At 63.1% G+C, this 113,682-nt stretch carries 107 protein-coding genes, 5 tRNA genes and 1 pseudogene (1 of these 113 only partly in view); 71 read left to right on the top strand and 42 right to left on the bottom strand.

What is annotated here, in order from left to right:
* The 5 genes and pseudogenes from C404_RS43405 to pcp form a co-directional block, all read left to right on the top strand.
* On the top strand, positions 1-470 hold the end of the coding sequence (locus C404_RS43405) for a DUF979 domain-containing protein (RefSeq protein WP_021195067.1). The gene continues 517 nt to the left of window position 1, outside the view; 470 of the gene's 987 nt are visible here — the last part of the coding sequence; the start codon falls outside the window, past its left edge; the stop codon is at positions 468-470.
* Between the two features lie 9 nt (positions 471-479).
* Complete coding sequence (locus C404_RS43400) at positions 480-1,502, top strand: DUF2891 domain-containing protein (protein WP_021195066.1); 1,023 nt, start codon at positions 480-482, stop codon at positions 1,500-1,502.
* Positions 1,503-1,525: 23 nt separating this feature from the next.
* A pseudogene (locus C404_RS59980) lies at positions 1,526-1,651 on the top strand (5-oxoproline transporter, DUF979 family subunit); the annotation flags it as partial.
* Positions 1,652-1,794: 143 nt separating this feature from the next.
* Positions 1,795-2,820 (top strand): TRAP transporter substrate-binding protein, encoded by a 1,026-nt coding sequence (locus C404_RS43395; protein ID WP_031329410.1) that lies wholly within the window; start codon positions 1,795-1,797, stop codon positions 2,818-2,820.
* A 78-nt stretch (positions 2,821-2,898) separates the two neighbouring features.
* Complete coding sequence (pcp, locus tag C404_RS43390; protein WP_021195063.1) at positions 2,899-3,546, top strand: pyroglutamyl-peptidase I; 648 nt, start codon at positions 2,899-2,901, stop codon at positions 3,544-3,546.
* A 40-nt stretch (positions 3,547-3,586) separates the two neighbouring features.
* Here the strand turns inward: pcp and C404_RS43385 are convergent, their stop codons facing one another.
* The 3 genes from C404_RS43385 to C404_RS43375 all read right to left on the bottom strand — a co-directional run bounded on the left by C404_RS43385 (position 3,587) and on the right by C404_RS43375 (position 6,047).
* Positions 3,587-4,312, bottom strand: coding sequence for a hypothetical protein (locus C404_RS43385; protein WP_021195062.1), 726 nt, complete (start codon positions 4,310-4,312; stop codon positions 3,587-3,589).
* A gap of 186 nt (positions 4,313-4,498) precedes the next feature.
* Positions 4,499-5,131, bottom strand: a complete 633-nt coding sequence (locus C404_RS43380) for a DUF2968 domain-containing protein (protein ID WP_031329408.1) — start codon at positions 5,129-5,131, stop codon at positions 4,499-4,501.
* Between the two features lie 67 nt (positions 5,132-5,198).
* Positions 5,199-6,047 (bottom strand): AraC family transcriptional regulator, encoded by an 849-nt coding sequence (locus C404_RS43375; RefSeq protein ID WP_049286093.1) that lies wholly within the window; start codon positions 6,045-6,047, stop codon positions 5,199-5,201.
* A 156-nt stretch (positions 6,048-6,203) separates the two neighbouring features.
* Between C404_RS43375 and C404_RS43370 the strand changes: the two genes are divergently transcribed.
* Both C404_RS43370 and C404_RS43365 read left to right on the top strand, forming a co-directional pair.
* Positions 6,204-6,644 (top strand): hypothetical protein, encoded by a 441-nt coding sequence (locus C404_RS43370; protein ID WP_021195059.1) that lies wholly within the window; start codon positions 6,204-6,206, stop codon positions 6,642-6,644.
* Positions 6,637-7,794 carry an FAD-dependent oxidoreductase gene (locus tag C404_RS43365; RefSeq protein WP_021195058.1) on the top strand — a complete coding sequence of 386 codons (1,158 nt, stop codon included), beginning with the start codon at positions 6,637-6,639 and terminating at the stop codon, positions 7,792-7,794. The genes C404_RS43370 and C404_RS43365 overlap by 8 nt, the downstream gene beginning before the upstream one ends.
* A gap of 18 nt (positions 7,795-7,812) precedes the next feature.
* Here C404_RS43365 and C404_RS43360 read toward each other — a convergent pair.
* The 6 genes from C404_RS43360 to C404_RS43335 form a co-directional block, all read right to left on the bottom strand.
* A tRNA-Ser gene (locus tag C404_RS43360) sits at positions 7,813-7,902 on the bottom strand.
* Positions 7,903-7,976: 74 nt separating this feature from the next.
* Positions 7,977-9,245: a radical SAM family heme chaperone HemW gene (gene hemW / locus C404_RS43355; protein WP_021195057.1), complete on the bottom strand. Its 1,269-nt coding sequence runs from the start codon at positions 9,243-9,245 to the stop codon at positions 7,977-7,979.
* A 7-nt stretch (positions 9,246-9,252) separates the two neighbouring features.
* Positions 9,253-9,858 (bottom strand): RdgB/HAM1 family non-canonical purine NTP pyrophosphatase, encoded by a 606-nt coding sequence (gene rdgB, locus C404_RS43350; protein ID WP_031329405.1) that lies wholly within the window; start codon positions 9,856-9,858, stop codon positions 9,253-9,255.
* Positions 9,859-9,869: 11 nt separating this feature from the next.
* Positions 9,870-10,592: a ribonuclease PH gene (gene rph, locus C404_RS43345; protein WP_021195055.1), complete on the bottom strand. Its 723-nt coding sequence runs from the start codon at positions 10,590-10,592 to the stop codon at positions 9,870-9,872.
* A gap of 101 nt (positions 10,593-10,693) precedes the next feature.
* Positions 10,694-11,608, bottom strand: coding sequence for a PP2C family protein-serine/threonine phosphatase (locus C404_RS43340; RefSeq protein ID WP_021195054.1), 915 nt, complete (start codon positions 11,606-11,608; stop codon positions 10,694-10,696).
* 105 nt (positions 11,609-11,713) lie between these two features.
* Positions 11,714-12,739, bottom strand: a complete 1,026-nt coding sequence (locus C404_RS43335) for a serine/threonine protein kinase (RefSeq protein ID WP_031329404.1) — start codon at positions 12,737-12,739, stop codon at positions 11,714-11,716.
* Between the two features lie 157 nt (positions 12,740-12,896).
* Between C404_RS43335 and C404_RS43330 the strand changes: the two genes are divergently transcribed.
* The 4 genes from C404_RS43330 to C404_RS43310 all read left to right on the top strand — a co-directional run bounded on the left by C404_RS43330 (position 12,897) and on the right by C404_RS43310 (position 17,540).
* Positions 12,897-13,832 carry a YicC/YloC family endoribonuclease gene (locus tag C404_RS43330; RefSeq protein WP_031329403.1) on the top strand — a complete coding sequence of 312 codons (936 nt, stop codon included), beginning with the start codon at positions 12,897-12,899 and terminating at the stop codon, positions 13,830-13,832.
* Between the two features lie 25 nt (positions 13,833-13,857).
* Positions 13,858-14,523 (top strand): guanylate kinase, encoded by a 666-nt coding sequence (gene gmk, locus C404_RS43325; protein ID WP_031329402.1) that lies wholly within the window; start codon positions 13,858-13,860, stop codon positions 14,521-14,523.
* 137 nt (positions 14,524-14,660) lie between these two features.
* Positions 14,661-14,864: a DNA-directed RNA polymerase subunit omega gene (gene rpoZ / locus C404_RS43320; RefSeq protein ID WP_004630929.1), complete on the top strand. Its 204-nt coding sequence runs from the start codon at positions 14,661-14,663 to the stop codon at positions 14,862-14,864.
* 96 nt (positions 14,865-14,960) lie between these two features.
* Positions 14,961-17,540 carry a RelA/SpoT family protein gene (locus tag C404_RS43310; protein ID WP_374754745.1) on the top strand — a complete coding sequence of 860 codons (2,580 nt, stop codon included), beginning with the start codon at positions 14,961-14,963 and terminating at the stop codon, positions 17,538-17,540.
* Between the two features lie 147 nt (positions 17,541-17,687).
* On the opposite strand, the gene C404_RS43305 is transcribed toward C404_RS43310, so the two are convergent.
* A tRNA-Arg gene (locus C404_RS43305) sits at positions 17,688-17,764 on the bottom strand.
* Positions 17,765-17,990: 226 nt separating this feature from the next.
* Positions 17,991-18,067, bottom strand: a tRNA-Arg gene (locus C404_RS43300).
* Between the two features lie 114 nt (positions 18,068-18,181).
* Between C404_RS43300 and greB the strand changes: the two genes are divergently transcribed.
* Complete coding sequence (gene greB, locus C404_RS43295; protein WP_021195048.1) at positions 18,182-18,745, top strand: transcription elongation factor GreB; 564 nt, start codon at positions 18,182-18,184, stop codon at positions 18,743-18,745.
* Positions 18,746-18,767: 22 nt separating this feature from the next.
* On the opposite strand, the gene C404_RS43290 is transcribed toward greB, so the two are convergent.
* Positions 18,768-19,601, bottom strand: a complete 834-nt coding sequence (locus C404_RS43290; protein ID WP_021195047.1) for a DMT family transporter — start codon at positions 19,599-19,601, stop codon at positions 18,768-18,770.
* Between the two features lie 142 nt (positions 19,602-19,743).
* Here C404_RS43290 and gcvA point away from each other — a divergent pair, with 142 nt between their 5' ends.
* The 3 genes from gcvA to C404_RS43275 all read left to right on the top strand — a co-directional run bounded on the left by gcvA (position 19,744) and on the right by C404_RS43275 (position 21,611).
* On the top strand, positions 19,744-20,679 hold the full coding sequence (gene gcvA, locus C404_RS43285) for a transcriptional regulator GcvA (protein WP_021195046.1): 936 nt from the start codon (positions 19,744-19,746) through the stop codon (positions 20,677-20,679).
* A gap of 73 nt (positions 20,680-20,752) precedes the next feature.
* Entirely contained in the window at positions 20,753-21,196 is a 444-nt protein-coding gene (locus C404_RS43280; protein ID WP_021195045.1) for a YXWGXW repeat-containing protein, read from the top strand.
* A 106-nt stretch (positions 21,197-21,302) separates the two neighbouring features.
* A complete protein-coding gene (locus tag C404_RS43275; RefSeq protein ID WP_021195044.1) occupies positions 21,303-21,611 on the top strand; it encodes a hypothetical protein in 309 nt (102 codons plus the stop codon).
* A 14-nt stretch (positions 21,612-21,625) separates the two neighbouring features.
* Here C404_RS43275 and C404_RS43270 read toward each other — a convergent pair whose 3' ends face one another.
* Entirely contained in the window at positions 21,626-22,660 is a 1,035-nt protein-coding gene (locus C404_RS43270) for an extracellular catalytic domain type 1 short-chain-length polyhydroxyalkanoate depolymerase (protein WP_031329400.1), read from the bottom strand.
* A 266-nt stretch (positions 22,661-22,926) separates the two neighbouring features.
* Between C404_RS43270 and lysM the strand changes: the two genes are divergently transcribed.
* Together lysM and C404_RS43260 are read left to right on the top strand one after the other, a co-directional pair.
* Complete coding sequence (lysM, locus tag C404_RS43265) at positions 22,927-23,412, top strand: peptidoglycan-binding protein LysM (protein ID WP_021195042.1); 486 nt, start codon at positions 22,927-22,929, stop codon at positions 23,410-23,412.
* Between the two features lie 316 nt (positions 23,413-23,728).
* Positions 23,729-25,828 carry a hypothetical protein gene (locus C404_RS43260; protein WP_235180654.1) on the top strand — a complete coding sequence of 700 codons (2,100 nt, stop codon included), beginning with the start codon at positions 23,729-23,731 and terminating at the stop codon, positions 25,826-25,828.
* A 306-nt stretch (positions 25,829-26,134) separates the two neighbouring features.
* Here C404_RS43260 and C404_RS43255 read toward each other — a convergent pair.
* The 3 genes from C404_RS43255 to pepN form a co-directional block, all read right to left on the bottom strand.
* Positions 26,135-26,210: transfer RNA gene (locus tag C404_RS43255), tRNA-Thr, on the bottom strand.
* Between the two features lie 76 nt (positions 26,211-26,286).
* The gene (locus tag C404_RS43250; RefSeq protein WP_021195040.1) at positions 26,287-27,303 is read right to left on the bottom strand and encodes a class 1 fructose-bisphosphatase; all 1,017 of its coding nucleotides are present in this window, start codon (positions 27,301-27,303) and stop codon (positions 26,287-26,289) included.
* A 41-nt stretch (positions 27,304-27,344) separates the two neighbouring features.
* Positions 27,345-30,047 carry an aminopeptidase N gene (gene pepN / locus C404_RS43245; RefSeq protein ID WP_021195039.1) on the bottom strand — a complete coding sequence of 901 codons (2,703 nt, stop codon included), beginning with the start codon at positions 30,045-30,047 and terminating at the stop codon, positions 27,345-27,347.
* A gap of 166 nt (positions 30,048-30,213) precedes the next feature.
* On the opposite strand from pepN, the gene C404_RS43240 reads away from it, so the two are divergent.
* Together C404_RS43240 and C404_RS43235 are read left to right on the top strand one after the other, a co-directional pair.
* Positions 30,214-30,867, top strand: coding sequence for a DUF4136 domain-containing protein (locus C404_RS43240; protein ID WP_031329397.1), 654 nt, complete (start codon positions 30,214-30,216; stop codon positions 30,865-30,867).
* Between the two features lie 306 nt (positions 30,868-31,173).
* Positions 31,174-33,495, top strand: a complete 2,322-nt coding sequence (locus tag C404_RS43235; RefSeq protein WP_021195037.1) for an NADP-dependent malic enzyme — start codon at positions 31,174-31,176, stop codon at positions 33,493-33,495.
* A 212-nt stretch (positions 33,496-33,707) separates the two neighbouring features.
* Here the strand turns inward: C404_RS43235 and C404_RS43230 are convergent, their stop codons facing one another.
* The 7 genes from C404_RS43230 to C404_RS43205 all read right to left on the bottom strand — a co-directional run bounded on the left by C404_RS43230 (position 33,708) and on the right by C404_RS43205 (position 41,070).
* The gene (locus C404_RS43230) at positions 33,708-34,778 is read right to left on the bottom strand and encodes a porin (protein WP_021195036.1); all 1,071 of its coding nucleotides are present in this window, start codon (positions 34,776-34,778) and stop codon (positions 33,708-33,710) included.
* Between the two features lie 136 nt (positions 34,779-34,914).
* A complete protein-coding gene (gene uraD / locus C404_RS0129975) occupies positions 34,915-35,397 on the bottom strand; it encodes a 2-oxo-4-hydroxy-4-carboxy-5-ureidoimidazoline decarboxylase (protein WP_049286102.1) in 483 nt (160 codons plus the stop codon).
* A 291-nt stretch (positions 35,398-35,688) separates the two neighbouring features.
* Entirely contained in the window at positions 35,689-36,210 is a 522-nt protein-coding gene (gene uraD, locus C404_RS43225) for a 2-oxo-4-hydroxy-4-carboxy-5-ureidoimidazoline decarboxylase (RefSeq protein WP_031329395.1), read from the bottom strand.
* Positions 36,207-37,169 (bottom strand): allantoinase PuuE, encoded by a 963-nt coding sequence (gene puuE / locus C404_RS43220; protein ID WP_031329394.1) that lies wholly within the window; start codon positions 37,167-37,169, stop codon positions 36,207-36,209. The genes uraD (C404_RS43225) and puuE overlap by 4 nt, the downstream gene beginning before the upstream one ends.
* Positions 37,170-37,364: 195 nt before the next feature.
* A complete protein-coding gene (locus C404_RS43215) occupies positions 37,365-38,795 on the bottom strand; it encodes an 8-oxoguanine deaminase (protein ID WP_021195032.1) in 1,431 nt (476 codons plus the stop codon).
* Between the two features lie 4 nt (positions 38,796-38,799).
* Positions 38,800-40,209 (bottom strand): nucleobase:cation symporter-2 family protein, encoded by a 1,410-nt coding sequence (locus C404_RS43210; RefSeq protein WP_021195031.1) that lies wholly within the window; start codon positions 40,207-40,209, stop codon positions 38,800-38,802.
* A 99-nt stretch (positions 40,210-40,308) separates the two neighbouring features.
* Entirely contained in the window at positions 40,309-41,070 is a 762-nt protein-coding gene (locus C404_RS43205) for a GntR family transcriptional regulator (RefSeq protein WP_021195030.1), read from the bottom strand.
* Between the two features lie 375 nt (positions 41,071-41,445).
* Between C404_RS43205 and uraH the strand changes: the two genes are divergently transcribed.
* Both uraH and C404_RS43195 read left to right on the top strand, forming a co-directional pair.
* Entirely contained in the window at positions 41,446-41,799 is a 354-nt protein-coding gene (uraH, locus tag C404_RS43200; protein ID WP_021195029.1) for a hydroxyisourate hydrolase, read from the top strand.
* Between the two features lie 17 nt (positions 41,800-41,816).
* A complete protein-coding gene (locus C404_RS43195) occupies positions 41,817-43,085 on the top strand; it encodes a urate hydroxylase PuuD (RefSeq protein ID WP_021195028.1) in 1,269 nt (422 codons plus the stop codon).
* Positions 43,086-43,363: 278 nt separating this feature from the next.
* Here C404_RS43195 and C404_RS43190 read toward each other — a convergent pair whose 3' ends face one another.
* The 6 genes from C404_RS43190 to xdhA all read right to left on the bottom strand — a co-directional run bounded on the left by C404_RS43190 (position 43,364) and on the right by xdhA (position 51,643).
* Positions 43,364-43,933 carry a TMEM165/GDT1 family protein gene (locus C404_RS43190; RefSeq protein WP_021195027.1) on the bottom strand — a complete coding sequence of 190 codons (570 nt, stop codon included), beginning with the start codon at positions 43,931-43,933 and terminating at the stop codon, positions 43,364-43,366.
* Between the two features lie 341 nt (positions 43,934-44,274).
* On the bottom strand, positions 44,275-45,609 hold the full coding sequence (guaD, locus tag C404_RS43185) for a guanine deaminase (protein ID WP_021195026.1): 1,335 nt from the start codon (positions 45,607-45,609) through the stop codon (positions 44,275-44,277).
* Between the two features lie 16 nt (positions 45,610-45,625).
* Positions 45,626-46,663: an adenosine deaminase gene (locus C404_RS43180; RefSeq protein ID WP_021195025.1), complete on the bottom strand. Its 1,038-nt coding sequence runs from the start codon at positions 46,661-46,663 to the stop codon at positions 45,626-45,628.
* Between the two features lie 2 nt (positions 46,664-46,665).
* Positions 46,666-47,700 carry a xanthine dehydrogenase accessory protein XdhC gene (gene xdhC, locus C404_RS43175; protein WP_031329391.1) on the bottom strand — a complete coding sequence of 345 codons (1,035 nt, stop codon included), beginning with the start codon at positions 47,698-47,700 and terminating at the stop codon, positions 46,666-46,668.
* A gap of 26 nt (positions 47,701-47,726) precedes the next feature.
* Complete coding sequence (xdhB, locus tag C404_RS43170) at positions 47,727-50,093, bottom strand: xanthine dehydrogenase molybdopterin binding subunit (protein ID WP_021195023.1); 2,367 nt, start codon at positions 50,091-50,093, stop codon at positions 47,727-47,729.
* A 23-nt stretch (positions 50,094-50,116) separates the two neighbouring features.
* On the bottom strand, positions 50,117-51,643 hold the full coding sequence (gene xdhA, locus C404_RS43165) for a xanthine dehydrogenase small subunit (protein ID WP_021195022.1): 1,527 nt from the start codon (positions 51,641-51,643) through the stop codon (positions 50,117-50,119).
* A gap of 225 nt (positions 51,644-51,868) precedes the next feature.
* Here xdhA and C404_RS43160 point away from each other — a divergent pair, with 225 nt between their 5' ends.
* A complete protein-coding gene (locus tag C404_RS43160; RefSeq protein WP_021195021.1) occupies positions 51,869-52,813 on the top strand; it encodes a LysR substrate-binding domain-containing protein in 945 nt (314 codons plus the stop codon).
* A 42-nt stretch (positions 52,814-52,855) separates the two neighbouring features.
* On the opposite strand, the gene C404_RS43155 is transcribed toward C404_RS43160, so the two are convergent.
* The gene (locus C404_RS43155) at positions 52,856-53,704 is read right to left on the bottom strand and encodes a substrate-binding domain-containing protein (RefSeq protein WP_031329390.1); all 849 of its coding nucleotides are present in this window, start codon (positions 53,702-53,704) and stop codon (positions 52,856-52,858) included.
* A 160-nt stretch (positions 53,705-53,864) separates the two neighbouring features.
* On the opposite strand from C404_RS43155, the gene C404_RS43150 reads away from it, so the two are divergent.
* The 4 genes from C404_RS43150 (at position 53,865) to C404_RS43135 (ending at position 58,621) form a co-directional block, all read left to right on the top strand.
* Positions 53,865-54,965 (top strand): substrate-binding domain-containing protein, encoded by a 1,101-nt coding sequence (locus C404_RS43150; RefSeq protein ID WP_021195019.1) that lies wholly within the window; start codon positions 53,865-53,867, stop codon positions 54,963-54,965.
* A 65-nt stretch (positions 54,966-55,030) separates the two neighbouring features.
* Positions 55,031-57,565 carry an ABC transporter permease gene (locus tag C404_RS43145; RefSeq protein WP_021195018.1) on the top strand — a complete coding sequence of 845 codons (2,535 nt, stop codon included), beginning with the start codon at positions 55,031-55,033 and terminating at the stop codon, positions 57,563-57,565.
* Positions 57,566-57,592: 27 nt separating this feature from the next.
* Positions 57,593-57,997, top strand: a complete 405-nt coding sequence (locus tag C404_RS43140) for a group II truncated hemoglobin (protein ID WP_021195017.1) — start codon at positions 57,593-57,595, stop codon at positions 57,995-57,997.
* Positions 57,998-58,042: 45 nt separating this feature from the next.
* A complete protein-coding gene (locus C404_RS43135; protein WP_021195016.1) occupies positions 58,043-58,621 on the top strand; it encodes a DUF924 family protein in 579 nt (192 codons plus the stop codon).
* Between the two features lie 8 nt (positions 58,622-58,629).
* Here the strand turns inward: C404_RS43135 and C404_RS43130 are convergent, their stop codons facing one another.
* The 11 genes from C404_RS43130 to C404_RS43080 form a co-directional block, all read right to left on the bottom strand.
* Positions 58,630-59,226 carry a LysE family translocator gene (locus C404_RS43130; protein ID WP_021195015.1) on the bottom strand — a complete coding sequence of 199 codons (597 nt, stop codon included), beginning with the start codon at positions 59,224-59,226 and terminating at the stop codon, positions 58,630-58,632.
* A 14-nt stretch (positions 59,227-59,240) separates the two neighbouring features.
* The gene (locus C404_RS43125; RefSeq protein WP_021195014.1) at positions 59,241-59,825 is read right to left on the bottom strand and encodes a TIGR00730 family Rossman fold protein; all 585 of its coding nucleotides are present in this window, start codon (positions 59,823-59,825) and stop codon (positions 59,241-59,243) included.
* Positions 59,822-60,541: a TetR/AcrR family transcriptional regulator gene (locus C404_RS43120; RefSeq protein ID WP_021195013.1), complete on the bottom strand. Its 720-nt coding sequence runs from the start codon at positions 60,539-60,541 to the stop codon at positions 59,822-59,824. Before C404_RS43120 ends, C404_RS43125 begins: the two co-directional genes overlap by 4 nt.
* A gap of 140 nt (positions 60,542-60,681) precedes the next feature.
* Positions 60,682-61,146, bottom strand: a complete 465-nt coding sequence (locus C404_RS43115; protein WP_021195012.1) for a diacylglycerol kinase — start codon at positions 61,144-61,146, stop codon at positions 60,682-60,684.
* A 12-nt stretch (positions 61,147-61,158) separates the two neighbouring features.
* The gene (locus C404_RS43110; protein ID WP_031329387.1) at positions 61,159-62,202 is read right to left on the bottom strand and encodes a glycosyltransferase family 4 protein; all 1,044 of its coding nucleotides are present in this window, start codon (positions 62,200-62,202) and stop codon (positions 61,159-61,161) included.
* Between the two features lie 101 nt (positions 62,203-62,303).
* The gene (locus tag C404_RS43105) at positions 62,304-63,254 is read right to left on the bottom strand and encodes a UDP-2,3-diacylglucosamine diphosphatase (RefSeq protein ID WP_031329386.1); all 951 of its coding nucleotides are present in this window, start codon (positions 63,252-63,254) and stop codon (positions 62,304-62,306) included.
* Positions 63,255-63,498: 244 nt separating this feature from the next.
* A complete protein-coding gene (locus C404_RS43100) occupies positions 63,499-64,518 on the bottom strand; it encodes an esterase/lipase family protein (protein WP_021195009.1) in 1,020 nt (339 codons plus the stop codon).
* Positions 64,519-64,542: 24 nt separating this feature from the next.
* Positions 64,543-65,067, bottom strand: a complete 525-nt coding sequence (locus C404_RS43095; RefSeq protein ID WP_021195008.1) for an RDD family protein — start codon at positions 65,065-65,067, stop codon at positions 64,543-64,545.
* Positions 65,068-65,162: 95 nt separating this feature from the next.
* A complete protein-coding gene (locus tag C404_RS43090) occupies positions 65,163-66,020 on the bottom strand; it encodes a DUF3106 domain-containing protein (RefSeq protein WP_031329385.1) in 858 nt (285 codons plus the stop codon).
* An 11-nt stretch (positions 66,021-66,031) separates the two neighbouring features.
* Positions 66,032-66,478 (bottom strand): DUF3619 family protein, encoded by a 447-nt coding sequence (locus tag C404_RS43085; protein ID WP_021195006.1) that lies wholly within the window; start codon positions 66,476-66,478, stop codon positions 66,032-66,034.
* Positions 66,475-67,041, bottom strand: a complete 567-nt coding sequence (locus C404_RS43080; RefSeq protein WP_021195005.1) for an RNA polymerase sigma factor — start codon at positions 67,039-67,041, stop codon at positions 66,475-66,477. The genes C404_RS43085 and C404_RS43080 overlap by 4 nt, the downstream gene beginning before the upstream one ends.
* A 369-nt stretch (positions 67,042-67,410) precedes the next feature.
* Between C404_RS43080 and C404_RS43075 the strand changes: the two genes are divergently transcribed.
* The 6 genes from C404_RS43075 to C404_RS43050 all read left to right on the top strand — a co-directional run bounded on the left by C404_RS43075 (position 67,411) and on the right by C404_RS43050 (position 74,293).
* Positions 67,411-69,168: an acetolactate synthase 3 catalytic subunit gene (locus C404_RS43075; protein ID WP_031329384.1), complete on the top strand. Its 1,758-nt coding sequence runs from the start codon at positions 67,411-67,413 to the stop codon at positions 69,166-69,168.
* On the top strand, positions 69,168-69,659 hold the full coding sequence (gene ilvN / locus C404_RS43070) for an acetolactate synthase small subunit (protein ID WP_021195003.1): 492 nt from the start codon (positions 69,168-69,170) through the stop codon (positions 69,657-69,659). Before C404_RS43075 ends, ilvN begins: the two co-directional genes overlap by 1 nt.
* 75 nt (positions 69,660-69,734) lie before the next feature.
* Positions 69,735-70,751, top strand: a complete 1,017-nt coding sequence (gene ilvC, locus C404_RS43065) for a ketol-acid reductoisomerase (RefSeq protein WP_021195002.1) — start codon at positions 69,735-69,737, stop codon at positions 70,749-70,751.
* Positions 70,752-70,901: 150 nt separating this feature from the next.
* Complete coding sequence (locus tag C404_RS43060; RefSeq protein ID WP_021195001.1) at positions 70,902-71,549, top strand: phosphatidylserine decarboxylase; 648 nt, start codon at positions 70,902-70,904, stop codon at positions 71,547-71,549.
* A gap of 14 nt (positions 71,550-71,563) precedes the next feature.
* Positions 71,564-72,436: a CDP-diacylglycerol--serine O-phosphatidyltransferase gene (gene pssA / locus C404_RS43055; RefSeq protein WP_021195000.1), complete on the top strand. Its 873-nt coding sequence runs from the start codon at positions 71,564-71,566 to the stop codon at positions 72,434-72,436.
* A gap of 315 nt (positions 72,437-72,751) precedes the next feature.
* A complete protein-coding gene (locus tag C404_RS43050; protein WP_021194999.1) occupies positions 72,752-74,293 on the top strand; it encodes a 2-isopropylmalate synthase in 1,542 nt (513 codons plus the stop codon).
* Between the two features lie 245 nt (positions 74,294-74,538).
* Here C404_RS43050 and C404_RS43045 read toward each other — a convergent pair whose 3' ends face one another.
* Entirely contained in the window at positions 74,539-75,021 is a 483-nt protein-coding gene (locus tag C404_RS43045) for a hypothetical protein (RefSeq protein WP_080981246.1), read from the bottom strand.
* A gap of 147 nt (positions 75,022-75,168) precedes the next feature.
* On the opposite strand from C404_RS43045, the gene C404_RS43040 reads away from it, so the two are divergent.
* From C404_RS43040 to ureC, 39 genes are all read left to right on the top strand, one after another.
* Positions 75,169-76,425, top strand: a complete 1,257-nt coding sequence (locus tag C404_RS43040) for a branched-chain amino acid ABC transporter substrate-binding protein (RefSeq protein ID WP_031329382.1) — start codon at positions 75,169-75,171, stop codon at positions 76,423-76,425.
* Between the two features lie 174 nt (positions 76,426-76,599).
* Entirely contained in the window at positions 76,600-76,869 is a 270-nt protein-coding gene (gene rpsO / locus C404_RS43035; RefSeq protein ID WP_021194996.1) for a 30S ribosomal protein S15, read from the top strand.
* A gap of 323 nt (positions 76,870-77,192) precedes the next feature.
* Complete coding sequence (gene pnp, locus C404_RS43030) at positions 77,193-79,367, top strand: polyribonucleotide nucleotidyltransferase (RefSeq protein ID WP_021194995.1); 2,175 nt, start codon at positions 77,193-77,195, stop codon at positions 79,365-79,367.
* A gap of 105 nt (positions 79,368-79,472) precedes the next feature.
* The gene (locus C404_RS43025; protein WP_021194994.1) at positions 79,473-80,420 is read left to right on the top strand and encodes an HAD family hydrolase; all 948 of its coding nucleotides are present in this window, start codon (positions 79,473-79,475) and stop codon (positions 80,418-80,420) included.
* Positions 80,421-80,440: 20 nt separating this feature from the next.
* Entirely contained in the window at positions 80,441-81,445 is a 1,005-nt protein-coding gene (locus C404_RS43020; RefSeq protein WP_021194993.1) for an NAD(P)H-quinone oxidoreductase, read from the top strand.
* Between the two features lie 85 nt (positions 81,446-81,530).
* A complete protein-coding gene (gene tpiA, locus C404_RS43015; protein WP_021194992.1) occupies positions 81,531-82,277 on the top strand; it encodes a triose-phosphate isomerase in 747 nt (248 codons plus the stop codon).
* Between the two features lie 65 nt (positions 82,278-82,342).
* On the top strand, positions 82,343-82,702 hold the full coding sequence (secG, locus tag C404_RS43010; protein ID WP_021194991.1) for a preprotein translocase subunit SecG: 360 nt from the start codon (positions 82,343-82,345) through the stop codon (positions 82,700-82,702).
* A 180-nt stretch (positions 82,703-82,882) separates the two neighbouring features.
* Positions 82,883-82,967 (top strand) — tRNA-Leu (locus tag C404_RS43005).
* A 179-nt stretch (positions 82,968-83,146) separates the two neighbouring features.
* Complete coding sequence (locus C404_RS43000) at positions 83,147-83,506, top strand: NADH-quinone oxidoreductase subunit A (protein ID WP_021194990.1); 360 nt, start codon at positions 83,147-83,149, stop codon at positions 83,504-83,506.
* A 6-nt stretch (positions 83,507-83,512) separates the two neighbouring features.
* Positions 83,513-83,995: a NuoB/complex I 20 kDa subunit family protein gene (locus tag C404_RS42995; RefSeq protein WP_003261929.1), complete on the top strand. Its 483-nt coding sequence runs from the start codon at positions 83,513-83,515 to the stop codon at positions 83,993-83,995.
* A 1-nt stretch (position 83,996) separates the two neighbouring features.
* On the top strand, positions 83,997-84,599 hold the full coding sequence (locus tag C404_RS42990) for an NADH-quinone oxidoreductase subunit C (RefSeq protein ID WP_021194989.1): 603 nt from the start codon (positions 83,997-83,999) through the stop codon (positions 84,597-84,599).
* 13 nt (positions 84,600-84,612) lie between these two features.
* Entirely contained in the window at positions 84,613-85,866 is a 1,254-nt protein-coding gene (locus C404_RS42985; protein WP_021194988.1) for an NADH-quinone oxidoreductase subunit D, read from the top strand.
* 108 nt (positions 85,867-85,974) lie between these two features.
* Positions 85,975-86,475, top strand: coding sequence for an NADH-quinone oxidoreductase subunit NuoE (nuoE, locus tag C404_RS42980; protein WP_021194987.1), 501 nt, complete (start codon positions 85,975-85,977; stop codon positions 86,473-86,475).
* Positions 86,476-87,771 carry an NADH-quinone oxidoreductase subunit NuoF gene (gene nuoF, locus C404_RS42975; protein WP_021194986.1) on the top strand — a complete coding sequence of 432 codons (1,296 nt, stop codon included), beginning with the start codon at positions 86,476-86,478 and terminating at the stop codon, positions 87,769-87,771. It begins immediately after the preceding gene.
* A 12-nt stretch (positions 87,772-87,783) separates the two neighbouring features.
* Entirely contained in the window at positions 87,784-90,135 is a 2,352-nt protein-coding gene (nuoG, locus tag C404_RS42970) for an NADH-quinone oxidoreductase subunit NuoG (protein ID WP_021194985.1), read from the top strand.
* 8 nt (positions 90,136-90,143) lie between these two features.
* On the top strand, positions 90,144-91,208 hold the full coding sequence (gene nuoH / locus C404_RS42965) for an NADH-quinone oxidoreductase subunit NuoH (RefSeq protein WP_021194984.1): 1,065 nt from the start codon (positions 90,144-90,146) through the stop codon (positions 91,206-91,208).
* Positions 91,209-91,228: 20 nt separating this feature from the next.
* Entirely contained in the window at positions 91,229-91,720 is a 492-nt protein-coding gene (gene nuoI / locus C404_RS42960) for an NADH-quinone oxidoreductase subunit NuoI (protein ID WP_003261939.1), read from the top strand.
* A 146-nt stretch (positions 91,721-91,866) separates the two neighbouring features.
* On the top strand, positions 91,867-92,511 hold the full coding sequence (locus C404_RS42955) for an NADH-quinone oxidoreductase subunit J (RefSeq protein ID WP_021194983.1): 645 nt from the start codon (positions 91,867-91,869) through the stop codon (positions 92,509-92,511).
* Between the two features lie 17 nt (positions 92,512-92,528).
* On the top strand, positions 92,529-92,840 hold the full coding sequence (nuoK, locus tag C404_RS42950) for an NADH-quinone oxidoreductase subunit NuoK (RefSeq protein WP_021194982.1): 312 nt from the start codon (positions 92,529-92,531) through the stop codon (positions 92,838-92,840).
* A 42-nt stretch (positions 92,841-92,882) separates the two neighbouring features.
* A complete protein-coding gene (nuoL, locus tag C404_RS42945) occupies positions 92,883-94,940 on the top strand; it encodes an NADH-quinone oxidoreductase subunit L (RefSeq protein ID WP_021194981.1) in 2,058 nt (685 codons plus the stop codon).
* 12 nt (positions 94,941-94,952) lie between these two features.
* Positions 94,953-96,419, top strand: coding sequence for an NADH-quinone oxidoreductase subunit M (locus C404_RS42940; RefSeq protein WP_021194980.1), 1,467 nt, complete (start codon positions 94,953-94,955; stop codon positions 96,417-96,419).
* 16 nt (positions 96,420-96,435) lie between these two features.
* Positions 96,436-97,911 (top strand): NADH-quinone oxidoreductase subunit NuoN, encoded by a 1,476-nt coding sequence (nuoN, locus tag C404_RS42935; protein ID WP_031329377.1) that lies wholly within the window; start codon positions 96,436-96,438, stop codon positions 97,909-97,911.
* A 13-nt stretch (positions 97,912-97,924) separates the two neighbouring features.
* Positions 97,925-98,239, top strand: coding sequence for a DUF2818 family protein (locus C404_RS42930; protein WP_021194978.1), 315 nt, complete (start codon positions 97,925-97,927; stop codon positions 98,237-98,239).
* 45 nt (positions 98,240-98,284) lie between these two features.
* Entirely contained in the window at positions 98,285-98,905 is a 621-nt protein-coding gene (locus C404_RS42925; RefSeq protein ID WP_021194977.1) for an NUDIX domain-containing protein, read from the top strand.
* Between the two features lie 136 nt (positions 98,906-99,041).
* Positions 99,042-99,503: a DUF1178 family protein gene (locus C404_RS42920; protein WP_021194976.1), complete on the top strand. Its 462-nt coding sequence runs from the start codon at positions 99,042-99,044 to the stop codon at positions 99,501-99,503.
* Positions 99,504-99,653: 150 nt separating this feature from the next.
* Complete coding sequence (locus tag C404_RS42915) at positions 99,654-100,850, top strand: acyl-CoA dehydrogenase family protein (RefSeq protein ID WP_021194975.1); 1,197 nt, start codon at positions 99,654-99,656, stop codon at positions 100,848-100,850.
* Positions 100,851-100,874: 24 nt separating this feature from the next.
* Positions 100,875-102,005 carry an acyl-CoA dehydrogenase family protein gene (locus C404_RS42910; RefSeq protein WP_021194974.1) on the top strand — a complete coding sequence of 377 codons (1,131 nt, stop codon included), beginning with the start codon at positions 100,875-100,877 and terminating at the stop codon, positions 102,003-102,005.
* 57 nt (positions 102,006-102,062) lie between these two features.
* A complete protein-coding gene (locus C404_RS42905) occupies positions 102,063-102,533 on the top strand; it encodes a MaoC family dehydratase (protein ID WP_021194973.1) in 471 nt (156 codons plus the stop codon).
* Positions 102,534-102,572: 39 nt separating this feature from the next.
* Positions 102,573-103,052, top strand: a complete 480-nt coding sequence (locus C404_RS42900; RefSeq protein ID WP_021194972.1) for a MaoC family dehydratase — start codon at positions 102,573-102,575, stop codon at positions 103,050-103,052.
* Between the two features lie 266 nt (positions 103,053-103,318).
* Positions 103,319-104,581 carry an urea ABC transporter substrate-binding protein gene (gene urtA / locus C404_RS42895; protein WP_021194971.1) on the top strand — a complete coding sequence of 421 codons (1,263 nt, stop codon included), beginning with the start codon at positions 103,319-103,321 and terminating at the stop codon, positions 104,579-104,581.
* 108 nt (positions 104,582-104,689) lie between these two features.
* Positions 104,690-106,321 carry an urea ABC transporter permease subunit UrtB gene (gene urtB, locus C404_RS42890; RefSeq protein WP_081659358.1) on the top strand — a complete coding sequence of 544 codons (1,632 nt, stop codon included), beginning with the start codon at positions 104,690-104,692 and terminating at the stop codon, positions 106,319-106,321.
* A 1-nt stretch (position 106,322) separates the two neighbouring features.
* Complete coding sequence (urtC, locus tag C404_RS42885) at positions 106,323-107,507, top strand: urea ABC transporter permease subunit UrtC (protein ID WP_021194969.1); 1,185 nt, start codon at positions 106,323-106,325, stop codon at positions 107,505-107,507.
* Entirely contained in the window at positions 107,504-108,355 is an 852-nt protein-coding gene (gene urtD, locus C404_RS42880) for an urea ABC transporter ATP-binding protein UrtD (protein ID WP_021194968.1), read from the top strand. Before urtC ends, urtD begins: the two co-directional genes overlap by 4 nt.
* A gap of 11 nt (positions 108,356-108,366) precedes the next feature.
* Positions 108,367-109,059, top strand: a complete 693-nt coding sequence (gene urtE / locus C404_RS42875) for an urea ABC transporter ATP-binding subunit UrtE (RefSeq protein ID WP_021194967.1) — start codon at positions 108,367-108,369, stop codon at positions 109,057-109,059.
* Positions 109,060-109,149: 90 nt separating this feature from the next.
* Positions 109,150-110,037 (top strand): urease accessory protein UreD, encoded by an 888-nt coding sequence (locus tag C404_RS42870; protein WP_021194966.1) that lies wholly within the window; start codon positions 109,150-109,152, stop codon positions 110,035-110,037.
* A gap of 63 nt (positions 110,038-110,100) precedes the next feature.
* Entirely contained in the window at positions 110,101-110,403 is a 303-nt protein-coding gene (gene ureA / locus C404_RS42865; protein ID WP_021194965.1) for an urease subunit gamma, read from the top strand.
* A gap of 26 nt (positions 110,404-110,429) precedes the next feature.
* The gene (locus C404_RS42860) at positions 110,430-111,047 is read left to right on the top strand and encodes a HupE/UreJ family protein (protein WP_021194964.1); all 618 of its coding nucleotides are present in this window, start codon (positions 110,430-110,432) and stop codon (positions 111,045-111,047) included.
* 12 nt (positions 111,048-111,059) lie between these two features.
* Positions 111,060-111,365, top strand: a complete 306-nt coding sequence (locus C404_RS42855) for an urease subunit beta (RefSeq protein WP_021194963.1) — start codon at positions 111,060-111,062, stop codon at positions 111,363-111,365.
* Positions 111,366-111,387: 22 nt separating this feature from the next.
* Complete coding sequence (gene ureC / locus C404_RS42850) at positions 111,388-113,106, top strand: urease subunit alpha (protein WP_021194962.1); 1,719 nt, start codon at positions 111,388-111,390, stop codon at positions 113,104-113,106.
* Positions 113,107-113,682 lie beyond the last annotated feature (576 nt).

Below are 113,682 nucleotides of genomic sequence, written 5' to 3'. Positions count from 1 at the left end.
GGCGTCTGCTGGACTCGATCGGTTGGGCTGCGGTGTTGCCGCAGATGCTGGCGATGCTGGGTGGCGTGTTTGTGGCGGCCCAGACGGGCAAATCGGTGCAGGACATCGTGAGCCTGTTTGCCGATCCGAATAACCGCTTCCTGCTGGTGGTGATCTATTGCGTTGGCATGGCGCTGTTCACCATGATCATGGGCAATGCGTTTGCGGCATTCCCGGTGCTGACGGCGGGTATTGCACTGCCGCTGCTGGTGGTTGGCCAGCACGCCGATCCCGCGCCGCTGGTGACCATCGGCATGTTGGCCGGCTACTGCGGGACATTGATGACCCCCATGGGCGCCAACTACAACATCGTGCCGGCCGCGCTGTTGGAGTTGAAGGACAAGTATCTCGTCATCAAGACGCAGATCCCGACCGCGCTGGTGCTGCTGTGCGCCAACATTCTGCTCATGTATTTCCTGGCTTTCCGCTAGAGAGACGCCATGCCATTCTCCGTCGAACTCACCGTCAAGCAGGCTTCGGATCTGGCAGCGCTGCCGCTGCGCTCGCTATATCACGAGTATCCGAACCACATCATGCATCTGCTGAACGGGGCGGAGGATGTGCGCTCGCCGCGCGACATGCATCCGGTGTTCTACGGCTGCTACGACTGGCATTCGGCGGTGCATGGCTATTGGCTGCTGGCGCGCTGTGCGCGGCTGTATCCGTCTCTGCCACAGCAGGATGCCATTACGAAGCTGTTTGACGAGCACTTCACTGTCGAGAACATGCAGAAGGAGTGCACGTATTTCCAGGCGCCGGGGCGCACATCGTTTGAGCGCCCCTATGGCTTCGCCTGGGTTATGGCGTTGGCGCAAGAGTTGGACGTCTGGCAGCATCCCAGGGCTAAAGATTGGCAGAAAGCCATGGAGCCGCTAACGGCAGAAATCCGCAGCCGCATCCTCAGCTACTTCACCAAGCTGAGCTATCCGATCCGGGTCGGCACGCATTACAACAGCGCCTTCGCGTTGAAGCTGATCCTGGATTTCGCGCGGCATCGCCGCGATGCGGAGTTGGAGGAACTGGTGGTGTCCGCCTCGCGCCGCTATTACGGGGAAGACACCAACTATCCGGCGCACTACGAGCCGGGCGGCGACGAGTTCTTGTCAGCCGCGTTGACCGAAGCCTTGTTGATGTCGGACGTGCTTCCGGCGGCCGCGTTTGCTGGCTGGTTTGCCGAGTATCTGCCAGTGCCGGGCCATATCGACCGCCTCCTGGCACCTGCGCATGTCAGCGACCATAGCGACCCCAAGATCGCCCACCTGAACGGTTTGAACCTGAGCCGAGCCTGGTGCATGAAGCGGATTGCTGCGCGCCTTCCGGAAAGCGCGCCAGCCAAGGCCGTGCTGGATACAGCTGCGACGCTCCATATCGAGGCGGGGCTGCCGCATGTAATCAGCGGGGAATATGCTGGTGAGCACTGGCTGGCAACCTTCGCCATGCTGGCATTGGAGCCTGTTCATTGACATAGCGAGCCCCGTTGACCGTCTCCATCGTGCCGGCCGCGCTGCTGGAACTGTCCGATAAGAACGCTGTGATCAAAGCGCAAGTCCCCACGGCACTACTGTTGCTTGCAGCCAATATCACGCTCCTGTACTTCCTGATGCTGCACTAATCGTGTTTAATGCATCGCGTGCGGTGCGCGTCACGTCGGCGAGTCGATTGCCGGCGTGCGCCACCAATCGTGATCGCCGCCCAAAGGGGGTACCGGGGTGTGCGGTCGTCGACCTCGCATCGCGCTCTTCTCCGGGGGGATTCATGAGCAGCCAGATGACGAGCGGCCGTTCCGTGTCGGGACGCCGCTTTTTTTGTGTTCTTGCAACCAGCGCCCTGTCGCTGATTTCGGCCGCACAAGCGCATGCCGAAACGTTCCGCGTGGCCACGCCGTACCCGGCCGTCAATTTTCATACGCAAAACCTGCAGGCTTTCGCCAGCGCCGTGAGTACGGCCACCAATGGTGACCTCAAGTTCGAGGTGTCGCCGAACGGCACGCTGCTCAAGGCCGCCGCGATTTTTGACGGCGTCAAAGACGGCAAGGCCGAGGCGGGCGAAGTGATGCTCTCGACGCTGGCCCAGCGCGATCCGCTGTTCGGTGTGGATTCGATTCCCTTTGTGGTTTCGGGCTACAACGACGCACGCCTGCTGTGGGACGCTTCACGCAGCCGCATTGAAGCGCTGATGAAAGCCAATGGGCTGCGCCTGCTGTATGCCGTGCCCTGGCCGCCGCAGAACCTGTACTCCGAAACACCGATCGCCCGTTTGTCCGACCTGAAGGGACATCGTTTGCGCACGTACAACGCCGCGCAAAAGCGCATTGCCGAGCTGTACGGCGCGCAGGCGGTGCAGGTGGAGGCGGCTGACCTGAGCGCAGCCATCGCCGCCGGGCGTATCGACACGATGATCACTTCGCCGTCGACCGGCCTCGAAACCAAGGCTGGACAGCGCCTGACCTACTACTACAAGGTCAACGCCTGGATCCCGAAGAACGCCGTGTTCGTCAACGAAGCACGTTTTGCCAAGCTGCCGCCCGCCACCCAGCAGACCGTGCTGAAACTGGCCAAGGACTACGAGGCGCGTGGTTGGGATTCGAGCCGCCTGACCTACGAGCACGATGAAGCCGAGCTCGCCAAAAGCGGCGTGCGCGTGCTCAACCCCGACGTGAACCTGCAGGGTGACATGCGTCGCCTGGGCGAGCGCCTGACGCGCGAATGGCTGCACACGGCGGGCACGGAAGAAGTCGACATCCTGTTGAACTTCGAGAACAAGCGCAGCAAGGCCAAGTAAGGCCAACGCGCACTTGGGCATGATGTTCGACGGACGTTTATCATCGTTTTTGTCTTACGTTGCAAGCAGGAGAACGTCATGCCTACCGTCCTCGTCACCGGTTTTGACCCGTTCGAGAACGAACCCATTAACCCGTCGTGGGAAGCCGTGCGCACGCTCGACGGCCAGGGGATCGCCGGCGCCGAGATCATCGCGCGCCAGTTGCCGACCATCTTCGGTGAATCCAATAAGTTGCTCGGCAAGCTGCTGCAGACACTGCGCCCGGATGTGGTGATCGCCGTGGGGCAAGCTGGCGGTCGCGCCGAGATGGCGATCGAGCGCATCGCCATCAATGTGGACGATGCGCGCATTGCCGACAACGCGGGCAAGCAGCCCATCGACATCGCCATCGCAAGTGATGGACCTGCAGCGTATTTTTCGACCCTGCCGATCAAGACGATCGTGCGCGAATTGCGTGCGGGCGGGGTTCCCGCGGCGGTCTCGCAGACGGCGGGGACGTTTGTCTGCAACCACGTCTTCTATGGGCTGATGCACGCCATCGCCCGTCACAAGCTGCCCACGCGTGGTGGCTTCATCCACATCCCGTATCTGCCGTCGCAGTCTGCCAAGCATCCGGGGCAGCCGAGCATGGCGCACGACACCATCGTCGCCGGTTTGCGCATTGCCATCGAGACGACGCTGCGCACGCTGCACGACGTACGCGAAACGGGCGGCCAACTGCACTAGGCAGCCGCCGCCCGTTTGGGGTGGTGGAGCGCGTGCCGGATCAGTCGGTCAGGCGCGTGTGGCGCTGCAGCTCGATGCGTACTGAAGTTCCTGGCGCAACATAGCCCGAGGTGACAGGCGCTGTGTCATCCAATGCGTGGTAGCGCTCGATTACCTCCGGCGCATCGTCGGTTTTGGCCACCGATCGAGCGGGAGCAGCAGGCGCTGCTGCGCGTCCGGTCGCGCGCGCAAGCGTGCGTGGCTTGGTGGCCGGGTCTGCCAACTTCGAGAGCACGGGCGCCGCTTCCGCCTTCGGCTTGGCTGCGATATTGATATCGGGTGGCGCTTCGGCGCTCGGTACGGCCTCGGTCTTGACCGGCGCGACTTCAACGCTGTCAGTGGCCGCATTGGCGGCGATGTCTGGTGCGGTATCTGCGACAAGTGCGTTTTGCGGCGCACTCGGCACGGGGGCTTGTGCGATTGCCGCATACTGCGTCGGGTCAATGTGGGGAATAGGTTGCTGGCGCTTGCCGGTGTGCGAGCCGATCAACGCTGCAGCCACCGTGCATGCCACCCCGATAGCCAAGACAGTCAAACGCCGGTGCCGTCGCGCACGCGACACCTGATGTGCGGTTGCGGCCGCAGCCTGGCGCGCGTCGCTTTCTACGCGCGCCAGGGTGGCGTGGATTGCGCGCACCGCGTCACGCCGCGTGCCAAACGGCGGCGGCACGCGCACGAAGCCCGGTAGGCCCAGGTCGCCGTCAATGGTGAAGTTGAGAGAGTCCACGTCCGTCTCCGCTGATGGCCGCAGAGGGCGCATTGGCCGTGTGCGGTAACAGTCGACATGCTATGAGCCCGTCAGGAGGTGGTCGATCAGACTTCTCCTAAAACTGTTGAGGGATGTGTCGGAGACGGGGCGGCCGCCGGCCTGCGGTGCATACCGCAAGCCAGGAGACAAATAGCGTGGAGTGTCTTACGGAGCGGGCGCCCAGTTCGGGTCGTTGAGCTGCTTTTCCAGCAGGCGGATCTGCTGTTGCAGCGAATCAACCTGTGCCTTGTAGGCGCGGCGCTCGACGTCCAGGGCCTGGGTTTGTTGGCGCACGGTCTGTTGTTCTTCCAGCATCTTCTGGCGTTGCGCCTGCATGATGCGGACTTCCTGACCCAGCGAGGCAGCGCGCTGCTCAGCGGCCTGAGCCTCACGCTCAAGTTGGGCTTTCTGGCCGGCGGTCACGGCGCGGCGCAGGTCATCTTCAGCCCAGACGCGGGTCTGGCGGGCGAGCGTGTCGTACGCGCCTTCAGCCGGCGCGACCGACGCGAACTTGTACACGCGCCACAGTTCTTTGCGATACGACAGTGCGACGTAAGCGGTGGTGTCTTCGTTCACGAGCAGCAGGCTCGTGCCGTAGTCGCCGTTGTAGGTGGTGCGCAGTTCCGTCAGGCGCTTTTGTGACAGCAACTGCTGCAGTTCGGCCACGGTGCCGGCAGAGGCGGCCGTGGCTGCAGCCGGTGCTTGCGGCGTCGCAGCTTGGGCATGCGCCAATCCGGTACCCGCAACGGAAGCTGCGGCAGCAAACGTGAGAACGGTTCGGCGGAAGACGAGAGACATCGCAAGAATCAGAAATCAGAGCCGACGCGACTATATCAGCTTTGCCTGCGGATTCAGGCGGGATCGGTCACGCATCGTCAGCGGATGCGGCCGCAGACGAATCGCGTCGTCCAAAGTAGCGCGCGGGGGATTGCCCAAAGTACTGACGGAACATGGCGATGAAGTTGCTGGGCGAGGCGTAGCCCAGTGCGTCGGCCACGTTGGCTACCGGCTCACCGGCGGCCAGGCGTTCGAGCGCGTGGACCAGCCGGGCCTGGCGGCGCCATTGCGCGAAGCCGATGCCGGTTTCCGCCAGAAACAGCCGGTTGACCGTGCGCGGCGACACGCCGGCCCATTCGGCCCAGGCTTCCAGCGTGCGTGTATCACCCGGCGCATCGACCAGACTTTGCGCGATGCGCGCCAGGCGCCGATCCGTGGGCAGCGGCAGGTGCAGCGGCTCGCGCGGTGCGTGGCGCAGCTCGTCGAGCAGCACCGCGGCAATACGCCGGCTTTCCGGCGAGAGGAATTCGTCGACAGGCCAGGTGACGGCACGGCGCACGAGCGCACGCATGACGTCGCTGATGCCAACCACGCATGGCCGGTCAGGCAGATCGGCGCAGCACGCGGGCGCAACCAGCACGAACCAGCCACTCATCACGCCGCTGATGGTGGCGCTGTGCATCTCGCCGGGGGGAATCCAGCCGGCGCGATGTGGCGGCAGGATCCACGAGCCATGCCGTGTGCGCACGTGCATCAGGCCGCTGTCCACGCAGAAGATCTGGCCGCGCAGATGGCTGTGCCAGTCAACTTCACGCGTGCCGAACTGGAGCCGGTCGTTGCTCTCGGCAGTGCCTACCACGGCGACGATCTCGGGGCCGTCTGTGCGTTCGCTGTACGCCTTGAGGGTGACCAGCTCGGCCGTGGGGCGGGCTGGCATGGCATCGCAGGTGCGAGGTTGCGCGCGCATGTGCGGTTGGCGGGTTTCCAATAGTTTCTGTCCAAACCACGTTATCACGTCTTTGCTGCGGTGCGCGATAGTGACCCCACGGCCCACAGGGGCCGCTCATGGTCCGCAATCCGAGCAGGGGGAAACATGGCAGAAGCATTGGACAGATTCCGCATCTACGACATTTCGGCCTGGCCGATTGTGATGTTGCGCAGTGGCGCCCAGGCGCCGGGGTATGCGCCGCAGTGGGCGCGCGAGATGGCGGCGCTGTTGGCGCGCAACCAGCCGTTTGTGGTCATCCACGGCGTTCAGCAGGTGGACGAGGCGCATGAAGATCGCCGGCTGCGCGCGGTCTGGTTGAAGGAGAACAAGGCGGCGTTGGCCGCGCAGTGCCGGGCGCTGGTGCATGTCGAGCCTGATCCTGTGCAGCGGCTGGCAGTGCGTGCGCAGGCAGCGATTGCCGTGCAGGCGTTCAAGGTGCCGATGGTGGTTGTCGCCAGTTTTGATGTGGCACTGGACGCCGCCCGGCGTGCGCTGGGCAATGAGTCCGATCAATCGACGCCATTTACGGAGTGGGCCGATGTCTGAACCATTGCATGTGACCATCATCGGCGCGGGACTGGGGGGATTGTGTCTCGCGCAAGGGCTGCGCCGTCGCGGTATCGCCTTCGATGTATTCGAGCGCGATGCCGCCATGGGTAGCCGTCCGCAGGGCTATCGCATCCGTATCGATGCTGCCGGGCAACGGGCGCTGCAGGACTGTCTGCCACCGTCGCGCTACACGCTGTTCCGCAAGACCTGCGCGGTGCCGGCGCGCCGCGTGAACCTGTTCGACCCGCATCTGCGTCCGGTGGATGGCCGTTGGGTCGATTCGTGGCGCGACGACGATGCCGATGAGCCCGCAGACCTGAACGCCCACCGCCAGACGCTGCGCGAGGTGTTGTTCGACGGCATCGGCAAGTGGGTGCACTTTGGGCGCGGGCACGTCCGTCACCGGTCGTGCGAAGACGGGCGCATCGAAGTGACATTCGACGACGGCTCCACGCTTGTGACTGACGTGCTGGTCGGCGCCGATGGCGTGCACTCCGGCGTGCGAGCGCAGCGGCTGCCGGGGGCCGAACCCGCATTGACGGGTGCCTCCGTCATCTACGGCAAGACGTATCTGACGCCTGCCGCGCTAGCGCGTATCGACGATCAGCTGCCGGGAAATACGACGATCGTCTTTGGCGATGGGCTGGCCGTCATCATCGATGCGATGCGTTTTGCAATGTCGCCCGCGCAACTCCAGTCTGGGCTGAGCGAGGTGGAGCCGTATCTGTACTGGGCCGTGATCGCACAGAATCACCGGCTGGGTGCGAGTGGCAACGCCGATGCGAGCGTCGCAGGGCTCTCCCTCGGCTGGGCGCGCGGACTGCGTGCGCTGTTTGCCTATGGGGACGCGGCCTCGACCGTCACGCTGCCGGTGCGTGCCACGCAATCATTAGTGCCTTGGGCAAGCAGCCGCGTGACCCTGCTCGGCGATGCGATCCACGCGATGAGCCCCGCGGGTGGCCTGGGCGCCAACACGGCGCTGACAGACGCGGCCAATCTGGTGGCATGGCTGGGCGAGGTACGGCAGGGGCGTGTGGGACTCGATGCGGCGATTGCCGGCTACGAGGCGGTGCTGCGGGAGACGACTGCCCGTGCGATCGACGCGTCGCGAAAAGGCACGGATGTGCTGCTCGGGGCGTTGGCTTAACGGGGAGGAGAAAGGGACTGGCGGAAGCGGTGAGATTCGAACTCACGGATGGGTCACCCCATCGGCAGTTTTCAAGACTGCTGCCTTAAACCACTCGGCCACGCTTCCTTGTACTTCGCTGCGCATTGCACGCAAGGCCGCCATTGTAGCGGCACATCGCGCAATGCGACAGCCGGCAACCGTCAGTTTTCGTCGTCGGCCAAGAACAATTCCTGCAGATCGTTCAGGAATCGCTGTCCCAGCTCGGTTGGGCGGATCGCCACGTGGTCGCGCGAGAGCAGGCCGCGTTGTTCGGCGGCATCGAGTTCGCGCTCGATCGTACGAAGCGGCAGGCCAGTGCGCTCCTGGAACAGCGTGACCGGGAAACCGTCCGTCAGGCGCAGCGCGTTGAGCATGAACTCGAATGGCAGATCCGCCGCATCGACTTCGCGCTGCTCCTGCACGACGGCCGCGCCGGCTGCTGTTTCGGCCTGACGCAGATACGTGTCCGGATGCTTGTGCCGCATCTCGCGGATGACCCGGTGCGGAAAGCTCAGCTTGCCATGCGCGCCCGGCCCGATGCCAAGGTAATCGCCGAACTGCCAGTAGTTCAGGTTGTGCTTGCAGCGTTTGCCTGCCTTCGCATACGCCGAGACCTCGTAATGCTCGTAGCCAGCCGCAGCCAGCCGCGCATGAATCCAGTCCTGCATTGCAAACGCTGAGTCGTCATCCGGCAACGCGGGCGGGTACTTGGCGAAGTAGGTGTTCGGCTCCAGCGTCAGGTGGTACAGCGACACGTGGTTGGTATCGAACGACAGCGCGGCTTCCACATCGGCCTCGCACTCGGCGAGCGTCTGGCCGGGCAGGGCGAACATCAGGTCGAGGTTGATGTTGTCGAAGTGCGTGCGGGCGATGTCGATGGCCGCACGCGCTTCGGCGGCGCTGTGAATGCGACCGAGCGCCTGCAAGTGCGCGTCGTTGAAGCTCTGGATGCCGATCGACAGGCGGTTCACCCCGCTGGCGCGATAGCTGCGGAAGCGCTCGGCTTCAAACGTGCCGGGGTTCGCTTCCATCGTGATCTCGGCATCGGCATCGACGGGCAGCAGCATGCGGATGTCCGACAGCAGCCGGTCCAGCCCCTGCGCAGACAGCAGGCTGGGCGTGCCGCCACCGATGAAAATGGTGTGCACATGCCGGCCCCACACCATTGGCAGCGCAGCTTCCAGATCCTGCCGCACGGCCGCGAGAAAACGTTCTTCCGGAATGCCCTGGTCGGGTTCCGCATGCGAGTTGAAATCGCAGTACGGGCACTTGCGCACGCACCACGGCACGTGCACATACAAAGACAGCGGCGGTGAAGCGGGCAGGCGGATTTTGCCCGGCTGCAGGAAGACGGAGGTGACTTTATCGCCGGTTTCAGCGGCGGTCGCGGAGGGCGTCTTGGCTGCGCCGGCGGGGTGAATCGGAATCATCGAAACTTCAGGCGTTTTCAAACAGGCGCAGGTGCTCGACCAGTTGTGCGAGAGCCTGTGCGCGATGGCTCACGTTGTTCTTCTCGGCCTTCGTCAATTCAGCGGCGGTCTTGCCGAGATCGGGCAGCAGGAAGTAGGGGTCGTAGCCGAAGCCGCCATCGCCGCGCGGCGCGTCGATCACCTCGCCGAACCAATTGCCTTCAGCGATGATGGGTTGCGGGTCATCAGCATGGCGGACGTAGACCAGTACGCAAACATAGTGTGCGCCGCGGTCGGCCTTGCCGGCCAGTTCTCGCACGAGGCGGGCGTTGTTGGCGGCGTCCGATTTCTCTTCGCCGGCCAGTTGCGCATAGCGCGCGGAGTACACGCCCGGCGCGCCGTCCAGCGCGTGCACGCAGATGCCGGAATCGTCCGCCAGTGCGGGCAGGCCCGAAGCACGGCTCGCGTGGCGCGCCTTGGTGAGCGCGTTTTCGACAAAGGTCGCGTAGGGCTCTTCCGCCTCGGGAATGCCGAGCGCGCCCTGCGGCGTCACGTCGAAGCCGAGCGGGGCGAGCAGCGCGTTGAACTCCGTCAGCTTGCCGGCGTTATTGGAGGCGAGAACGATCTTGCGCATGGCGACCTTGCTCACAGGCCCAGCGCCTGCTTCTGCAGGCCGATCAGCGTGCGGATGCCCTGGTCGGCCAGGCCCAGCAGCGCGTCCATCTCGGCGCGCGTGAAGGGCGTGCCTTCAGCCGTGCCTTGCACTTCCACAAAGCCGCCGCTGCCCGTCATGACGACGTTCATGTCGGTGTCGCAGGCGGAGTCTTCCGGATAGTCCAGATCGAGCACCGGCACGCCATCGACCACACCCACCGACACCGCAGCGACAAAGTCGCGGATCGGCTGTGCGCTCTCGGGCAACTGACCCTTCGCGCGCATGGCGGAGATCGCGTCATGCGCTGCCACAAACGCGCCGGTAATGCTGGCGGTGCGCGTGCCGCCGTCGGCCTGGAGCACGTCGCAGTCGAGGTGGATGGTGTATTCGCCCAGCGCAGCCAGATCGAACACCGAACGCATTGCCCGGCCGATCAGGCGTTGGATTTCCTGCGTGCGGCCGGTTTGCTTGCCGCGCGCGGCTTCGCGGTCGGAGCGCGTGTGCGTCGAGCGCGGCAGCATGCCGTATTCGGCCGTCACCCAGCCTTCGCCGCTGCCTTTCTTGTGCGGCGGCACCTTGGGCAGCACGCTGGCCGTGCAGAGCACTTGGGTATCGCCAAAGCACACCAGCACCGAGCCTTCAGCATGGCGCGTGAAGTGGCGGGTGAGGGTGACGGGGCGGAGTTGATCGGACTGACGGCCGCTGGGACGCATGTGGGGTCTCGCTTGAGAAAACGGATAGCCCGACATGATACCGGCCCGCGCTGCCGGTGTAATGCGGGCAGGGCGGGCCGGTGTGGACAGCGAGGAGACGCTCAGCGCGTCAGATTGCTGGTCTTGTCGATCGCGGCGCGGATCTCGGCGATGGAGCGCTCGATTTCCTCTTCCGACATCAGCCCCGACTCACCGCCCGGCGCGTCGAGGATGGAGGTGGTGAAGGCGTTCAGCGGCAGGGTGTCGGTCTGCACCGAGTCCTGCGTGGTGGTCACCGCGTCCAGCTCCCACATCATGGCGATGGCGGTGGTGTTGTCGGCGGTGTCGCCGGCATTGCGCAATGCGCGGGCAATCAGTTCCGGAATCGCCTGTGTCACCGAGAAGCTCGTGCAGGTGTCGACCAGTTCGTCTTCCTGCACGCTGCCCCACAGGCCGTCGGAGCACAGCATGGCGACGTCGCCCGGCTCCAGGTTGGCCGGGCCGCCGATGTCGATCAGCGGCAGGTTGGGCGAGCCCAGGCAGTTGTAGATCTTGTTGCGCTCGGGGTGGTGCGCGACCTGCATTGGCAGCACGCGGTCCTGCTGCAGGAGGTTCTCGATCTTGGAGTGATCGCGTGTGCGCGTCACCAGCTCGCCCTTGCGCATCAGGTACATGCGCGAATCGCCCGCATGCGCCCAATGCAGCGAGCCGCGCTGCGCCAGCGCGCAGACGATGGTGGTGCGTGGCGCATCCGGCAGACCATTCGTCTCCGCATAGCGGTGGATGTCGCGGTGCGCGAGCATGATGCTCTCGTGCAGGAAGTCGTGCGGATTGCGGATCGACGGGCGGGCGTGGCGCTGGAATTGGCGCGCCATGGTTTGCAGTGCCTGCTGGGCCGCGACCTCGCCCAGCGAGTGTCCGCCCAGACCATCGCACAGCACCATCAGCATGGCATCGCGCGTGAAGCAGTACCCCATGCGGTCCTGGTTGACGCGTCGCGCGCCTTTTTTGCTTTCTTGATAGACCGAGAATCGCATTGCGGCTATTGAGGTTTCGGTGAAGGGAGGCGGTACGGCGGCTGGTCCCGTCCAGCGCTGCACCGTGTTGGAATCATACTCCGCCAACAGAAGACAACTCGGCGGTCAATTGTCCCGACGGCGCAACAGGCGGCTCATGAAACGTGTGGTCAGCGCCTCTTTCTCTTCCGGCATCGGGCCGCCCCGTGTGATGGCGGTCAGGGCCTGCAGTTCGGTCAATGCGTTGCTTTCTTCGCGCAGCACCTTCTGCAGGCGGAACACGCTCTGCGGGCGCTCTTCCGGCTTCATCTTCAGGCACCAGCCGACCAGGTCGATCAGGCTGGTCGTGTAGACCTTGCGCAAGCGCTCCAGGCCTTCTTCCAGCTTGTCGTCCTTCTCACGCTGCGTGGCTTCCTGCGGCGGCGTGCCGGCCATGCAGGCGTAGATGGTCGCGCCGATGCTGTAGATGTCTGTCCACGGGCCCAGCTCGTTGTGCTTGCGGTACAGCTCCGGTGCGGCAAAACCCGGCGTGTACATCGGCTGGAAGCGTGAGGCCTCGGCGGTGAGCGTCTGCCGTGCGGCACCAAAGTCGAGCAGGATCGGCGAATGGTCTTCGCGCAGGTAGATGTTGCCCGGCTTGATGTCGAGGTGCAGCAGCTTGTGGATATGGACTTCGCGCAGGCCGCTCATCAGGTCATGGAAGACCTGGCGGATGAAGCGCTCGCGCAGCATCTTGAGCTTGCCCTGCTGGCGCGCGTTGAGGATGTGCTCCTGCAGCGTTTTGCCCTGCTCATACGTCATCACCATGTAGACGGTGCCGTTTTCCCGGAAGAAATTGAGCACGCGCACGATGGCGGGGTGAGAAATGCGGGCGAGCGAGCGGCCTTCTTCAAAGAAGTACTTGAGCCCGAGGCGGAATGCGCTCGCGCTTTCTTCCGGCACGACAGGAATCAATTCGCCGGGCGCGCGACGGGCCAGCGAAGACGGCAGATATTCCTTCACGGCCACCGGCGTCCCATGCTCATCGGTGGCGAGATAGACGAAGCTGAACCCCCCGCTGGCCAACTTCTTTACAATACGATAATTGGACAGCAGGGTGCCGACCGGCAACGGTGCACTGCGTGGCTGTCCTGAGCCTTTTGACTCTGTCATGGGTTTGTGTGGCGAAATGGCTGTCGGATTCTCTCTGACCCGTCCACACGTTGTAAAGCGACAAAAGGTGGGGGATTCCCCGCCAATTCTCAGCGTGCCAAGGTCTGCATTGCGGCACGCCGGGCATCCAGCACCTCTAAGAAGACACCTCGATTTCATGATCCACAGCATGACCGGCTACGGCGTAGCTACACGCCAGGCAGCCTTTACCGACGCCCATGGCGCACCGAGCGGCAACGTCGCCACGGTGTCGGTCGAGTTCCGCACCGTCAACTCGCGCTTTCTCGATTTGTTCTTCCGCGCGCCGGAAGAGTGCCGCGCTTTCGAGCCGGCGCTGCGCGAGATGCTCATGAGCGCACTGTCGCGCGGCAAGCTCGAATGCCGGATCAACCTGCAACGCCAGGAAGCCGCCAGCGATGTGGCGGCGCTCAATGTCGGCGTGCTGCAACAGTTGGCCAAGCTTGAGCAGGCAGTAACGCGCTATCTGCCCGCGTCGGGTTCGCTGCGCATGGGCGAGATTCTGCGCTGGCCCGGCGTGCTGGCCGAGCCTGAACTGACCCAGGATGCGCTGCGCGATGCCGTGGTCGACGCCGCCAAAGAGGCGCTCAAGCAACTTCTGGAATCCCGCCGCCGTGAGGGCGATGCACTCAAGGCGATGCTGCTGGACCGCGTTGACGCCATGCTCAAGATTGTTGAAGAGCTGTCGCCGATGGTGCCGAACCTGATCCAGCAACACCAGGACAAGCTGACCGAGCGCCTGCGCGAGGCTTTTGGCCTGGCTGCGCCGGAAGGCACGCCGGCGCTCACGCGCGATGAACTGTCCGAACGCATCCGCCAGGAAGCCACCGTCTACGGCATCCGCATCGACATTGCGGAAGAGCTTTCGCGCTTGCAGGCGCACCTGCGCGAAACGCGCCATCTTCTGGAGAAGGGCGGCCAACTCGGCAAGCGCCTGGATTTCATGATGCAGGAGCTCAACCGCGAGGCGAACACGCTGGGCTCCAAGGCTGCTGCCAAGGAACTGGCCGATGCATCGATGGAGCTCAAGCTGCTGATCGAGCAGATGCGCGAGCAAGTCCAGAATCTCGAATAACACCCCAGAACAACAGAACTAGAACATGCCATCCTCTCAAGCGCACTCTGCCGTCGATACGCCCATTGAGAACCATTTCCCGGGCAGCCTGTTCATGGTCGTGGCACCCTCCGGCGCCGGCAAATCGACGCTGGTGAATGCGCTGCTGGCGCAGGACCCGTCGATCCGCCTGTCGGTCTCGGCCACCACGCGCCAGCCGCGTCCCGGCGAGCAGCACGGCCGTGAGTACAACTTCATGACCGTCGAGGAGTTCAAGGCCTGCCGTGATCGCGGCGAGTTTCTCGAATGGGCCGAGGTGCATGGCAACTACTACGCGACCTCGCGCGTGTGGATTGAAGAGCAGATGCGCGCCGGTACCGATGTGCTGCTCGAGATTGACTGGCAGGGCGCGCAACAGGTGCATAAGCGCTTTGCCAATGCAGTCGAGATCTTCATCCTGCCGCCGTCGCTCACGGCACTGGAAGATCGCCTGAAGAAGCGCGGTCAGGACGAGCCGAACGTGATCGTGCGCCGCCTGCTGGCTGCGGGTTCCGAGATGGCACATGCGCCCGAGGCCGACTTCATCATCATCAACGAAGTGTTCGAAGCCGCGCTCACTGAATTGCGCACAGTGGTGCAGGCCACGCGCCTGCGCTTTGGTGCGCAGAAGGCGCGCCACGGCGAGCTTTTCGTCGAGTTGGGCATTCACTGAACGACATGAAGCGCCGGCATTTTCCGGCGCTTTTGTAAAAGTGTGGTAGAGCCTGCGCCGAGGTGCAATCCGGGCCGAGTGCCGCGCTGCTGCTAAAATACCGAGATCAACAAGATTTGCCACCAGGTGGAGTTTTCATGGCGCGTATTACCGTCGAAGATTGCTTGAAACAGATTCCGAATCGCTTCGAACTGGCGCTGGCCGCAACATACCGCGCCCGTCAGTTGGTACAGGGCCACACGCCCAAGGTCGATGCCAAGGACAAACCGACCGTGACCGCGCTGCGCGAGATCGCATCCGGCCAAGTCGGTATCGAGATGCTCAAGAAGGTTCCGTCCTGAGCTGACGCATTACCCGGCGTGGTTCGCTGCCTTGGTCACTGATCGTTCTTGCGATCTTTCGTGGATGTGAAAGCCGCGAACGCACAAGACCCCGGCATGCCTACCTCGCCCGCTTCTTCTTCGCCCAGGAACCAACGCTCCGCCACGCACGAGCACAACGTGTCGCCGGCGGAGTCGTCCGGCAACACGTCGGACGCGGCGAGTGGTTCTACACCGCAGCCTGGGTCTTCCACTGCTTCCTTCGTTTCCATGCCGACTTCCGCTTCCGGCCCCGCGTCACCTCGCACGGGGGCGCCGAACCTGCCTGACCCGCGTGGTGCGGACCTGGTAGGCGAGCGGTCTGCGCTATTGCCGAAAGCGCCAAAATCGACCAAGGCGCAAGCTGCGGAAGGTGCCGAGCAAGAGGCCAGGTCTGATGCGACAGGCGACAAGCTCTTCATCGATGCGGTGCTGGAGCAGACCTATCGGCATCTGTTCGGCCCGACCTCGCAGCCGGCCACGCCTCCGCGTCAGCAGGTGGTCTCCATCTCGGGGCTGACCGAGAAGCTGTCGTCGTACCTGAAGCCGGCCGATATCAAGCTGGTGAAGGAGGCGTTTCACTTCTCCGACGAAGCGCACCTCGGCCAGTATCGTCAGAGCGGTGAGCCGTACATCACGCACCCGGTGGCCGTGGCAGAGATCTGCGCGGGCTGGAAGCTGGACGTGCAATCGATCATGGCGGCGCTGCTGCACGACGTGATCGAAGATCAGGGTGTCACCAAGAGCGAGCTGGCCGAGAAATTCGGCCCCAAGGTCGCGGAGCTGGTCGACGGCCTGACCAAGCTGGACAAGCTGGAATTCCAAAGCCGCGAGCAGGCGCAGGCGGAGAGCTTCCGCAAGATGCTGCTCGCGATGGCGCGCGATGTGCGCGTGATTCTCGTCAAGCTGGCCGACCGCACGCACAACATGCGTACGCTCGACCATGTGCCGCCCGAAAAGCGTCGCCGCATCGCGGGCGAGACGATGGAGATTTACGCGCCGATCGCGCACCGACTCGGTCTGAATACGACGTATCGCGAACTGCAGGAACTGAGCTTCCGCATCGGTTCGCCATTCCGTTATGCGACGCTCGAGAAGGCCGTGAAGGCGGCCCGCGGCAACCGTCGCGAGGTGGTGACGCGCATTCTTGAGACAGCGCAGCGCGCGCTGGCCGATGCGGGTATCCAGGCAGAACTCACAGGGCGCGAGAAGACGCTCTACAGCATCTACCGCAAGATGCACGACAAGCAGTTGTCGTTCTCGCAGGTGCTGGATGTGTATGGCTTCCGCGTGGTGGTCGACACGCAGATGCAGTGCTACATGACCGTGGGTGCGCTGCACAGCCTGTACAAGCCGATGCCCGGCAAGTTCAAGGACTACATCGCGATCCCGAAGATCAACGGTTATCAGTCGCTGCACACGACACTGGTGGGGCCGTTCGGCACGCCGGTGGAGTTCCAGATCCGCACGCGCGAGATGAACCAGATTGCAGAAGCCGGCGTGGCTGCGCACTGGATGTACAAGCAGCATCACGACGAGCCCGATCGCGCGCAGCAGCAAGCGCACCAATGGTTGCAGTCGCTGCTCGACATCCAGAGCCAGACGGGCGATTCGCAGGAGTTCCTGGAGCACGTCAAGATCGACCTGTTCCCGGACGCTGTCTACGTGTTCACACCCAAGGGCGAGATCCGCGCGCTGCCACGCGGTGCCACGGCGCTGGACTTCGCCTACGCGGTGCACAGTGACCTGGGTAACCAGTGCGTGGCGGTCAAGATCAACAACGCGCTGTTGCCGCTGCGCACGGAGCTCAAGAACGGCGACATCGTTGAGGTCGTGACGGCGCCGTACTCGAAGCCGAATCCGGCGTGGCTCACGTTCGTGCGTACCGGCAAGGCGCGCGCGGCGATCCGCCATTTCCTCAAGACGGCCAAGCTCGATGAGGCCATTCAGCTTGGCGAGCGGTTGCTGGACCAGGCACTGCGCCAGATCGGCATCGACATGAAGGCGGTGCCTGCTCCAGTGTGGGAGCGCATCGTGCAGTGGACTGGCAACAAGGCCCGTGAAGATATCTTTGCCGATCTCGCGCTTGGCCGCCGTGTACCGGCCGTGATCGCGCGTCGCATCGAGATCGTGCTGCAAGAAGGCGGGCACGAGGGTGACGAAGCCCTGATGGCCGCGGTACACACGTTCGCCAACGAAGAAGCGCCTGCCGTTACCGTCAGCGGTGATGAGGGCATGGCGATGGCGTTTTCGTCGTGTTGCCGGCCGATCCCGGGTGACTCCATCGTGGGCTATATCGGCAAGGGTGAAGGGCTGCAGATTCACGCGCAGGAATGTCGCGTGGCCAAGCGCCTGCACAGCAAGGATCCGGAACACTGGATCGATGTCATGTGGGCTGAGCACACCACGCGCGCGTTCGACGTGTCGATCAAGGTGCTCGTGCGCAATACAAAGGGCATCCTTGCGCGTGTGGCGGCGGACCTAACCTCGGCCGATGCCAACGTGGCGCACGTGTCGATGGAGCAAGAGGGCGATCAGGAGGCGACGTATATGACGTTCCTGATCCAGGTGCACGACCGTGTGCATCTGGCCGACGTGATGCGGGCGTTGCGGCGCAACCCCGATGTGATCCGCATTGCGCGGGATCGCGGTGATTAGCCAGGGCGAGGCGCAGATGCAAAAGAAAGGCGAGGCCGATTGGCTTCGCCTTTTTGTTTGTGGTCTGCGCGCGTGTCACCCTGATGGCGGGCGCGAGCAAAAGAAAAGGGCTTCCATTTCTGGAAGCCCTTCTCGTCTTTATCAGGTTGGTGCGGCTGGCAGGATTCGAACCCACGACCCCTTGGTTCGTAGCCAAGTACTCTATCCAACTGAGCTACAGCCGCAACCGAAGGGCGCGATTATACATGTGATCTGCGGAGTGTCTAGTGGCGAATCACGCGTTGCGACGCGCGCGATGCCCGAAAGAAGGTGAGGTCTGTCGATTCCGCTTCTTGATCCTCGGTTTTCTTGTCGACGCCTTGCGCTTGTGGCGCGTGCGCAGCTTACCGGTGAGCGCTGACAAGCAAAAAGGGCTTCCACTTTTGGAAGCCCTTTTTGTCTTTATTAGGTTGGTGCGGCTGGCAGGATTCGAACCCACGACCCCTTGGTTCGTAGCCAAGTACTCTATCCAACTGAGCTACAGCCGCAACCGAGAAATGAGATTATACAGAGTTTTTCGACCTTGTGAACCCCCTTCTTCACTTTTTCTTCTGGAGGGCCGACTTTCTATAATAGGGTTCTGAACCCACGTTGCTTCTATCATGAACAAGGCTTTCGTCCGGGAAGACGCCGGCGATGACGAAGACGATCTGCCCGAGGGCGCCGCACCGCTGCCACCGGGCTCGAAGAACTACATCACGCCCGCTGGCTATGAGCGCCTGTGCTCGGAGTTGATGCACCTCATCGACACGGAGCGACCCGAAGTGGTCGGCATCGTGTCGTGGGCGGCATCGAATGGTGATCGCTCCGAGAACGGCGATTACCTCTATGGCAAGAAGCGCCTGCGCGAAATCGATCGTCGCATCCGTTTCCTCACGCGCCGCATCGAGAAAGCGGAAGTGGTCGACGCCAGTCTGCAGGGCGACAACGACCAGATTTTCTTTGGCGCGACGGTCACCTATGCCAACCAAGCAGGCAATGAGACCACCATCACCATCGTCGGCATGGACGAGGTCGATCTCGATAAGGGCTACGTGAGTTGGATTTCGCCGATTGCGCGTGCGCTCATCAAGGCGCGCGAGGGCGACACGGTGCCGCTGCGCACGCCCGCGGGCGTCGAACAGATCGACATCTTGGAGGTCAAGTACCCGCCGCGCGCTGCTTGAATAAGCCGCATGAGCGCCGTGCTCACGCCGGGTGTCCGAGGCAGTAGGCGCCGAAGGCAATGACCGAGCAGGCCGACAGGCGCCGCGCCGTGAGCGATTCCTTCAGGAAGACGCGGCCAAGCAGTGCGGCAAACACCACCGACGTTTCCCGCAGGGCCGATACCGGCCCCATTGGCGCGAGCGTCACGGCCCAGATGACGATGCCATACGCGACGAGTGAGACTACGCCGCCACCGAACGTCTTGAGCGTGTCGGTGTCGCGCAGATCGATGTTCAGTGGGCCTTTCCATACGCGATAGAGCAGCACCATCGGCAGGCCATCGAGCATGAACAGCCATGCGGAGTACGCATTCGCGTTGCCGGCCACGCGGGCGCCAATGCCATCGCACACCGTGTAGCACGCGATGAACACGCCAGTGATGAGTGCGGCGAGCGTGGAGCCGAGGTCCGCCTTGCGACCGCGCGCCAGGCTCAGGATGCCGGCGCTGACCAGCACCACGCCCGCAAGCGCAATCGCGCCGGGCATCTCACCTGCAAACAGTGCGGCGCCTATCGTCACCAGCAGCGGTGACGAGCCGCGCGCGATCGGGTACACCTGCCCGAATTCTCCAAACCGGTAGGCCCGCGCGAGAAACACGTTGTAGCCGACGTGCAGCACGGCGGACAGCGCCACGTATGGCCACGCAGCCAGGGCCGGCAACGGAAGCGCGATTGCCATCGGCACCGCGGCCAAGCCGGAAGCCAGCGTCATCAGCGTGATTGCACGCAGGCGGTCGGAGCCGCTTTTCAGCAGCGCATTCCACGAGGCGTGGAGCAGGGCGGCGCACAGAACCAGGGCGATGACGGCGGGAGTCACGATGAGCGGGGATTGGAGGTCGAGTCGATTTTTCTCACTCGACGGCGCATCGGCTTGAGTGGGAAAGCGACAGCGTATCGCCGCAGATTGTGATCAACAATCGATATATACTGACTCAATCTGTGCAAAAAACTCACGCGACATGCGCAAACTGCCTCCGTTGAATGCTGTGCGTGCTTTTGAGTCGGCGGCGCGCCACCTGAGCTTCACGCGTGCAGGCGAGGAATTGAACGTCACCCATGGCGCCATCAGTCGGCAGATTCAGGTGCTGGAAGCGTGGCTGGGCGTGCCGCTGTTTCGACGCTTGAACCGGCGTGTGGAGCTGACCGATGCGGGGCAGCGCTATCTTTCGGAGATTGGTGTGGCGCTTGATCGCATCAGCGTGGCCAGCCAGTCGGTGCGCGATCGCGATGCGGCGCGCATCCTGCGTGTGAACAGCATCCCGACGTTCACGATGCGCTGGCTGATTCCGCGTCTGTCGACTTTTCAGATGCGGTTTCCGCGCGTGGAGGTGCGGCTCACCACGTCCATCGAAGAGATCGAAGACCTGCCGGACAACTATGACGTGATCATTCGCGGCGGGCCGGAGATCCACGCGGGGTTTCGGTCGGGGCGCTTCCTGGATGAGAGCCGCTTTCCCGTATGCAGCCCGGCACTGCTCAAGCGCGCGCCGCTGGATGCGCCGTCGGATTTGCGGCGACACACGCTGCTGCATTCAGACACACTGCCCTCGATCTGGCCGAGCTGGCTCGTACTGGCGGGCGTGCCCAATCTGCGGCCTGCACACGCGCTCACGTTCGAGCATTTCTACTTGTCGATCCAGGCGGCTATCGATGGGCTTGGGGTGGCGATGGGGCCGTCGGCGCTCATCACTGAAGACCTGGAGGAGGGGCGGTTGGTCGCGCCATTTCCGGCGTTGGCGCTTGCCGCACGCAGTTACTACTGGTATTGCCCGGCACGCAACCTCGGTGACGAGGTAGTGCAGGCATTCTGCGCATGGCTTGAAGAAGCGCGAGGGCCGCGTCACGCAAACGTGAACACGGTTTCCGCATCCGGTAACGAAGGTAACGCCGCGTAACACCCTAGGGATGGTGACGTTGGCCGATGCTAGGATCGATTCAAGCTTGATTGCAGAAGAAGGAGATCCCCCGATGGAAAAGAACGCATGGATTCTCGCCACGTGCCTGGCTGCGGCTGGTGTGGCGGCGTCGATTGCCGTGCCTGCGCAGGCGCAGGTGTCCATTGGTGTGAAGATTGGCCCGACGTATGCACCGCCGCCGCCGCGTTATGAAGCGGTTCCCGTGATGCCGCCGGGTTACGTATGGACGCCGGGCTACTGGCAATGGCGTGATGGCCGCTATATGTGGCGGCCGGGCTATCGCGTGCATGGGCGTGAGGGCTACCACTGGCGTGAGCCGCGTTGGGAGCAAGGCCCGCGTGGCTGGCAAATGCACGAGGGTGGCTGGGATCGCGGTGGTGATGGCCGTTGGCGTGATCGCGACCGCGACCGAGGCCGCGACTGGGGCCACGACCGCCGCGATCGTGATGATCGCTATCACTGCCCTCCAGGTCACGCCAAGAGGGGCGAATGCTGATGCAATGAAGACAGGCCGGTCATGTACCGGCTTGTGCTTTTTCGGGGCGCGTTTGCAATGTCGACACGATGTGTCTGTCATGCCGGCGTACTCGAGGGGAGGCAACATGACCGTGGAATCGAACTGGCGCACCGAGGTGTACAAGGATTTCGACGTCTACGTGCTGGCCATTCCGCGCGCCGCACGCAAGTCGGTCAAGGGCGGGGCGGCAACGCCAAGGCTGTGGGATTTCGTTGTGCGCATCTGCGAGTCGGGTGCAGACCCGACAGCCATCGAAACGCTGGTTGCGCATTCGCATGACGAGCGTCCGTTGCCGACGCGTGAATCGGCAGAGGATGCTGGCCTCGCGCGCGGTTATGGCCTGATCGACGCGTTGTTGGGGCACGGCAGCGTTCAGCAGTCGATCGACCTCTGACGCTGGCGCATTTCCTAGGCTGCCAGCGCGGCCTCGCGCACGTGGCGTCGCGCGAATTGCCACCACAGCCAGGTCGCATCCGGACCGGGTGCGTGGAAGGCATAACGGGGGTCGCCACCGCTCCAGGCGTGACCGGTTGCCGTGAGCTGGCATAGGCTGACGACGCATTCACCGTCACGCATGTCGTTACGCAGGACGAACCCGTCTCCGCGTGAGGTTTCGCGGGACACGCCGGTGGCATCGGTCAGGTGATTCAGTGCGCGAAACTGCGATGCCAGTTGCGCCTGGTTGGCCGGGTTGACGGCGTCGTCGCGCAAGCCGTGTAGAAGCATCGTCGGCATGCCGGGGTAGGCTGCTACATCCACCATGGTCGATAGCGCTTCGAGTGGATCCACGCGAGCGCCGCGCCGCATCAGGTTTAACGCCGAGGCAGGCGTACGTGCGATGCCCAGCGCCGGGCCGGAGTGCAGCGCCAGTGCGGCAAACAAACTCGGGTGACGCAGTGCCATCAGGCCAGCCAATCCCGCGCCCGCCGACAACCCCGCCAGATACACCCGTGAAGGATCGGCGCCGGTCTGCTCCAGCGTTTGTTCGACCAGCCGGCAGATGCCATCGGCCTCGAGCGCACCGACGTGCTCGGGGTCGTACCAGTGCCAGCAGCATTGCGGATGCGCGCGCCGCGGTTGCTCCGGATACAGCACGATGAAGCCTTCACGATCCGCCAGCGCATTCATGCGCGTGCCGTGCGCCAGCACCTCGGCCGATTGCTTGCAGCCGTGCAGCATCACCATCAGCGCGGGTGGCTTGCTGCCACGTAGTGGTGGCGTGTAAAGCCAATACTCGGGCCGGCGTGCCACGACGGCCGGCGACTCCGGTTCGTAGATGAATTGCTCCCGCGCGAAAGTGCCCTGGGTGGGCGTAGGGTGGATGTGGCGCCCGGTTTCTCGGCGTGTGCCGGGTTTGGCGGGGCGGACCGGCTTGGGCGGCCACGTCTGGCGGCCAAAGCCTGGCGTGGTGAGCGCGTCGACCACCCGGGAAATGGATTTCATCCAGATGCGGTTCATTGGCGGCAGCAAATAGCCCGGATGAGGACGATGGTGCTTGCCCCACCGGCGTATCGCAAGTGTTTCAGCATGAGACCATTGTGCCAGTGATCTTGTTGCGCTGCAGCATGCCGGCAATCGCAAAGTTTGCATTTGCCGGCGCATGTCATGGAGACACCGCACGTGAGCGGCTACACTGCGGCGAAGGGCGCACCCCGGCTGTCTGCGCCTGCTGATTTCCCGTTCCCCGTTGTGTACTTATGGAGGTCGTTATGGGTTTTTTTGACTTTATCAAAGAGGCTGGCGAGAAGCTGTTCCACGGCAGCGCCGCAGCCGCGCCGGCTGACGCATCTGCCGATGCCGACGCCGCCAAGGCCGCTGACGATGCCAAGGGTCAGGCGATTCAGGACTACATCGCCCAGCAAGGCCTGAGCGCCACGGCGTTGTCCGTGCAGGTGGAGGGCGATGCCGCCAAGGTGTTCGGCGTGGCGGCGGATCAGGCCACGCGCGAGAAGATCATCCTGTGCTGTGGCAATGTCGAAGGGATCAAATCGGTGGATGACCAGATGTCGGTGAATACCGAGTCGGAAGAATCGGATTGGCACACCGTGGAGCGTGGCGACACGTTGTCGGCCATCGCCAAGGAGGCCTACGGGGATGCCAACAAGTACCCGGTGATTTTTGAGGCCAACAAGCCGATGCTCTCGGACCCGAACAAGATCTACCCGGGGCAGAAGCTGCGGATCCCCAAGATCTGAACGCTTGTAAAAAGCCCAAAACACGAAACCCAGTCGATGAAGACTGGGTTTTTTCATCCCTAGGCCAGCTTCCCCGCCCGGGAGGAAGGTTGTTTCTGGAGAACCATCCTCCGAAGTGGGGATGTGCCTCTCGGGATGCTTTTCTTACTATCCCCGAGCGTCTTCACACTGTGAGCAAATCTGGTGGGGTGCGCGGCTGGCGCAGACCCAGGGAGGGCCGTGCCCGGCGTTTCCAATATCGACGAAACACAACAAGCCTCGTCGAACGAGAACAGGGGGATTTATGGAAGCAGGGCACGTTAGCCACACTTGGCGCGTGGGTTTGGCCGCTACGGCCATCGCATTGGCAACCGCAACGTTGGTTGCCGGTTGTGGTGGTGGGTCGGACAGCGGTAGCAGTAGCAGCACCGGCGGCATCGCGACGCCGGCGTCGGCCAGCCTGACCGGCACGGCTGCAACCGGTAGTGCGCTTGCAAACGCCAACGTTGTCGTGACTGACAGCACGGGCAACTCGCCGTGCGTGGAAACCGGTATCACGACCACTGCCTTGGGCACCTATACGTGCACGCTGAAATCTGGCGAGACGGCGCCGTTCTTTGTGGTCGTGACCGATCCGACCGGCAATACCGCGCCGCTGGCCAGCGTGACCACAACCACGCCGCCGGCCGGCACGCCGCTCACGCTCAACGCTACCCCGCTGACCACCGCCATCCTGGCGCAGCTGGCGCCGGATGGGAACCCGCTGACGCTGGTCAACGCAAAGACGGTGGATGCAGCCGCGCTCAAGGCAGTCACCGCCAATGTGGTGGCGCAATTGGCGTCGGTGCTGAGTGCCATCGGTGCGCCAGCCAACTATGACCCGTTTGCCACCAGCATTACTGCAGCGACGTCATCCGGCGTTGGCAACACGGCTGACCAGATTCTGGACGTGGTGACGGTATCGAAAAACCCTGCCACAGGCCAACTGCAACTGGCGACGGTGGACGGCACGCCCGTACCGCTGGCCACTGCCACCGGTGGCGGGTCAGCGCTGCCCGCGCCGGCGTTGAACGTTTCCAGCCTGCCGCAGGGCGCGCAGGCACTGGCGAACGCGCTGACCGCTTGCTTCGCGTTGCCGACCTCGAAGCGTGTGCTGGGTACGGATTTCACGTTGCCCGCTACGCAAGGCGGCCCCAAGGTGACGTCGCTGGCGCCTGCCTGCCAGAACATTGCATCGGACCCGAGCAATGCCGGCGGCATCGCCTTCCTGCATAACGGCTACGCTTTTGGGCAATGGCTCTTCGGCCTGCTGAACAGCGATACCATGACCGGCGCCAAGTTCAACGTGCCGGAAGTCATGGCGTTCTATCCTGCAGGCTCGCCGTCGTCCCCCACGTACGACCAAGCCGTGCTGAACGTCAAGTACGTCGACATCAATGGCAATCCGGGCAACGTCATTGTGCTGGCGCGCTATATCGCCTCCGGCACGTCGAGCGCCCACCCGTCCAACTGGTGGGTCGTCGGCAACCAACAGCCGGTGGAGGTGATCGACCGACTGCAGGTTCGCCGGGTCGAACAGGTCAATCCGAGCTTTGCCGGCACCAGCGCCAACAGCAATAGCTACAGCCACTTCCAGACGGGCATTCAGTTCTGGATCAACGCTATGGGTCCGGGCAGCGTCAACAGCAACGGCAACCTGAACTTTGCGCGCGTGACTGGGCCGGGTTTGCCTACCAGTGGCTTGGTCTATATCGCGCCCACTGGCGACAGCAACGAGCCGACTCAGCAGTACATGGATGTGAGCAACAAGTTTGGTACGGTCCCGGCTACCACCCGTTGCAGCAACGGCGGCACGGCCACGTACAACTGTCCCAACTTCTGGTTCGCCCGCACGGTCGGCCTGACGGGCTCTGCGGCGACCACGTTGGCAGCGCCGCGGAGCGATTTCAGTAACCCGGTCTGGGCGCAGGCGTCGGATACCCTGGATTCGACACCCGTCAGTAAGGGCGCGCGGTACAAGGTTGAGTTGTTCTATGGCTCACAGACCACGCCGGACCGCATCTATTACAAGACGCTGCTAACCGATTTGGTGCAGGCAACGCAGGCGGTGAACCTCCCGTGGAATACGCCAGGCAGCCAGACGCTGGCGGGTCTGAACCCGTCCAACAGCGGCACCAACGGCGTGCTGTCTTCGCTGGCGGTGGATTGGGCGCAGAACCCGTCGGCCCAGCAGATCAGCAGCGCCGCTGTCACGGTGGACTTGAAAGGCACCTATAGCGCGTCAACCAACGTGGCCAGGGGTGCGACCTCGGTGGTGATCGGCTTGCCGAACTCGCAGCAAGTGCCGGCCCTGACCAGCTCTGGCACGCGTTCGGTGCTGTTCAACTATCGCATGCTGGACAACAGCCTCAAGAGCGCGGTGTACACGTACAACTGAGCGAAAGGGCGAAGTACGATCCGACTCAGGTTCCAGCACGCCAGCGACAGCGGGTGCTGGAACCTAGACGGAGTCGCGTATGGGGGCGCGTCACAAGGCGCGCTCATTTCTACAGGTTGGTGTCGGCATGCAATGCCTCACCGAGGGTGTTGCTGCGCTCATGGCGCGGCTTAACCTGCGGTAAGCAGGGCGAGCGTGACAGCCGTGGCAGATGGGGTCAGGAGCTGCGCATTCCGGCGGCCTGATCGGCTTCAGAAAGCCAAAAAGCAAAAAGCCCAGTCGATGAAGACTGGGCTTTTTGAATTCTGGTGCCGCTGACCGGAATCGAACTGGTGACCTTCGCATTACGAATGCGCTGCTCTACCGACTGAGCTACAGCGGCGTCGGAAACAGCGATTCTAACAGAACTTTTTGTCGCTCTGCAAGAGCCGCTGAAACACTGCCCTTACACGGCGTGGTTACGCCGTTTTTTCGGCTTCCAGGTGGTACTGCGTGACGCGATCCACCTCGTTCTTCGAACCCAGGACCACGGCCACACGCTGGTGCAGCTTTTCCGGCTGGATGTCCAGGATGCGCTGCTGGCCGTTGGTGGCCGCGCCGCCGGCCTGTTCCACCAGGAAGGCCATCGGGTTGGCTTCGTACATCAGGCGCAGCTTGCCGGCCTTGCCTGGCTCGCGCTTGTCCCACGGGTACATGAAGATGCCGCCGCGCGTGAGGATGCGATGCACGTCGGCCACCATCGAGGCGATCCAGCGCATGTTGAAATCCTTGCCGCGCGGGCCTTCGGTACCGGCCAGGCATTCGTCGATGTAGCGGCGCACGGGCGGGGCCCAGTGGCGCATGTTCGACATGTTGATGGCGAATTCCTTGGTGTCGGCGGGGATCTTCACGTCGCGGCTGGTCAGGATGAAGCTGCCGACTTCGCGGTCCAACGTGAACATGTGCACGCCGTTGCCGACGGTCAGCACCAGCGTAGTCTGCGGGCCGTACACGGCGTAGCCGGCGGCGACCTGCTTGGCGCCCGGCTGCATGAAGTCGGCTTCGGTCACGGTTTCGCCCGGCTTGGGCATGTGCAGCACCGAGAAGATCGTGCCGATCGACACGTTCACGTCAATGTTGGACGAGCCGTCGAGCGGATCGAACAGCAGCAGGTATTCGCCCTTCGGATAGCGGTGCGGAATCTCGTAGAACGATTCCATTTCTTCCGAGGCCATGGCGGCCAGGTTGCCGCCGTATTCGTTGGCTTCGAGCAGCACTTCGTTGGCGATCACGTCCAGCTTTTGCTGGGTTTCGCCTTGCACGTTGCCGGTGCCGGCCGAGCCGAGCACGCCGGCCAAGGCGCCCTTGTTGACGCTGTGCGAGATCGCCTTGCAGGCACGCGCCACGACTTCGAGCAGCAGGCGCAGCTCGGCCGGGATGGTGTTGTGCTCGCGCTGCTCTTCGATCAGGTAGCGGGTGAGGTTGATGCGCTTCATGGGTTCTCCTGAGACGGGCGCGATTTTACCTGACGCAATGTTCACGCCAGCGCCTTGCTGACGATCTCGCGCACGTCACGCGACAAGCTCGGGTGCGCCGCTACGCGCTTGAGCGCGTCCTGCATCGCGTCGCGCAGCGTGGGCACGTACTTGCGCCAGCGGTCCATTACACGCGCCAGCCGGGCGGACACCTGCGGGTTGATGGCGTCGAGCGCCAGCACCTGCTCGGCCCAATACGCATAGCCGGAGCCATCAGCAGCGTGGAACTGCGCAGGGTTGCCCGAGCAGAAGCTGAAGATGAGCGAGCGGGCGCGGTTCGGGTTGCGCAGCGTGAAGGCCGGATGTGTCATCAGCGCGCGCACGGTTTCCAACGTTGGCTTGCCCGTGGCGCCCCGCTGCATGGCCTGCAATGAGAACCACTTGTCGATGACGAGCGCGTCGTCGGCAAAGCGCGTGTAGAAGTCGGTCAATGCAGCTTCGCGGCCGGGGGCGTAGCTATTGACCAGGGCGGTGAGCGCACCCATGCGGTCGGTCATGTTGGTGGCGTGGGCGTACTGTTGTTCTGCCAGCGCCAGTGCCTCGGGCGTTTCGGTATTCGCCAGATAGCCCAATGCGATGTTCTTGAGCGCACGCTTGCCGGCCGATACGGCATCGGGCGAGTAGGGGCCGTCGGTTTCGTTGTCTTGGTAGGCGCGCAGTAGTTCGGCATAGAGCTTTTCAGCCAGCGTACAGAGCAGCGTGCGGCGCGCGGTGTGAATGGCAGCCGGGTCGGCCACATCCATGCGCTCCGCCAAGTAGCTCTCGGCGGGCAGAATCAGCATCTGCTCGCGGAAGGCGGGGTCGAGCGAGGCGTCGGCCACCACGGCGCGCAGTGCTTCGACAAGCGCCGGGTCGACTGCAGGCGCGCGGCCGTGCTGGATGTCCGCCACCATGCGTAGCAGCGTGTCGGTCGCCAGACGTTGGCCGGCTTCCCAGCGATTGAACGGGTCGGAATCGTGCGCGAGCTGGAAGGTGAGCTGCTCAGTCGTATAACCGTATTCGACGACGACTGGCGCAGAGAAATTGCGCAGCAGCGAGGGCAGAGGCGCTTCGGCCACGTCTTCGAAGACGAAGGTCTGCTTGGCCTCGGTGAAATCGAGCACGCGCGTGGTGACGGGCGAGAGCGATGCAGCTTCGCCGCGCAAGCGTAGCGGCAAGTCACGGCCCTGGCTGTCGATCAGGCCCACGGCAAACGGAATGTGGAACGGCTGCTTCTGGATGCCGCTGTTCACTTCGATACCGACCGGCTCGCAGCGCTGGCGCAGCGTGAGCGTGTAGGTGCGCGTGGCCGCGTCGTGATGGCCTTCGACTGCCACGATTGGTGTACCGGCCTGGCTGTACCAGCGGCCGAATTGCGTGAGATCGCGGCCGTTGGCGTCGGCCATGGCGGCGCGGAAGTCATCGCACGTGACAGCCTGGCCGTCGTGGCGCTGGAAGTACAGATCCATGCCCTTGCGGAAGCCATCGCGGCCCAGCAAGGTCTGGTACATGCGCACGACTTCTGCGCCTTTCTCGTACACCGTGACGGTGTAGAAGTTGTTGATCTCTTCGTAGCTGTCAGGGCGCACCGGGTGGGCCATCGGGCCCGCATCCTCGGGGAACTGCGCTTGGCGCAGCAGGCGCACGTCTTCAATACGCTTGACGGCGCGGGCGCTTGCGGCAGCGGCCTCATCGCCTGCTTGCGCGGCCATGTCTGCGGAGAACTCCTGATCGCGGAATACCGTCAGGCCTTCCTTCAGGCTCAACTGGAACCAGTCGCGGCAGGTGACGCGGTTACCTGTCCAGTTGTGGAAGTACTCGTGGCCGACCACCGATTCGATGTTGGCGAAATCCACATCGGTGGCGGTCTCGGCATTGGCTAGCACGTACTTCGTGTTGAAGATGTTCAGGCCCTTGTTCTCCATCGCGCCCATGTTGAAGTCGCCCACGGCAACGATCATGAAGCGGTCCAGATCGAGCTCCAGCCCGAAGCGGCGTTCGTCCCAGTGGATCGAGTCGATGAGCGAATCCATCGCATGGCGCGTCTTGCCCAGGTCTTGCGCCTCAACCCACACCTGCAGCAGCTTCTCCTTGCCCGAGGCGGACTGGATGCGCTCTTCAATGCATTCGAGCTTGCCTGCCACCAGCGCGAACAGGTACGACGGCTTCTTGAACGGGTCGTGCCACACGGCTTCGTGGCGGCCGTCCGGCAGGTCGCGCTCAGAGACCAGGTTGCCGTTGGACAGCAGCACGGGGTAGTCCGCCTTCGAGGCGCGCAGCGTGACGGTGTAGACCGTCATCACGTCGGGCCGGTCGAGGAAGTAGGTGATCTTGCGGAAGCCCTCGGCCTCGCACTGCGTGAAGAAGTTGCCGTTGGAAACGTACAGCCCCATCAGCGACGAGTTGGCTGCCGGGTTGCAGTAGGTCGTCAGTTCCAGCGTGAAGCTGGTGCCGACATCGGCCGGCACGGCGTCGATGGTCAGTGTGTCGCCGTTGGCCTGCAGGCCGGAGAGGGCCTGGCCATCAATGGTTGCGCCCGCCAGCTCCAGCCCTTCGCCCACCAGCACGAGCGGCTTGGCTGCTGCCGTGCGCGTCATGCGCATGCGGTTGACGACGCGGGTGTGCTCGGGCACGAGGTCGATCTCCAGCGCCACCTCATCAATGCGGAACGCGGGGGCAGCGTAATCCTTGCGGTAAATCGTCACGGCGGTATCGGTGCGCAACATCGGTAACATCCTCGTAGCGGAACGCAAAAGACCATTGTACTCAGGCCCATCTGGGGAGGTCCCTGGGGGAATCTTCGGCGTGCAGGGTGACTCTGAGTAAAAGGCCCGGCGCAACGCCTTGCGGGCGCAGCGGAACCTGTCTGATTGAAGAGTAGGGGGATTTTCTATGTGGAATTGGATCAAGAGGATCAAACCATCCGGTATCTGGCCGATGGCCGGGGCGCTGATGGCGGCCAGCCTGCTGGCGGGTTGTGCCAGCACCGTCACCAGCCAGGTCACGGCATTCAAGCAACCCGGCTGGGAAGACGCGCCGCCGCGCACCTATGCGTTTGAGCATACTGCAGCGCAGCAAAATGACCTGGAGCGCCAGACCTACGAGGCCTGGACGTCCGACCAACTTGCCGCTCGCGGTTTTACCAGCGCGCCGCGTGCCAGCGCACGCTATCTCGTCCGCCTGAACTATTCGACCGCCACACGCCTTGTGCAGGTGCGCCAGCCGGTCTACCCCGATCCGTACTGGGGCCCTGGCCCATGGGGTCCGTGGCGTGGTCCGTGGGGGCCCTGGGGCCCGTGGGGTCCGCAATATGTCGACACCAACGTGCAGGTGCCGTTCTATGCCTATCACGTTGACATTGAAGAAGCGGCATCGGGCAAGCGGGTCTATCAAGTGACCGCGCAGACTCAGGGGGGTGACGGTTCGTTGACTGCGGTGATGCCGTATCTGATTCGCAGCGCCTTCGCCAATTTCCCGGCGCCGAATGCGCAGCCCATCCTAGTGGAACTGCCCGTTGATCCATCGGTGAAACCAGCGGCTAAGTAGTGTGCCTGAGTGGGTTTTGGCAGGCGGTCTACGTTAGAATGCATGACCTAATTTGCGGGCCGCCAGCCGTACCCTCGCTTGAGCGTTGTCACTCCATCCCATCTCGCGCCGACCGCCACCCCTGGCCGGCGCAGCCTGCGCGCCGTCGCTACCCTCCTGACGGTGCACCGCAGCGCCTGCGGCCTTGCTCCCGGTTTCTCTCTGTTCTCACTGTTTTTTGCCACTTCGTCTCAGGGAGTTTCTGCCTGAGCGCACGTGCGTCTCATCTGCGGAACTCCTCATCAGGCTCCATCAGGATTCATCGACATGAACGACAAGCTTCACGACGCCTCGCCCGATTCCCAAGACCAGGGCGCCGAGGCCGAACTGCGCCGCGCCGCGTTTGAATACCACCGCGCCCCGACGCGCGGCAAGATCGAGGTGCGCCCGACCAAGGCGCTGATCAACCAGCGGGATCTGTCGCTGGCGTACTCGCCGGGCGTGGCGTATCCGTGTCTGGCGATCGAGCAGGATCCGGCGCTGGCGGCTGAGTACACCTCGCGTGGCAACCTCGTCGGCGTGATCACCAACGGCACCGCCGTGCTGGGCCTAGGCGACATCGGCCCGCTGGCCAGTAAGCCGGTGATGGAAGGCAAGGGCTGCCTGTTCAAGAAGTTTGCCGGTATCGACGTGTTCGACATCGAACTGGCCGAGCGCGATCCGGACAAGCTGGTTGACATCATCGCGGCGCTGGAGCCGACGCTGGGCGGTATCAACCTGGAAGACATCAAGGCGCCGGAGTGCTTCTACATCGAGCAGAAGCTGCGTGACCGGCTGAACATCCCCGTCTTCCACGACGATCAGCATGGCACGGCAATCATCTCGTCTGCGGCGCTGCTCAATGGCCTGAAGGTCGTTGGCAAGGAGATCGGCAGCGTGAAGGTGGCCGTGTCGGGCGCAGGTGCTGCAGCCATTGCCTGCCTGGACGTGATGGTGGGCCTGGGCGTCAAGCGCGAGAACATCTACGTGGTCGACTCGAAGGGCGTGATCTACGCTGGCCGCGACGCCAAGATGGAGGCGAACAAGGCGCGTTACGCGCAGGACACGTCGGCCCGTACGCTGGCTGACATCATGCGCGATGCTGATGTCTTCCTCGGCTGCTCGGCTGCCGGCGTGGTGACGGCCGACATGGTCAAGACCATGGCACCGAAGCCGATTATCCTGGCGCTGGCCAACCCCGAGCCGGAAATCCGCCCGGAAGTGGCCAAGGCCGCCCGCCCGGACTGCATCGTCGCCACGGGCCGTTCGGATTACCCGAACCAGGTCAACAACGTGCTGTGCTTCCCGTACATCTTCCGTGGCGCGCTCGATTGCGGCGCCACCAAGATCACGGAAGCGATGAAGCTTGCGTGCGTGAAGGCCATCGCTGAGCTGGCCGAAGCCGAAACCAACGACGCCGTGGCGCAGGCCTACGCTGGCCAGGACCTGACTTTCGGCCCGGACTACATCATCCCGAAGCCGTTCGACTCGCGCCTGATCGAGAAGATCGCCCCGGCGGTTGCCAAGGCTGCGGAAGAGTCCGGCGTGGCCACGCGCCCGATCAAGGATCTGGATGCCTATCGCGCCCAGTTGAGCGACTACGTCTACCACACCGGCCTGACCATGCGCCCGGTGTTCTCGGCCGCCAAGGCCAACCCGAAGCGCGTTGTCTACACCGAAGGTGAAGAAGAGCGCGTGCTGCGCGCCGTGCAGACGGTGGTGGACGAAGGCCTGGCCAAGCCGATCCTGATCGGCCGCCCGCACGTGATCGAAATGCGCATCCAGAAGGCTGGCCTGCGCCTGAAGGCGGGCGTGCACTTCGAACTGGTGAACCCGGAAGATGATGCGCGTTACCACCAGTACCACACGACGTATCACGAGCTGATGGGTCGCAATGGCGTGACGCCGGATATGGCCAAGTCGGCGCTGCGCCGCTCGAACACGCTGATCGGCGCGCTGCTGGTGCGCCTGGGCGATGCTGACGCGATGCTGTGCGGCACCGTCGGCCGCTTCGATGCACACCTGGAACATGTGCGCGACGTGATCGGCCTGGCCCCGAACGCCAAGGTGTTCGCCGCCATGAACGGCCTGATGCTGGAGAAGCACACGCTGTTCATCACGGACACCTTCGTCAACGAGAACCCGAGCGCCGAAGAGCTGGCCGACATCACCAAGCTGGCGGCAGAAGAAGTGCGCCGCTTTGGCCAGGAGCCGAAGGTGGCGATGCTGTCGCACTCGATGTTCGGCTCGTCGAAGAGTGCGTCGGCGCGCAAGGTGCGTGCGGCGTATGACCTGCTGAAGGCCGAGGTGCCCGAGCTGCAGGTGGAGGGCGAGATCCAGGGTGATGCGGCGCTGTCGGAAGACATCCGCCACCACTTCCTGCCGAAGAGCGCGTTTGCAGGCAGTGCCAACCTGCTGGTGATGCCGACGCTGGACGCGGCCAACATCACGTTCAACGTGCTCAAGATGACGGGCGGGCAGGGCGTGACGGTGGGCCCGATTTTGCTGGGCGCAGCCAAGCCGGTGCACATCCTGAACCCGTCGGCTACGTCGCGCCGTATCGTCAACATGACGGCGCTGGCGGTGGCAGACGTGTCGGCGGCACGTTGATCGGCTGACTTGCCAAACCAGGGCCGCGCTGCGTGCGACGGCCTCGAATGAGAAGCGGCGCCTGAAGCAATTCAGGCGCCGTTTTTCATGGCGGGCTCGAGATCGGGAGATTGACAGGCGGGCAGAAAAAAACGGCGCCCGAGCCCCGGAACGCCGTTTGAAGGATCCGCCCGCGCTGTCGACACGCGGGCGGTGACAAGGAAAGCAACCGCTTAGAACTTCGCGCGGATGCCCACGCCGAAGGTGTCGGCGGACGACAGGGTCGAGACCTTGTCGCGGAAGTACGCGGCGTACACGTCGGTACGCTTGGACAGCGAGTAGTCGTAGCCGATGGCCCAGGTGTTGCGCTTCACGTCTGCGGCACCCGAGGTCTTCGTGTATGCGTACGATGCCAGGATGCTGCCCGCGCCCAGCGGAATCGATGCACCCAGTTGGCCGCCGTTGCTCTTGGCGTCACCCGTGGCGATCGTGTTCTTGATGTACTGGTACTGACCGTACAGTTTGACCACGCCGAAGTCGTATGTGGCGCCCAGTTGTGCTGCCGACTGACGCTGGAAGCCTGCCACCAGGCTGTTCAGGTCGCCCGGTTTCGAATCGAAGCGCACTTGCTGGAAGGCTGCCGTGGCTGCGAAGTTGCCGTGGAAGTAGAGGAAGTTGCCGCCCCACTTGTTCTGGCCATTGTGGCCGGCTTGCTCGCCCGCACCGTAGATGAAGTTGCCGGTCAGGCCATTGAAGTCCGGCGTGCTGTACAGGATCGAGTTGTTCCAACCCGAATCGCCCACCAGACCCGAGATGCCGCCGGGGCCGGTGAGGCCGTTGCCCAGGTAGGTGTGGAACACCATCGGCGAGAAAGTGTACGAATCGCCGTACGGGTTGAACAGGATTGTCGAAACGAAGTACGGCGGCGTAATGCGGCCGAGCTTGATCGTGCCCCAGGTGTTGGACGACAGCCCCACGTTGGCGTTACGCGCGAAGAACGTGTCGCCATCAAAGCGGCCGGCCTTGCCGGTGTCGGGGCGGAAGAAGGCTTCCAACGCGAAGATCGCCTTCAGGCCGTTGCCCAGATCTTCGTTGCCCTTCATGCCCCAGTACGACGTGGACATGCCGCCCGAGTTGACAACCGCCGCGCGGTCAGACGCGCCCAGGTTCTTGGTCATGCCGGCCCAGGCATCCACCAGGCCGTACAGCGTGACGGACGATTGCGCTTGCGCACCGGCACTCATTGCCCCCAGTGCCGATGCCACTGCCAGCGCAGCAGCGCCACGCTTGAATTTGGACTGCATTTGCTACCTCCTTTGTTGTTGAAGATCACTGTGGGTTGCGCCGCATTCTTTGATGCAGTCGCAGGCCGGCCGGTCAGGTTCCATGCCGTGCGGTGTCCTATGCCCCATGACACCGCGCCCACAGCGTTTTTGCTGATTAACCTGAAATCAAATCATTCAAGCGGAAGCTCACGACGCGATTGATCTGCTCTAACGCATTGCGCAGTTCGGTGTCGTGGTCGTTATTCAGCCGCTTGGTCATGGCATCGAAGATGGCCTGCCGGTCATAGCCGCGCACGGCCATGACGAACGGGAAGCCGAACTTCTCGCTGTAACGTGCGTTGAGGCTTTGCAGGCGTACCAACTCTTCGGGTGTCAACTGGTTCAGGCCCGCACCACCTTGCTCGCTGGTGGAGGCGGCGGTCATCTCGCCGCGCTCGGCGGCCTTGCCAGCCAGTTCCGGGTGAGCGCGCACCAGCGTGATCTGCTGCGCTTCACCTGCGCGCTCCACTACATGGCGCATGGCGGCGCGCAGTGCGTCGGCTGAGGCAAACGGACGCTGCGATGCCACGCGTTCGGCTACCCAAGGCGAGTGCTCATAGACGCCGCCGAGCGCTTGCACAAACTGCGCATCACTCATGGCATTGAGCTGTGCGATGGAGTAGGTGGTGCGCGCAGCGTTGGCGCTGGCCTTTTGAGCGGGCTGCGGCGCGGGCGACTGGCCAATGGCGTTTGCGTTCACAACCGTGAACACGGACAACACCGCAAGCGTCGTGATGCTGCGCTTGATGGTCCATTGCATGTTGCTGTCTCCTGTGTGAGGTCTTGTGCCGCACACCACGCTGCACTCTCTGGTGCAATCGCGGACCGGCCGGTCAGGCAATCCGGCCGGGCAGCGCCCCGTGCTCGCTACGTTTGCAGCGTCGTGCTGTCAGCCTGAAATCAAATCGTTCAGACGGAAACCGGCGATGCGATGAATCTGTTCCAGAGATGTACGCAGTTCAGTGTCGCGGTCGTTCTCAACACGCTTGCTGAAGTTGTCGATGATGCCGTGGCGGTCATAGCCACGCACCGCCAGGATGAACGGGAAGCCGAACTTCTCGTTGTACTGGGCGTTGAGCGCCTGCAGGCGTGTGAACTCTTCGGGCGTGCACTGGTTCAGGCCGGCACCGCTTTGCTCACGTGTCGACTCGGCGGTCAGCTCACCGCGCACAGCGGCCTTGCCGGCCAGCTCCGGGTGAGCACGCACAAGCTTGAGTTGCGCGTCTTCACCCGCAGTGTCGACGGCCTTACGCATGGCGGCGGTCAACGCATCGATCGATGCAAACGGGCGCTGCATGGCAGCTTGCTCGGCTACCCACGGCGAATGTTCGTAGATACCGCCGAGGGTTTGCACGAACTGCGCTGCGTCCATGCCGTTAAGTTGTGAGAGGGTGTAAGTGATCTGGCTCATGCAGCGGTGCTCAAAACGGGTTGCTTTGCATACGGGTGGTTCTGCATCCAGTGCTGCGCAATGTCGATGCGCCGGCAGATCCACACCTTGTCGTGCGATTGCACGTAATCCAGGAAGCGCTGCAGTGCGCGGAAGCGCCCGGGTCGACCCAGCAGGCGGCAGTGCATGCCGATCGACAGCATCTTCGGCTGTGCCAGCCCGTTGGGGTCGCCTTCCTCGTACAGCACGTCGAAGGCGTCCTTCAGGTACTGGTAAAAGTGGTCGGCCGTGTTGAAGCCTTGCGGGCTGGCGAAGCGCATGTCGTTGGTGTCGAGCGTGTACGGCACCACCAGGTGCGGCTTCTTTTCACCGCCCGAGACTTCGACTTCAGTCCAGAAGGGCAGGTCGTCGCCGTAGTAGTCGGCGTCATAGGCGAAGCCGCCGTGCTCGACCACCAGGCGGCGCGTGTTGGGGCTGTCGCGGCCGGTGTACCAGCCCAGCGGGGCGTTGCCGGTCAACTGGCGGATGATCTCGACGCCAATGCGCATGTGCTCGCGCTCGGTGGCCTCATCGATGTTCTGGTAGTGGATCCAGCGCCAACCGTGGCAGGCAATCTCATGGCCGAGATCGACGAAGGCTTGCGTCACGTCCGGATGGCGCTGCAGGGCCATCGACACGCCGAAGATCGTCATCGGCAGGCCGCGTTTCTCAAACTCGCGCAGGATGCGCCAGACGCCCGCGCGCGAGCCGTATTCGTAGATGCCTTCCATGCTCATGTGGCGAGCTGGGTAGGCCGCCGCGCCGATGATCTCGGAGAGAAATTGCTCCGAGCCGGCATCGCCGTGCAGCACGCAGTTTTCACCGCCTTCTTCGTAGTTGAGGACGAACTGCAGTGCTACGCGCGCGCCGCCCGGCCAGTTGGCGTTGGGCGGGTTTTTGCCGTAACCGATGAGATCGCGCGGATAGCTATTGTTGGTCATGATTTCTTGGGTCGAGGAGACTTCATACAACACCGGTCAGACGGTGAAATGGCGCTTTCCAAATTCACGACATCACGGTTGGATGTTGTTCCTGCCAGCGGGCGGGGGCGGCAGCTTGATGGCGCCGGGTTGCCGCTGTTGCAGGAACGCCGCAGTAGTACGGTCTTGTCATGAAATTGGCGAGCCTCCATCACGTCAGGCCGAGACTGCCCGGGCAGCTTGCGCCAGTTCCAGCGCGAGCTTCCGGTGAACCGTGAGATGGGCATCGAGTTCCAGCGTGGTCAGGCGGCCGTCTTCAACGACCACGCGCCCGTTGATCACGCTGTGCGCCACGTTGGACGGGGCGCAGAAGACCAGCGCAGCGACCGGGTCGTGGTCGGCGCCGGCAAAGCTGACTTGATGGCGGTCGAAGCTGACAAAGTCAGCCGACATGCCGGGGGCGAGCGCGCCGATGTCGTCGCGGTTGAGCACACGGGCACCGCCGAGCGTAGCGATTTCCAGCGCCTCACGCGCGCTCATCGCCGCAGGGCCGAAGCCGACGCGCGCGAGCAGCATCGCCTGGCGCGTTTCACCGAGCATGTGGGCGCCATCGTTCGAGGCGCTGCCGTCTACGCCCAGGCCGACGGGCACGCCGGCATCGCGCATGGTGCGGATGGGCGCAATGCCCGAGGCGAGACGCATGTTCGAGCAGGGGCAATGTGCGACGCCAGTGCCGGTACGCGCAAATACGTCGATGCCGTGCGCATCGAGCTTCACGCAGTGCGCATGCCAGACGTCGCGGCCGACCCAGCCGAGGTCTTCCGCATACTCAGCCGGCGTCATGCCGAACTTCTCGCGCGAGTAGGCGATGTCGTTGTCGTTCTCGGCCAGGTGGGTGTGCATCGACACGCCGTAGCTGCGCGCGAGCTTGGCCGATTCACGCATCAGATCGCGCGAGACGGAGAAGGGGGAGCATGGCGCCACCACCAGGCGCAGCATGGAATGGCGATCGGCGTCGTGCCAGGTTTCGATCAGGCGCTGCGTTTCCTTGAGGATGGCTTCTTCGCCCTCGACCACGCGGTCCGGTGGCAGGCCCCCCTGACTGCGACCGACGCTCATGCTGCCGCGCGCGGCGTGAAAGCGCATGCCGATCTGCTGCGCAGCTTCGATCGAATCATCGAGCCGGCTGCCGTTGGGATACAAATACAGGTGGTCGCTGGAGGTTGTGCAGCCCGAGAGCAGCAGTTCCGCCATCGCTGTGAGTGTCGACACACGCACCATCTCAGGTGTGAGACCCGCCCACACCGGATACAGGTTCGTGAGCCAGCCGAACAGTTCGGCATCCTGCGCAGCGGGCAGGGCGCGCGTCAGGCTTTGATACATGTGGTGGTGCGTGTTGACGAAGCCGGGCGTGACCACGTGGTCGCGCAGCTCCATCACACGCACGTTGGGCTGGCGGGTTGTGTCACGAGCGGCATCGCGATACTGCGTCGGCAGATCGGCCGTGGCACCCACCCATTCGATCACGCCACCGCGCGCCACCAGGGCGCCGTCGGGGATCTCGCGGCGTTGCGCATCCATCGTGACCAGCACATCAGCGTGCCGAGCGATCAGAAGCGGGTCGTTGTGCGCGACAGTGGCGTTCATGCAATTACTCCGTGCCGTGGGTGTTGGCAGCAGCGTCGCGCATGGCGTGCTCGGCGGACTGCATGCCGTTGTAGTAGAGGTTCAGCGTGACGGCGACCAGCGTGCCCAGCACGATGCCGCTGTGCGTGACCGGTTCCAGCCAATGCGGCAGGTACTGGAAGAACGTCGGCGCCAGCGTCGGGATCATGCCGAAGCCGATCGAGATGGCCACGATGAACAGGTTGTGGCGGTACTTGTTGAAATCGATCGAGCCCAGGATGCGCACGCCCGTGGCGGCCACCATGCCAAACATCACGATGCCGGCGCCGCCCAGCACGAAGGAGGGCACCGAAGCCACGATATGCGCCATCTTCGGGAACAGCCCCAGCACGATCAGGATGATGCCGCCCATGGCTGCCACGAAACGCGAGCGCACGCCGGTGACGGTCACCAAGCCCACGTTCTGCGAGAACGAGGTGTACGGGAAGGTGTTGAACACACCGCCGATCACGGTGCCCAGACCGTCCGCGCGCAGGCCGCGGGTCAGGTCATCGGTGGAAAGCTTCTTGCCGGTGATCTCGGCCAGGGCCAGGAACATGCCGGTCGATTCCACCAGCGTGATCATCATCACGATGCACATCGAGGCGATGGCGCCGAAGTGGAAGGTCGGCATGCCGAAGTGCAGTGGCGTGATGACGGCCATCCAGTCGGCGTCGGCAATGCCGGCAAAGCTGACCTTGCCGAATGCCATGGCGATGAACGTGCCGATCACGATACCCAGCAGCACGGCGATGTTGCCGATCAGGCCTTTGCCGTACTTGGTCAGCAACAGGATGATGACCAACACCGCCGCTGCGATGGCCAGGTTGCCGAGATTGCCGTATTCCAGGTTCGGTACGGTTTGCAGCACGCCGTCGACCACCGCTTTCTTGGTCGGCTGACCGCCTGCGGCCCAGTTGATGCCCACGCCCATCAGCGACATGCCGATCAGCGTAATGACGGTGCCCGTCACAACCGGTGGGAAGAGGCCAAGCACGCGCCCCATGAGCGGCGCAACGATGATCCCGAATATCCCCGCCGCGATGACCGCGCCATAAATGCCCAGCAGGCCGATGGTGGGGTCGGTGCCGATGGCGATCATCGGGCCGACGGAGGCGAAGGTCACACCCATCATGACCGGCATGCGAATACCAAACTTCCAGATGCCGAATGCCTGGATGAGCGTGGCAAGACCAGCCGCAAACAAATCGGCATTGATCAGGAAAGCCATCTGCTCCTTGGGCAGATGTAGTGCGCCGCCCACGATGAGCGGCACCGCCACGGTGCCTGCATACATTACCAATACATGTTGCAACCCCAATGCGAGCAGGCGTCCGTACGCCACGCGCTCATTGGTCAAATCCGCCGTGGGGGCGGCGATGGTGCTGCTTGTCATGAAGGTCTCCTTCGGGTGGTCAGCCGGACGGGCGTCCGGCTTGCGGCGGCCGGCCTCTGTCGTGCCAGCTCGCCCAATACAGCAAAACTGGTCCTTGACTTAGCCTTTCTCCGTGCCGCGCGGGCCCAATACCGAGCGCAGATCGAAATCAGCGGGCGCCTCGGGGCGCACGCGGTCTGCGCAGCATTGCAAGTGCTGGGCCATGTGGGCCTGGGCAGCGCTGGCGTCGCCGCGCTCCAGTGCGTTGAGGATGTCGAGGTGTTCGTCGAACGAGCAGGCGTTGTTGCCCGGGGCTTCGACGCTGGCAATCATCAGCGTGGTGCGCGACACCAGTCGGCGCATCATTTCGACCACCAGCGGGTTACCGGACTGTTCGGCCAGCGCAACGTGGAACTCTGCCGACAGGCGGATCCAGCGCGGGCGGTCCTGCGTGACGAACGCCTGGCGCTCCTGCTTGACGAGTTCCATCAGGGGCGCGATGGCCGCCTTGGGGTCGCTGCTAGCGCCGACCTTGTCGAGCACGGCGCGCTCCAGGATCTGGCGCAGCTCAAACATGGCGTGCGCTTCGTCAATGGAGGGCGCGGCAATGAAGGCGCCGCGATTTGGCTCCAGATCAACCAGCCCGTCAGCAGCCAGTTGGGAGAAGACCTTGCGCACCGTATGGCGTGCGGTGGCATAGATTTCGCAAAGCGCATGCTCCGTCAGCTTCGTGCGCGGAGGCAGGCGGTGTTCCATGATCGCGTCGTAGATCTCGTGGTACATCCGTTCTTCAACCGACATACGTGCCCCCGATGCCTTGGTGCCCGACGTACCGGGCTTTAGCGTCGTTTCCGTGGAGACCAGCTTGAGATTCTTGGACATGGCAGACCCGCCTTTGAGTAACGCATCGCAGCATAAGCAACTGCGAAAATCTGTTGACAATTATTCGTGGGCGCCTTCAATATTGTCAACAAAATGCGTTCGGGAATTCGACAAACTAGGGAAATCCCTGTTTCAAGTCCCCACGAGGACAGGGAGTCGAGCCCAGAACGAGCGACGGCTTTGCCGGTTTGGCATGTCTCTTCCATATGAAGGCGGCAAGCGTAAACCGGCTGGACGCGCGCCGGGATGCGTGCACAGCACGTACCGAGCGGGCCCCGACGCCAGCCCTTGTCCAGCCTTGGACACAAGGGATTGGCGCGAGGTGCAAGTGGAGGCAGCGGCGCTTCTGAAAATTCGAACTACAGAGGAAGACAAATGGGACGCTTGACTACCCATGTGCTCGACACCGCTGCAGGCACGCCGGGTCAAAACCTGGCGATCGCTCTGTTTAAGATTGTCGACAATCAGCGCCAACCGGTGAAATCGGTTCGCACCAATCACGATGGCCGTTGCGATGCGCCGCTGCTGGAAGGCGACGCGCTGCAGACCGGCGTCTATGAGCTGGACTTCGCGGTGGGCGAGTACTACCGCGCAGCCGGCGTCAAACTCCCCGAGCCCGCGTTCCTGGACGTGGTGACGCTGCGCTTTGGCGTGGCCGATACCAGCGCGCACTACCACGTGCCGCTGCTGGTGTCGCCGTGGTCGTATTCGACCTATCGCGGTAGCTAACAGGGCAGGGAGTCATCATGGAAGGCTATATCCTCGACTGGGCCAACTTGCTCTTGCGTTGGCTGCACGTGATCGTCGCGATCGCGTGGATCGGTTCGTCGTTCTACTTCGTCTGGTTGGATAACAGCCTGACCAAGCCGACCGCACCGGACCTGAAGGACAAGGGCGTCGACGGCGAACTGTGGGCCGTGCACGGCGGCGGGTTCTACAACCCGCAGAAGTACCTGCTGGCGCCAAAGCAACTGCCGGATCATCTGCACTGGTTCTACTGGGAGTCGTATTCCACCTGGATGTCGGGCTTTGCCCTGCTGACGGTGGTGTACCTGTTCAACGCCAACGTCTACATGATCGACCGCAACGTGTTCGACATGACGGCGACGACGGCGGTGCTCCTGGCGCTGGCGTTCCTGGTGGTCGGCTGGCTGGTGTACGACACCATCTGCCGCGTGTTCGGCAAGAACGACCGTGTGGTCGGCATTCTGGTGGCGGTCTATGTGGCGCTGGCTGCGTTTGCGGCGTGCCACCTGTTCTCGGGCCGCGCAGCGTTTCTGCTGATCGGCGCGATGATCGCGACCATCATGAGTGCCAACGTGTTCTTCTGGATCATCCCGGGGCAACGCAAGGTGGTGGCCTCGCTCAAGGCTGGCGAGAAGCCGGACCCGATCCACGGCAAGCGCGGCAAGCAGCGCAGCGTGCACAACACGTACTTCACGCTGCCGGTGCTCTTCGCGATGCTGTCGAACCACTACAGCATGACGTACGCGTTCAAGTACAACTGGGCTGTGCTGATCCTGATCATGGTGGCTGGCGTGTTCATCCGTCAGTTCTTCATCCTGAAGCACAAGGGCGTGGTGAACTGGGGTTATCCGGCAGCTGGCGTTGCTGTGCTGCTGGGCGTGGCGGTGTGGCTGGCGCCGGTGCAACAACCGGCAGCGCCTGCTGTGGCGGAAAGCGCAGCAGCAGCTCCGGTTGCAGCAGCAGAAGGTGGCGCTTCGGCACCTGCCGTAGCCGCTCCGTCAGCCGCTGGCGGTTCGGAGTTCGCCAAAGTACAGGCAGTCGTTACCGCGCGGTGCTACCAATGTCACTCGGCTCATCCTACTCTGATGCCTTCGTCGGCTAAGGGCGTATTGCTCGATACGCCGGACCAGTTGTCCGCGCATGCACAGCTCGTCTATCAGCAAGTGGTGCAACAGAAGCTGATGCCGCTGGGCAACGTTACGAACATCACCGATGACGAGCGCACGATCATCGCCAAGTGGTTTGAAGGCGGCGCAAAGACCAACTAAGGCGCACGCCAGAGCAAGAGCAACAACAGAAACGGTTTATCGGAGCATGTCATTCGTTCCCTAGCGGGTGACATGACCGGTGAGGGTTGAACGGGGCTACGGCCCCGTTTTTTTTGTCCCGGGAATCTGTCTACGGTGCGTCTTGTGGGGGCTGATCTGGATACCGCTATACGCGTTGTAGGTGCGACTTGAGGTGGGGTCTTGCCCCACCTCTCGAAGTGGTTGCTGCGAAGCTGTTAGCAGGCGCTGAGCGGGCGCCCGGAGCCTTTGATCTGCACTTACTTGCCGACACCCAGCAGCGCCAGGACACCCAGCACCAGGAAGATGAGCGCGGCGATCCGGTGCACCAGCTTGATCGGCATACGCGACGCGAACTTGTTGCCCATCAGCACCGCAGGCACGTTGGCCAGCAGCATGCCGATGGTCGTACCAGCCACCACCGACACCACATCATTGAAGCGTGCTGCCAGCGCCACCGTGGCGATCTGCGTCTTGTCGCCCATCTCGGCAAAGAAGAACGCAACGATGGTGGTGCCGAGAATGCCCAGGCCGCGCGTGTCTTTCGGCGCCTCTTCATCATCGAGCTTGTCGGGAATCAGCATCCAGCCAGCCATGGCGATGAACGCGATACCGAGAATCCAGCGCAGCGCGTTTTCGCCGAGCACATGCGTGATCCAGCCGCCGACGGCGCCGGCTAGCGCGTGATTGACGAGGGTGGAGATGAAGATGCCGAGGATGATCGGCACTGGCTTGCGAAAACGCGCGGCCAGCAGAATCGACAGCAGCTGCGTTTTATCGCCGATTTCCGCGAGGGCGACGATGCCGGTGGAGACGAGGAAGGCTTCCATGTTGTTGTGGTGTCCGGGCCGTGTGCGAACCAATGACGCACCGCTGCCGGCCCTATCCGCAGAGGTGTGTCATCGGTCTCGCCAGGCGCGTCACCGGCGAATCTCCTCTCGATCCTACTGCGCAACCCGATCTTGAACCTGCGATGCTCACCGTACCCATGTACGGTTGCGCTTCTCGGTCCAACCTCGGGCTGCTCGCTACGGATCGTGAGCAGATTCGGGTGCGGGTGACCACGCCATAACCGTCTGCCATTGCAGCGACGGTCAAGTCTGTTGACGTGGCCCTCGAAGTCTCAACTTCGAGCGGCTACTCCCCAATGGAAGCCGCGATTATAAGTGCATCAGGCGTTGGCGCCAACCGCAAATTTGGCCGGCTCACCTTGGATGTAAGTGGCGGATACCGCACGGTCTTCGCCCAGCAGCGCGAGCGAGAACAGCAGTTCCTCCAGCGTTTCCGAGCGTGCATTGCGGCGCGCCAGTAGCGGCGTGGCGGCCGGGTCCAGCACGATGAAGTCGGCTTCGGCGCCCGGCACGAAGCTGCCGATGCGGTCTTCCCAGCCCAGCGCCTCGGCGGCGCCGCGCGTGGCGAGGTAGAACATGCGCAACGCGGTCAGGTGATAGCCGCCCATGCGCGCAACCTTGTGCGCCGTGCCCATCGTGCGCAGCATCGAGAACGAGCTGCCGCCGCCCACGTCGGTGGCGAGCGTGAGCGCCAGGCGGTGCGCGTCGTTCTTGTGGAAGTTGTACAGGCCGCTGCCCAGGAACAGGTTGGACGTGGGGCAGTGCGCCACGGCCGCGCCGGATTCCGCCATGCGCTGACGGTCGCTGTCGTCCAGCCAGATGGCGTGGCCGTAGAAGGCGCCCTTGCGCAGCAGGCCGTAGTGGTCATACACGTCGAGGTAGCTGCGCGCGTTCGGGAACAGCTCGGCCACCCACTTCACTTCGTCCGGGTTTTCAGCAACGTGGGTTTGGATGAAGACGTCCGGGTACTGCTTGGCCAGCTCGCCAGTGGCGGCCAGCTGCGCCTCGCTCGAGGTGGGTGCAAAACGCGGCGTGATGGCGTAGGCCAGGCGGTCCTTGCCGTGCCAGCGCGAGATCAGATCGGCGGAGTCGCGCGCGCCGGATTCCGCCGTGTCCTGCAGGTACTCCGGGCAGTTGCGGTCCATCATCACCTTGCCGGTGATCAGGCGCATGCCGCGTTGCTGCGCTTGGCTGAACAGCGTCTCCGCCGAGCCGCGATGCACGGTGCTCCACACCATCGCGCTGGTGGTGCCGTTGCGCAGCAGTTCGTCGAGGAAGAACGAGGCGACGCCAGCGGCGTACTGCTCGCTTTCGAAGCGGCGCTCTTCCGGGAAGGTGTACGTCTCCAGCCAGTGCAGCAGGCCCGGCGACGGCGATGCAATCATGTCCGTCTGCGGGAAGTGCACGTGCGTGTCGATAAAGCCCGGCACGATCAGCTTGCCGCTGTAGTCGTGCAGTTGCGTTCCCGCAGGCAGGTTCTCGCGCAGCGCGGCGTAGTCGCCAGCTTGCACGACTTTGCCGCCCATGACCACGAGCAGGCCGTCTTCCCAATACTCATAGGCATCGCGCTCGCGATACTGCGGATCGTGCAGGAAATGCAGCACGCGGCCGCGGTAGGCGTGAACGGTGTTGGAAGTCGGAGGCATCGTGGTCATCGTCGTCTCGTGATTTTTAATGTGTGGCTTTCCAGTGGTCGTCGACCTTGGCCAGCCACAGGGCTTTGTCCTGCTCGGGCAGGAAGGACGCCTCGAAGCTGTTGCGCGCAAGCGTGTGGGCATCGGCAGCGGACAGGTCGAGGGCGTTGAAGGTGGCGAGCCAGTTGGTGTTCATGTAGCCGCCAAAGTAGGCCGGGTCATCGGAGTGCAGGGTCACTGCGCAGCCGGCATCCAGCAGTTGCTTGAGCGAGTGATCGCGCAAGTCGGGGTAGACCTTCAGCTTTTCGTTCGACAGCGGGCAGACCGTCAGGGCGATGCGCTCGGCAGCCAGGCGCCTGACGAGCGCGGCGTCATCGATGGCGCGCACGCCGTGGTCGATGCGTTCCACGTTCAGGATGTCGAGCGCGTCGATCACGTATTGCGCCGGGCCTTCTTCACCGGCATGGGCCACCAAGCGCAGGCCCAGTTCCTTGCAGCGGGCGAACACGCGCGCGAACTTCTCCGGCGGGTTGCCGCGTTCCGACGAATCCAGCCCCACGCCGATGATGCGGTTGGCCGGGTCCTGGATATAGGGCAGGGCGGCTTCGAGCGTGGCGAAGGCGTCTTCTTCGCTCAGGTGACGCAGGAAGCAGAGGATCAGCAGGCTGGAGAACCCATGCTCGCGCTCGGCATCATCCAGCGCGCGGACGATGCCGTTGATCACCACGTGCATCGGCACGTTGCGCGCCGTGTGCGTTTGCGGGTCGAAGAAGATCTCGGCGTGGTGGACGTTGTCGGCCAGCGCGCGCGCCACATACGCGGCGGTCATGTCGTAGAAATCCTGCTCGGTGAGCAGCACGCTGGCGCCGGCGTAGTACAGGTCGAGGAACGATTGCAGATCGTCGAAGGCGTAGGCGGCGCGCACTTCTTCGACGGACGCATACGGCAGCTTGACGCCGTTGCGCTCGGCCAGCGCGAACATCAGTTCGGGTTCGAGCGAGCCTTCAATGTGGATGTGCAGTTCGGCTTTGGGGCTGGTAGCGATGCGTTCTGCAAGTGTGGGAGAGATCGGCATGATCAGGCGGATGTGGGGACGCGGTAAGGGACCGCCGCGCCGCTGCTAGCGCTGGTGAGCGCATGTTGTTGCAGCTCTCGCACCTGCAGCAGTTGCGCGACGACGGATACCGCAATGATATCCGGCGCCTTGTCCACGATGCCCGCCACACCAATCGGGCACACCATTTCCGGCAGACGTGCCGGGTCCACACCGTGCTCCACCATGCGGTGCTCGAAACGCGCGCGCTTGGTCTTGGAGCCGATCAGGCCAAAGTAGGCAAAGTCCGTGCGGCGCATGATGCGTTCGCACAGCGCGAGGTCCAACGCATGGTTGTGCGTCATGACCAGGAAGTAGCTGCCGGCGGGCGCATTGTCGATCACCGCCTCCGGCGTATCGGTGGATTCGACGACGACGTTCGGCGGCACTTCCGTGGGAAACGGGAACATCGCATCGCGTTCGTCCACCCACGTCACGCAGCAGGGCAGGTGAGCCAGCGCACGCACGATGGCGTGGCCGACATGGCCGGCGCCGCACAGCACGATCGACATGTCGGGCGGCAGCACGGTCTGCGTGAAGCCGTTGGTGTCGAACTGCACGCCTGCAGCAGCGGCATCGCCAATCGTTGCTTCAACATTCAAGGCCGCATCTGCGGGGACAAAGCGGCGCAGGCTGCGGCGTTGGCGCATGGCGTCGTCGGCCAGGGCGATCCAGTCCACATCGCGTGCATCGAGGCGCTCCAGCGACAGGCGTACCACGCCGCCACAGCACTGGCCCAATGCTGGGCCGAGCGGGATGCGGACGAACTGGCGACGCGCGTCGCCGTTGGCTTCGGGTGCGCTCATCATCGCCTGGGCGATCTCCATCGCACGCCACTCGAGATGGCCACCACCGATAGTGCCGAAGAAGCCATCGGTGCACACCAGCATGAGTGTGCCGGGCTCACGCGGGGCGGAGCCCAGCACCTCCGTCACCGTGACCAGCACGCACGGCTGCCCTGCTTGCACGGTGGCGAGCACGTCGGCAAAACGGAACGGGCGCAGTTGCGTGTGGTCCATGGCGGTCATGATGGCGGTCTCCCTGCTCAGGCCGACAGCGCGGCGCTGCGGATGGCGTCGACGGCCTTGAGGATTTCCTCGCTCGTGGCCGGTGCGTTCAATGGCGGGTTGGTGCGGCCATCGCCCACGGCGGCCACTGCATCGCGAATGGCGAAGAACACCGAGAACGGCAGCAGCAGCGGCGGCTCACCCAGCGCCTTGGAGCGATGGATGCTGTCTTCCACGTTGGCGTTGTTGAATAGGCGCACGCGGAAGTCCGGCGGGCAGTCGTTGACCGTCGGGATCTTGTAGGTGGACGGCGCGTGCGTCATCAGCTTGCCGCTCTTGTTCCACCACAGTTCTTCCGTGGTCAGCCAGCCCATGCCCTGGATGAACGCGCCTTCCACCTGGCCGATGTCGATGGCCGGGTTGATGGAGCGGCCCGCATCGTGCAGCACGTCGGCACGCAGCAGGCGCCATTCACCCGTGAGCGTATCGACCACCACTTCCGACACGGCGGCACCGTACGCGTAGTAGTAGAACGGACGGCCGTTCAGCTTGGATTGGTCCCAGTGCAGCTTGGGCGTGGCGTAAAAGCCGTCCGACCACAATTGCACGCGGGCAACATAGGCTTTGTTGATGAGCTCGTTGAACGGTACGCGGCGTGCACCGATCTCCAGCTGATCGCCCACGATGGCTACGGTCTCGACAGGCACTTCGTAGTGTTCTGCGGCAAATGCGATCAGGCGCGCTCGGATCTGGCGTGCGGCGTCTTGCGCGGCCTTGCCGTTCAGGTCGCTGCCGGTCGACGCGGCCGTGGCAGAGGTGTTGGCCACCTTGCTGGTGTCCGTTGCCGTGACGCGGATGCGGGTGAAGGCCACGCCCAGTTCGTGTGCCACCACCTGCGCGACCTTCGTGTTCAGGCCCTGGCCCATTTCGGTGCCGCCGTGGTTCACGAGGATCGAGCCGTCGTTGTACACGTGTACAAGCGCGCCGGCCTGGTTGAAGTGCTTCACGTTGAACGAGATGCCGAACTTCACGGGCGTGAGTGCCAGGCCGCGCTTGAGCACCGGGCTGGTCGCGTTGAATGCGCGAATCTCCTCACGGCGGGCGCGGTAGTCGGACGTCGCCTCCAGCTCATCCAGCAGTTCGTGGATGACGTTGTCTTCCACGGTCTGGCCGTACGGCGTGACGTTGTTCTTGTCCTTGCCGTACAGGTTGGCGCGGCGTACGTCGAGCGCATCCTTGCCGACGGCGCGCGCGATGTTGTCCATGATGTATTCGATGGCAAACGCGCCCTGCGGGCCGCCGAAGCCGCGGAAGGCGGTGTTCGACTGCGTATTCGTGCGCGCGCAGAAGCCATCGATCTCGACTTCGGGCAGCCAGTAGGCGTTGTCGAAGTGGCAGATGGCGCGCGTCATCACCGGGCCGGACAGGTCGGCCGAGAAACCGGCGCGCGAGGTCATGTCGACCTTCACACCTTGCAGGCGGCCATCGTCGTCATAGCCGGCTTCGTAGGCGAAGCGGAAATCGTGACGCTTGCCGGTGATCATCATGTCGTCGTCACGGTCCGGACGCAGCTTGACCGGGCAGGCGAGCTTCCATGCCGCCAGCGATGCGCAGCAGGCAAACAGGCCCGACTGCGATTCCTTGCCACCGAAGCCACCGCCCATGCGGCGGCACTCCACCAGCACCTGGTTGGCATGCCAGCCCAGCATATGCGAGACCATGTGCTGCATCTCGGTCGGGTGCTGCGTCGAGCACCACACGTGCATGCCGTTGTCTTCTTTCGGCACGGCGTACGAAATCTGGCTTTCCAGGTAGAACTGTTCCTGGCCGCCCAGCGACATCTGGCCCGCTTCCGAATGTGGCGCAGCGGCGATGCGCTCAGCCGGCTCGCCGCGCTTGAGGTGCATCGGCGGCAGCACCGATTTGCCAGCGGCGCGTGCTTCCTCGGGCGTCAGCAGCGGGGGCAGGACTTCGTATTCGATATCGCCCAGGCGTGCCGCGCGGCGTGCCGCATCGTGCGACGTGGCCACCACGATGAACATCGGCTGGCCGATGAAGTGCACCGTGTCGGTGGCCAGGATCGGATCGTCGTGGATGATCGGGCCGCAGTCATTCGTGCCCGGAATGTCGGCCGAAGTGAATACGGCCACCACGCCCGGTGCTGCCTTCACGCGGTCCAGGCCCATGTTGACGATGCGCGCATGCGCTTGCGTGCTCATGCCGAGTGCGGCGTGCAGCGTGCCGGCCAACTCGGGAATATCGTCGGTATAGGTGGCGGTGCCAGCAACGTGCAGGTGCGCCGATTCATGCGGGCGCGAGATGCCGACCACAGCACCGCGCTGGTCTGGAATGGCCGCTGCAATATCGGCTTCTGCGAGCAGGAAGGCCTCGGTTTGCTTGTTCATACGATGTCTCTTTGCAGTCGGACTTAGTTGACGCTACCTGCAGCGGTGAGGGTATTCAGTTCGACCGCGCGCACATTGATCTGTTCGGGCGTGAGCGGCGCGTCGGTGCGGGTTTCCAGCCAGAAGCGGTACACCGTGTTGGCCGCCGAGATGCGGCGGTAGTTGTCGCTGGCGCGCATGTCGGTCAGCGGCGTGTAGTCGCGCGACATGGCTGCCATGGCAGCACGCACCGTTGCTTCGTTCCACGGCTGGCCGGTGATGGCGGCTTCCGTTTCGGTGGCGCGCTTGGACGTTGCCGCCATGCCACCGTACGCGATGCGTGCGCTGCGCACGATGTCGCCGTCCAGCTCAATGGCGAGTGCGGCGCACACGGCGGAGATGTCTTCGTCAAAGCGCTTGGACAGCTTGTAGGTGCGGAAGCGCATGGCGTCGCGACCTTCGCGCACCGGAGTGCGCAGGCCAGCCACGAACTCGCCTTCTTCCATCGCGTTCTTCTGGTAGGCGAGGTAGAGGTCTTCGAGCGGCAGCTCGCGGCGGATTTCACCACGCTGCAGCACGACGCGCGCGCCGATGGCGATGAGTGCGGGTGCCGAGTCGCCGATCGGCGAGCCATTGGCGATGTTGCCGCCCAGCGTACCGGCGTTGCGGATCGGCAGCGAGGCGAAGCGCTTCCACAGCTCGGTCAGCTCTGGGTAGTCCTCGGCCAGGAATTCATAGGCTTGTTCCAGCGAAACCGCGGCACCGATCTCGATCCAGCCGTCGCGCTTTTCCAGGGCGTACAGGTCGGCCACCTGACCGATGTAGAGGATGTCGCCCAGTTCGCGGAACTGCTTGGTAACCCACAGGCCCACGTCGGTGCTGCCGGCCAGAATGCGGATGTTCGGATGCGCGGCCTTGATGGCGGCAAAGGCGGAGGCGGTGCGCGGTGCGTAGAAGCGCGGGGCGTTTTCCGTGCCGGCCGGTGCGTAGCTGAACGTGTCCTTGCGCTGGATGTTGCGCAGCGTTTCTGCCAATTGTGTGCGATCGATGCCGGCCGGCGAGGGCAGTTCGAACATGCGTTCGCCCGCGTCGATGATGGGGCGATAGCCGGTGCAACGGCACAGGTTGCCGGTGAGCGAATCGCAGATGGCCTGGCGCGACGGGATCGGCGCGTTGTTGCCGGTGTTCTCGTACAGCGCGTAGAGCGACATCACGAAGCCCGGCGTGCAGAAGCCGCACTGCGAGCCGTGGCATTCCACCATGGCCTCTTGCACCGGGTGCAGGGTGCCATCCTTGCCGCGCACGTCTTCCACGGTAAACAGTGCCTTGCCGTCCAGCGTGGGCAGGAACTGGATGCACGCGTTGACCGCCTTCAGGCCAACGCTGCCGTCTTCCTGCAGCTCACCTAGCACCACGGTACATGCACCGCAATCGCCCTCAGCACACCCTTCCTTGGTGCCTGTGCAGTGTGCGTCTTCACGCAGGTATTGAAGCACCGTCCGGGTGATCGGGGCATCCGTGACGGTGCGCACCTGGCCGCGGTGAAAGAAGCGGATGGGCTGAGTCTCCATGGGGTTTTACGCCTGTTTGTGTGTGTATCGGAACCATAGCACCGGGCCAGGAATGCAATATTTGGCCCATGTGATAACCCGCATCGGAAAGCCAAAATCCGGGGTATACCCGCCGGTAGCGGTCTGGCGGCGCGATGTACAAGTGACATACACTGACAAGGTCCCCCTCGCACGTTCTACAGGCGGTACGGCGCTGCCACCCCCGCCACCCATTTTCGCCTCCAGATGCACGGCAAAGATCACCTCGATACCTACCTCCTGCGCGTGTTGTACACGCTGCTCACTGAGCAGAGCGTGACGCGTACGGCCGTCAAGCTTGGCCAGTCGCAACCGGCCATCAGCAACACGCTCAAGCGCCTGCGCGAGATCACGGGAGACGCCATCCTCGTGCGTGGCAAGAACGGCATGGTGCCGACCGAGCGCGGCCACGATCTGCTGGCCCTGGCCCAGCAAAGCCTGGAGGCCATGGAGCGTATTGCCCGCCCGTCGCAGGAGTTCGATCCGGCCAATACCACGCGCACCTTTCACCTGGGCGCGCCCGATTATCTGGACGCCTTCTTCCTGCCCAATATCGTCGAGCGCCTGCGCAAGCAAGCACCGCAGGCCAAGCTGGTGGTGCATCCGCTCAATGCCGGGGTTGATTACCTGGCAGCGCTCGAGCAGGGCGGCATGGATCTGGTGATCGGCAACTGGCTCTCCCCGCCCGAACATCTGCATATTTCGCCGCTGTTCGACGACGAAGTCGTCTGCATGTTGGGTGCGCAGCATCCGTTGGCGCGCAAGGGTATCTCGCTCAAGCATTACGTGGAGATGCCGCACCTGGCCCCCGCGCCGTACGCCGTCATGCAACGCAGCATGATCGATCAGGCACTTGCAGAGCAAGGGCTCAAGCGCCAGATTCAGGTGTCGCTGCCGTACTTCGGGCTGGTGCCGTATGTGCTGATGCGCACGGATCTCGTCTTCACGACCGGCCGCCAGTTTGCCGCGCACTGTGCGCAGTACCTGCCGATCCGCATCCTGCCGACGCCGATGGCGTTCCCGAAGATGCGCTTCTACCAGCTCTGGCACGAGCGCAGCCATGCCGCGCCCGATGTGATGTGGCTGCGCCGGATGATCGGCGAGGTGGCAGCAGAACTGCCGCAGCATCCGCAATTGGAAACGGCAGCCTAAGCTGCCGTCCTGTTCCAGCAAGAAACGCTGCACGCAGCGGGATTACTTCCCGCTCGCCACTGCCTTCCCATAATTCGGGAAGAACACCTGCTCTCCGTTCACCTTGAAATCGGCAATCGCCTGCTGCCCGGCAGGCGAGGTGATCCATTCAATCAGCTTGGTCGCGTCGGTGTAGTTCGTGCTCGGATACTTCTTCGGGTTCACGGCGATGATGCCGTATGGATTGAACATGCGCGGGTCCCCGGCCAGCACGATGTCCAGGCCCGTCTTGGCGCGATACGCACCGTAGGTGGCGCGGTCGGATAGCGTGTACGCGTTCATCTGCGCGGCCATGTTCAGCACTTCGCCCATGCCCAGGCCCGCGCTCACGTACCAGGGCTTGCCCTTCGGCTCGATGTTGGCCGTCTTCCAGTAGGCCTTTTCCATCACGTCGGTGCCGGAGTTGTCACCGCGCGAGATGAACTTGGCGCCAGCCTTCTCACCGGCGCTGGCGATGGTCTCCATGCTCTGGATGACGTTTCTCTGACCGCGGATGCCTGCTGGGTCCGCCGTCGGGCCGACCAGGATGAAGTCGTTGTACATCACGTCGCGCCGGTCGATGCCGCCGCCAGAAGCGACGAAGGCGTCTTCCAGTTGGCGGGCATGTACCAGCACTACGTCTACATCCCCCGATTCCCCCAGTTTCACCGCCTTGCCGGTGCCAACGGCAATCACCTGCACATGGATGCCGGTGGCGGCCTCGAACTTGGGCAACAGCACTTTGAGCAAACCGGAATTTTCCGTGCTGGTGGTGGTAGCCATACGGAGATCGCCTGCATATGCAGCGCCGGCAAAAGTGAGGGTCAGGCACGTAATGGCAGACCACCGAAGGGTTTGGAGCAATCCGGGCATGTCGTGAGCGGGATGTAAGAGACGTGGACGCTTTATGTTGGATGTTGCATGATGGCGGCAACATTGAGGCGGTCGGCAGCGCACGATGCGCCCGCCCCGGGAAACGACGGGAATTGTTTTCCGGGAGCACGCACGAAGTAAATAGGAAATCACAAACATAATGACGTTCCAGTTCGAGGTATTCCCGGTGGTGGGCGCCGACGACAATCCGCGCGCCAACGGCAAGGTCTTTCAGTTGCTGCGGGCGGTGCGTGAAACGGGGTCGCTGCACCGGGCAGCCAAGCAGGTGGGGTTGTCGTACCGGCACGCATGGGGCGTGATGCGCTCGTGGGAAGAGATGCTCGGGCGGGCGCTGCTGGATATGGAGCGTGGTCGTGGGGCATCGCTCACCCTGTTCGGCGAGCGGATGCTGCGCGCGGAGATGCGCCTGCGCGAGCAGCTTGACCCGGCTGTGCGCCAAGCCATGGGCCAATTCATGGCGGAGCTGGAAGACGCCTCGCAATCGCAAACGCGCATTCGCTTCTCGGGCAGCCATGATCCGGCGGTCGAAGTGCTGGCCGAGACGTTTGCGCACGAAAGCCAGGCTTCGCAGCTCGACACCGTGTTTTGCAGCGCCGTGGAAGGACTGATCTGCCTGCAGGAGAAGCAGTGCGAGGTGGCCGGCTTCTATGTGGCGCCGCAACAGGGTGCTGGCTCAATCGCCCACCAGACGCTGCGCAAGTGGCTGCGTCCGACCGCCGTACGCCTGATCGCCTTGGCCGATCGGGAGCAGGGGTTGATGATGTCGCCGGAATGGGCGGGGCGCGTGCAGTCGCTGCAGGATCTGGCTCGGACCCAGGCGCGGTTTATCAACCGCCAGCGCAGTTCGGGCACGCGCCTGCTGTTCGATCAACTGTTGGTGGCGGCCGGGTTATACCCCGACCAGATCAACGGTTACGACGAGCAGGAGTTTTCCAGCGACAAGATCGCCGTGGCCGTGCAGGAAGGGCGGGCGGATGTCGGGTTTGGCCTGCGTCCTGGCGCCGAGGCTCATGGCTTGCATTTCGTGCCGCTCACGCGTGAGACGTATTACCTGGCGGTGCGCCGCAATGACGCGCTTGCCTCGTGGGTGCGCGAGCTGATCGAGCGCATCGGCCAGCCGGCATTCCGCGAGGGGCTGAGCCATCTGGCGGGCTATCGCGCCACCGAGCAGGTGTCGTTGCTGACGGCAGACCAGGCGCTTCCTTGGCACGCCGAGGACACCCGCGCGCTGGCCCACTGAAGTCGTGCGAACATGGCGGGGTTTGCGCGATCAATGACGATGTGCGCCCTCCCCATGTTCCGCCCATGTCACGTTTTTCTGTCTGGACCCAAGCCCTGCGCATGCTGCGCCGCGATTGGCGCGCTGGTGAGCTGAACCTGCTGCTTGTTGCGCTGGTGCTGGCCGTGGCCGCGCTGGCGTCGGTCAGCTTTCTGGCCGACCGCATGCATGCCGGCCTGGAGCGCGATGCGCGCCAGTTGATCGGCGCAGATGTGCTTGTGGTGTCTGATCAGCCGCTGCCGGCCGACATCGAGGCGCATGCGCGCGCCGGCGGCCTGGAAGTGACGCACACCGCCACCTTCCCCAGCATGGCCAGCACGCTCACCAACGGGTCATCCGGCGAGCCAGCATCGCAACTGGCGGCCATCAAGGCGGTGGATGCGGGATATCCGCTGCGCGGCACGCTCAAGGTAAGCGGCGATGGGCGCGATACCGTTGGTGCGCCTATCCGCGCCATTCCTTCTGCGGGCACGGTTTGGGTCGACGCACCGTTGCTCGAAGCGCTGGGCCTGCGCGTGGGCGATGCCATTCGCCTGGGCACGCGCACCTTCAAGATCGCTCACGTCATCACGCAGGAGCTGGATCGTGGTGCCGGCTTCATGAACTTTGCCCCACGCGTGATGCTGCCGATGGCCGATCTGGCGTCCACGGGCCTCGTCACCTACGGCAGCCGTGTCACGTATCGCCTGCTGGTAGCGGGGCCCGATGCCGCTACCACCGCCTTCCGCAACTGGACCGAAAACGAACTGAAGACGCGCCAGGTGCGCGGCGTGCGCATCGAGTCTTTGCAGAATGGCCAGCCGCAGATGCGCGAAACACTGGATCGTGCCGAGCGCTTCCTCTCGCTCGTCGCCTTGCTCGCCGCGATGATCGCGGCCGTGGCGATCACCATGGCCGCGCGGCGCTACACCGCACGGCATACCGATGCGGTGGCCATCATCAAATGCCTCGGGCTGCGGCAGGGGCAGATCCTCGGGACGTTTGCGCTGGAGTTTTTGCTCATCGGCGTGCTGGGTTCGCTGGTGGGGGTGGCGCTGGGCTATGGCGCGCACTGGCTGCTGCTGGCGTCGTTGGGGGATCTGGTGACGGTCTCGTTGCCGGCGCCGTCTGTGTGGCCGGCTGTGGTGGGGGTGACGGCAGGGCTGGTGCTGCTGGTCGGCTTTGCTGTGCCGCCGTTGCTGAGCCTGGTGCGCGTGCCACCGCTGCGTGTACTGCGGCGTGACGTGGATGAGCACGCCATCGCGGCATGGGTGGGCTATGCGCTGGGGGCGGCCGCATTCTTTGCGTTGCTGGTGGTGTCGGCGCGCGATGTGAAACTGGGGGCGCTGACGGCGGGCGGGTTTGCTGGCGCCATTCTGGTTTTTGCGTTGCTGGCTGCCGGTGGGCTGCGCGCGCTGGCCTTGTCGCTCGGGCGCGGTCGTGCGCTGGGCGTCGGCTGGCGTTTTGCGCTGGCCGTGCTGGAGCGTCGTCGCGGCGTGAGCGTGCTGCAAACCGTGGCCCTGGCAGTGGGGCTGATGGCGTTGCTGCTGCTCGCCATGACGCGCAATGACCTGATCCGCTCGTGGCACAACGCCACGCCGGCCGATGCGCCCAACCGCTTCATCATCAACATCCAGCCGGATCAGATGGAGGCAGTGTCGCAAGCGCTGGCCCGTGCGGGCGTGGCCGATCCCAAGCTCTACCCGATGGTGCGCGGGCGCTTGACACAGGTGAATGGTCAGACCATCGGCCGTGAGACCTATGCGGAATCCCGCGCACGCAACCTGATCGAGCGCGAGTTCAACCTGTCCTACGCGACCGAACAGCCGCCAGAGAACCGCATCGTCGCCGGCCAGTGGTTTGGCGGGCAGAAGCCCGAGGCGTCGGTGGAGGAGGGCATCGCCAAGACGCTGAATCTGCACCTGGGCGACGTACTGCGTTTCGACGTTGCCGGGCAGACGGTGGATGCGCCCATCACGTCCTTGCGCAAGCTCGACTGGAGTTCGATGCGCGTGAACTTCTTCGTGATCCTGCCGCCCGTTGCGCTGCACGACATGCCGCAGACCTACGTGACGGCGTTCCGCATTCCGGCAGGACAGGCCGATCTGCCGTCCAGGCTGGTGCGCGAGTTTCCGAACCTGACGGTGGTGGATACCGAGCTGATCCTGCAGCAGGTGCAGGGCGTGCTCGACCAAGTGACGGTGGCGGTCGAGTTCCTGTTCGTCTTCACGCTGGCGGCGGGCGTGCTGGTGCTGTATGCGGCGCTGTCCGGCTCACGCGACGAGCGCCTGCGCGACGCTGGCGTGCTGCGCGCGCTGGGCGCGGGCTCCGGCATCGTGCGCCAGACGCAGTACGCCGAGGTGCTGATCGTGGGTGGCCTGGCCGGATTGATGGCGGGCGTGGGCGCCATCGCCATCGGCTGGGTGCTGTCGGCGCATGTGTTCGACTTTCCGTATCGATTTAATCCGGCGATCTTGCCGGTGGGCATCGTGGGCGGCATGCTGTGCGCCTTTGCTGGTGGCTGGCTGGGTTTGCGTGACGTGCTGCGGCGCCCGGCCATGGCAACGCTGCGGGATGCCTGATCGTTTTTTTGATGTGATTGACGCTGTATGACTGACGCAACTTCCGGCCAGGAAACCCTGGCCTTCGATCTGATTGGTGGCGAGGCGCGCGTGCGCGAACTCGTTGACCGCTTCTATGACCTGATGGACCTCGAGCCCGAATTTGCCGTGCTGCGCGGGGTGCATCCGCCTAGCCTGGATAGCGCGCGCGACAAGCTGTTCTGGTTTCTGTGCGGCTGGCTCGGTGGCCCAAGCCACTACATCGAACGTTTCGGCCATCCGCGTCTGCGCGCACGCCATCTGCCGTTCGAGATCGGCACGCAGGAGCGTGACCAGTGGATGCGCTGCATGGCGCTCGCGATGCAAGACATCGGTCTGGACGAAGCCCTGCAGATGCGCCTCATGCAAGCCTTCTGGCAGACCGCCGACTGGATGCGGAATGTGCCGCGCTGAAGTGCCGCGCTAACGCAAGACATAAGAGCACGCGAGGAGACCCTGATGATCGGTTTGCCCACCGCGGACGACGTACTCGCGTTCTGGTTTGGCAATGCGCCGCTGGTCGACGCGCGGCCGGAGTGGTTCACCAAGTCCGACGCCTTCGATGCCGAAATCCGCGCGCGCTTCCTGCCACTGTGGGAGGCGCTGTCAGTGGGTGAGCCCGATACCTGGATGGACACGCCGCAGGAGGCGATCGCGCGCATCGTGGTGCTCGATCAGTTCTCGCGCAACATGTTTCGCAATACCGCGCGCGCCTTTGCCAGTGATGCTGCAGCATTGCACACCGCGCAGATCGTCGTGGCAGCCGGCTGGGACGCCAAACTGCCGACGCGCCATCACCGCGTGTTCTGCTATCTGCCGTTCGAGCACAGCGAGGCGTTGGCCATGCAGGACGAGTCGCTTCGTCTCTACACGCGCCTGCGTGATCAGGAGGGCGATGCCGATTCGCTCATCTGGGCCGAGAAGCACCGCGAGATCATCGCGCGCTTTGGGCGCTTCCCCCATCGCAATGCAGCGCTTGGGCGCGCGTCCACGCCGGAAGAGATGGCGTTTCTTGCGCAGCCAGGCTCGTCGTTCTAGCGGGCAGCTTAGTGGCCGAGCACCGAATACATGAGCGTGCCGGAAAACATCAGCAGCACGAGCGAGGCCCCGCGCAGCAGCACAGGCGTGTGGGGCGCCCATGTTCGCCGCGCCGTCAGCAGCACGCCCAGGTAGGACCAGCCGATCGCAATCGGCACGAGCACGACCAAAAACACGCCGATCGTCCACGCAAAGGAGCTGGCGGACCGGAACGCTTCCAGCGGAAACAGCGTGCTCGCAAACAACAGCGCTTTCGGGTTCATCACCGTGGTGAGGAACATGTCGCGCAGGCTCACGGGGCTGGCGGTCACGTGCTGCAGCGCGCCGCTCTGTCGCCAGATTTTGGCGGCCAGAAAGAGGATGTAGACCGAGCTCACCAGCTTGACGGCCATTGGTAGCCAGGGCTGTTTGGCCGACACTGCGCTGAGGAAGAATCCCCAGAGCGAAATGCCGACCACGTAGCCGAGTGCTTCCGCTGCAATGAGTGGGCTGGTCCGGCGCACGCCAACCTTGAGGCCGGACGACAGCAGCAGCGTATTGGTCGGCCCCGGCACGATCAGCACCAGCGACACGTACAACGCCATCTTCAGCAGGGTGTCTTGCATGACGGCCTTACGTGTTACGTGCGCTCGCGGCGTTCCGACCACTTGTCGACCGTTTCGCGCGGTGCGCGGGCCAGCATGTCAATCAGCTCGGCCGGGTCCTGGCTCACGTGCAGCAGGTCGGCGTGATGGCGCTTGAGGAAGCCCTCTTGTACGGCATGGTCGATGAAGGCCAGCAGCTTGTCGTAGAAGCCCGCCACGTTCAGCAGGCCGATCGGCTTGTTGTGATAGCCGAGCTGCAGCCACGTGAAGGTCTCGAACAGCTCTTCGTAGGTACCCACGCCGCCGGGCATGGCGATGAAGGCATCGGCACGGTCGGCCATCATCTGCTTGCGCTGGTGCATGCTGTCGACGATGTGCAGCTCAGTCAGCTCCTTGTGGCCAACCTCCTTGCGCACCAGCGACTTGGGGATGATGCCCACCACGGGGTTGCCGCCGTGCAGTACCGCATCGGCCACGATGCCCATCAGGCCGACGTTGCCGCCGCCGTAGACCAGCGTAAGGCCACGCTTGACCATTTCGTTACCGAGCGCAATGGCGCCGGCCTTGTAGTCCGGGCGCTCGCCCGGGCTGGAACCGCAATAGACGCAGATCGATTTCATTTGGCAGGGGAGGTGGGGCTGGAAGCGCCTGGTGCGCCAATCGGCGGATCGTTGCTGCGGCTGACCGCGAGCAAGTCGAATGCCCGCCGCGGCTTGCCGCGCAGGTAGGGCGCGAGGATCGACAGGATGTGGTAGCTCGCACCGTGCAGATGGTCGCGGATCGCGTTCTGGTCGTTGTACTGACGCGGGTGCTGCACGAACTGGAACGACAGCCAGTAGGTGGCGATCACCACAATGTTGGTGCAGATCGCATCGATTTGGACTGGCGTGGCTTCCATTTCGCCGTCTTCGATGAACTGGTGGCAGATGTCCATGGCGAAGTGCCGCTTCTGCTCGACGATGCGCTTGAAGTTCAACTCCAGCATGCGGTTGCGTGCCAGCAGGTCGTTGATGTCGCGGTACAGGAAGCGGTAGTTCCACAGGAACTCCGACATGTACTGTAGATAACCCCAGGTCTCATCCAGTGTGGCCTTGTGGTCATCTGGCAGCTTCAGGCGACGCGCGATCTCCTGCTCGAACTGCACGAAGATCGAGTTGATGATGTCGTCTTTGTTGCGGAAGTGGTAGTACAGGTTGCCGGGGCTGATCTCCAGCTCTTCGGCAATCGTCGTGGTGGTGACGTTGGGTTCGCCCAGCTCGTTGAACAGGCGCAGCGATACTTCAAGAATGCGATCGCGCGTGCGGCGTGGGCCGGTGGAATGCTGCTTGGTTTCCATTGAACTGCCAAGGCCGGTGGCCCTGTCTCCGTGGCGTGTGTGTGCCCGGATTATAAAAGATCGTGCTTGTGCAACGACTCCCCACATGCAGTGGGGCAGGCATTGCCAAACGTTATCTCCGCGTGTGCGCGGGTAAGCCCTTAGCGCAACAGCGATGCTACCCACGGCCAGGCGATCGCCACCCATGTTCCCACGCACAGCAGCAGGGCCAGCATGACGGCGGCGCTGCCGAAATCCTTGGCGCGCTTGGACAACCCGTGCTGCTCCAGTGAAATGCGGTCGACCGCGGCTTCCACGCTTGAATTGAGCAGCTCGACAATCAGCACCAGCACCAGCGTGCCGAGCATCAGGATGCGTTCCACCACCGTAGCGGGGATGACGAACGCGCACGGCAGCAGAATCGCGCACAGGGTCAGTTCCTGGCGGAACGCGCTTTCCTCGTCGATGGCGAAGCGGATGCCGCTGATGGAATTCTTGAGCGCGAACCACGCCCGTGTGATCCCCCGGTTGCCCTTGTGGGGATTATCGGCCGGGGAGTAGGCGCCCGCCGCGGGCGGTGGGGCGGGGTCTGCTAGCGGCCGATCGGGCGGCGTGGTCGGCTTCATTGAACGCAAGGCTTAAGCGCCCGTGGCAGTCGAGGGTTGAGCGGTCTTTGCATCGCCAGATTGTACGGCGGGCATCGGACGCAGGTGTGCCAGGAACTGCTCGGAGGCCGCGCGCCACGAGAATTTCTCGGCATGCGCGCGTGCCGTAGCGCGGTCGATGCGCAGCGCTTCCAGGCAGGCCTCGCGCAGGTCTTCGCGCAACGCGCCGGCCGGTGAGTCGCCCAGCACGTCGATCGGGCCCGTTACCGGATACGCCGCTACCGGCAAGCCGCTGGCCAGCGCTTCGAGCAACACCAGGCCAAACGTATCCGTACGGCTCGGGAAGACGAACACATCCGCCGAGGCGTACACCTTGGCCAGCTCCGGCTGCTTGAGCACACCCAGGTAGTTGGCGTTCGGGTACTTCGCCTTCAGGCCGGACAGCGCCGGGCCTTCGCCCACCACCCACTTGGAGCCGGGCAGGTCCAGTTCCAGAAAGGCTTCCACGTTCTTCTCCACGGCCACACGGCCGACGTACAGGAAGATCGGGTGCGCCGTGTTGAGCACGTTGCCGCGCTGCGCGGTGAAGACGTCCAGATCCACACCGCGCGTCCACAGTACGCCGTTGGTGATGCCGTAGTCAGCGAGGTCCTTCAGCACCACGGGCGTCGGTGCCATTACTGCTTGCGCCGGGCTGTGGAACCAGCGCAGGAAGCGATACGTCCATGCCAGCGGAATGCCGAAGCGTGCCTGCACATACTCCGGAAAGCGCGTGTGGTACGCCGTCGTATAGGGCAGCTTGTGGCGCAGTGCATAGGCGCGTGCAGCCAAGCCCAGCGGGCCTTCCGTGGCGATATGCAGCGCCTGCGGGGCAAATTTCTCAATGCGCTCTCGCACACGCTTGGCCGGCAGGATCGACAGGCGGATTTCCGGATATGTCGGGCACGGCACCGTCTTGAATTCGAGCGGCGTGATCATGTCGACGATGTGGCCCATGGCTTCAAGCTCACGGCGCGTCTGGGTGAGGGTGCGGACGACGCCGTTGACCTGCGGTTCCCAGGCATCGGTGACGATCATGACTTTCACGGGCTCTCCTTGGCGGGTGGCGGGTGTCGATTGAGCGGCGGCGGGCTGTACGAGGTCGATGTTGGTGTTCGTCATGTGGGCTTGGGTTTCCATCAGGCGGCAGCCGCAGCGGCGCGGCGCGCGCGGCGGGAAGTGGGTGGTGCATCGAGCAGATGCGTCCAGTAGACGATCTGCAGTTCGCCTTCCATGGTTTCGACCAGGGCGGAGAGGCTTTCCACCCAGTCGCCGTCGTTGCAATAGAGCTGGCCGTCGATCTCGCGGATCTCGGCCTTGTGGATATGCCCGCAAACCACGCCGTCGCAGCCGCGGCGGCGCGCTTCGTCGGTCATCACGCGCTCGAACGAGTTGATGAAGTTGACCGCGTTCTTGACCTGATGCTTGAGGTACTGCGACAGCGACCAGTACGGGAACCCAAGCTTCACGCGGATGCGGTTGAAGTGCCGGTTCATCGCCAGGATGAAGGTGTAGAGCGAGTCGCCCACGTAGGCGAGCCAGCGCGCGTGCTGCATCACACCGTCGAACAGATCCCCGTGCACGACCCACAGGCGGCGGCCGTCGGCCGTGACGTGCACCGCATCTTCAGCGACTTCGATATCGCCGAAGTTCAAGCCGTGGAACTGGCGCGCCATCTCGTCGTGGTTGCCCGGGATGAACACCACGCGGGTGCCCTTGCGCGCGCGGCGCAACACCTTCTGCACGACGTCGTTGTGCGCCTGCGGCCAGTACCAGCCCTTGCGCAGCTGCCAACCGTCGACGATGTCGCCAACGAGGTACAGCGTGTCGGATTCGTGGTGCTTAAGGAAGTCGAGCAGATAGTCTGCCTGGCAGCCCGGCGTACCGAGATGGATGTCCGACAGCCAGATCGTGCGATAGCGGTGGACTTTTTCGGCGGGCGGGTCAGCGTCCTTGTCGGCCAGTTGGTCGGGTGCCAGGGCAGGGATCGGGGTGGCGACAGGGGCTTCGTGGTCTCGCACATCACCGCGGCCGGCCGGCAGGGCGGAACCCAGCGCGCCGGCGGCAGCAAGTCCGGCGGCCATTTGCATCAGAGGCGGTGGTGCGTTCCAGTCGGAACCGGTGAGAGGGGCGGCGCGAAAGCGTTGCGCGAGGCGGCGGAGGAAACCAGGACGGCTTGGCGAGTTTGGCAGGACCATGTCGGCAACAGAGGCTGCGTTGGACGGATTTCGCCACCGCTGCGTGAATAAGCCGTGTCAGAAACATGACCGTCACATGACGTGATTGCCATAGAACATCAAAGCGAGCGCCGGAGACCTGCGCCCCGCGTGCGTTTCAAGCGGATGGGGGCCGCAGCGTGCCTTCGATGCGCGCCAGCTCTGTCAGCACCGCATTGCGCACGCGCGCGTCGCATAGCAGCGACACATGGCCGATGCCGGAGAGCGGCACATGCCGTGCGCCCTCTAGCCAGGACGCACCGGCAGGCCCGACGATGGAGTCGTGCCACGAGAAGATCGACGTGATACGCGCCCGCACGGCCGGCGTTTCGGATGCCGCAAGCTGGCGCAGCCATGCACTCGCCCAGGCCATCTGGCGCACGTTGCGCCCGCGCCCACTGCGCGCCATCGCTGTGCCCCGATGTGGCGTGCCCAGCGTGATGACATGCGCAACCGGGCAGGCATGCGCTGATTGCCGCAGCAACGCACGCGCAGCGAGTCCGCCCATGCTGTGACAGAGCAGGACCGGCGCGCGGCCGTACGTGTGCGTCATGCGCGCGACAACGGCGGCGATGTCTTGCGCGTAGTCGTCGATGTCGCCCAGCAGCGGCATCAGGTCAATCGCTTCGGTCGGGTGGCCCGCAGCCGCCAAGTGCTTCTGCATTGGCAGCCACACCGCGCGGTTGCAGCCATAACCGTGGATCATCAGCACGGACACGCGCGCGCCGCCACCGGCTGCAGCATCGAACGCTGCCTGTGCGCGAAACGGTTGCAGCACGTTAAACATCCATGCCACCGATGCGCATTCGCGCAACCAGCACGCGATAAAACCCGCCACGCCGATGCGCTGCTCGCGCGGTACGCGCATGCGATCCCACACCGGGTCATCCGGAATGGCTGTGCCGAGACTCGTGGATGCAATGAGAAATGCCCAGCCAACCGAGATGAGATAACCGAGGACCAGGGCCGCTGCGGCAACGGCAGCCGTGCCTGGCCAACTCAACGCACCCCAGTGATGAGCGGCCCACGCGACCGCCAGTGTCGCTGCACACTGCAGCACGACCGCAATGCGCCGTGCGTTGGCTGCCGTCAGCGAGGCCAGCGGCGTGGGGGAGGCGGGCAGATCGGCGTGCGTCATGGTGTGCCGTCGCCAGAGATGAAATCAGGCGCGCACCAGCCGCGTGCCGGCCAGGCGGTCATGCAGGAACTGGCGTTGCGGGTCCAGCCACGCCAGCGCGCCCCAGGCCAGCACACAGGCCAATGCGACACCAGCACCAGTCCAACGGGAAACCCCACTCACGTGGATGATGCCGACCGCCACAACCACCCAGATCCAGGCCAGCGCATAACGTGCAATGGCACGGCCAAGCGAGATGGGCGAGCCGTCTGTATTGACGACGCGCATGCGCCAGGTCTGCATGGCGAGCGTTTGACCGCGCTTGCGCCAGAAGCCCACGAAATACAGCCCCAGCGCAAGGAAGCCCCACACCTGCAGGCCGATATCGCCTGTGCGCGCCAGCGGAGGAATGATCGCGCGCAGCAGCAGGAAGATGGCCGTCGCGCCAAACATCACGCCGAACAGCAGCAGGCCCTCGTAGAGCATCGCAGCCAGGCGGCGGCGCAGCGTGGGAGCGGCAAGCGGGTCAGGTGCCGTGACAGGCGAAGTGGGGGCAGCGGTAGTGGCCATCGAACCGGTTAAGCGCAGGCAGGACGTAATCGATCGTGCGCCGGCACAACGTGTGCGCGGCGCGTGATCGGATTATGCCAAAGGGAATGCCGCGCTTAGCCGCCACCCAGTACGGTCGACGGAGGCGGATTGCCCGAATCGCCGTCCGGGCTGTTGGCGGGAGCCACCGGGTGTGCAGGCGTGACCGGCGCATTTGCCGATGCTGGAGCCGGTGCTGAGGCAGCGGGCGTGGTTGCTGCGGGTGCAGACGCCGCGGCCGTTGCGGTCGGCTTAGCCGGCGCCAGCGGATTCGGAGCCGACTTGGTCGTGCCCGGCTTGGTGCGCGCACCGTGATGCAGCGCCTTGGCTGCATCCTTGGCCAAGCTCGTGCTGCCAGGCAATGCGGTGACCGCAGACGGACGCTTCTGTGCCTTGGCTGCCGCAGCAAGCTCTTTTTTCTGCTCGTCGGGCAGCTGCTGATAGCGCTGCCAGGCTTCGCTCTTCTTTTGGACGGGAACCGACTTGGTGGTCTGGAAATTCTCGCGGGCTCGGTGCCGCTGTTCCGGCGTCAGCTTGACCCAGTCCGCCATGCGTGTCTGCAGGCGCTGCTGCTGTGCCGGCGTGTACTTCGGATAGGCCTGGGCAATCTGCAGCCACTTCTTGCGGGCCAGCTCGGGCATGCTGTTCCATTCCGGTGTGAACGGCGCCAGGATGCGCTGCTGCACCACGGTCAACTCAGACCAATTCGGATGGATGGACGGCTGCGGATTGGTGGCCGGCGGCGTTGGCAGTGCCAACTGTGCGCTGGCGCTGGCGTCCGAAGCGGTGGCCGGTGCCGATGCAGCAGGCGCTTGTGCGATGGCCAATCCGGCGGACAGACCTACCGCGCCGATCAACGAGATCAAGGCAACGCGCAGGCGCAAGGTCCGTTCGCCTCGCGGTGGTTGGCCGTGGGTGCGGTGGAAGTTGCTCATCGATCAGCCTTTCACTGCTGATCGCGTTTATCGAGATACTGATGGAAGCCTTGATCGGCGTAGGCAGCCAGCGGCAGGTCGTCTAGCAACATGGCGGCGTCCACCTCGGCGAGTTCGTCCACGCGTTGCTGCTGTTGCCACTGATAGATACCGGCGAGCCCTGCGACCAGTGCGATGGTCGGCCACAGCAGACCGAGGCGACGCAGGAACATGCCGATACGGTGCAGCGGCGACGCAGCGTCGTCTTCCAGGTCGAAGGACACCTGACCCACACCCGGCATGACCAGGGCGGGCGAGCGCACCGTGCTCGGCGCTTCCGCTTTTTTGTGTGCAAGTGCCGTCCGACGTGCCGCGGAGAGGCGGTCACGTACGTCGGGCGGCAACTGTCCTGCCGACTCGTTCAGAGCGGTGCGGACGGCGTGCGCAAAGCGGCGTTCTCGAAGTTCTACCTTGTTCATAGTCGGATCCCTCGCGCCCTCAGCGCTTGGGCCAGGGCGTGCGTTGCCCGCGAGCAGTGCGTTTTCACGCTCCCCTCGGAACAGCCCATCGCCTGGGCGGTTTCGGCAACATCCATGTCTTCCCAGTAACGCATCAGAAAGGCTTCCCGTTGACGTGTAGGGAGCTTCTCGATTTCGCGTTCCAGAATTTCCAACATTTGCGAACGCTCGACCTTGTCAGCGCTGCTTTCTGCTGCTGTGGAGCCAGCTTCACTTTCGATTAGCTCCAGCGGGTCGGTATCGTCGCCCTCTGCGTCCGTGCGAAAGCTGGAGAACAGGCTGACCCACGTGTTACGTACCTTGGAGCGACGGAACCAGTCGTGGATCGTGTTCTGCAGTATGCGCTGGAATAGCAGGGGCAGTTCGGCCTCGGGCTTGTCGCCGTATTTTTCGGCCAGCTTGATCATCGCGTCCTGCACGATGTCGAGCGCGGCGTCATCATCGCGGACCGCGAATACTGCCTGCTTGAAGGCGCGTTTTTCGACGCTTATGAGGAAGGCCGACAGTTCCTGTTCAGAGGCCATACAACGGCGGGTGCGAATCCTGTGGGGCGGTCTGGCGAAATTTCACATTGTCATCAAGTGATGCGATGTGAACATTGTGCCTCGCAGCAACGACGGCCTGAGCCGTCAAAAATGTTGCGATGCTAGCAAAAATGCAGGTCCACGGACAGTCCGACTGTCTGGCGGACCGCCTTGTGTGGCGAATCTTGCCGCCGCTGGACCGCCATGCGGCATTGCAGTATCATCGTCGGTTCACAATATCTGTGGTTTGTCTCATCTGGCCGCCCATCAGGCGGACCATCCATGCAGACGCGCACCGCTCAAATCCGCGCCACAAGCCCGGTAGAGAGCATCCAAACAATTTTTTGCCGAAAATTGCAAAGGACTGACATGAATATGCCAAGCGCGGAATTTTCCCACGCCAATAGCGGTTCATCTGCCGACATGATGGGGTCTGACATCCTCGTCAATGCGCTCGCGGCAGAGGGCGTCGAGTTCGTCTGGGGTTACCCCGGCGGCGCGGTGCTCTATATCTACGACGCGTTCTACAAGCAAAACAAGATCGAACACATCCTGGTGCGCCATGAACAGGCGGCAGTCCATGCGGCTGACGGCTATGCGCGTGCCACGGGCAAGGTCGGTGTCGCCCTGGTGACATCCGGCCCGGGCGTGACCAATGCCGTGACCGGCATCGCCACCGCCTACCTGGATTCGATCCCGATGGTGATCATCACCGGCAACGTGCCGACGCACGCCATCGGCCAGGACGCCTTCCAGGAATGCGACACCGTCGGCATCACCCGACCGATCGTCAAGCACAACTTCCTGGTCAAGGACGTGCGCAATCTCGCTTCGACCATCAAGAAGGCGTTCTATATCGCCGCGACCGGCCGTCCGGGCCCGGTGGTGGTGGACATCCCCAAGGATGTCTCGCGCGAGATGTGCAAGTACGAGTATCCGAAAACGATCGAGATGCGCTCGTACAACCCGGTCAACAAGGGTCACTCCGGTCAGATCCGCAAGGCCGTGAGCCTGCTGCTGCAGGCCGAACGTCCGTACATCTATTCGGGTGGCGGCGTAGTGCTGGCCGAGGCCAGCGAAGAGCTGCGCCAGTTGGCTGCGCTGACGGGTTACCCCGTCACGAACACGCTGATGGGCCTGGGTGCATTCCCGGGCACCAGCAAGCAGTTCTTGGGCATGCTGGGCATGCACGGTACGTACGAAGCCAACATGGCGATGCAGAACTGCGACGTGCTGATCGCCATCGGCGCGCGCTTTGATGACCGCGTGATCGGCAGCCCGGCGCACTTCACGTCGCAGCCGCGCAAGATCATCCACATCGATATCGATCCGTCTTCCATCTCCAAGCGGGTGAAGGTCGACATCCCCATCGTCGGTAACGTCAAGGACGTGCTGCAGGAGATGATCAGCCAGATCCAGTCGGGCGAAGCCAAGCCGAACAAGACGGCGCTGGCCAAGTGGTGGGAACAGATCGAGCAGTGGCGCAGCGTCGATTGCCTGAAGTACGACCGCACTTCCGAGATCATCAAGCCGCAGTACGTGGTCGAGAAAATCTGGGAACTGACCAACGGCGACGCTTTCGTCTGCTCCGACGTCGGTCAGCACCAGATGTGGGCTGCGCAGTTCTACAAGTTCAACGAGCCGCGTCGCTGGATCAACTCCGGTGGCCTGGGCACGATGGGCGTGGGTCTGCCGTACGCGATGGGCATCAAGAAGGCGTTCCCGGACAAGGAAGTCGTCACCATCACCGGTGAAGGCTCGATCCAGATGTGTATCCAGGAACTGTCGACCTGCCTGCAGTACGACACGCCGGTGAAGATCTGCTCGCTCAACAACGGCTACCTGGGCATGGTCCGTCAGTGGCAGGAAATCGAGTACGACAACCGTTACTCGCATTCCTACATGCAGGCGCTGCCCGACTTCGTGAAGCTGGCCGAAGCGTATGGCCATGTGGGCATGCGCATCGAAAAGACGTCCGACGTTGAACCTGCGCTGCGCGAAGCCTTCCGACTCAAGGATCGCACCGTGTTCCTCGACTTCCAGACCGACCCGACCGAAAACGTCTGGCCGATGGTCCAGGCAGGCAAGGGCATCTCTGAAATGCTGCTCGGCGCGGAGGACCTGTAATGCGTCACATCATTTCCGTCCTGCTGGAAAACGAAGCCGGCGCGTTGTCGCGTGTGGTGGGTTTGTTCTCGGCGCGCGGCTACAACATCGAGACGCTGACGGTCGCCCCGACCGAAGACGCCTCGCTGTCGCGCATGACGATCGTCACGACCGGTTCGGACGACATCATTGAGCAGATCACCAAGCACCTGAACCGCCTGGTGGAAGTCGTCAAGGTCGTCGACCTGACCGAAGGCGCGCACATCGAGCGCGAGCTGATGCTCGTGAAGGTGCGTGCAGTCGGCAAGGAGCGCGAGGAGATGAAGCGTACGGCGGACATCTTCCGCGGCCGCGTTATCGACGTGACCGAGAAGACCTACACGATCGAGCTGACCGGCAACGGCAGCAAGCTTGACGCGTTTCTCGATGCCATCGATCGCACTGCCATTCTGGAGACCGTCCGTACGGGCGGCTCGGGCATCGGCCGCGGCGAGCGCATTCTGAAGGTTTGAACCGGCGCGTGCACCAGCGTGTAACTGCGGCCGGACCCCATCGATATTGAAGTATTTGAACATTAGGACATCACCATGAAAGTGTTTTACGACAAGGACGCCGACCTCTCCCTGATCAAGGGCAAGAACGTCACCATCATCGGCTACGGCTCGCAAGGCCACGCCCACGCCCTGAACCTGAACGACTCGGGCGTGAAGGTGACGGTCGGCCTGCGCAAGGGTGGCGCGTCGTGGAACAAGGCCGTCAACGCCGGCCTGCAAGTCAAGGAAGTGGCCGAGGCTGTGAAGGAAGCCGACGTGGTCATGATTCTGCTGCCGGACGAGCAGATCGCCGACGTGTACAAGAACGAAGTGCACGGCAACATCAAGCAAGGCGCCGCTCTGGCCTTCGCTCACGGCTTCAACGTGCACTACGGTGCTGTGATCCCGCGTGCTGACCTGGACGTCATCATGATCGCCCCGAAGGCACCGGGCCACACCGTGCGTGGTACGTACAGCCAAGGTGGCGGCGTGCCGCACCTGATCGCCGTGCACCAAGACAAGTCGGGCGCTGCGCGTGACATCGCTCTGTCGTACGCCACCGCCAACGGCGGCGGCCGCGCCGGCATTATCGAGACCAACTTCCGCGAAGAAACCGAAACCGACCTGTTTGGCGAACAAGCCGTGCTGTGCGGCGGTACGGTCGAGCTGATCAAGGCTGGCTTCGAGACGCTGGTGGAAGCCGGCTACGCTCCGGAAATGGCGTACTTCGAGTGCCTGCACGAGCTGAAGCTGATCGTCGATCTGATCTACGAAGGCGGCATCGCCAACATGAACTACTCGATCTCGAACAACGCCGAATACGGCGAGTACGTCACCGGCCCGCGCGTCGTGACGGAAGAGACCAAGAAGGCCATGAAGCAGTGCCTAAAGGACATCCAGACCGGCGAGTACGCGAAGAGCTTCCTGCTGGAGTACAAGGCTGGCCAACCGACGCTGATCTCGCGCCGCCGCCTGACCGAAGAGCACCAGATCGAGCAAGTTGGCGCCAAGCTGCGCGCGATGATGCCGTGGATCGCCAAGAACAAGCTGGTCGACCAGTCGAAGAACTGATCGTCCGCGCCTTGTGCGAGAAGAAAGCCAGCCTGCGGGCTGGCTTTTTTTATGCTGAATCGAAGGGATTCGGCGCCGTTTCAAGTGCTGGCGTGTCCCCGTGTCGGCTAGAATGCCGCATTTCCTTCAAGACGCTGTCGAGGTCTGATTTTGAACAACACGTATCCGCATCCCATCATCGCCCGTGAGGGCTGGCCGTACCTGGGCGGGATTTTCATCGTCTCGCTCATTGTGCAAATGGCCGCCGGCTTCGGCTGGGCGTGGCCGTTCTGGGTGCTGACGCTGTTTGTGCTGCAGTTTTTCCGTGATCCGGCGCGTGCCGTGCCGACGCAGGCCAACGCGATTCTCTCGCCGGCCGATGGCCGCATCGTCGCCGTCGAGCAGGTGCGCGACCCGCATGCCGATCGCGACGCGCTGAAGATCAGCGTGTTCATGAACGTCTTCAACGTGCACTCGAACCGCGCGCCGGTCGACGGCACGGTGCAGAAGGTGCAGTACTTCCCGGGTAAGTTCGTCAATGCCGATCTGGACAAGGCTTCGCTCGAGAACGAGCGCAACGCCGTGGTGCTGCGTCGCCCTGATGGCCAACTCGTCACCTCGGTGCAGGTGGCCGGCTTGATCGCCCGCCGCATCCTTTGCTATACCAAGGCAGGGGAAACCCTCGCGCGCGGCCAGCGTTATGGCTTCATCCGCTTCGGTTCGCGCGTTGACGTGTACCTGCCGCTGACGGCGCGCCCACGCGTGACCATCGGCGAGAAGGTGTCCGCCACGCTCACGGTGCTCGCCGAACTGGACTGATCCGGAGGCCCTCCATGCCCGCGTTCAATCGGCGCAAGAAGCGCTTCACCAATAGCAACGTGACGCACCTGCGTCCGCTACGCCACAACCAGCCGCGCCCGGATGACGACGATCTTGAAGTCGTCCGCCCGCGCCGCCGCGGCATTTATCTGCTGCCTAATGCGTTCACGACAGCCGCGCTGTTTGCGGGCTTCTTCGCGATCGTGCAGGCGATGAACCTGAACTTCGAGACGGCCGCCATCGCGATTTTCGCGGCGATGGTGCTCGATGGTATGGATGGCCGCGTCGCGCGTATTACCAACACGCAAAGCGCGTTTGGTGAGCAGTACGACTCGCTGTCGGACATGGTGTCGTTCGGTGTCGCGCCAGCGCTGGTGATGTACGAGTGGATTCTGCGAGACCTGGGCAAGTGGGGCTGGCTCGCGGCCTTCGTCTACTGTGCCGGTGCGGCGCTGCGCCTGGCGCGCTTCAACACCAACATTGGCGTGGTCGACAAGCGCTTCTTCCAGGGCATGCCTAGCCCGGCCGCGGCCGCGCTGATCGCCGGCTTTGTCTGGCTGGCGATCGACAACAAGCTGCCGGTGAAAGAGTTGTGGATGCCGTGGGTCGCATTCGGGCTGACGCTATACGCAGGGCTCTCGATGGTATCGAACGCACCGTTCTACAGCGGCAAGGCGCTCGACGTGCGGCATCGCGTGCCGTTCGGTGTGATGGTGCTGGTGCTTGTGCTGTTCGTGGTCATATCGAGCGACCCGCCTGTGGCGCTGTTCGGCCTGTTTGTCGGTTACGCCGTGTCGGGCTATCTGCTCTGGGGCTGGCGCACGCTGCAAGGACAGCAGGGCAGTCCAAAGTTGCCGAAGCAGGGAGCAGACGAAGCGCACGAGTGACCGATGCGCTGCACCATTGTGCGCTTGCGTCAATTTTTGAATTCGTCTATAGTCTTTCGCATGCTTTCGCACCCGATTTCCATTCTGATTACGCTAGTCTCGATTGATGGCCTACTAGGTCGTCAGGTCGGGACACGCGCATAGGAAATCGCAAGACAAGGCAAGCAGAAACCGCCAAGTTTTCGCGAACCAGAATTCACAGCGCCCCGGCCTGCAACCATGCACGCCGGGGCGTTTTGCATTCTGCGCCGCAAAAAACATTCGAGACACCACTAAGACCGACGTCAAAAACGTCACCCCCACCAAGGAACCGCCATGAGCGACAAACTCATCATTTTCGATACCACCTTGCGCGACGGCGAGCAGTCCCCCGGTGCGTCGATGACCAAGGAAGAGAAGATCCGCATTGCCAAGCAGCTCGAACGGCTCAAGGTGGACGTGATCGAAGCCGGCTTCGCGGCCAGCTCCAATGGTGATTTCGAGGCGATCCGCGCGATTGCCCAGTCGGTCAAGGATTCGCGGATTTGCTCGCTGGCCCGTGCGAATGACCGCGACATCTCCCGCGCTGCAGAGGCGCTCAAGCCGGCCGGTCAGTTCCGTATCCACACGTTCATCGCCACGTCGGCGCTGCACATGGAGAAAAAGCTGCGCATGTCGCCGGATCAGGTGTACGAACAGGCGCGCCTGGCTGTGCGCTTTGCACGCCAGTTTACGGATGACATCGAGTTCTCGCCGGAAGACGGCAGCCGTTCCGACATGGACTTCCTCTGCCGCGTGCTGGAAGGCGTGATTGCCGAGGGCGCGACCACCATCAACCTGCCCGATACGGTCGGTTATGCGGTGCCGGAAGGCTATGCCGCGCTGATCCGCTCGGTGCGCGAGCGCGTCCCGAATTCCGACAAGGCGATCTGGTCGGTGCATTGTCATGATGATCTGGGTATGGCCGTTGCCAATTCGCTGACCGCTGTCCAGTTGGGTGGCGCGCGCCAGATCGAATGTACGATCAACGGCCTGGGCGAGCGTGCCGGCAATACCAGCCTCGAAGAGGTCGTGATGGCCGTCAAGACGCGCCGCGACTACTTCAACCTCGATGTTGGCGTCGATACCTCGCAGATCGTGCCGGCCTCCAAGCTGGTCTCGCAAATCACCGGTTTCGTGGTGCAGCCGAACAAGGCCGTGGTCGGCGCCAATGCGTTCGCACACGCTTCCGGTATCCACCAGGATGGCGTGCTCAAGGCGCGCGATACCTACGAGATCATGCGCGCCGAAGATGTGGGCTGGACGGCCAACAAGATCGTTCTCGGCAAGCTCTCGGGCCGCAACGCGTTCAAGCAGCGCCTGCAGGAACTGGGCATCGAGTTGGATTCGGAAGCCGAGTTGAACGCCGCCTTCACGCGCTTCAAAGAGCTAGCTGACCAGAAGGCCGAGATCTTCGACGAAGACATCGTCGCCATCGTTTCGAACGAAGCGCAGCAAAGCGAAGGCGAGCACTTCCGCTTCGTGTCGCTGGCGCAGCGTTCGGAAACGGGCGAGCGCCCGCACGCACGCATCGTCTTCGTTGCCGACGGCAAGGAAGTGACGGGCGAGGCGGAGGGCAATGGCCCGGTCGATGCCACGCTCAACGCCATCGAAAGCAAGGTCGCCAGCGGCGCCGAGCAGCTTCTGTACTCGGTCAACGCGATCACGACCGGCACGCAGGCGCAGGGTGAAGTGACGGTGCGTCTGTCCAAGTCGGGCCGGATCGTCAATGGCGTGGGCACCGATCCGGACATCGTTGCTGCATCCGCCAAGGCTTACCTGGCCGCACTGAACAAGCTGCAGGACAAGAGCAGCGAAAAGCTCAACCCGCAGATCTGATCGCGGGTTTCAACGAACACACGCAGGAGTCAGCCCAGACCCCAACACGATTACCACTGAGCGCGCACCCGGTTATCCACCGGAACGCGAAGCGGGTGCGGCGGCACCGGGCACGTCAGGAGCGTGCACCATGCCGACCGTCTTTGAGTGCGATGTCTGTGTGATCCACGACATCGCCGACCCGAACATCCACGCCAGGTGATGCGCCTCGCGTGGATGTTGCCGTTGCAGTGCTCGACGGCGGCTTAGCGGTTGGAATCGTGATCGTGGTCGTACATCGGGTCGGGGCTGACCTGCGTGAGCCGAACGACGCCGTCGCGGTCGAAATAGAAATTCATCAGCGAGGGCCACACGCCCTCGTGCTTGAAGCGGTAGGACCACACCTGCCGATCCATCAAGCGGAAATAGGTGGTCTCCTCAGGCTTGCCGAATGTCTGCAGCACGTCCTTCTGCGTTGAGGTGTCAACGCGGATCTGCGCAAAATCCATCGTCGTCAGAATCTGCCGGAACGAGACGAGCTTGCCGCTCGCGTCCAAGTCTGCGGCGTAGGTGAATTGCCCATACGGTTGCGTCGGATATAGCCAGCGTGTGCCGCCGTCAGCGCGAGGGTACCGCTCGGGTGGCTTGCCAAAACGCGCTTCTAGGGCGGAGGCCGGCTGGCCGATCAATGCTTCGCCCGTCTGGATAGGGGCGAGCACGGTACATGCGCTCATCAACGCCAGCGCCATGGCGAGCAACGCGGTGCGCTGCCAAGTTCGGCGGGTGTCCACGATGGTTCTCCTGAGTGCCTTCAGTGTAGGGCGTTATGCTGCCTGGCCGCTTGTGTCGGCGTAGTGGGGCGCTTTACCATCCGCGCTTCACGGGGAGTTGCCATGATGTTTCGTTTGTTTGTGGCCGCGTTGGCGGCCGTTGGGTTGTGCGGCACTGCCGTCGCGCAACCCGAGGCTGCGCCGATCCGGCTGGCATTGATCGAAGGCTTGTCCGGCGCGTTTGCCAACGCGGGGGAGGCCGTGGATCGCAATCTGCGCTTTGCCATCGAAGGGGTGAACGCGCGTGGCGGTGTGAAGCTGCCTGATGGGCGTCATCCGCTTGCGTTGGTGCGCCTGGATAGCAAGAACACGGTCGATGAATCCTTGCTGCAATTGCAGGCGGCAACCGATGCGGGAATTCGCTTCGTTCTGCAGGGCAACAGTTCGGCAGCTGCGGCTGCGTTGTCGACGTCGATTTCACGCTACAACGAGCGGCGTCCGGAGTCGCGCGTGCTGTACCTGAACTACGCCGCGGTCGATCCGGCGTTGACCAACGAAGCCTGCAGCTTCTGGCATTTCCGCTTTGATGCCTCGGCCGATATGCGCATGCATGCGCTGACCGAGGTGATCCGATCTGATAAGTCGGTCAAGAAGGTCTATCTGATTGGGCAGGACTACACGTTCGGTCGCCAGGTGGCGCAATCGGCGCGCCAGCAGTTGGGCGAGAAGCGGCCGGATGTGGCCATCGTTGGCGAGGTGCTGCATCCGATCGGCAAGGTGAAGGATTTTGCGCCGTACATCGCGCGTATCGCGGCCTCGGGCGCGGATACGGTCGTTACCGGCAACTGGGGCAATGATCTGACGCTGCTGGTCAAGGCCGCGCGCGATGCGGGGCTCAAGGCGCGCTTCTTCACGTTCTACGGCAACTCGCTGGGCGCGCCGGCGGCGATGGGCGAGGCGGGCGTTGGTCGCGTGGTGGCGGTGGCGGAGTGGCACCCGAATCTTGGCGGCGCCAAATCTGATGCTGCCTACAAGGCCTTCCGCGCACGCTATCCGGCGCCAGCAGATGACTATCCGGTACTGCGTGATCAGATGATGATCGACATGCTGGTCGCCGCCATCGAGCGTGCCGGTACGACCGAGGCAGGCGCCGTGGCACGTGCGCTGGAAGGCGCATCGCTGGACAACGGTTTTCACCGCATCACGCTGCGCGCGGAGGATCACCAGGCCATCCAGCCACTGGTCGTGACGCAGATGGAGCGGGCAGGCACACCAGGCGCGCCGTTTGATATCGAGGGTTCCGGCTATGGTTTTCGCACGCTGAAAGTGATTTCAGCGGCGCAAACGGCCTTGCCGACGACGTGCAAGATGACGCGCTACTGACCCGTCCTGTCATGCCACTGTCGTCCGGCCGAGGGTTTAGGCTATAATCGCGGTCTTGCTGTCCAGGCCGGGTTCGGAATGGGATCAGCAAGATTATTGTTCAACACGGCACCAGCGGCGGCAAGTTAAGCGAAAAGCGAAGCGCTGCAGTGTCCGCAAGTCAAAGGAATCGAAATGTCCGTTGCTAACATCAACAAGCAAGAAATCGTCAAGGATAACGGCCGCAGCGCCAACGATACGGGTAGCCCGGAAGTGCAAGTTGCACTGCTGACGGCCCGCATCAACGAACTGCAGCCGCACTTCAAGGCGCACATGAAGGACCACCACAGCCGTCGCGGTCTGCTCAAGATGGTGAGCCGTCGCCGTCGTCTGCTGGACTACCTCAAGGGTAAGGACGCTGACCGTTACACCGCGCTGGTTGCCAAGCTGGGTCTGCGTAAGTAATGGTGGGTCTCACGCACCGCGCGTGATGAATAAGTGCCTGCGTCAGCGTGCTGATGCAGGCATTTTGTTTTTGGCGGCTGCGTTTGCGGCTGCGCCGGGCAACCGGCAAGTGATGGCAGCCGGCGGGTTCAGTCGATGAAGCGGCTGCCAGGGACCCGGGGGCGGCAGGAAGCAGAGTCTTGTGTCATTCCAGCGCGGCGTTGCATACCAGTGCTGCGCTGGAATGGCATAAAACACACCTCTGCAACCGCACCGTCTTCCGGAACGTGTTTGCCGCGGCGAAGCGTAATGAAGCGCGCCGCGAATACCGAACAGGAGATGCTATGACCATGTTCAACAAGATCGTCAAAGAATTCCAATGGGGCGGCCATAAGGTCCGCATGGAAACGGGTGAGATCGCCCGTCAAGCGAGCGGCGCCGTGCTGCTCGACATGGAAGACACCGTTGTGCTCGCCACCGTGGTGGGCGCCAAGAACCCGAAGCCGGGTCAAGACTTTTTCCCGCTGACTGTCGACTACCTCGAGAAGACCTACGCTGCCGGCAAGATCCCGGGTGGCTTCTTCAAGCGTGAAGGCCGTCCGTCGGAAAACGAAACGCTGACCTCGCGCCTGATCGATCGTCCGCTGCGTCCGCTGTTCCCGGAAGGCTTCTACAACGAAGTCCAGGTCGTCGTGCACGTGCTGTCGATCAACCCGGAAGTGCCGGCTGACATCCCCGCGCTGGTGGCCGCTTCGGCTGCGCTGGCTGTGTCGGGTCTGCCGTTCAACGGCCCGGTGGGCGCCGCCCGCGTGGGTTACAAGGATGGCCAGTACCTGCTGAACCCGAACCGCGCGCAACTCGCACATTCGGAGATGGACCTGATTGTGGCCGGTACCGAGCGTGCCGTGCTGATGGTCGAATCCGAAGCCAACCAGCTGTCGGAAGAAATCATGCTGGGCGCCGTGGTGTACGGCCACGAGCAAATGCAGATCGCCATTAACGCGATCCACGACTTGGTGCGCGAAGGCGGCAAGCCGGAGTGGGATTGGCAAGCTGCGCCGAAGAACGAAGCGCTGACCGCCAAGGTGTCCGAACTGGGCTTGGCCGATCTGCAAGCCGCTTACCAGCTGCGCCAGAAGTCGGCCCGCAGCCAGAAGCTGAAGGAAGTCTACAAGTCGGTCGCGGCCAAGCTGGCCGAAGCCGGTGTGGAAGCCGACGGCGTGGAAGTCGACAACATCCTGTTCGAGCTCGAATCGAAGATCGTGCGCGGCCAGATCCTGAATGGCGAACCGCGTATCGACGGCCGCGACACCCGCACGGTGCGTCCGATCGAGATCCGCTCGTCGGTGCTGCCGCGTGCGCACGGCTCGGCCCTGTTCACACGTGGTGAAACGCAAGCGCTGGTGGTGGCCGCCCTGGGCACCAAGAGCGACGAGCAGATCATCGACGCGCTGCAAGGCGAGTACCGTGATCGCTTCATGCTCCACTACAACATGCCGCCGTTCGCCACGGGCGAAACCGGCCGCGTGGGCAGCCCGAAGCGCCGCGAAATCGGCCACGGCCGTCTGGCCAAGCGCGCACTGATTCCGGTGCTGCCGGCCGCCGACGAATTCGGTTACACGATCCGTCTGGTGTCGGAAATCACCGAGTCGAACGGTTCGTCGTCGATGGCTTCCGTTTGCGGCGGTTCGCTGGCACTGATGGACGCTGGCGTGCCCCTCAAGGCGCACGTTGCCGGTGTGGCCATGGGCCTGATCCTGGAAGACAACAAGTTCGCCGTGCTGACCGACATCCTGGGTGACGAAGATCACCTGGGTGACATGGACTTCAAGGTGGCGGGTACCGACGCTGGTATCACCGCGCTGCAAATGGACATCAAGGTGCAGGGCATCACCAAGGAAATCATGCAGGTCGCGCTGGCGCAAGCCAAGGAAGGCCGTCTGCATATCCTGGGCAAGATGCAGGCTGCCATGGGCGGCGCCCGTGCCGAGTTGTCGGAACACGCTCCGCGCATGATCACGGTCAAGATCAATCCGGAGAAGATCCGCGACGTGATCGGCAAGGGTGGCTCGACCATCCAGGCGCTGACCAAGGAAACCGGTTGCACGATCGACATTCAGGAAGACGGCACGATCACCATCGCGTCGACGTCGTCGGAAGGCATGGCGGAAGCCAAGCGTCGTATCGAAGGCATCACGGCCGAAGCCGAAGTGGGCAAGATCTACAACGGCACCGTGCTCAAGCTGCTGGACTTCGGCGCGATCGTGAACATCCTGCCGGGCAAGGACGGTCTGCTGCACATCTCGGAAATTGCCAACGAGCGCGTGAACCAGGTCTCCGACTACGTGAAGGAAGGCCAGGCTGTCCGCGTGAAGCTGCTGAGCACCGACGAGAAAGGCCGCATGCGTCTGTCGATCAAGGCCGCCAAGGCTGAGGAAGGCGATGTGCCGGCCGCTGCACCGCAAGCGCCGGGCGCTGGCGATGCCGCTTCGCAGCAGCAACAGCAACAACAGCAGTAATCGCAGTAAAGGCGGCGGGGTTTCTCGCTACCCAAAAACGGCTGGACAGTGTCCAGCCGTTTTTTTGTTTACACTGCGTCGCGAGTTCTTCTTCCGCGACCCATCATGAGCCGCTTGTTCGAGCAAAACCGCATCGCTGTTGTCTGGGATTTCGATAAAACGCTGATCCCGCGTTATATGCAAGAGCCGCTGTTCGAGCGCTATGGCATCGTCGAGCAGGGCTTCTGGGATGAAGTTGAAGCCGGCTCGAAGGCTATCGAATCGCGCGGCCAGAAGGTCAATCGTGAAACGTTCTACCTGAATGTACTGCTGCGCCACGTGCGCGACGGCCGCATGGGCGGTCTCGATAACGCCACGCTCCGCGAGCTTGGCACTCAACTCGAATTTTTCCCCGGCGTGACTGATTTCTTTGAGCGCAGCAAGGGATGGGTGCGAGACAACGCCGCCTACCAAGCCTTCGACATCAAGCTCGAACACTACATTGTCAGCACGGGGCTGACGGAGATGATCAAGGGCTCGCCCATTGCTCCGTACATCGACGGCGTGTGGGGCTGCGAATTTCTGGAAGCGTCGGATACGAATGGCCGCCAGGTCATCTCAGAAGTCATCTACGCCATCGACAACACCACCAAGACCCGCGCGTTGTTCGAAATCAACAAGGGCGTCAACAAGCATCCCGAAGCGGTCAATGTGAACTCGTCGATTGCCGAAGACGAGCGCCGCGTGCCGTTCGCCAACATGATCTACGTGGCGGATGGCCCAAGCGATATTCCAGCGTTCTCGGTGGCGCGCAAGGGCGGTGGGCGCACGTATGCGGTCTACAACCCCGAGAGCCCGCGCTCATTCGAGCAGGCTGACAACCTGCGTGCCGATGATCGCGTCGACATGCTCGGCCCAGCCGATTACCGCGCCGGCTCGCCCACCGAGATGTGGCTCAAATTGCATATCGGCAAAATCGCTGACGCCATCGTCCACGGCAAGCAAGAGATTCTGCGCGAGACATCGCGCGGCATCCCGCAGCACTTTGTTGAGCCCAAGCGCAGCGCCTCGTAACCCATACCGAATGGATTCCTATGAAAGCGATTGAAATCACCCAGTACGGCGGCCCTGAAGTCCTGAAGCTTGGCGAGCGTCCGATGCCCGAGCCCAAGGCCGGCGAAGTGCTGATCCGCGTGCGCGCGGCCGGCGTGAATCGGCCGGATGTTTTTCAACGTATGGGCAACTATCCGGTGCCACCGGGCGCGTCTGATATTCCGGGGCTGGAAGTGGCCGGAGAAATTGTCGGCGGCGATCTGTCACACGCGGATAACCGCTATGGCCTGAAGGCAGGTGACCGCGTATGCGCGCTCGTGCAAGGCGGCGGCTATGCCGAGTTCTGCGCGGCGCCGGTTGGTCAGGTGCTGCCGGTGCCTGCGGGGTTGACCGACGTCGAGGCCGCCGCGCTGCCGGAGAACTACTTCACTGTGTGGTCGAACGTGTTCGATCGCGGCTTGCTGGGCCAGGGCCCGCACGGCAAGGCGGAGGCGCTGCTCGTGCAGGGGGGCTCCAGCGGCATTGGCACGACGGCGATCCAGATGGCATCCGCACTCGGTTATCGCGTGTTTGCCACGGCCGGTAGCGCCGACAAGTGCGCCGCGTGTGTGGAGTTGGGGGCCGCGCGCGCCATCAACTACAAAACCGAAGACTTCGCCGAGATCGTCAAGGCTGACACCGGGCGGGGCGTTGACGTGGTGCTCGACATGGTTGGTGGCAGCTATGTCGCACGCGAGATTGCCTGCACGGCTGACGATGGCCGCATCGTGCTGATCGCGCTGCTGGGCGGTGCCAAGGCTGAAGTGCCGCTGGGCGACATTCTGCGCCGGCGCATTACGCTCACGGGGTCGACGTTGCGCCCACGCCCGGTGGCCTTCAAGGCCGCAATCGCCGCCAACCTTTACGAGCATGTGTGGCCGCTGCTGGCGTCAGGGCGTATCAACCCTGTCGTGCACGAGGTGATGCCGGCCGCGCAGGCAGCGCAGGCGCACGCCTTGATGGAGTCGAGCGCGCACATCGGCAAGATCATGTTGGTTTGGGATTGAGTTCAAGGCGCCAAAATTGACCCCGTTTTTGCCGCCACGGTAGAATGCCGGGTTTATTTGACAGTCGACCGGGCGGAACAAGAACGTGAACGCAAGACCGAAGCTGGTGGTAGGCAACTGGAAGCTGCATGGCAGCCTGAGCACCAACGCCGCGCTGCTTGAGCAGATCAAGGCCGCAGGCAAGACCAACGCCACGCTGGCGGTGTGCGCGCCGTTCCCATATCTGGCCCAATGCCAGTCGCTACTCGCGGGTTCCGCGGTGGGTTGGGGCGCGCAAGATGTGTCGGCCGAAACGCGCGGCGCGTTCACCGGTGAGGTGGCAGCGTCGATGCTGTCGGAATTTGGCTGCGGCTACGCAATCGTCGGTCACTCGGAGCGTCGCACGTATCACGTTGAAACCGATGCGCAAGTGGCGTCGAAGGCACTGCGCGCACTGGAGCATGGCATCACTCCGATCGTCTGCGTAGGCGAAACGCTGGCGCAACGTGAGGCGGGCGAAACCGAGCAGGTGGTCGGCCGCCAACTGGATGCGGTGCTGGAGGCGCTGTCGATCGAGCAACTGGGGCGCATCGTCGTGGCTTACGAGCCGGTCTGGGCAATCGGCACCGGCAAGACTGCAACCAGCGAGCAGGCGCAGGCCGTGCACGCTTTCCTGCGCGCACGCATCGCAGCCCGTGATGCGGGTGTGGCACAGCGTCTGCAGATTCTGTACGGCGGCAGCGTCAAGCCGGACAACGCAGGTGAGCTGTTTGCGATGGCCGACATCGATGGTGGCCTGATCGGCGGTGCATCGCTGAAGGCCGAAGATTTCTTGGCGATCGGTCGCGCTTGAACGATTGATCGAGGTTGCAGCATGCGGCGCATGTGCAACCGCAACATATTATTGAGAGAAACGAAATGGCAATTCTGAAGACTCTGCTGCTGGTAGCGCAAATCCTGAGCGCGCTTGGTGTGATCGGTCTGGTGCTTCTGCAGCATGGCAAGGGCGCTGATGTGGGTGCTGCCTTCGGCTCTGGCGCATCGGGCAGCCTGTTTGGTGCGACCGGTTCGGCCAACTTCCTGTCGCGCACGACGGCTGTGCTGGCCACCGTGTTCTTCGTGGCCACGCTGGCGCTGACGCTGATCGGCACCAACAAGGGCAGCGTGTCGGCGGGTGTGATGGGTTCGGTGGCTCCGGTTGCGCCGTCCGCTTCGGCGCCCGCGGCATCGGCTCCGGCAGTTCCGGCTGCGGCCTCCGCACCGGCTGTGCCGAAGTAATTAGATGTAACGATTGCCGGCGCGCTGTTGATTTTTTCTGGTGCGTCGCGAGGTATAAGATTTTTGTTTGTGCATTGAACAAAAGCTTCGCTTTGCGGTAGAATGTGAGGCTTGAAACAACACGGAAAACGGCAGCGGCGTTAAGCCTGAACCGCGTTCCTGATAGAGTTTCATCCCCCAGCCGACGTGGTGAAATTGGTAGACACGCTATCTTGAGGGGGTAGTGGCGAAAGCTGTGCGAGTTCGAGTCTCGCCGTCGGCACCAATCAAATTCGGGGTCTGGCTAATGGGGCATTCCGCTTGGGGATGTTCCGTTCTGGCCCCATCCGCAAAGCGACACGCAGTTAAAGTGTCGTGAGGCTGCGGACCCGGCGCCTTCGATGGGGCGACAAGGCGCCGCCTGCGGGCAGTGCTGTTGCAACCATTCAAAAAGGCGGGCGTCCCTTGAACCTCGAAGCCTATTTCCCCGTACTGTTGTTCATCGTCGTCGGTGTTGGCCTTGGCCTTGCACTCATGACCATCGGCCGAATTCTCGGTCCGAACAATCCCGATCCTCAAAAGCTCTCGCCGTACGAGTGCGGCTTCGAAGCCTTTGAAGACGCGCGCATGAAGTTCGACGTGCGCTATTACCTCATCGCCATCCTGTTCATCCTGTTCGATCTGGAGACCGCGTTCCTCTTCCCGTGGGGCGTGGCGCTGCGTGAAATTGGTTGGCCTGGGTTCTTCGCGATGGGTGTGTTTCTTCTCGAGTTTCTCGTGGGCTTCGTCTACATCTGGAAAAAAGGCGCGCTCGATTGGGAGTGATGTGAAATGGCGATCGAAGGCGTACTCAATGAAGGCTTTGTCACGACTACCGCTGACAAGCTGATCAACTGGACCCGCACCGGGTCGCTGTGGCCGATGACGTTCGGCCTGGCCTGCTGTGCTGTGGAAATGATGCACGCGGGTGCATCGCGTTATGACTTGGACCGCTTCGGTGTGGTGTTCCGCCCGTCGCCGCGTCAGTCGGATGTGATGATCGTGGCCGGCACGCTGTGCAACAAGATGGCCCCCGCTCTGCGCAAGGTGTACGACCAGATGGCCGAGCCGCGCTGGGTCATCTCGATGGGCTCGTGTGCTAACGGCGGCGGCTACTACCACTATTCATATTCCGTGGTGCGCGGTTGCGACCGTATCGTGCCGGTTGACGTGTACGTGCCGGGCTGCCCGCCGACGGCTGAAGCGCTGATCTACGGCATCATCCAGCTGCAGGCCAAGATCCGTCGCACCAATACTATTGCGCGCAAGGGCTGACATGACCGAAAAGCTTGCCACCCTGAAGGCCGCGCTCGAAAAGACGTTGGGCAATCGCGTTCAAAGTTTGACCGAGGCGGTTGGCGAACTCACCCTCGTGGTGAAGGCTGCCGATTACCTCGACGTCATGCGTACGCTGCGTGATGACGCATCGCTTAAGTTCGAGCAGTTGATGGACCTGTGCGGCGTTGACTATGCCGACTACGGCGATGGTGCCTGGAATGGTCCGCGCTTTGCTGCTGTGTCGCATCTGCTGTCGATCACGAACAACTGGCGCGTGCGCGTGCGCGTGTTCGCGCCGGAAGATGATTTCCCGGTCGTGCCTTCCGTCACCACCATCTGGAATTCCGCCGACTGGTTTGAGCGCGAGGCGTTCGACCTGTACGGTCTGGTGTTCGAGGGTCACCCAGACCTGCGCCGCATCCTGACCGATTACGGTTTCATCGGCCACCCGTTCCGCAAGGATTTCCCCGTCTCGGGCTACGTTGAAATGCGTTATGACCCGGTGCAGCGTCGCGTGGTCTACCAGCCGGTGACCATCGAGCCGCGTGAGATTACGCCGCGTGTGATCCGCGAGGATCAGTACGGTGGTCTGAAGCACTGAAGGGCGCCCGATCATGGCAGATATCAAGAATTACACCCTGAACTTCGGCCCGCAACACCCGGCCGCGCACGGCGTGCTGCGCCTTGTGCTCGAGCTGGACGGCGAAGTCATTCAACGTGCCGACCCGCACATTGGCCTGCTGCATCGCGCGACTGAGAAGCTCGCCGAGCAGAAGACCTGGATCCAGAGCGTGCCGTACATGGACCGCCTCGACTACGTGTCGATGATGGTCAACGAGCATGCGTACGTGATGGCCATCGAGCGTCTGCTGGGCCTGGAAGTGCCACTGCGTGCTCAGTACATCCGCGTCATGTTCGATGAGATCACGCGGATCATGAACCACTTGATGTGGATCGGTTCGCATGCGCTGGACGTGGGCGCCATGGCGGTGTTCCTGTACGCCTTCCGCGAGCGCGAAGACCTGTTTGACATGTACGAGGCGGTGTCGGGTGCACGCATGCACGCGGCTTACTATCGTCCTGGCGGCGTCTACCGCGATCTGCCTGACACGATGCCGCAATACAAGGCATCCAAGGTGCGCAACGAGAAGGCCCTGGCTGCCCTGAACGAAACGCGTTCGGGTTCGTTGCTGGACTTCATCGAAGACTTTACCAACCGCTTCCCGAAGTACGTTGACGAATACGAAACGCTGCTGACCGACAACCGGATCTGGAAGCAGCGTCTGGTCGGCATCGGCGTGGTGAGCCCAGAGCGTGCGCTCAACAAGGGCTTCTCCGGCGCCATGCTGCGCGGCTCGGGCATTGCCTGGGACGTGCGCAAGAAGCAGCCGTACGAAGTCTACGACCGCATTGATTTCGACATTCCGGTGGGTGTGAACGGCGATTGCTACGACCGTTACCTGGTACGCGTTGAAGAAATGCGCCAGAGCAATCGCATCATCCGTCAGTGCATCGAATGGCTACGCAAGAACCCGGGTCCGGTGATCACCGATAACCATAAGGTGGCTCCGCCGTCGCGCGTCGAGATGAAGACGAACATGGAAGAGCTGATTCACCACTTCAAGCTCTTTACCGAAGGTATGCACGTGCCCGAGGGCGAGGCGTATGCCGCTGTCGAGCATCCGAAGGGTGAGTTCGGCATCTATGCGATCTCGGACGGTGCCAACAAGCCCTATCGCCTGAAGATTCGCGCGCCGGGCTTTGTGCACTTGGCGGCGCTCGACGAGATGGCCCGCGGCCACATGATCGCCGACGCTGTGACGATCATCGGTACGCAAGACATCGTGTTTGGCGAGATTGATCGCTAAGCCCGCAAGACATAACGGTTTGACGCGCAGGCAAGCGCGGCTGTGAAACGAGGACGCACGCCGGGGTACTTGTAGTTCGCCCCGCGTCCCGCACCAATCGCAACGAACATGCTATCAGCAGAAGCTCTCAAGGAAATCGACCGGGCGGTCGCGAAATATCCCGCCGACCAGAAGCAGTCCGCCGTGATGGCGGCGCTGGCGGTCGCGCAGAGCGAGAAAGGCTGGGTCTCGCCCGAAGTCATGCAGTTCGTGGCCGAGTACCTCGAAATGCCGCCGGTGTGGGTCGAGGAAGTGGCGACGTTCTACAACATGTACGACACCAAGCCGGTGGGTCGCTTCAAGCTGTCGGTGTGCACGAACCTGCCGTGCGCACTGTCGGGTGGTGAGCGCGCTGCCGACTACCTGAAGAAGAAGCTGGGCATCGGTTTCAACGAGACCACTGCCGACGGCAACTTCACGCTGAAGGAAGGCGAGTGCATGGGCGCGTGCGGTGACGCACCGGTCATGATCGTCAACAATACCAATATGTGCAGCTTCATGAGCAACGAGAAGCTCGACGCGCTGATCGCCGACCTCCAGGCGAAGGCGACCAACGGAGCAGGCAAGTAAATGACCTCTCTGCACGATCGACACATCCAGCCGTTGATTCTCGCCGGTCTGAACGGCGACAACTGGCACCTCGAAGACTACGTCAAGCGCGGTGGCTATCAGCAGCTCAAGCGCATCCTGACGGAAAAGATCACCCCCGAACAAGTCATTGCCGACGTGAAGGCCTCGGGCCTGCGTGGTCGTGGCGGTGCGGGCTTCCCGACCGGCCTGAAGTGGAGCTTCATGCCGCGCCAGTTCCCGGGCCAGAAGTATCTGGTGTGCAACACGGACGAGGGCGAGCCGGGTACGTTCAAGGATCGCGACATCATCCGCTACAACCCGCACGCGCTGATCGAAGGCATGGCCATCGGCGGCTATGCGATGGGCATCACCGTGGGTTACAACTACATCCACGGCGAGATCTGGAACGAGTACAAGATTTTCGAGCAGGCGCTTGAAGAGGCGCGTGCGGCAGGTTTCCTGGGTGACAACATCCTCGGCTCCGGTTTCAACTTCCAGCTGCATGCGCACCATGGCTATGGCGCGTACATCTGCGGCGAAGAAACCGCGCTGCTCGAGTCGCTGGAAGGCAAGAAGGGTCAGCCGCGCTTCAAGCCGCCGTTCCCGGCGAGCTTTGGCCTGTACGGCAAGCCGACCACCATCAATAACACCGAGACGTTTGCCGCGGTGCCGTTCCTGCTGTCGATCGGCCCGGACAACTACCTGAAGATGGGCAAGCCGAACAACGGCGGCTCGAAGATCTTCTCGGTGTCTGGCGACGTGGAGCGTCCGGGCAACTACGAGATTCCGCTCGGCACGCCGTTCTCCAAGCTTCTGGAACTGGCTGGCGGCATGCGCGGTGGCAAGAAGCTCAAGGCGGTCATTCCGGGTGGTTCGTCGGCGCCGGTCGTGCCGGCCGATCTGATGATGGCCTCCGACATGGACTACGACTCGATCGCCAAGGCCGGCTCGATGCTGGGCTCAGGTGCCGTGATCGTGATGGACGAGACGCGCTGCATGGTGAAGTCGCTGCTGCGCCTGTCGTACTTCTACTTTGAAGAGTCGTGCGGCCAGTGCACGCCGTGCCGTGAAGGCACCGGCTGGCTGTACCGCGTGGTCGATCGTATCGAGCATGGCAAGGGCCGCCAGGAAGACCTGGACCTGCTCAACAACGTGGCCGAAAACATCATGGGCCGGACCATCTGCGCGCTCGGCGATGCCGCCGCGATGCCGGTCCGCGGCATGCTCAAGCACTACTGGGATGAGTTCGCGTATCACGTCGAACACAAGCAGTGCATGGTGCCCACCTACATTTAAGCGTGGCAGAACATGGTTGAAATCGAAATCGATGGCAAGAAGGTTGAGGTTGCCGAAGGCAGCCTGGTGATGGAGGCGGCTCGTCAGGCGGGCACCTACATTCCTCACTTCTGCTATCACCGCAAACTGTCGGTCGCGGCCAACTGCCGGATGTGTCTGGTCGAGGTCGAGAAGGCGCCCAAGGCGCTGCCGGCCTGTGCCACGCCGGTCACCGCGGGCATGAAGGTCTTCACCAACTCCGAGAAGGCGGTGAAGGCGCAGAAGTCCGTGATGGAATTCCTGCTGATCAACCACCCGCTGGATTGCCCGATTTGCGATCAGGGCGGCGAGTGCCAGCTGCAGGATCTGGCCGTGGGTTACGGCAAGTCCGAGTCGCGCTACAAGGAAGAGAAGCGTGTGGTGTTCCACAAGAACGTGGGCCCGCTGATCTCGATGGAAGAGATGACGCGCTGCATCCACTGCACGCGCTGCGTCCGCTTCGGCCAGGAAGTGGCCGGCGTGATGGAACTGGGCATGCTCAATCGCGGTGAGCATTCCGAGATCACCACGTTCGTCGGTCAGACTGTTGACTCCGAGTTGTCGGGCAACATGATCGACCTGTGCCCGGTCGGCGCGCTGACCAGCAAGCCGTTCCGCTACTCGGCTCGCACATGGGAACTGGCACGCCGCAAGTCGGTGTCGCCGCACGATGGCCTGGGCGCCAACGTGATCGTCCAGACGAAGAACCAGCGCGTGATGCGCGTGCTGCCGCTGGACAACGAGGCGATCAACGAATGCTGGCTGTCCGACAAAGACCGCTTCGCCTATGAAGGCGTGAACAGCGACGACCGCCTGACCCAGCCCATGCTCAAGCAAGGCGGCCAGTGGAAGGCTGTCGACTGGACCACGGCACTGGAATACGTTGCCAACGGCCTGAACGAAATCAAGCGCGACCACGGTGCCGAACAGATCGGCGCACTGGCCAGCCCGCACAGCACGCTGGAAGAACTGTTCCTGCTGCAAAAGCTGGTGCGTGGCATCGGTAGCGACAACGTCGATTTCCGTCTGCGTCAGTCCGACTTCTCGGTCAAGCCGACGGGCGCTCCGTGGCTGGGTATGCCGATCGCCGATGTGTCGCTGTTGCAGCGCACGCTGGTGGTGGGCGCGTTCCTGCGCAAGGATCATCCGCTGTTGGCCGCACGTCTGCGTCAGGCCGGCAAGAAGGGCTTGCAGCTGAATGTGATCGGTGCCGGTGGTGAAGACCTGCTGACGCCCGCCACGCAGCTGCTGGGCGCACCGTCGCAATGGCTGTCGCTGCTGTCGCAAGTGGCAGTGGCGGTTGCTGCCGCTAAGAACGTCGCTCGTCCGAATGGTACCGATGGCGTTGAAGCAGGTGATGTTGCCAAGCGCATCGCCGAAAGCCTGGCTTCGGGTGAGCGCAAGGCTGTTTTCCTCGGCAACGCCGCTGTGGCACACCCGCAATTCTCGCAACTGCACGCGCTGGCCCAGTGGGTTGCGCAGCAGACGGGCGCGACACTGGGCTTCCTGACGGAAGCTGCCAACACCGTCGGTGGTTACATCGCTGGCGCACTGCCGCAAGGCAACGGCCTGGACGCCGCCGCCATGCTGGCGCAGCCGCGCCGCGCATACGTGCTGCTCGGTGCTGAGCCGGAATTCGATACGGCCAATCCGGCGCAAGCCCGTGCTGCACTGGACCAGGCTGACACCGTGGTTGTGCTGGCGCCGTTCGCGTCGCGCGCTGCGCTGGAATACGCCGACGTGCTGCTGCCGACTGCGCCGTTCACTGAAACCTCGGGCACCTTCGTCAACTGCGAAGGCCTGCCGCAGAGCTTCAGCGGTGTTGTTCGCGGCCTGGGCGATTCGCGTCCGGCCTGGAAGGTGCTGCGCGTGCTGGGCAACCTGCTGAACCTGTCGGGATTCGATTACGACACCTCGGAAGTCGTGCGTAACGACGTGCTGGCCAAGCCGGTGACCGATCGTCTGTCGAATGCGACGACGGCACAAATCGCCGCTCCCGCCGCCGCTGCTGCCGGCATCGAGCGTCTGGCAGATGTGCCCATCTATCACGCTGATCCGATCGTGCGTCGCGCTGGTTCGTTGCAACTGACGGCCGCTGCCCGTGCTGCGGTTCGCGCTGGTCTGCCGGCCGATCTGTTTGCGCAACTGGGCCTGGCCAACGGCGATGCTGTTCGCGTGACGCAAGGGCCGGGTAGCGTGGTGCTGCCTGCGGTGCTGGACAAGTCGCTGGCGTCCGGCGTGATCCGCGTGTCGGCCGCGACCGAGGTATCGGCCCAACTGGGTGCGATGTTCGGTGCAGTGAGCGTTGAAAAGGTTGAATCGTCCGCGCTGGCGGCTACGGTGTAAGGGTCAACATGATCGAGTCGATTACTTCTTTCGGCACGGCGACCTTCGGTGGCTGGTGGCCGCTGATCTGGACGCTGGTGCGTGCGGTCTGCATCATCCTGCCGCTGCTGCTGTGCGTGGCTTACCTGATCCTGTGGGAGCGCAAGCTGATTGGCTGGATGCACGTGCGTCTGGGCCCGAACCGCGTTGGCCCGATGGGCCTGCTGCAGCCGATTGCCGACGTGCTCAAGCTGCTGCTCAAGGAAGTCATGGTGCCGAGCCAGGTCAGCCGTGGCCTGTACATCATCGCGCCGCTGATGGTGCTGATGCCGGCTGTGGCGATTTGGGCGGTGGTGCCGTTCCAGGCCGAAGCTGTGGTGTCGAACATCAACGCCGGTCTGCTGTATGTGATGGCGATCAGCTCGGTGGGTGTGTACGGCGTGATCCTGGCCGGTTGGGCCTCGAACTCCAAGTACGCGTTCCTGGGTGCGATGCGCGCTTCGGCGCAGATGATTTCATACGAAATCGCCATGGGCTTCGCGCTGGTGACGGTGCTGATGGTGACGGGCAGTCTGAACCTGTCGGACATCGTCAACTCGCAGAACCGCGGTTTCTTTGCGGACCACGGCGTCAACATCCTGTCGTGGAACTGGCTGTCGTTGCTGCCGATGTTCGGCGTGTACTTCATCTCGGGCGTGGCGGAAACCAACCGTCACCCGTTTGACGTGGTGGAAGGCGAATCGGAAATCGTGGCCGGCCACATGATCGAGTACTCGGGCATGGCGTTCGCGCTGTTCTTCCTGGCCGAGTACATCAACATGATCGTTATCTCGGCGATGACGGCAACCATGTTCCTGGGTGGCTGGGCGCCGCCGATCGATGCACCGGTGTTCAACTGGATTCCGGGCTTCTTCTGGCTGCTGATCAAGGTTTTCCTGCTGCTGTCGGTCTTCATCTGGCTGCGCGCATCGTTCCCGCGTTATCGCTATGACCAGATCATGCGCCTGGGCTGGAAGATCTTTATTCCGCTCACCGTGGGTTGGCTGATCATCGTTGCCATCTGGCTGGTGTCGCCGTGGAACATTTGGAAGTAACGGGACAATAGGAAGGCACCATGTTGCTTGCCATCAAGGAATTCTTTAACAGCCTGCTCCTGAAGGAACTCTTCAAGGGCTTGGCGTTGACCGGGCGCTATCTGTTTGCGCGCAAGATCACTGTGCTCTTCCCGGAAGAGAAGACGCCGCTGTCGCCGCGTTTCCGCGGTCTGCACGCGCTGCGTCGCTATCCGAATGGGGAAGAGCGCTGTATCGCATGCAAGCTGTGCGAAGCCGTGTGCCCGGCCCTGGCCATCACGATCGAGTCGGACCAGCGTGACGACGGCACCCGCCGCACCACGCGCTACGACATCGACCTGACCAAGTGCATTTTCTGCGGCTTCTGCGAAGAAGCTTGCCCGGTGGATGCCATCGTCGAGACGCACATCCTGGAATACCACGGTGAGAAGCGCGGCGACCTGTACTTCACCAAGGACATGCTGCTGGCCGTGGGTGACCGCTTCGAGCCGGAAATTGCGGCGAACAAGGCGGCCGACGCGAAGTACCGCTGATTCAAGACACTCGCTGTGCAAGCGGCGAGTGGCGCAGTTGAAATTCCGGAAGGACAACGGCTCCTCGTGAGCCAACCAGCTACGGCGGCATCATGCCGCCGCGGCTTTGGACAAGCGCGTGCCGCAAAACGGCCCGCGCCAGGATCATGGAAATCACGACGATCATCTTCTACTGTTTCGCGCTGGTGCTGGTGCTCTCAGCGCTGAAGGTCATCACCGCGAAGAACCCGGTGCACGCGGCGCTGTTCCTCGTGCTGTCGTTCTTCACTGCAGCGGCGATCTGGATGCTGCTCAAGGCGGAATTCCTCGCCATCACACTGGTGCTGGTCTACGTGGGGGCAGTGATGGTGCTGTTCCTGTTCGTGGTGATGATGATCGATATCGACATAGAGCACCTGCGACGAGATTTCTGGACGTATGTGCCACTGGCGGCGTTCGTGGGCGTGGTCATCATCCTGGAAATGGCTGTGGTGCTGACCAAGACCTTCATGGGGCGCGTACAGCCTGTGCAGGAATTGCCCAAGGGCTTCAACGGCCCGAATACGCAGGCGCTCGGCAAGCTGATCTACACCGATTACATCTACGCCTTTGAAGTCGCGGGCATTGTGCTGCTGCTGGCGATTGTCGCTGCCGTGGCGCTGACGGCCCGTCGCCGTAAGGACGCCAAGACCCAGAAGGTGGCCGATCAGCTTCGCGTGCAGCGCAAGGACCGCGTGCGCCTGGTTTCGATGCCGGCTGAAAAGGCCGCTAGTACCGTATCCGGCGCAGCTTCGGCTGATTCCAAGAGCTGAGCCCCGGGAGTATCCATATGTCTTCGCTATCCCTCGCCCATTACCTCGTGCTCGGCGCGGTGCTGTTTGCCATCAGCATCGTCGGCATCTTCCTGAACCGCAAGAACGTCATCGTGCTGCTGATGGCGATCGAATTGATGCTGCTTGCGGTCAATATGAACTTCGTCGCGTTCTCCCACTACCTGGGTGACTTGGCGGGGCAGGTGTTCGTGTTTTTCATCCTGACGGTGGCCGCGGCGGAATCCGCGATCGGTCTCGCCATCCTGGTGGTGCTCTTCCGTAACCTGGACACCATCAACGTCGACGATCTGGACAGCCTGAAGGGTTAAACCCAGGGCTAACCTCCGCATCCACCTATAAGAAGCGTTCCAATGGCTACCACGCTCAACCCTAACCTGCTGCTGGCGATTCCGCTTGCGCCGCTGGCCGGCTCAGCGATCGCCGGGCTGTTCGGCACCAAGTTCTTCGGCGAGAAGATCGGCCGCAAGACGTCCCACAGCGTCACCATCCTCGGTGTGGCAATCGCCTTCGTCCTGTCGGTGCTGGTGCTGCTCGACGTCATCGATGGCGCTGGCTATAACGCGACCGTCTACGAATGGATGACGGTCGGCTCGCTGAAGATGGAAGTCGGCTTCCTCATCGATTCGCTCACCGCGATGATGATGTGCGTGGTGACCTTCGTCTCGCTGATGGTGCACATCTACACCATCGGCTATATGGCGGAAGACGACGGCTACAACCGTTTCTTCGCCTACATCTCGCTGTTCACCTTCTCGATGTTGATGCTCGTGATGAGCAACAACTTCCTGCAGCTGTTCTTCGGCTGGGAAGCGGTGGGCCTGGTGTCGTACCTGCTGATCGGTTTCTGGTTCAAGCGCCCGACGGCCATCTACGCCAACATGAAGGCGTTCCTGGTCAACCGCGTTGGTGACTTCGGTTTCGTGCTCGGTATTGGCCTGCTGCTGGCGTACAGCGGTAGCCTGAGCTACGCCGACGTGTTTGCCGCGCGTGACAACCTGGCGACGATCGGTTTCCCGGGCACCGACTGGCACATGCTGACGGTTGCCTGTATCTGCCTGTTCATCGGCGCGATGGGTAAATCGGCACAGTTCCCGCTGCACGTGTGGCTGCCGGACTCAATGGAAGGTCCGACCCCGATTTCCGCACTGATCCACGCGGCCACCATGGTGACCGCCGGTATCTTCATGGTGGCGCGCATGTCGCCGCTGTTCGAACTGTCGGACGCCGCGCTGTCGTTCGTGCTGGTCATTGGCGCGATCACCGCGCTGTTCATGGGTTTCCTGGGCATCATCCAGACCGACATCAAGCGTGTGGTGGCGTACTCGACACTGTCGCAGCTCGGTTACATGACGGTGGCGCTGGGTGCCTCGGCGTACCAAGTGGCTGTGTTCCACCTGATGACGCACGCGTTCTTCAAGGCGCTGCTGTTCCTTGGTGCCGGCTCGGTCATCATGGGCATGCACCACGATCAGGACATGCGGAACATGGGCGGCCTGCGCAAGTACATGCCGATCACGTGGCTGACGTCGCTGGTGGGTTCCCTCGCGCTGATCGGTACGCCGTTCTTCTCGGGCTTCTACTCAAAGGATTCGATCATTGAGGCGGTGGCGGAATCGCACCTGCCCGGCGCTCAATTTGCATACTGGGCCGTGCTGGGTGGCGTGTTCGTGACGGCGTTCTATTCGTTCCGCATGTACTTCCTGGTGTTCCACGGTGAAGAGCGTTTCGGCAAGGCCGATGCCCACCACCACGAACATCACGAAGAGGAAGACGGCGGCCACGAGCATCACGGCCTGGCGCCGGGCGAGAAGCCCCACGAGTCGCCGTGGGTGGTGACGGTGCCGCTGGTGCTGCTGGCGATTCCGTCGGTGGTGATCGGTGCCTGGGCCATTCAGCCGATGCTGTTCGGCGAGTTCTTCAAACACGGCGTGGCATTTGCACAGGTGATCTTCAACGGCGAGAACCACGAAGCCATGAAGGTGCTGGGCGAAGACTTCCATGGCTGGGTTGAGATGGCGGTGCACGGCTTCACCTCGGTGCCGTTCATCCTGCTGGTGTCAGGTGTGGTGCTGTCGTGGTTCTTCTACCTGAAGCGCCCGGACATTCCGGCTGCAATCGCCAAGCGTTTCTCCGGCATCTACAAGCTGCTGGACAACAAGTACTACATGGACAAGATCAACGAGATCGTCTTCGCCAACGGTGCGGTCAAGTTTGGCCGTGGCCTGTGGAAGGGCGGCGATCAGGGCGTGATCGACGGCGTGGTTGTGAACGGCAGCGCGCGTCTGGTGGGTTGGTTCGCGAGCGTCGTGCGCCTGCTCCAGTCCGGCTACATCTATGACTATGCGTTCGCGATGATTGTCGGCACGGTTGGCCTGCTGACGTACTTCGTGTTCCTGGCGGGCAAATAAGGGATAACAAAAATGGTTCTGTCTTTTGCGATCTGGCTGCCGATCTTCTTCGGCGTGCTGGTGCTGGCCTCGGGCTCAGACCGCAATCCCGGTTATGTCCGCTGGATGTCGCTGATCGGCTCGCTGATCAGCTTCGTGATTACGCTGCCGCTGATTACGCGTTTCGATAAGACGACTGCCGCGATGCAGTTCGTCGAGAAGTCGAGTTGGATCGAGCGCTTCCACATCAACTACTACCTGGGTGTCGACGGCATCTCGATGTGGTTCGTGGTGCTGACCGCGTTCATCACGGTGATTGTGGTGATCGCAGCCTGGGAAGTGATCACCGAGCGCGTGGCGCAGTACATGGCCGCGTTCCTGATCCTGTCGGGTCTGATGATCGGCGTGTTCGCGTCGCTCGACGGCATGCTGTTCTACGTGTTCTTCGAAGCCACGCTGATCCCGATGTACATCATCATCGGTGTGTGGGGCGGCCCGAACCGCGTGTACGCGGCGTTCAAGTTCTTCCTGTACACGCTGCTGGGCTCGCTGCTGACGCTGGTTGCGCTGCTGTACCTGTACTTCCACAGCGGTACGTTCGAGATCCTGCAGTGGCATCAGGTCAAGCTGTCGATGAACGAGCAGATCCTGATCTTCATCGCGTTCTTCATGGCCTTTGCCGTGAAGGTGCCGATGTGGCCGGTGCACACCTGGCTGCCGGACGCCCACGTGGAAGCGCCGACTGGCGGTTCCGTGGTGCTGGCCGCGATCATGCTGAAGCTGGGTGCCTACGGTTTCCTGCGGTTCTCGCTGCCGATCGCGCCAGATGCCAGCCATCACCTGTCTGCGTTCATCATCGCGATCTCGCTGATTGCCGTGATCTACATCGGCTTGGTCGCGCTGGTGCAGGCCGACATGAAGAAGCTGGTCGCGTATTCGTCGATCGCGCACATGGGCTTCGTCACGCTGGGCTTCTTCATCTTCAACGAGATCGGTATCGAGGGCGGTATCGTCCAGATGATCTCGCACGGCTTCATCTCGGGCGCGATGTTCCTGTGTATCGGTGTGCTGTATGACCGTGTGCACTCGCGCCAGATTGCCGATTACGGCGGTGTGGTGAACACGATGCCGAAGTTTGCCGCGCTGTCGGTGTTCTTCGCGATGGCCAACTGTGGCCTGCCGGCGACCTCCGGTTTCGTCGGCGAATTCATGGTCATCCTGGGTTCGGTCAAGTACAACTTCTGGATCGGCCTGCTCGCGGCTACCGCGCTGATCTTCGGCGCTGCGTATTCGCTGTGGATGGTCAAGCGCGTGATCTTCGGCGACGTGACGCACAAGCACGTGGCTGAACTGAAAGACCTGAACTGCCGTGAATTCTTCATGCTCGGCGTGCTGGCGATCGCAACGCTTTACATGGGCCTGTATCCGAAGCCCTTTACCGATGTCATGCATGCGTCCGTGGTGAATCTCCTCACCCACGTGGCTCAGAGCAAGCTGTAAGCGGGGAGAAGAAACCATGCAATTGTCCTCATCCATGGCGGCTATCGCCCCGATCATCTTCCTCGCGCTCGGCATCGGTGCCGTCAACTGGATTGACCTGGCGCGCGGTCAGAATCGCAGCAGCGTTGCCTATCCGGTGTCGCTGACGATCACGCTGGTGCTGACCGTCTGGTTTGCCATCAATGCGGCGGCCGGTGAAACGCACTACGTGTTCAGCAACCTGGCCGTGATTGACCCGATGGCCAACGTGCTGTGCTCCGTGGCGGCACTGGCGGTGTTCGTGACGCTGGTCTACACGCGCAAGTACCTTGCCGATCGCGGCATGTACAACGGCGAGTTCTACATGTTCGCGCTGTTCACGCTTGGCGGTCAGGTGGTGATGATCACCGGCAATAACTTCCTGACGCTGTATCTGGGCCTGGAACTGCTGTCGCTCGCTTCGTACACGCTGGTGGCGTTGCGCCGCGGCGCGAATGTCTCGTCGGAATCGGCGATGAAGTATTTCATCCTCGGTGCGCTGGCGTCGGGCCTGCTGCTGTACGGTATGTCGATGATCTACGGCGCGACGGGTTCACTGGATCTGGGTGAGGTGTTCCGCCAGATCAACACCGGCAATATCAACAAGACGATTCTGGTATTCGGCGTGGTGTTCCTGGTAGCAGGTTTGGCATTCAAGCTGGGTGTCGCACCGTTCCACATGTGGGTTCCGGACGTGTATCAGGGTTCGCCGACGGCTGTGACGCTGCTGATCGCCGGTGCGCCGAAGCTGGCTGCATTTGCCATGACGCTGCGCATCCTGGTCGAAGGCCTGCTGCCGCTGGCGTTCGACTGGCAAAACATGCTGATCGTGCTGGCTGTGCTTTCGCTGGCCATCGGTAACATCACCGGTGTGGTGCAGACGAATTTCAAGCGCCTGTTGGGGTATTCGACGGTCTCGCACATGGGCTTCCTGCTGCTGGGTCTGCTGTCGGGCGTGAGCGCCGGCAAGCCTGATCTGACAGCGCAGGCTTACAGCGCGTCGATGTTCTATGCCGTGACCTACGTGCTGACCACGCTGGGCGCCTTCGGGATCATCCTGCTGCTGTCGCGCAAGGGCTATGAGGCGGAAGACATTGCTGACCTGAAGGGCTTGTCGAAGAAGAGCCCGTGGTTTGCACTGCTGACGCTGTTCATGATGATGTCGCTGGCAGGTCTGCCGCCGACGGTCGGCTTCTACGCCAAGCTGTCGGTGCTGGGTGCGGTGGTCGATGCTGGCATGCCGTGGCTGGCCATCGTGGCAGTGCTGTTCTCGCTGGTGGGCGCGTTCTACTACCTGCGCGTCATCAAGGTCATGTACTTTGATGCGCCGACAGATGAGGGTCCGGTGGAAGCCACCTTCGGCCTGCGTTCGGTGCTGTCGGTCAACGGCCTGCTGGTGCTGCTGCTGGGCATTTTCCCGGCCGGCCTGATGGCCCTGTGCTACCAGGCAATCCGCCTGACGCTGGCTTCGTAATCGAGCGCATGCAATGAACGCATCGACGGGCGGCCTGTTTGTCATCGTGTTGGCACTGATCTGTGCCAACCTGCCGTTCGTCAATCAACGCGTGCTGGCCCTGGTGCCCATTCGTTGGATTGGCTGGCCGCGCAAGCCGTTCTGGCTGCGCGGCACCGAGCTGATCGCCATGTATGTTGTGGTGGGGTTGATCGGCTTCGGCATTGAATCGAGCCAGGGTAATGCCTTCCCGCAAGGCTGGCAGTTCTACGCAATCACTGCTTGCCTGATGCTGGTGTTCGCGTTTCCCGGCTTCACGTGGCAATACCTCGTTCGCCACTTCCGTTGATCACCCGCCGGGCAGGCACCCGCTGTCTCGGCATGAGAGAGCGCCATGTCCGATACCAATCCCGCATCTACGATCCCTGCATCTGCAGACACGACGTCTGACCCGGATGCCGGCCTGCGCGAGACCCAGGTCGCATCGGCCTTGATGCATCAAGGTAAGTTCCTCACGCTCAAGCAGGACATCGTCCGCCTGCCGGACGGCCGCAATGCCAGCCGCGAATACCTGATCCACCCGGGTGCAGTCATGATGATCCCGTTGTTTGACGACGGCACCGTGCTGATGGAGCGCCAGTTCCGCTACCCGATCGGTCAGGTGATGATCGAATTCCCCGCCGGCAAGCTTGACCCGCAAGAGGGGGCGCTGGCGTGCGGCAAGCGCGAACTGGTTGAAGAAACCGGCTACACGGCTGAACGCTGGGATTACCTCACGCGCATTCATCCGGTCATCTCGTATTCCACCGAGTTCATCGACATCTATCTCGCCCGCGATCTCAAGCAGGGCGAGGCGATGCTCGACGAAGGTGAATTTCTTGAGACCTTCATCACGCCGGCGGGCCAGTTGATCGACTGGGTACGCGCGGGCAAGATTTCCGACGTGAAGACCATCATCGGCACGTTCTGGCTCGAGAAGATTCTGTCGGGCGCTTGGACGGCAGGTGCTGCCTGAGCCTCTTGCGTAGCCGTCTGATCACGCCTTTTTCCTGTCGTTGTTACCATAGTGAACGGTCGTGCGAAAAAATTAGCACGACCGTTCACAAATTTTCGAATCGGGGATACACTCGTCCCCATGCGCTGGACCGATCATGAAAGTGCTGGACCTCCGCTGTGCCAATGACCACCGCTTCGAAGGCTGGTTCGGCTCCGATGCCGACCTGCAATCACAGCAAGAACGCGGGCTGTTGACGTGCCCGGTTTGCGGTCACAACGAGGTTGAGCGCTTGCCGAGTGCGCCGCGCCTGAATCTGTCGTCGTCACGTGCGGAGAACGCCCACAAAGGCGATACCGCCAAGACAGCGGAAGGCGAGGGCGGTGCGCCCGCAGCCCTGCAACAGCTCTATCTGAAAGCCGTGCGCCATGTCCTGGCCAACACCGAGGACGTTGGTGACCGGTTTGCAGAAGAGGCGCGTCGCATGCATTACGACGAGGCGCCGGAGCGGGGCATTCGCGGGACGACGTCTCGGGAGGAAGCGCAGGAACTGGCAGAGGAAGGCATCGAGGTGATGCCGCTGCTGGTGCCCGATGCGCTCAAGCAGCCCGTGCACTAGTCGCCTCGATTCCTGAGCCTGCTTACGATCCGTAGCGACCAACCTCGGGGCACGCAGTAGGATCGTGAGTAGGCTCGCAGGTCCGCGCCGGTCCGACAGAATGTGCTTCGCCGATTTGCCGCGGCGGAGCGCCAACCACAGGAGACAGGCATGGATCTGAACTACTCGGCGGCCGATGATGCGTTCCGCCAGGAAGTCCGCGGCTGGCTGCAAGCCAATCTGCCCAAGGACATCCAAGACAAGGTGTTGAACCACCGCCGCCTGAACCGCGAAGATTTCGTTCGCTGGCACAAGGCATTGGCGGGCAAGGGCTGGTCGGTACCGCACTGGCCTGTCGAGTGGGGCGGTACCGGCTGGTCCCCCATCCAAAAGCATATCTGGGACGAGGAGTGCGCTGAGATTGGCGCGCCTGGCGTGCTGCCGTTCGGCGTCAGCATGGTCGCCCCCGTGATCATGAAGTACGGCAACGAAGCGCAGAAGCGCTACTTCCTGCCGCGCATTGTCGATTGCACCGACTGGTGGTGCCAGGGCTACTCCGAGCCGGGTTCGGGCTCCGATCTCGCCTCGGTCAAGACCCGCGCCGTGCGTGAGGGCGATCACTACATCGTCAACGGCCAGAAGACCTGGACCACGCTCGGCCAGCACGCCGACATGATCTTCTGCCTGGTCCGGACCGACCCGGACGCCAAAAAGCAAGAGGGCATTTCGTTCCTGCTGATCGACATGAAGACGCCGGGCATCACCGTGCGCCCGATCATCATGTTGGACGAAGAGCACGAAGTGAACGAGGTGTTTTTCGACAACGTGAAGGTGCCGGTCGACAACCTCATCGGCGAGGAAAACCGCGGCTGGACGTACGCCAAGTACCTGCTCGGCCATGAGCGTACCGGCATTGCACGCGTGGGCAACTCCAAGCGTGAACTGGCGTTTCTCAAGCGCGTGGCATTGCAGCACCAGAAGAACGGCAAGCCACTGCTGCAGGACCCGGTGTTCGGCGCCAAGGTGGCCGCGCTGGAGATCGAACTGCTGGCGCTTGAGATCACCGTGCTGCGCGTGGTGTCGAGCGAGAACGCCGGCAAGGGCCCCGGCCCCGAGGCCTCGCTGCTCAAGATCAAGGGCACGCAGATTCAGCAGATGCTGACCGAGCTGATGGTTGAGGCCGTGGGCCCGTACGCTCAGCCGTTCGACCCGAGCTATCTGGAAGGCCAACACCAGCAGGCCGTGACCGGCGACAACGATGCAGCGCCGCTCGCGCCGTACTACTTCAACTATCGCAAGACCTCCATCTACGGCGGGTCGAACGAGATCCAGCGCAACATCATCTCGCAGATGATCCTCGGCGTCTGATCAGAACGGATAACGGAGACAACCATGGATTTCTCGTTCACCGACGAACAGAAGCAACTGGCCGATGCGGTGCGTCGCTTTGTCGACAAGGACTACGGCTTCGAGGCGCGCAACAAGATCGTGTACTCGCCCGAGGGCGTGTCGCAGAGCGCTTGGGACAGCATTGCCGAACTGGGCTTGACCGCGCTGCCGGTGCCGGAAGCGCAAGGCGGTTTCGACGGCCGCGCGATGGACCTGCTGGTGGTGATGCAGCAGCTGGGCCGTGGACTGGTGGTGGAGCCGTATCAGGCCACCGTGCTGGGTGCACAGGCGCTCAAGCTGGCGGGTGGTCAGGATGCGCTGCTGGAGCAGGTGGCTGGTGGTGCCGTCAAGCTGGCCATTGCCTTTGGCGAGCGCCAATCGCGCTACGAACTCTTCAACGTCACCACGCGCGCAGCGCAGCAGGGCAGCGGCTGGACGATCACCGGCGAGAAGGCCGTGGTCGTGCACGGCGCACAGGCCGACAAGCTGATCGTCTCCGCACGTACGGGCGGTGAGGCACGCGATACCGCCGGCCTGTCGCTGTTCGTGGTCGACCGCGATGCCGCAGGCGTGACGGTCAAGGACTACCGCACCATCGACAACCTGCATGCAGCCGACATCCGCTTCGACAACGCGCCGGCCACGCTGCTGGGCAAGGCTGGCGACGCATGGGAAACCATTGATGCGGTGGCCGACTTGGGTTGTGTGCTGCTGTGCGCCGAGGCCGTCGGCCTGATCGACGCGCTGAACGCCGCCACGCTGGAATACACGAAGACGCGTCAGCAGTTTGGCGTGCCCATCGCGCGTTTCCAGGCGCTACAGCATCGCATGGTCGACATGTTCATCCATGCCGAGCAGGCGCGTTCGATCACGTATCTGGCCGCTGCGCACTTTGAGGACGGCGATGTCGAGGCACGCCGCCGCTACGTGTCGGCTGCCAAAGCTCGCGTTGGCCAGGCGGCACGCGACGTTGGCCAGGAGGCTGTGCAGCTGCATGGCGGCATGGGTGTGACCAACGAATTGCCGGCCGCGCACATGTTCAAGCGGCTCACCATGATCAACACGACGCTTGGCGACGTGGATCACCACTTGGCACGCTTCGCAACGCTGCCGGGTTTCCAGAACGCGGCGTAACTGCAGTCATCGGCGCCCCGCTTCAACGCGGGGCGTTTGTCATTTGGAGGACGCGACATGACAGAAGCAACACGATCGTACGACTTCTATTTCGACGATTTTGAAGTCGGTCGTACGCTGCAGATGGGCACGTACACCGTTACCGAAGAAGAGATTCTGACCTTCGCGCGGCAATATGATCCGCAGCCGTTTCACGTGGATGCGGAAGCTGCCAAGCACAGCATCTACGGCGGCATCATCTCCAGCGGCTGGATGACCTGCTCGATCATGATGCGACTCATGGTGACGGGCTTTCTCGGCAAGGCGGCCAGCATGGGCTCGCCGGGCGTGGACGAAATCCGCTGGATGAAGCCCGTGTATCCGGGCGACACGCTGTCGGTGTCGAGCACGTGTATGGAGATCAAACCGTCGCAGTCGAAGCCGGATCGTGGCGTGGCGATCAACCGCTGGGAAGCGCGCAACCAGCGCGGTGAGCTGGTCTGCACCGTCACAGGCATGGGCCTGTTCGGGCGACGTCCTGCCGCCTGATTGGAATCGGCATCACACAACAACAAGGAGACAACCCAGATGCGCATCATTGAATCGCTCGACGAGCTGCAAGGATTGATTGGTCAGGAAGTCGCGGTGAGCGATTGGACCGAGATCACACAGCAGCAGGTCAACCTGTTTGCCGAGGCGACGGGCGATCACCAGTGGATTCACGTGGATGTGGAGCGAGCCAAACGTGAGTCGCCGTTTGGGGCGCCAGTGGCGCACGGCTTTCTGACGCTCTCGCTGCTGCCGATGCTGATGGCGAATGCGATCAGCATGCCGGACGTGAAGATGGGCGTGAACTACGGCTTGAACAAGGTTCGCTTTACGGCGCCGGTGCCGGTTGGTAGCCGCGTGCGTGCGCGCATGACGCTGCTGGAGATGGAAGTGCTGCCGCCGCTGCCGAATGCTCCTGCATTGGCCGGCGCGCAACTGACTTGGACAGTGACTATCGAACGCGAAGGGCAGGAGCGCCCGGTTTGCGTGGCGGAGTCGATCTCGCGCCGCTATTCCTGACGGGCGTTTCTTCGCAAGCTCACGGGCCGGCGCAATGCCGGCCTTTTCTTTTTGCGCACGGTTTTCCTTTGCGCTCTGCCAGTTCTGTGCTTGTCCGCGCGTGCCCCAAGCGCGCGCATCACGGCGGGGAAATGCGCGGACTTGGCGCACTTCTGGCACCGTTTTGGCGCGGATTTCCCTTCGAGTGAGCGAAAAGTGATGGCACGGTAGTTGCACTTTTAGCTCCCGGGAGTCGTTCTCGCCACCAATAGACCCAAGGAGCCGCAATGAAACGTCGTGCGCTGTTGAAGCTGTCAGCCGTTGGTGCTGCAGCACTGTTGTCCGTGTCGAATTTTGCGTTTGCTCAGGCAAAAGAGCCGATCAAGGTCGGCATCCTGCACTCGCTGTCGGGCACCATGGCCATCTCGGAAACGTCGCTGAAAGACGTGGCGCTGATGACCATCGATGAGATCAACAAGAGCGGCGGCGTGCTCGGCCGCAAGCTGGAGCCGGTGGTGGTGGATCCAGCCTCGAACTGGCCGCTGTTTGCCGAGAAGGCGCGCGGTCTGCTCACGCAGGACAAGGTGGCTGTCACGTTCGGCTGCTGGACGTCGGTGTCGCGCAAGTCGGTGCTGCCGGTGTATGAGGAACTGAACGGCCTGCTGTTCTATCCGGTGCAGTACGAAGGCGAAGAGATGTCGAAGAACGTGTTCTACACCGGTGCCGCCCCCAACCAGCAAGCGATTCCGGCGGTGGAATACCTGATGAGCAAGGAAGGCGGCGGCGCCAAGCGCTTCTTCCTGCTGGGCACGGATTACGTGTACCCGCGTACCACCAACAAGATCCTGCGCGCGTTCTTGCACAGCAAGGGTGTGAAGGACGGCGACATCGAAGAGGTCTATACCCCCTTCGGCCACTCCGATTACCAGACCATCGTTGCCAACATCAAGAAGTTCTCGCAGGGCGGCAAGACGGCGGTCATCTCCACCATCAACGGCGATTCCAACGTGCCGTTCTACAAGGAGCTCGGCAACGCGGGCCTGAAGGCCAAGGACGTGCCGGTGGTGGCGTTCTCGGTGGGTGAGGAAGAGCTGCGCGGCATTGATACGAAACCGCTGGCCGGCCAGCTTGCCGCATGGAACTACTTCATGTCGGTCAAGAACCCCGTCAACGACGACTTCAAGAAGAAGTGGGCCGCATGGGTCAAGGCCAACAACCTGCCTGGCGGCGACAAGCGCGTCACCAACGACCCGATGGAAGCCACCTACGTCGGCATCATGATGTGGAAGCAAGCCGTCGAGAAGGCCGGCACTACCGACGTGGACAAGGTGCGCCAGGCCATGTACGGCCAGCAGTTCAAGGCGCCGTCGGGCTTCACGCTGGTGATGAACAACAACCATCACCTGAGCAAGCCCGTGATGATTGGCGAGGTGCGCGGCGATGGCCAGTTCAACGTCGTGTGGAAGACGCCAACGGTGATCCGCGCCAAGCCGTGGAGCCCGTACATCCCGGGCAACGAAGGCAAGCCTGACATGGTTGCAAGCAAGTGATGTGATCAGGCAGATCGGCTGCACGTGATGTTGTGGCCGATCTTTCGAATGACGCTGTACGACGTGGCACCCGCTTGGTATCTGCGGGGTGCCACGCATCGGATTGCCATGATGCGTTTGTCTCGCTGGTTGTCTCTTTCTCTTGCCGCACTGCTGTGCGCGCTGTGCCTGGCCGCCGTGCCTGCTGCCTCGTCGTGGGCCGCAGGGCAACCGCTGACCCAGGCTGACCTCAAGCCCCTGGCCGAAGACGACTTCGATGCCAAGGTGAAGACGCTCAACGCATTGGCCGCCGCGCCTGCCGAACAGGCTGGCCCCATCCTGCAGGCACTGCAGAACGATGCGCTGTTCTTCGCACCCGCCGCCGGCATGGTGCGCCAGGATGGTGAACGCTATCTCGATGCGATCTCTGGCCAGCCGGTGACGGTCAAGGCAGACGATCTGCAATCCCTCACACTGAACAACGCGCTGCGCTCGCAAGTGGAAAGCGCGGCGAGCGGCTTCGTGCTGCAATCGCCGGACCGCGCCGTGCGTGCGCAGGCGGTGGATACGTTACTGACGCATCCGGAGACGGCCTCGCGCCCGATCGTCGATGCCGCGCGCAAGCACGAGACCGATGCCGCCTTGCGCGCCAAGCTCGATTTGCTGTGGGCCAACCTCGCGCTCGACGACGGCACGCATGCCGAAAAGCTCGAAGCCCTCAAGCTGCTGGCCAACGACACCGACCCGCAAACGCGTCAGCGCCTGCTGCCGCTGCTTGCCAAGGACAGCGGCGCTGATGACGAACTGCGCACCGCTGCACAACAGGCACTCGATAGCCTGTCTGCGCAACAACGCAAGACCGAACTGGTGGGCAACCTATTCGCCGGCCTGAGCCTGGGCTCGGTGCTGCTGCTGGCTGCCCTGGGGCTGGCCATCACCTATGGCCTGATCGGCGTCATCAACATGGCGCACGGTGAGTTCCTGATGATCGGCGCGTATGCCACGTATGTGGTGCAAACGATTTTCCGCGCGCACTTCCCGAATGCGTTCGACTGGTATCTGCCGGCGGCGCTGCCGGCAGCCTTCCTGGCGGCCGCAGTCGTCGGCTTTGCGCTGGAGCGGCTGGTGCTGCGTCACCTGTATGGCCGTCCGCTGGAAACGCTGCTCGCCACCTTCGGGATCAGCCTGCTGCTGATGCAGGCCGTGCGTTCGATCTTCGGCGCGCAGAACGTGGAGGTGGCCAACCCGAGCTGGATGAGTGGCGGCATTGCGCTGACTCCGGGCCTGATCCTGCCGTACAACCGGCTCGTGATCCTGCTGTTTGCGCTGGCGGTGGTGGCGATTGCTTGGGGCGTGCTCAACCGTACGCGCCTGGGCCTGTTCGTTCGCGCCACCACGCAGAACCGCACGATGGCCGCCTGCGTGGGCGTGCGTACGTGGAAGGTCGACAGTTACGCCTTCGCCTTCGGTGCGGGCATTGCCGGGCTGGGCGGCTGCGCGCTCTCGCAGATCGGCAACGTCGGGCCGGACCTCGGCCAGAGCTACATCATCGATTCGTTCATGGCCGTGGTGCTGGGCGGGGTGGGGCAGTTGGCCGGCACCATCATCGGTGCGTTCGGGCTGGGGCTCATCAACAAGTTCATCGAGCCGTTCTATGGCGCGGTGCTGGCGAAGATCATCGTGCTGGTGCTGATCGTGCTGTTCATCCAGAAGCGTCCGCAGGGCCTGTTCGCTCTCAAGGGCCGCAGCGCGGAGGCCTGATATGACGACGACGCAATTCAAACTCGATATTCCGGCGCGCATGCCGTTGCTGTCGCGGCGTGGGTGGTCTGCACTGGTGCTGGTGTCGCTCATCGTCTGCATTGGCGCACCGGTGTGTGCGTTGCTGGTGCCGGAGGGTAGCCCGCTGCATCTGTCGGCGTATGCGCTCACGTTGATCGGCAAGATCATGTGCTATGCGCTGGCGGCATTGGCGCTCGATCTGGTGTGGGGCTACTGCGGCATCCTGAGCCTTGGCCACGGCGTGTTCTTTGCGCTGGGTGGTTACGCCATGGGCATGTACCTGATGCGCTCCATCGGCCGAGAAGGCGTGTACAAGAGCGACCTGCCGGACTTCATGGTCTTTCTCGACTGGAAGGAGTTGCCCTGGTTCTGGCACGGCACCGAGCACTTCGCGTGGGCCATGCTGCTGGTGATTCTCGTGCCCGGTGTGCTGGCGTGGCTGTTCGGCTTCTTCGCGTTCCGCTCGCGGGTGAAGGGCGTGTACCTGTCGATCATCACGCAGGCGATGACGTACGCGGCCATGCTGCTGTTCTTCCGCAATGAGACGGGTTTTGGCGGCAACAACGGCTTTACCGATTTCAAGCGCATCCTCGGTTTCCAGATTTCCGCATTGCCGACGCGCACCGTCCTATTTGTCGCGACGTTCGTGGCGCTGGTGCTGGCGTTCATCGCCTGCCGCGCCATCGTAACGTCCAAGTTCGGGCGCGTGGTGACGGCCATCCGCGATGCCGAGGCGCGCGTGATGTTCTCGGGCTACAACCCGCTCGGCTACAAGCTGTTCGTGTGGACGTTCTCGGCGGTGTTGTGCGGCATTGCGGGTGCGCTGTATGTGCCGCAGGTCGGCATCATCAACCCGGGCGAGATGTCGCCGGGCAACTCGATCGAGATGGCGGTGTGGGTGGCCGTTGGCGGACGCGGCACGTTGATCGGCCCGATCATCGGCGCGTTCCTCGTCAACGGGGCCAAGACGCTCCTGACGGCATGGGTGCCGGAGTACTGGCTGTTCGTGCTCGGCGCGATCTTCGTGCTGGTGACGCTGTATCTGCCGAACGGCGTGCTGGGGGTGTTGGGCAAGCTGCGTATGCAGAAGCGCGCGCCTGCACAAGGCAAGGCACCTGAAGCCAAGGCGGCCGCTGCCGCACCGCCCGCCGGAGACCACGCATGAGCACCTTCACCGAACTCCCCGACCGTGCGGAGACCGGCACCGCCACCGGCATGGGCCACCTGGTCGAGCCGGACACAATCGACGTCTCGCACGGCGCCATCCTGTATCTCGAAGATGTGACGGTGCGCTTTGGCGGCTTTCGCGCACTGAACGCGCTCACGCTGTCGATCGACCACGGCGAGCTGCGCTGCATCATCGGCCCCAACGGCGCAGGCAAGACCACGATGATGGACGTGATCACCGGCAAGACCGGGCCGCGCAATGCCGATGTGACGGGGCGCGTTTTCCTCGGCCAGAGCATCGACTTGCTGCGCCTGACCGAGCCACGCATCGCGCAAATCGGTATTGGCCGCAAGTTCCAGAAGCCCACGGTGTTCGAGCAGCACACCGTGTGGGAAAACCTGGAACTGGCGATGAAGGCTGACAAGCGCTGGTGGGTGTCGCTGCGTGCGCGCCTGCTGAACGACGGTCGCCAACGCATCGAAGAGACGCTCGGCCGCATTCATCTGGAAGCAGACGCATATCGGCCCGCCGGTTTGCTCTCGCACGGGCAGAAGCAGCGGCTGGAGATCGGCATGCTGCTGATGCAGCAACCGCAACTGCTGCTGCTCGACGAGCCTGTCGCCGGCATGACGGACGAAGAAACGATGCAACTGGCCACGCTGCTCAACGGCCTGCGTGGCTCGTGCTCGATCATGGTGGTGGAGCACGACATGGAGTTCGTTGCCGCGCTGGCGGGGGAGACGGGGCGCGTGACTGTGCTGGCTGAAGGCAGCGTTCTGGCCGAAGGCACGCTCGATGCCGTCAAGCGCGATGAACGCGTGATCGAATCCTACCTAGGGCGCTAAGGACACACGCGATGCTCACCATTGCTCAACTGAACCAGTTCTACGGCGGCAGCCACATCCTGCGCAATGTCAGCTTCGAGGTGCCGGCAGGCAAGCTGACCGCGCTGCTTGGCCGCAACGGCGTCGGCAAGACGACGCTGCTCAAGTGCCTGATGGGCGTTGTGCCCACCGCCAGCGGCGCGATCGATTGGGAGGGGCATGCCATCCAGAAGCTGCCCGCGTACGAGCGCGTCTCGCAGGGTCTCGCCTATGTGCCACAGGGCCGCGAGATCTTCCCGCGCCTGACGGTGGAAGAGAACCTGCTGATCGGGGCCGCCGCCAAGCGTGCGCCGTCCAAGGTGCCGGATTCGATCTACGAGCTGTTCCCGGTGCTCAAGGAGATGAAGGGTCGGCGCGGTGGCGATCTGTCCGGCGGCCAGCAACAGCAACTCGCCATTGGCCGCGCGCTGATGAGCGAGCCGCGCCTGCTGATCCTGGACGAGCCGACCGAGGGCATCCAGCCCTCCATCATCCAGGAGATCGGCCGTACGCTGCGGCGTCTGGTGGACGAATTTGGCATGTCAGTGCTGCTGGTCGAGCAGTACTACGACTTCGCACGCAGCATTGCCGATCGCTACGTCGTCATGAGCCGCGGCGAGGTGATCGCCCAGGGCGACGGCGCCAACATGGAAGCCGATGGCGTACGTGATCTGGTCGCTGTTTGACGCACAGGTGTCTTGCAGAAAAAGTCGAGTGCGAAACCTGCGGCATCTGGCTATGATGGGAAAAATCCGAGCTGCAGTGCAGCACCACTGATGCGCCATCCCGATTTTCCTGTTCCGCCGCAGACCGATTCTTTCGCGTCCTGGGAAGCCTCCCTGCGGCTGGCGTTTGCGCGCCGGGGGGAGCGGACCGTGCTGGCCGAGTGCCGCCACCGTGGGCCGCTGCGTGTGCAGAAGGCGTTGTACCCGGAAGGCGAGCGTGTGTGCCATGTGGTTATGCTGCACCCGCCCGCTGGCATTGCCGGCGGCGACGTACTTGACATCGATATCGACCTGGGCGCCGATGCGCATGCCGTGCTGACCACCCCCGGCGCCACCAAGTGGTACAAGTCGCTCGGCCGTACGGCCACGCAGCGCGTTGCCATCCGCGCGGAAGCCGGGGCGCGGCTCGACTGGCTGCCGCAGGAGAACATCGTCTTCAACCAGGCGTGCCCGGTCATCGACCTGACGCTGGACTTGGCCCCCGGGGCTACGGCCATCGGCTGGGACACCACCATGCTTGGCCGTCACGCCGCCGGCGAGTCGTGGGCCGAAGGTCGCATCGCCATGCATACGGCATTGCGTTGCAACGGCCAGCCGCTGTGGATCGAGTCGGCGGCATTCGACGCGCAATCGCCCGTGTTGAACACGACGACGGGCATGGCGGGTTTCCACGTCGTCGGCACGCTGTGGGCGGTGGGTGAGGGCGCCACCGAAGCCCTGGCCGAAGCGATGGCCGAACACCTGCCGTACAACGACACCCTGCGTGCCGGCGTGACTTGTCTCACGCAAGACGTGCCCGGCCTGCCAAACCTTTTGCTGCTGCGCGTGCTTGCACGCCGGCCCGAAGATGCGCGCGCCTTGCTGTCACAGACCTGGCTGGCGCTGCGCGAACCGATGCATGGCGTGGCGGGCCGTCCGCTGCGCTTGTGGTCCACATGATGGCGACGTGACCCTGTGCCGTCCAACTGAACTCCCAAAGAACCTCACCGAAGAGAGCCCCTCGTGGAACTGACCCCGCGCGAAAAAGACAAGCTGCTGATCTTCACCGCCGCCTTGCTGGCCGAGCGCCGCAAAGGCCGCGGCCTCAAGCTCAACTACCCGGAAGCCGTCGCCTTCATCAGTGCCGCGATCATGGAAGGCGCGCGCGATGGCCGCACGGTGGCTGAGCTGATGCACTACGGCACGACGCTGCTCTCACGTGAAGACGTGATGGACGGCGTGGCCGAGATGATTCCCGATATCCAGGTCGAAGCCACATTCCCGGACGGTACCAAGCTGGTTACCGTCCATCACCCGATTGTTTGAACGCCCATCACAGAACGAGTCCTGCCATGACGCACACCCTGTCTCGCATCGTCCGGCCTGCTGTTGCCATTGCGCTTACGTTTGGCGCTTCCATTGCCTTCGCCCACCCGGGGCATCCGGGCCATACCGCTGAGGGCAGCCTGCTCGCCGGGTTCCTGCATCCGCTCACGGGTGCCGACCACCTGCTGGCGATGGTGGCCGTGGGCGTATGGAGCGCGCTGGCCTCGCGTTCCGTGCGGGATGCGCTGTGGGCGCCGGTCGCCTTTGTTGCGCTGATGGTCATGGGCGCGCTGCTCGGTGCAGGCGGCGTGGCGCTGCCGATGGCCGAACCGATGATCGCCGCATCGCTGCTGGTGTTCGGCCTGCTGATCGCCGCTCGCGCACAACTGCCGACGTGGGGCGGTGCGCTGCTGTGCGGCGCGTTCGCGCTGTTCCACGGCTATGCGCACGGCACCGAATTCCCGGCAGGCGCGCAGGCCATGTTCCCGTACTTCGTCGGCGGCTTTGCCGTGGCGACGGCGCTGCTGCATACCGCCGGTATCGGCGCAGGGTTCGCGCTCAAGCCGCGTCTGGCGTGGCTGGCGCGTCTGTCGGGCGTGGGTGTGGCGCTGTACGGCGCGGGCCTGCTGGCTGCGGCCGTCTGAGCGAGGCACACCATGATCCCCGGCGAACTCATCCCGCAAGACGGCGAACTCGAATTGAATGTGGGCCGGCCCACGATGACAGTCACGGTAGCCAACACCGGCGACCGCCCCGTGCAGATCGGCTCGCACTACCACTTTTATGAGGTGAACGACGCGCTGCACTTTGGCCGCGACGCCACCCGTGGCTACCGGCTCAACATTGCCGCCGGCACCGCCGTGCGCTTCGAGCCGGGGCAGGAACGCACGGTCGAACTCGTGGCGCTGGCCGGTGACCGTGTGGTCTACGGCTTTGCCGGCCGCGTGATGGGCAAGCTGTAAAGCTGACGCAGAAGGAACGGACATGACACTCAAGATCAACCGCCGCGCCTATGCGGAAATGTTCGGCCCCACCACGGGTGACCGCCTGCGCCTGGCCGACACCGACCTCATCGTCGAAGTCGAACGCGACTTCACCATCTACGGTGAGGAAGTGAAGTTCGGCGGCGGCAAGGTCATCCGCGACGGCATGGGCCAGAGCCAGCGCGAATCGAAAGACTGCGCCGACACCGTCATCACCAACGCGCTGATCATCGACCACTGGGGCATCGTCAAGGCCGACATCGGCCTCAAGAACGGGCGCATTGCGGCGATCGGCAAGGCGGGCAACCCGGACATCCAGCCCGGCGTGACCATCGTGATCGGGCCCGGCACCGAGATCATCGCGGGCGAGGGCATGATCGTCACTGCTGGCGGCGTGGATACGCACATCCACTTCATCTGCCCGCAGCAGATTGACGAAGCGCTCAACAGCGGTGTGACGACGATGATCGGCGGTGGGACGGGGCCGGCCACAGGCACGTATGCCACCACGTGCACGTCTGGCCCGTGGTACATGCAGCGCATGCTGCAGGCCGCCGATGCGTACCCGATGAACATCGGCTTCCTGGGCAAGGGTAACGGCAGCCTGCCGGGTGCGCTGCGCGAGCAGGTCGACGCCGGCGCCATCGGCCTGAAGCTGCACGAAGACTGGGGCTCCACGCCCGCCGCCATCGACTGCTGCCTGGGCGTGGCCGACGACACCGACACGCAGGTCGCCATCCACACCGATACGTTGAACGAATCGGGCTTCGTGGAAGCCACCGTCGCGGCGTTCAAAGGCCGCACGATCCACACGTATCACACCGAAGGCGCGGGCGGTGGGCATGCGCCGGACATCATCCGCGTGTGTGGTGAGTCGAACGTACTGCCGTCGTCGACCAACCCGACGCGGCCGTTCACCGTCAACACGCTGGACGAGCATCTCGACATGCTGATGGTGTGTCACCACCTCGATGCGTCCATCGCTGAAGACATCGCCTTTGCCGAGAGCCGCATCCGCCGCGAGACCATCGCCGCCGAAGACATCCTGCACGACCTGGGCGCGTTCTCGATGATCTCCAGCGACTCGCAGGCGATGGGCCGCGTCGGCGAAGTCGTGCTGCGCACCTGGCAGACCGCGCACAAGATGAAGGTGCAGCGCGGCAAGCTGGCCGGTGACCCGAACGATGCGCGTGGTGGGCACGACAACTTTCGCGTGAAGCGTTACGTGGCCAAGTACACGATCAACCCGGCGCTGACGCATGGCATTGCGCATGAAGTCGGCTCCGTTGAAGTCGGCAAGTGGGCGGACTTGGTGCTGTGGAAGCCCGCGTTCTTTGGTGTGAAGCCCAGCTTGATCTTGAAGGGCGGGATGATTGCTTCCGCTGCGATGGGCGATGCCAATGCGTCGATCCCCACGCCACAGCCTGTCCACTATCGGCCGATGTTTGGATCGGCGGGTGGGGCGTTGGGGCGGACGTCACTGACCTTCCTGTCGCAGTCGGCGGCTGCTGCCGGCGTAGCGGAGCAATATGGGCTGGCTAAGACCACTGCGGTGGTCAAGGGCACGCGGACTGTCAGCAAGGCGGACATGATCCACAACGACTGGCAGCCGGATATCAGCGTCGATCCGGAGACGTATCAGGTGATTGCCGATGGCACGGTGCTGACTTGCGAGCCGGCTGAGGTTCTGCCGATGGCGCAGCGGTATTTCTTGTTTTAGATTTTGGGGTGGGGGTTGGGCGCTGGTGGTCCATCCCCTTTTCGTACCCTGCCGGGCACGACACACTTTTCTTTGTCTTGCCAAAGAAAAGTAAGCAAAAGAAAGGCGCGCCCGAGATGGCGACACCCCCCTCGAATTTGCGTAACCGGGCGGGGAGGGAGGCAAACTCGCTGCGCTCAAACAAGCCTCCCTCCTTTATCCGCCCGCTTACGAAAATTCAAGGCGCCATCAAGGGCAGGAACGTCAAAGGCCACACCGACGGGGAACAAAAGTGGGCGCCAAGGCTCGGTTGATTGCGTGATTGCGTGATTGCGTGATTGCGTGATTGCGTGATTGCGTGATTGCGTGATTGCGTGATGCGCGGCGAAGACGCAAGACGTCGGACGGAGTGGTGCACGGGCAAGAGATTGTGTGCTTTACCTTGCCCTAGATGGCGCCTTGAATTTCTGTTGCAGGGAGGAAAAAGGAAGGGAAACTGTTTGAGCGCAGCGAGTTTTTCCCTTCCCCTCCCTGCGGCATAAATTCAAGGAGTGTTTCGCCATCTTGGGCGCGCCTTTCTTTGCTTACTTTCTTTGG

The organism is Ralstonia sp. AU12-08, from assembly GCF_000442475.1.
Lineage (GTDB): Bacteria > Pseudomonadota > Gammaproteobacteria > Burkholderiales > Burkholderiaceae > Ralstonia > Ralstonia insidiosa.
Note: the sequence above shows the minus strand (reverse complement) of the source record. Positions and strands in the feature narration are given on the sequence as shown.

Excerpts from the sequence above, each read along its gene's own strand:
- C404_RS43400 (WP_021195066.1), top strand. The coding sequence starts at position 480 with ATGCCATTCTCCGTCGAACTCACCGTCAAGCAGGCTTCGGATCTGGCA.
- C404_RS43395 (WP_031329410.1), top strand. The coding sequence starts at position 1,795 with ATGAGCAGCCAGATGACGAGCGGCCGTTCCGTGTCGGGACGCCGCTTT.
- pcp (WP_021195063.1), top strand. The coding sequence starts at position 2,899 with ATGCCTACCGTCCTCGTCACCGGTTTTGACCCGTTCGAGAACGAACCC.
- C404_RS43380 (WP_031329408.1), bottom strand. The coding sequence starts at position 5,131 with ATGTCTCTCGTCTTCCGCCGAACCGTTCTCACGTTTGCTGCCGCAGCT.
- C404_RS43375 (WP_049286093.1), bottom strand. The coding sequence starts at position 6,047 with ATGCCAGCCCGCCCCACGGCCGAGCTGGTCACCCTCAAGGCGTACAGC.
- C404_RS43370 (WP_021195059.1), top strand. The coding sequence starts at position 6,204 with ATGGCAGAAGCATTGGACAGATTCCGCATCTACGACATTTCGGCCTGG.
- C404_RS43365 (WP_021195058.1), top strand. The coding sequence starts at position 6,637 with ATGTCTGAACCATTGCATGTGACCATCATCGGCGCGGGACTGGGGGGA.
- hemW (WP_021195057.1), bottom strand. The coding sequence starts at position 9,245 with ATGATTCCGATTCACCCCGCCGGCGCAGCCAAGACGCCCTCCGCGACC.
- rdgB (WP_031329405.1), bottom strand. The coding sequence starts at position 9,858 with ATGCGCAAGATCGTTCTCGCCTCCAATAACGCCGGCAAGCTGACGGAG.
- rph (WP_021195055.1), bottom strand. The coding sequence starts at position 10,592 with ATGCGTCCCAGCGGCCGTCAGTCCGATCAACTCCGCCCCGTCACCCTC.
- C404_RS43340 (WP_021195054.1), bottom strand. The coding sequence starts at position 11,608 with ATGCGATTCTCGGTCTATCAAGAAAGCAAAAAAGGCGCGCGACGCGTC.
- C404_RS43335 (WP_031329404.1), bottom strand. The coding sequence starts at position 12,739 with ATGACAGAGTCAAAAGGCTCAGGACAGCCACGCAGTGCACCGTTGCCG.
- C404_RS43330 (WP_031329403.1), top strand. The coding sequence starts at position 12,897 with ATGATCCACAGCATGACCGGCTACGGCGTAGCTACACGCCAGGCAGCC.
- gmk (WP_031329402.1), top strand. The coding sequence starts at position 13,858 with ATGCCATCCTCTCAAGCGCACTCTGCCGTCGATACGCCCATTGAGAAC.
- rpoZ (WP_004630929.1), top strand. The coding sequence starts at position 14,661 with ATGGCGCGTATTACCGTCGAAGATTGCTTGAAACAGATTCCGAATCGC.
- C404_RS43310 (WP_374754745.1), top strand. The coding sequence starts at position 14,961 with ATGCCTACCTCGCCCGCTTCTTCTTCGCCCAGGAACCAACGCTCCGCC.
- greB (WP_021195048.1), top strand. The coding sequence starts at position 18,182 with ATGAACAAGGCTTTCGTCCGGGAAGACGCCGGCGATGACGAAGACGAT.
- gcvA (WP_021195046.1), top strand. The coding sequence starts at position 19,744 with ATGCGCAAACTGCCTCCGTTGAATGCTGTGCGTGCTTTTGAGTCGGCG.
- C404_RS43280 (WP_021195045.1), top strand. The coding sequence starts at position 20,753 with ATGGAAAAGAACGCATGGATTCTCGCCACGTGCCTGGCTGCGGCTGGT.
- C404_RS43275 (WP_021195044.1), top strand. The coding sequence starts at position 21,303 with ATGACCGTGGAATCGAACTGGCGCACCGAGGTGTACAAGGATTTCGAC.
- C404_RS43270 (WP_031329400.1), bottom strand. The coding sequence starts at position 22,660 with ATGAAATCCATTTCCCGGGTGGTCGACGCGCTCACCACGCCAGGCTTT.
- lysM (WP_021195042.1), top strand. The coding sequence starts at position 22,927 with ATGGGTTTTTTTGACTTTATCAAAGAGGCTGGCGAGAAGCTGTTCCAC.
- C404_RS43250 (WP_021195040.1), bottom strand. The coding sequence starts at position 27,303 with ATGAAGCGCATCAACCTCACCCGCTACCTGATCGAAGAGCAGCGCGAG.
- pepN (WP_021195039.1), bottom strand. The coding sequence starts at position 30,047 with ATGTTGCGCACCGATACCGCCGTGACGATTTACCGCAAGGATTACGCT.
- C404_RS43240 (WP_031329397.1), top strand. The coding sequence starts at position 30,214 with ATGTGGAATTGGATCAAGAGGATCAAACCATCCGGTATCTGGCCGATG.
- C404_RS43235 (WP_021195037.1), top strand. The coding sequence starts at position 31,174 with ATGAACGACAAGCTTCACGACGCCTCGCCCGATTCCCAAGACCAGGGC.
- C404_RS43230 (WP_021195036.1), bottom strand. The coding sequence starts at position 34,778 with ATGCAGTCCAAATTCAAGCGTGGCGCTGCTGCGCTGGCAGTGGCATCG.
- uraD (WP_049286102.1), bottom strand. The coding sequence starts at position 35,397 with ATGAGTGATGCGCAGTTTGTGCAAGCGCTCGGCGGCGTCTATGAGCAC.
- uraD (WP_031329395.1), bottom strand. The coding sequence starts at position 36,210 with ATGAGCCAGATCACTTACACCCTCTCACAACTTAACGGCATGGACGCA.
- puuE (WP_031329394.1), bottom strand. The coding sequence starts at position 37,169 with ATGACCAACAATAGCTATCCGCGCGATCTCATCGGTTACGGCAAAAAC.
- C404_RS43215 (WP_021195032.1), bottom strand. The coding sequence starts at position 38,795 with ATGAACGCCACTGTCGCGCACAACGACCCGCTTCTGATCGCTCGGCAC.
- C404_RS43210 (WP_021195031.1), bottom strand. The coding sequence starts at position 40,209 with ATGACAAGCAGCACCATCGCCGCCCCCACGGCGGATTTGACCAATGAG.
- C404_RS43205 (WP_021195030.1), bottom strand. The coding sequence starts at position 41,070 with ATGTCCAAGAATCTCAAGCTGGTCTCCACGGAAACGACGCTAAAGCCC.
- uraH (WP_021195029.1), top strand. The coding sequence starts at position 41,446 with ATGGGACGCTTGACTACCCATGTGCTCGACACCGCTGCAGGCACGCCG.
- C404_RS43195 (WP_021195028.1), top strand. The coding sequence starts at position 41,817 with ATGGAAGGCTATATCCTCGACTGGGCCAACTTGCTCTTGCGTTGGCTG.
- C404_RS43190 (WP_021195027.1), bottom strand. The coding sequence starts at position 43,933 with ATGGAAGCCTTCCTCGTCTCCACCGGCATCGTCGCCCTCGCGGAAATC.
- guaD (WP_021195026.1), bottom strand. The coding sequence starts at position 45,609 with ATGACCACGATGCCTCCGACTTCCAACACCGTTCACGCCTACCGCGGC.
- C404_RS43180 (WP_021195025.1), bottom strand. The coding sequence starts at position 46,663 with ATGCCGATCTCTCCCACACTTGCAGAACGCATCGCTACCAGCCCCAAA.
- xdhC (WP_031329391.1), bottom strand. The coding sequence starts at position 47,700 with ATGGACCACACGCAACTGCGCCCGTTCCGTTTTGCCGACGTGCTCGCC.
- xdhB (WP_021195023.1), bottom strand. The coding sequence starts at position 50,093 with ATGAACAAGCAAACCGAGGCCTTCCTGCTCGCAGAAGCCGATATTGCA.
- xdhA (WP_021195022.1), bottom strand. The coding sequence starts at position 51,643 with ATGGAGACTCAGCCCATCCGCTTCTTTCACCGCGGCCAGGTGCGCACC.
- C404_RS43160 (WP_021195021.1), top strand. The coding sequence starts at position 51,869 with ATGCACGGCAAAGATCACCTCGATACCTACCTCCTGCGCGTGTTGTAC.
- C404_RS43155 (WP_031329390.1), bottom strand. The coding sequence starts at position 53,704 with ATGCCCGGATTGCTCCAAACCCTTCGGTGGTCTGCCATTACGTGCCTG.
- C404_RS43150 (WP_021195019.1), top strand. The coding sequence starts at position 53,865 with ATGACGTTCCAGTTCGAGGTATTCCCGGTGGTGGGCGCCGACGACAAT.
- C404_RS43145 (WP_021195018.1), top strand. The coding sequence starts at position 55,031 with ATGTCACGTTTTTCTGTCTGGACCCAAGCCCTGCGCATGCTGCGCCGC.
- C404_RS43140 (WP_021195017.1), top strand. The coding sequence starts at position 57,593 with ATGACTGACGCAACTTCCGGCCAGGAAACCCTGGCCTTCGATCTGATT.
- C404_RS43135 (WP_021195016.1), top strand. The coding sequence starts at position 58,043 with ATGATCGGTTTGCCCACCGCGGACGACGTACTCGCGTTCTGGTTTGGC.
- C404_RS43130 (WP_021195015.1), bottom strand. The coding sequence starts at position 59,226 with ATGCAAGACACCCTGCTGAAGATGGCGTTGTACGTGTCGCTGGTGCTG.
- C404_RS43125 (WP_021195014.1), bottom strand. The coding sequence starts at position 59,825 with ATGAAATCGATCTGCGTCTATTGCGGTTCCAGCCCGGGCGAGCGCCCG.
- C404_RS43120 (WP_021195013.1), bottom strand. The coding sequence starts at position 60,541 with ATGGAAACCAAGCAGCATTCCACCGGCCCACGCCGCACGCGCGATCGC.
- C404_RS43115 (WP_021195012.1), bottom strand. The coding sequence starts at position 61,146 with ATGAAGCCGACCACGCCGCCCGATCGGCCGCTAGCAGACCCCGCCCCA.
- C404_RS43110 (WP_031329387.1), bottom strand. The coding sequence starts at position 62,202 with ATGATCGTCACCGATGCCTGGGAACCGCAGGTCAACGGCGTCGTCCGC.
- C404_RS43105 (WP_031329386.1), bottom strand. The coding sequence starts at position 63,254 with ATGCAAATGGCCGCCGGACTTGCTGCCGCCGGCGCGCTGGGTTCCGCC.
- C404_RS43100 (WP_021195009.1), bottom strand. The coding sequence starts at position 64,518 with ATGACGCACGCCGATCTGCCCGCCTCCCCCACGCCGCTGGCCTCGCTG.
- C404_RS43095 (WP_021195008.1), bottom strand. The coding sequence starts at position 65,067 with ATGGCCACTACCGCTGCCCCCACTTCGCCTGTCACGGCACCTGACCCG.
- C404_RS43090 (WP_031329385.1), bottom strand. The coding sequence starts at position 66,020 with ATGAGCAACTTCCACCGCACCCACGGCCAACCACCGCGAGGCGAACGG.
- C404_RS43085 (WP_021195006.1), bottom strand. The coding sequence starts at position 66,478 with ATGAACAAGGTAGAACTTCGAGAACGCCGCTTTGCGCACGCCGTCCGC.
- C404_RS43080 (WP_021195005.1), bottom strand. The coding sequence starts at position 67,041 with ATGGCCTCTGAACAGGAACTGTCGGCCTTCCTCATAAGCGTCGAAAAA.
- C404_RS43075 (WP_031329384.1), top strand. The coding sequence starts at position 67,411 with ATGAATATGCCAAGCGCGGAATTTTCCCACGCCAATAGCGGTTCATCT.
- ilvN (WP_021195003.1), top strand. The coding sequence starts at position 69,168 with ATGCGTCACATCATTTCCGTCCTGCTGGAAAACGAAGCCGGCGCGTTG.
- ilvC (WP_021195002.1), top strand. The coding sequence starts at position 69,735 with ATGAAAGTGTTTTACGACAAGGACGCCGACCTCTCCCTGATCAAGGGC.
- pssA (WP_021195000.1), top strand. The coding sequence starts at position 71,564 with ATGCCCGCGTTCAATCGGCGCAAGAAGCGCTTCACCAATAGCAACGTG.
- C404_RS43050 (WP_021194999.1), top strand. The coding sequence starts at position 72,752 with ATGAGCGACAAACTCATCATTTTCGATACCACCTTGCGCGACGGCGAG.
- C404_RS43045 (WP_080981246.1), bottom strand. The coding sequence starts at position 75,021 with ATGGCGCTGGCGTTGATGAGCGCATGTACCGTGCTCGCCCCTATCCAG.
- C404_RS43040 (WP_031329382.1), top strand. The coding sequence starts at position 75,169 with ATGTTTCGTTTGTTTGTGGCCGCGTTGGCGGCCGTTGGGTTGTGCGGC.
- rpsO (WP_021194996.1), top strand. The coding sequence starts at position 76,600 with ATGTCCGTTGCTAACATCAACAAGCAAGAAATCGTCAAGGATAACGGC.
- pnp (WP_021194995.1), top strand. The coding sequence starts at position 77,193 with ATGACCATGTTCAACAAGATCGTCAAAGAATTCCAATGGGGCGGCCAT.
- C404_RS43025 (WP_021194994.1), top strand. The coding sequence starts at position 79,473 with ATGAGCCGCTTGTTCGAGCAAAACCGCATCGCTGTTGTCTGGGATTTC.
- C404_RS43020 (WP_021194993.1), top strand. The coding sequence starts at position 80,441 with ATGAAAGCGATTGAAATCACCCAGTACGGCGGCCCTGAAGTCCTGAAG.
- secG (WP_021194991.1), top strand. The coding sequence starts at position 82,343 with ATGGCAATTCTGAAGACTCTGCTGCTGGTAGCGCAAATCCTGAGCGCG.
- C404_RS42995 (WP_003261929.1), top strand. The coding sequence starts at position 83,513 with ATGGCGATCGAAGGCGTACTCAATGAAGGCTTTGTCACGACTACCGCT.
- C404_RS42990 (WP_021194989.1), top strand. The coding sequence starts at position 83,997 with ATGACCGAAAAGCTTGCCACCCTGAAGGCCGCGCTCGAAAAGACGTTG.
- C404_RS42985 (WP_021194988.1), top strand. The coding sequence starts at position 84,613 with ATGGCAGATATCAAGAATTACACCCTGAACTTCGGCCCGCAACACCCG.
- nuoE (WP_021194987.1), top strand. The coding sequence starts at position 85,975 with ATGCTATCAGCAGAAGCTCTCAAGGAAATCGACCGGGCGGTCGCGAAA.
- nuoF (WP_021194986.1), top strand. The coding sequence starts at position 86,476 with ATGACCTCTCTGCACGATCGACACATCCAGCCGTTGATTCTCGCCGGT.
- nuoG (WP_021194985.1), top strand. The coding sequence starts at position 87,784 with ATGGTTGAAATCGAAATCGATGGCAAGAAGGTTGAGGTTGCCGAAGGC.
- nuoH (WP_021194984.1), top strand. The coding sequence starts at position 90,144 with ATGATCGAGTCGATTACTTCTTTCGGCACGGCGACCTTCGGTGGCTGG.
- nuoI (WP_003261939.1), top strand. The coding sequence starts at position 91,229 with ATGTTGCTTGCCATCAAGGAATTCTTTAACAGCCTGCTCCTGAAGGAA.
- C404_RS42955 (WP_021194983.1), top strand. The coding sequence starts at position 91,867 with ATGGAAATCACGACGATCATCTTCTACTGTTTCGCGCTGGTGCTGGTG.
- nuoK (WP_021194982.1), top strand. The coding sequence starts at position 92,529 with ATGTCTTCGCTATCCCTCGCCCATTACCTCGTGCTCGGCGCGGTGCTG.
- nuoL (WP_021194981.1), top strand. The coding sequence starts at position 92,883 with ATGGCTACCACGCTCAACCCTAACCTGCTGCTGGCGATTCCGCTTGCG.
- C404_RS42940 (WP_021194980.1), top strand. The coding sequence starts at position 94,953 with ATGGTTCTGTCTTTTGCGATCTGGCTGCCGATCTTCTTCGGCGTGCTG.
- nuoN (WP_031329377.1), top strand. The coding sequence starts at position 96,436 with ATGCAATTGTCCTCATCCATGGCGGCTATCGCCCCGATCATCTTCCTC.
- C404_RS42930 (WP_021194978.1), top strand. The coding sequence starts at position 97,925 with ATGAACGCATCGACGGGCGGCCTGTTTGTCATCGTGTTGGCACTGATC.
- C404_RS42925 (WP_021194977.1), top strand. The coding sequence starts at position 98,285 with ATGTCCGATACCAATCCCGCATCTACGATCCCTGCATCTGCAGACACG.
- C404_RS42920 (WP_021194976.1), top strand. The coding sequence starts at position 99,042 with ATGAAAGTGCTGGACCTCCGCTGTGCCAATGACCACCGCTTCGAAGGC.
- C404_RS42915 (WP_021194975.1), top strand. The coding sequence starts at position 99,654 with ATGGATCTGAACTACTCGGCGGCCGATGATGCGTTCCGCCAGGAAGTC.
- C404_RS42910 (WP_021194974.1), top strand. The coding sequence starts at position 100,875 with ATGGATTTCTCGTTCACCGACGAACAGAAGCAACTGGCCGATGCGGTG.
- C404_RS42905 (WP_021194973.1), top strand. The coding sequence starts at position 102,063 with ATGACAGAAGCAACACGATCGTACGACTTCTATTTCGACGATTTTGAA.
- C404_RS42900 (WP_021194972.1), top strand. The coding sequence starts at position 102,573 with ATGCGCATCATTGAATCGCTCGACGAGCTGCAAGGATTGATTGGTCAG.
- urtA (WP_021194971.1), top strand. The coding sequence starts at position 103,319 with ATGAAACGTCGTGCGCTGTTGAAGCTGTCAGCCGTTGGTGCTGCAGCA.
- urtB (WP_081659358.1), top strand. The coding sequence starts at position 104,690 with ATGATGCGTTTGTCTCGCTGGTTGTCTCTTTCTCTTGCCGCACTGCTG.
- urtC (WP_021194969.1), top strand. The coding sequence starts at position 106,323 with ATGACGACGACGCAATTCAAACTCGATATTCCGGCGCGCATGCCGTTG.
- urtD (WP_021194968.1), top strand. The coding sequence starts at position 107,504 with ATGAGCACCTTCACCGAACTCCCCGACCGTGCGGAGACCGGCACCGCC.
- urtE (WP_021194967.1), top strand. The coding sequence starts at position 108,367 with ATGCTCACCATTGCTCAACTGAACCAGTTCTACGGCGGCAGCCACATC.
- C404_RS42870 (WP_021194966.1), top strand. The coding sequence starts at position 109,150 with ATGCGCCATCCCGATTTTCCTGTTCCGCCGCAGACCGATTCTTTCGCG.
- C404_RS42860 (WP_021194964.1), top strand. The coding sequence starts at position 110,430 with ATGACGCACACCCTGTCTCGCATCGTCCGGCCTGCTGTTGCCATTGCG.
- C404_RS42855 (WP_021194963.1), top strand. The coding sequence starts at position 111,060 with ATGATCCCCGGCGAACTCATCCCGCAAGACGGCGAACTCGAATTGAAT.
- ureC (WP_021194962.1), top strand. The coding sequence starts at position 111,388 with ATGACACTCAAGATCAACCGCCGCGCCTATGCGGAAATGTTCGGCCCC.